Origin of the sequence: Sphingobium sp. V4 (genome assembly GCF_029590555.1) — a bacterium.
In the GTDB taxonomy this organism is placed as follows: Bacteria; Pseudomonadota; Alphaproteobacteria; order Sphingomonadales; family Sphingomonadaceae; genus Sphingobium.
In genome coordinates this window covers 459340-547500 of sequence record NZ_CP081002.1, presented here as the reverse complement: position 1 = coordinate 547500, position 88161 = coordinate 459340, and the positions used below count along the sequence as shown (strand labels likewise).

Below are 88161 nucleotides of genomic sequence, written 5' to 3'. Positions count from 1 at the left end.
ATGGGAACCACGTTAATATTCGTGGGCCTGGTGGTGTGTGACGGATGGCGTAACTTGTTCGGCCTTATTGGATTGGTCCGGGCAGGGAAGTTGTCCCAGGAAATAGCCCCACCGTATAGACCGTACCCTAAACCGACACAGGTGGAATGGTAGAGTATACCAAGGCGTTTGAGAGAAGTATCCTGAAGGAACTCGGCAAATTGCCTCCGTACCTTCGGAAGAAGGAGGCCCCATCTTAAGGCAACTTTTGATGGGGGGCACAGGCCAGGGGGTAGCGACTGTTTAGCAAAAACACAGGGCTCTGCTAAGTCGGCTTCAAGACGACGTATAGGGCCTGACGCCTGCCCGGTGCCTGAAGGTTAAGAGGAGGAGTGCAAGCTCTGAATTGAAGCCCAGGTAAACGGCGGCCGTAACTATAACGGTCCTAAGGTAGCGAAATTCCTTGTCGGGTAAGTTCCGACCTGCACGAATGGCGTAACGACTTCCCCACTGTCTCCAGGATATGCTCAGCGAAATTGAATTCTCCGTGAAGATGCGGAGTACCCGCGGTTAGACGGAAAGACCCCGTGCACCTTTACTGCAGCTTCAGAGTGGCATTAGGAAAGAACTGTGTAGCATAGGTGGGAGGCTTTGAAGCGATGACGCCAGTTGTCGTGGAGCCATAGGTGAAATACCACCCTGTTGTTTTCTGATGTCTAACCTCGCACCGTTATCCGGTGCAGGGACCCTCTGTGGCGGGTAGTTTGACTGGGGCGGTCGCCTCCTAAAGAGTAACGGAGGCGCGCGATGGTGGGCTCAGGACGGTTGGAAACCGTCTGTTAGAGTGCAATGGCATAAGCCCGCCTGACTGCGAGACTGACAAGTCGAGCAGAGACGAAAGTCGGTCATAGTGATCCGGTGGTCCCTCGTGGAAGGGCCATCGCTCAACGGATAAAAGGTACGCCGGGGATAACAGGCTGATGATTCCCAAGAGCTCATATCGACGGAATCGTTTGGCACCTCGATGTCGGCTCATCACATCCTGGGGCTGGAGCAGGTCCCAAGGGTTTGGCTGTTCGCCAATTAAAGTGGTACGTGAGCTGGGTTCAGAACGTCGCGAGACAGTTTGGTCCCTATCTGCCGTGGGCGTCGAAATTTGAGAGGAGTTGACCCTAGTACGAGAGGACCGGGTTGAACATACCTCTGGTGTACCAGTCGTCCTGCCAAGGGCGCAGCTGGGTAGCTATGTATGGACGGGATAACCGCTGAAAGCATCTAAGCGGGAAGCCTCCCTCAAGATAAGATTTCATCGAGCCGTCGTAGACCACGACGTTGATAGGTCGGATGTGGAAGTGCGGTAACGCATGGAGCTAACCGATCCTAATTGCTCTGTTCGCGCTTAAACGGTTCAGAAATGAACCGCAGAGTCCCACCATCAACGACAGCCTTGAAAAACCTGTCGAAACATGGCGGTCGTTAAGCCAGCCAGGATATCTCAACACACCCCGCACGGGCATCGATTATACCCAACAAAGCGCCAGCTCCATTGCTTGGTGACCATAGCGTCAGTGACCCACCCGATCCCATCCCGAACTCGGCCGTGAAACCTGACTGCGCCGATGGTACTGTGGCTCAAGCCCCGGAAGAGTAGGGCGTCGCCAGGCATTGAAGCTCGCGCTTTGTTCAAAACCCATTCACATCCCAAAAAGGGCGGCCCGTAAAACAGGCCGCCCCTTTTTGCTGCAAAAAACTGCCTCCTCAGGCAGAACAACGTCGCGGGGTGGAGCAGCCCGGTAGCTCGTCAGGCTCATAACCTGAAGGTCGCAGGTTCAAATCCTGCCCCCGCAACCAATATTCCCAATAACCTAGTGGATTGATCGGAACGAATGAGTCCGTTTGAGGGATTCCCATGCTGTTGGTGCCGTGCGACGATGCGGCGTAAGCGGTCAAAATCCCCCACATGACCTTGAGAGCGGGGCTGTAATTTGAACGATCAGGCGGCGCTTGCGATGCTGCTGAGTTCGAACGAGGTGTTCGCGGCGTTGGTATTGGTCCAGCAGTAGGGCAACAGATCGTCGATCGGATCGGTATCCGCGCGGGTGATGATCCGGGTAAGGACATCGCAGAGATAGGCGTAGGGGTTGATGTCCAGCATCTTGCAGGTTTCGACCAGCGAGGAGATCGCTGCCCAGTTTTCAGCGCCGAGTTGGTGGCCGGTGAAGAGTGCATTTTTTCTTTGGAGAGTCACCGGCCTGACGGCCCGTTCGGCGGCGTTATTGTCGATCTCGATCCTGCCGTCGTCGAGGAACCGGGTAAAGCCCGCCCAGCGCTTGAGCGCATATTTCATCGCATCGCTCGTTGCCGATCCAGCCATCATGCGCGGTGCGGTGGCGGCGAACCAGGCATGGAGCTTGTCGACCAGTGGACGGGTTTGCTCCTGCCTGACGGCAAGGCGTTCATCGGCCGTGCGCCCCCGGATTTCCTTCTCGATGCGATAGATTTCGGCAATGCGCTGCAAGGCGTCCTGCGCGACCGGGGCATCGCTGCCTGCATCGACGAAGCCGCGTCGCAGGTGAGCCCAACAAAAGGACTTCGTGACGCCGGCGTCGGCGCCATCGTCCTTGCCGAACTGGTCATAAGCCTGCCAGGCATCGACCTGTAGGATGCCCTGGTATGACCCCAGCAACTGCCTGGCCCACATTTTTCCGCGTCCCGGCATATAGGTATAGAGCGCCAGAGGCGGATCCACGCCGCCATGAGCGCGATCGTCGCACACTATGACCCACATGTAGCCGGTTTTCGTCTTGCCCGTTCCCGGCGCCAGCACCTTGACCGTAGTTTCGTCGACGAACAGGCGGGCACGGGCAAGCGCATCGGCGCGCATCCTGTCGGTGATGGGCATCAGCGCAGCGATGCCACGACCAACCCAGTTCGCCATAGTGGCGCGGCTGATCTCGATGCCTTGCCGGGCGAAGATCTTCGATTGCCGATAGAGCGGCAGGTGATCGCAATATTTATTGATCAGAACATCGGCGATCAGCGCTTCGGTCGGCAAGCCGCCCGGCACTACATGCGCCGGGGCCGACGCCTGGCGAACGCCGTCGCTGCAGCAGCGGCAGGCATAGCGGGGTCGGATCGTCACCATCACACGATGCTGGGCCGGGATGATGTCGAGCCTTTCGGACCGGTCCTCACCGATCTTGTGTAGCGCCCCGCCACAGGCACATTCCAGGCTTTCGGGCTCGATCACTGTCTCGAAGCGCGGCAGATGCGCTGGCAGTGATGCGCGCTCGGCATCCGGAGCCCGTCGACGACGCGGCCTGAGGCCATAACGTTCGGCCTCCTCGGCGGCCTTGTCCTGCAAGCCATCGGCTTCGCCAAGGGCGACGCCCTGATCTTCCAGCGTCAATGCCAGTTGATCGACCGGGAGCTTTTCCGAACGCTTGCCGAAGGTCGAGCGGTTGATCAGCTTGAGGATATGTTCGAGCCGCGCCGCGCGAGCGCGCTCGGCCAGCACCATCGCCTTGAGCTGCTCCACATTATCGGGAAGCTCGTCATATCCAACCTCCGGGCTGGTCTCGAGAGGGGGTTCGGGATGCGCCGCCACGCCCGTATTCTAGCCGGTTTCGCACGGCTGGGAACACCCCTGCGCCAGACAGAATCAGGTGTGCGATCTACTGTGCATGAAGTGGTTTTGGCACGCGCGGCACATGCATGCGCGACCAGTCCAGCCCCTCGAACAACGCCGAAGCCTGGGCCGCCGACAGCTTCATCACGCCGTCTCCCGGTCGGGGCCAGCGGAACTTCCCATCCTGCAACCGCTTCGTCACGAGTACGAGCCCGGTGCCATCCCATAGCAGGAGTTTTATCCTGTCTGCTCGGCGTGCCCGGAAGACAAAAAGCATGCCAGAGAATGGGTCGAGCTGCAGTTCCTGCTGCACCAGTGATGCGAGGCCTACCATGCCCTTCCTGAAGTCCACAGGTTGCGTCGCGACAAGCACCTTCAACGGCCCGGGCGGGATGATCATGTGGTCACCCGCGCGGCCAGAAGCACCCGCTCGATATGGTCGGCATCGACGTGCGACGGGATGCGGATCGACAGCCCGCGGGTCTCGATGACGATCTCACCGCCACTCCTCGGGCTCGCGGGCAACGATGGCACTGCAGGCGCCGGTGGCCCAGAAGATAGCGACGGTACGGGAGGTGCCGGCGGGCCTTCGATCACTGCGGGAACAAAGCCCATCCCCTCGGCCCGCTCTCGGAAACGCCCTCGCCAGTTATAAAGCTGTTGCGGGAGCATGCCATGACGCCGCGCCACTTCGGCCACATTCGCTCCCTGCTTGAAACTCTCCTCTATGATCCGCGCCTTCGCCGCCGGCGTCCATCCACGGTTGCCATTCGACAAGGGAATGACATCAAGACGCTCGGCCTTGCCTGCCCTCCCACCCCTTTCAGTTTCGAAATTGGTTTCGAAATCACCACTCATCGCCACCTCGCATATGCAAGGCTCAACACCTACCAAATCGCCAAATCATGAAAATGTGGGGGATTTTGACCGCTTACGATGCGGCATGAGAACGGGTATCGAGATCGAGGTCACAGCACCGGACACGAAGCGGCTTGAAGCGATTGTTGCTGCGCGCGGTCTTCACCAAATGCCTACCCGCCGCCCTATCCGGATGGAGGTGGAGCGAAGCGGAACCGGAGGCCGGATATGGCGGTGTCGCCGTTTCTGGCGCCGGCGGTCGGTAACCCAAGCTGCTGTGCGGGCGCACGGTGTTGTAATGCCGCCGCCAGGCTTCGATCAGCACCTTGGCCTCCGCGAGGCTGTAGAAGATCTCGCCATTGAGCAGTTCGTCGCGAAGCGACCCGTTGAAGCTTTCATTATAGCCATTCTCCCATGGTGATCCCGGTGCTATGTAGAGCGTCTTCACGCCGATCTGCCCCAGCCATTGCTGGACGGCCGTCGCGATAAACTCGCTGCCATTGTCGGACCGGATATTGGCTGGCGGGCCGCGCGAGATGAACAGGTCCGCCAAGGCTGCCAGCACATCCTCATGCTTGAGCTGTCGCGCGACGATGAGCGCCAGGCATTCCCTGCTGGCCTCGTCGATGATCGTCAGGATGCGGAACTTGCGGCCGTCATGCGTGCGACCTTCGACGAAGTCGTAGGCCCACACATGCCCTGGATACTCCGGCCGCAGGCGGATACATGATCCCTCGTTGAGCCAGAGCCTGCCACGTTTCGGCTGACGTAGCGGGACCTTCAGCCCCTCACGCCGCCAGATACGCTCGACCCGTTTATGGTTCACCGTCCATCCTGCATGACACAGCAATGCTGTCACCCGGCGATAGCCGTAGCGACCATATTGCTTTGCCAGCGCGATGATGTCCTCCGTGAGCGCCTGTTCATCATCTGCCCCGCGCGGGACCTTGCGCTGCCTCGATCGATGCTGGCCCAGCACCCGGCAGATCCGTCGTTCGGACACCGGAAGCTCTCGTCGAACATGATCGATGCAGCGTCGCCGCCGAGCGGGGCTCAGAAGTTTCCCCTGGCAGCCTCCTGCAGGATCAGCTTGTCCAACGTCAGGTCGGAGATCGCCCGGCGTAGCCGCAGGTTCTCCTTCTCAAGATCCTTCATCCGCCGTGCCTGGTCGGTCTTCAGGCCGCCATATTCTTTGCGCCACCTGTAATAGGTCTGTTCGCTAACCGCGATCCGGCGGCACGCTTCGGCGGTCGATGCCCCCTGCGCCAGCACGATCTCAACTTCACGCAGCTTGCCGATAATCTCTTCCGGCTTGTGCTTCTTGCTTGGCATTCGATGTCCCTTTCGTGGTCCAGACTATCATAGTCTCTGGGCCACTCCGCAGGGGGCAGATCAATACGGCGAGCAGATTAAGGTCGAGGCCGCGAAAGCGCATAATCCATCCATTCCATGATTGGATACCGATAAGATCAAATGATTTAACCTATGCGCCTTTCCTGTCTAGGCTTTCCTGACAGACGCGCCGGATCAGGCGCGCGTATTTGGAGAGGAGACGACCATGAAGGCAGCCCTGCTAGCGACCGCCGCCGTTTTTCTAGCGCCGATCTCGCCCGTTCACGCCCAGGCGGTAGCGGCGGACGATCAGGCGACCGGGGGCGGCATCGCGGACATCATCGTCACGGCACAGCGCCGGAGCGAAAATCTCCAGAAAGCCGCCATCGCCGTCAGCGCCGTTACCGGTGACACGCTGGTGCAACAGAGCATCACCCAGGCCAATGACCTGACGCGCGTCGTGCCTGCGCTGCAGGTCGCGCCTGCGGCATCGTTCACGCAAATCTATCTGCGCGGCGTCGGCACGTTCGGCGCCAACGCTTTTGCCGAACAGGGCGTCGCCTTCAATCTCGATGGCGTGTATCTCTCCCGCCCGGCCGCGCCAGCGGGCCTTTTCTACGATCTCGAACGGGTCGAGGTGCTCAAGGGACCGCAAGGCACGCTTTACGGCCGCAACGCCACGGGCGGCGCCGTGAACGTCATCACCGCCAAGCCCAAGCTGGGCGAGACGAGCGGCTATATCAACGCCGAATATGGCAATTACGACGCGCTGAAGGGTTCGGCCGCGCTCAACCTCCCGTTCGGCGACAAGGTCGCGTTTCGGGTCGCGGGCCAATATGTGAAACGCGACGGCTATTATAGCGATGGCTATGACGATGAAGATACGCAGGCCGTGCGAGCTCAATTGCGGGGCGAGACCGGCACGGGGCTGGATGCCACCCTGTCGGTTGATTACGCCCATGTCGGCGGCATGGGGTCGGGGGGCACGATCATGCCCCTGCTTGATGGCAAGAAGCGTCTGGGGCCAAGCGATCCGCGCGTCATTGCAGCCTATGTCGCCCGCTCCCCCACGCGCCCGGTGCCGCAGGCGATCGCCAGCGACGATGGTTATCAGGATAACCACTTCTTCGGCGCGGCGCTGACGGTCAATGCCGATCTGGGTTTCGCGACGCTGACGGTGGTGCCGGCCTACCGCAAGACGGACCTTGATTTCCGGTCCTATGCGTCCAGCTTCCTGATCGACATTCAGGAAAAGTCGAGCCAGATGTCGCTGGAAACCCGCCTTGCCAGTCGATCCGGGCCGCTGCAATGGGTGGTCGGCGGCTATTATTTCGCCGAGGATGTCAGCGCCCGGCAGCTATTCGACCAGGCGAGCAACGGCACGCGCATCAATTCACAGTTGCAGACCGAAAGCCTGGCGGCTTTCGGTCAGGCGACCCTGTCGCTGTCGGATCGGTTTCGGGTCACCGGCGGCCTGCGCTACACCACCGACAACAAGCGTCAGTCGACCGAAGCACACACCCTGCCTTTCGTCGGCTTCGTCAATCCCGCGCAGGGCAATTTCACGCCGATCATCCTGGATATCGTCAGCAACCCGCGCACCGATGTCGATTTCAACAAGCTAACCTGGAAGGCGAGCGTGGAGTTCGATGTCGGACCGCGGTCGCTGCTCTATGCTTCCGCCGCCACGGGCTTCAAATCCGGTGCGCTGTTCGCGGCGACCGGCCGCAATTATTCCGCACCGGAAAATATGCGTGCTTATACGGTCGGATCGAAGAACCGCTTCTTCGACAATAAGGTGCAGCTCAACGCCGAAGCCTTCTACTGGAAATATAAGGACCAGCAGATATCCCATCTCGGCCCCGTTCAGGTCGCAAGCACGCCGGGCGGCCCGATCTACGGCCCGGTCTTCACCACGGAGAATGCCGGCAAATCGACCATCTACGGCCTTGAGCTGGAAGCGCTGTTCCAGCCGACGGCGAACGACCAGTTCTCCGCCAATATCCAGTATCTTCACAGCAAATATGACGAACTATATTATCAGGCCTATTCGACCACGGGGACGGCGCCTGTGATCGGCTGCACCATTGCCCCCACGACACAGACCGGCGCGTCGGCGGCGGCGCGTATCTATGATGTCGACTGTTCGGGCCGGCCATTGGTCAACGCGCCCAAATGGGTGTTCAACCTGGGCTATGAGCATGGATTCCAGCTGGGCGATCATGGCCGCATCACCGCTGCTGCGGATACGCGGATCGAAACATCGCGCTATCTCTCGCTCGATTTTCTCGATCTGGGCCGGCAAGGCAGCTATATGATGTCGAACGCGCGTCTGACCTACGAGACGCCATCGGGCAATTTTTCGCTCACCGGCTTTGTCAACAATATCGAAAATGAACTGGTGTTCGCCAACTCGCTGCAAAGTCCGGCCAAGCCTGGTGTGATCTACAACCAGCTTCGCCCGCCCCGCACCTATGGCGTGCGCGCGGGCTTTCGTTTCTGATCTGGCATATAGGGGCCGACGCATAGCATGGGCGGATAGGCGGAATGGCAATCCCGCCTACCGCTTTGTCGCGTTACTAGTCGGCATGGACGGGTCGCGGCCCAGAAACAGTTGCGCGATCAGCGTGCGAAACCAGACGATCGCCGGATCGCCGTCGACCCGTCGATGCCAGAATTGCTGAAGGCTGATGAGAGGCGTTTCGAACGGCGGCGGCAACAGTTTGAGCGGTGCCATGGTGGCCAGGATGGCCGCGACCGCATGGGGCACGGTGGAGATCAGGTCGGACCCGGCGACCAACAGCGGCACGCTCATGAAATGGGGCGACTGCAACTGGATGCGGCGCGACAGGCCCAGTTGCTGCATCCGCGTTTCGACCAATTCCTGGCTGCGCCCCTTTTGCGACACCAGAATATGACCCAGGCCCAGAAACTGGTCGAGCGACAGGCTGTCGCCGATGGTCGGGTGATCGCGCCGCACGATGCAGCTAAAGGGATGATCGAACAGGGTCTGGCACAGGAAGCTGCTGCCCTGAAGGTCCGGGAAATAGCCAAGCGCGATGTCGACCACGCCGTCCGCCATCGCCCTTTCCAGTTCCTGGGGCGGCATGGAATGACAGCGCAGGGTGGCGCCCGGTGCGCAATCCTTCAGCACCTCCAGCAGGGTCGGCAGGAAAACCAGTTCGCCGATGTCCGACGTGCTGATCGAAAAACAGCGTTGCGAACGGAGCGGATCGAAGACCGGCAGCCCGATCAATTCCGCGTCAACGGTCTCCAATATCCGCCGGACCGGTTCCCGCAGCCGATCGCCCATGGGCGTGGGCTGCATGGCGTTGCCGATGCGCACCAGCAAATCATCATTGAAAAACTGTCGCAGCTTGCCGAGCGCGAAACTGACATTGGGCTGGCTCATGCTCAACCGCCGTGCGGTGGCATGCACCCCGCGCTCCTCTAGCAGGATGTCGAGCACCACCAGCAGGTTCAGGTCCAGTCTGCGGTAATCCATATAACTGATCTACCATATCAGTATAACTAGTTACACCGATTAGTTCTAACCGCGCTAAGCCATGTGTCAGACAAAACAGGAGAGCGCATTGACCCAGCCACCCGCATCCGCCGGCGAATCCTCTTTCCTTACCGACATCTGGTATGTCGCGGGGTGGGGCCATGAACTGACGCCTGGCGCGCGCACCGCCCGCACGATCATGGATCAGCCGTTGGTGTTGTTCCGCACAGAGGCCGGGGCGGTCGCTGCGCTGGAGGATCGCTGCTGCCACCGCGCCATGCCGCTGAGCGAGGGGATGGTCGTCGGGGACAATATCCGATGCACCTATCATGGCCTGGAATTCGCGGCCGACGGCGCCTGCGTCCGTATTCCAGCGCAAGACAAGATTCCGCCCACTGCGCGTGTCCGCCGCTATCCGCTCGTCGAAAAGGACGCCTTGTTGTGGATCTGGATGGGCGACGCAGCGAAGGCCGACCCTGCCGCCATTCCCGATCATCCCTGGCATAATGATCCGGGCTGGGCCTGGCGCAGTGCCCATTATGACGTGCAGGGCAACTGGCAACTGCTGGTCGATAACCTCATGGACTTGTCCCATTTGCCCTATATCCATCCGCGCACGATCGGCGGCGATCCCGAATTGCATTTCAGGACGCCGACGCAGGCGACCCGGCTGGCGGACGGCGTCCGCGTCGAACGGCGGATGCCTTCCTCGGTCCCGCCGCCGACCTATGTCGCCGCCGCCGGCTTTGCGGGGCTGGTTGATCGCTGGCAGGAAATCGAATTTCATCCGATGTTCATCCGCATCCACACCGGCGCCTGCAACGTAGGCACGGGCGCCTATGACGGCGATCGATCGCATGGCCTGTCGATGCTGGGCTTCCATGGCATCACCCCGGAAACCGAAGGCACCACCCATTATTTCTGGTCGATGGCGACCAACATCACCCAGGGTGACATTCCCGACCTGGTCTTTGAACAGACGGCGCGCACTTTCAAGGAAGACCAGATCGTCCTGGAGATGCAGCAGCGGCGGATCGCGCGCGAACCGGGTCGCCCGATGCTGGACATCGCCAGCGACGTGGGCGGGCGGCAGACCCGCCAGTTCATCCAGCGCCTGTTCCGGGCGCAGCGTGGGGAAGACACCGCCGCTGCATAATCCACGAAGTAATATTATTTTGCCATCAACGGCCCCAGTTCCGCTATCCGCCCGCCGGGCGCCGCCTGCTGTAACAGGCGGCCGAGCAATTCTATGGCGTCCTCGGTCTCCGCACGGTCGGGCAGATAGCGCTTCGCGATGGACAGGCCGCGAACCGACCACACCATCAGGCGCATGATCGCCAGGGCCTGCGCCTCGTCGCCTCCAAAGGCGCCCCGCATCACGGCAAGCGCCGATCGTTCGACCGCTTCCTGCATCGGCACGACCAAAGCCGCCAGTTCGGGATCGCTGCGCGTCGCCTGCAATATCTCCAGCACGGCCATGCCCGACGGGCGGCCTAGCACCGCCCACAGCAGGCGAGGCCAGTCGTAGAGATGATTGCCAAGTCCCGTGCGGGCGCGGACATCCTCATATTCCGCCATTTCGTGATCGAAGACATGGCGCACGACATCGGCCATCAATGCCGCCCGCGTCGCGAAATGATGCAGCATGGCGCCGCGGCTGACGCCCGCTGTCTGCGCGATGAGCGTGGTGCTGGCCCCGGCATAGCCCCATTCCCCGATCGCGGCGATCGTGGCGTCTATCAGCGCCATGCGGGTCGTGGCGGTGCGCTCCTCCTGGGTCCGACGGAGTTTGGGTATGGTTTGGTCCTGCATCTGGTCTTCCTCGCCGGTGCACGGCTGATGCCGCGGCCACCGATCCTGCTCTCTCCGATGGCCCGCTGCTTGGCATGTATAACGAAAATCGATCGATATCCATAACAACAATCAGGATTGACTGTTTGTATAGCAAAGACCTAAGCGGGGGGCAAGTGCAGAGGATCTGCACATCCAGGGAGGATAGGATGCGGAAAGCAATATTGTTCGCGGGCGCCAGCCTGATCTCGGTGGTCCAACCGGTCCAGGCGCAAACCGCCCAACCCAGCGAAGGCGTCGCCGAAATCGTCGTCACGGCTCAGCGCCGGGCCGAACGGCTGCAGGATGTCCCCGTCAGCGTGACCGCCCTTGGCGGCGATACGCTCAAGTCCCGCAACCTCAATGATCTCACCCAGGTTGCGCTCGCCGCCCCCAGCCTGCAGGTTGGCAGCGACAATAGCTTCGCGATCCGGGGCGTGGGCACCCAGGCCTTTGCCACGACAATCGATTCGAGCGTCGCAACCGCGCTGGACGACGTCAATCTGGGCCGACCGTTCCTGACCCAGGGGTTGTTCAACGATGTCGAGCGCGTCGAAGTGCTCAACGGGCCGCAGGGGCTGTTGTTCGGCAAGAATGCGTCGGCCGGCCTGCTCAACGTCGTATCGACCCGCCCAAACATCGGGACGTTCGCCAGCGAGACGAACATCGAACTGAACAATCGCGACACGCCGGGTAGCAGCGATGCGTCATGGTCCGCCATCGCACGCCAGACGGTCAATATCCCGGTTGGCGACACCGGCGCGCTGCGCGTCAACGGCACCTATTCGATCGAAGAACCAGGGACCCATTTCGTCGGCGCCAGCGGTGTGCGCAACGATCTGGATCGCAAACAATATGGCATCCGCGCCAAATATTTGCAGGAGATCACGCCCGCGCTGGAACTCTATGTGATCGGTGAATATGCAGAATCCCATGGCGTTGGGGGTATTTTCGACCGCACCTATCGCCAGTTGGGCGCAGGTAGCGTCAATGCCGACCCCCTGGCCGCTTCGGGCATCGTCGCAGGCGACCGCAATTTCGCCGTTGCAGGCGATGGCGGTTTCTGGCGCGACCTGAAACTGGGTGGCGCGCAGGCCGCGCTGACCTATACGGCCGACAACGGGATGGTCGTCAGCAACATCGCCGCGTGGAAATTCTATAATTTCAATTCGCAACTGGATGTCGATTTCACCAACAGCAATGGCGCGAACATCAATCGTACCAATGCCGATTATGACCAGTTTTCCAACGAATTGCGCGTCGCCCTGCCGGCGGACAATCGTCTGTCAGGCCAGGCCGGTCTCTATTATTTCCATTCCACCATAAAGCAGAGCAGCCAGATTGCGGGCAATAACTACCTGCCCGATTTCCTGCTGCCTACCTTCCCCTTCTGCGTCGGCGCGGCCGCCGTGCCCGGCGCCTTCCCCCCCACCTGTTCGACCAGCAACAGCTATTTTCTGGGGCGCGACAATGTCTATAGCATGAAGACCGACAGCTATGCCGCCTTTGGCCAGCTGACATTTGCCGTCACCGACCAGTTCAAGCTGTTCGCTGGCGGTCGCGTAACCCGCGACGAAATCAGCATCGACCTGGATCAGAATCGGGGCGCTTATTTCGTCACCCTTGGCGTGCCCGGTGCCCTATCGGAAAGTTTCGGCAATACCGACTTCAGCTGGCGCGCGGGCGGCCAGTATCAGGTGACGCGCGACGCCATGATCTATGGTTCCTACGGCCGTGGCTACAAGGGGCCGGGCTTCAACGACACCGGCGCGACCGCCAATGCGCCGTTGGTGGTGCAACCGGAAAAGTCGAACACTGCAGAAATCGGGTTCAAGACGAGCTGGTTCAATCGTCGCCTGATCGTCAATGCGTCGGCTTTCCACACCAAGTTCGACAATTATCAGACCCAGTCGCTCGACACCCAGCTGCAAAGCTTTATCGTCCAGAACGCGGCGTCGGTGACGAGCAAGGGCGTCGAACTGACCGTGAACGCCAATCCGCTGCGCGGGCTGTCGATCAACGGGTCGGCGACGTTCCTCAATTCCAAATTCGACGATTTTGCCGGCGCAGAATGTTATCCCGGTCAGGCGACACCCAGCTGCGCGACCACGGGATCGTTCAACGCCCGCGGCCGCCGCACGCCCACAGCGCCAAAATTTACCTCGTCCGTGCAGGCGATGTATGAAGTGCAGACGTCAGGGACGGTGCATCCCTTCATTGAGGGTAACTGGTATCATCGCACGGCGATTAACTATCTGATCAACGGCGCGCCCGGCGCGACCGTGCCGACGCTGGACCTGATCGGGGCCAGCGCCGGCGTGTGGCTGGACAACGGGATGCGGCTTTCCATCTTCTGCAAAAATTGCACGAACCAATATAATCCCAATTTCATCGGACTGGACGCGGGAGACGCTATCGCGGGCGTAGCCTCCTATCAGCAGCAGTTCGGGTTCGATTCCGTGCGCACGATCGGCGCCAACATCCAGTTCCGTTTCTAAAGGATGGCCCCGATGCTTTCCAACATTTCGCGCCGCACGATGATGCAAATTGCGGGAGGCAGTCTTGCCACGACGCTTGCTGGCCCCGCTCTCGCCGCTCGGCGCAAGCTCCGCCCCGACTTCTTGTGGGGCGCAGCGACCGCAGGGCATCAGGTTGAGGGCGGCAACGTCAACAGCGACAGCTGGGTCATGGAACATCTCCAGCCCAATGCCTTCGCCGCGCCTTCGGGCGACGCCTGCGACAGCTATCATCGCTGGCGGGAGGATATGGCGCTGGTCAAGCAGATGGGCCTCAACTGCTATCGGTTCGGCATCGAATGGTCGCGGATCGAGCCTGCGCCAGGCGAGTTTTCGATCGCCGCGCTCGATCATTATCGGGCGATGGTGGATGGCTGCGCGGAACTGGGCATCAAGCCGTTCATCACCTATTCGCACTTCACCGTGCCGCGCTGGTTCGCGGCGAAGGGCGGATGGGAGGAAAGCGCCAATGTCGATCATTTCCTGCGCTTCTGTGAGCGCGCGGCCAAGGCACTGGGCACCAACTACAGCCATGGCCTGACATTCAACGAGCCCAATCTGGCGGCACAATTGTCCTGGCAACCCGGCTTCCGCGCGACGATGCCCTATTTCGCGCAGGGCAATGCCGCCGCCGCCAAGGCGGTTGGCAGCGACCGCTTCTCCTCCACGCCGGTCTTCGATGCTGCGCGCGCGGCCCCAATCCAGGCTGAAGCGCATCGCCGCGCGGTGGACGCGATCAAATCGGTCCGGCCGGACCTGCAACTGGGCCTCAGCCTGGCCGTCGCCGACGAGCAGGCCGGGCCGGACCCAAGCGGCCTTCAGCGCAAGATCGCCCATGTTTATACCCCCTGGTTCGAGGCGGTGGCGAAGGATGATTTCGTCGGCGTCCAGACCTATGGCCGGGCCGTCGTCGGCAAGGATATGGACCTGCCACCGCCAAAAGGCGTGGAATTGACCCAGACCGATACGGAATTCTACCCGCAGGCGCTCGAAGCGACCGTCCGCTGGGTCGCGAAGGCCACGGGCCGCCCCGTGATCGTCTCGGAAAATGGCGTGGCGACCACCGACGATAGTCGCCGCGTGGCCTTCATCGACCGCAGCCTTGCCGGCTTGGGTCGAGCCATCAAGGATGGCGTCGACGTGCGGGGCTATATCCACTGGTCGCTGCTCGACAATTTCGAATGGAACCGCGCCTATACCGCGCAATTCGGGCTGGTCGCGGTCGATCGGACAACCTTCCGCCGCACGATGAAGCCTAGCGGCTTGCATCTGGGCCGCTACGCGCGCGACAACAGCCTCTAGCGCGCGCGCTCCACTTTCCTCTCGCCTCGCCAAGGACTGTCCCATGCCCGATCTCGATCGCCGTTCCTTCCTGGCCACCGGCGCCGTCGTGGGATGGGGCGCGCCGCACGCCATGGCCACCGACAGGGCGTCAGCGGCGGTCACTGGCCTGCGCACCGCAATGCGTGATGCACCGATCGGAATCGGTGATCGGCAACCGGCGCTGTCCTGGCGCATCGAGGGCGGGGCAGGGACGATGCAGGCGGCCTATCGCGTGCTGGTCGCCTCCAGCGCAGCGATACTGGCGCAGGATCGCGGCGACCTGTGGGATAGCGAGCGGACGGAAAGCGCCGATTGCACCGGCATTCTCTACGCCGGATCGCCACTGCGATCGGGCCAGACCTGCCATTGGAAGGTCCAGATATGGGATCTGGCCGGCAAGCCTTGCTGGAGCGCGCCCGCCACCTGGGACATGGGCCTTCTGGAGCCGGGCGAATGGTTGGGCGATTGGCTGGCGGTCGAGGACGCGACCGAACGCGACGATCGCGTCGCAGGGGTGCAATGGGTCGGTGGCGCGGCTCCCTCGCCTGCCGCGCCGCGGTCGTTCCGCCTCGCCTTTTCCAGCGGCACCGGTGAAGCCCTGCTGACGATCGTCGGCGATGGCGTGATGTCGCGGTTGATGCTGGATGGTGCGCCGATCGCTTTGCCGGCCCGCGATCCCAATGCCTTTGGCGGCGCACCCGCCACCCGCATGCCGCTACCGCTCAGCGCGGGCGACCATGTTCTAAGCGTCGATATGGCGCCGACACCCGGCTTTTTCGTCAAACCTTTCGTGTCGCTTGCCGCGCAGATCCGCCTCGATGGGGCGGCGGGCGCGACCAGGCGGATCGCCACCGGCTGGGAAACCCGAATGGGGAACGAGGGCGATTGGGTACCCGCCAAACCGCTCGATAAGCAGCCGGTCTTTCCATGGCCACCCACGCCCGCCCGGCTGCTGCGACGCGCCTTTGCCGGCAAGGGCGAAGTTACCCGCGCGCGCATCTATGTCGCGGCCCTGGGCGGCTATCGGCTGTGGCTCAACGGCCGCCGGGTCGACGAAGACGAATTGCAGGGCGAACCAGCCAATTACGCCGCCCACATCCCCTATCGCGTGCATGACGTCACGTCGCTGGTGCAGGATGGTGACAATGTCGTCGGGGCGATAGTGGGCGACGGCTATTATGCCAGCTATCAGGCGCCAAACGGCCGCTACGCCTTTGGCGAAGCGCCGCGCCGCCTGCGACTGATGCTGGAAATCACGCGGCGTGACGGCCGGATCGAGCATATCACGACCGATGACGACTGGCGCCACACCCGCGCGCCCGTGCTAATGTCCGAAATCTATGCCGGCGAGGATCAGGATCTGCGCCTGTGGCCGACAGGGTGGAACCAGCCGGGGTTCGACGATGCGCGCTGGGATCGCGCTTGGCATGCCCCAGCGCCCACCGCACCGTGCGTCGCGGCACTCGCAGACCCTGTCCGCGCGACCAGAATATTGCCCCCTCTATCCATTCGCAGGGTGGGTACGTCGCGCCATATCGTCGATTTCGGACAGAATTTCGCTGGCCGCGTCCGGTTGCGGGTCAAGGGCGAAGCCGGGCAGCTTGTCCGTGTCCGACATGCCGAAATCCTGTCCGCAGACGGCGAACTGGACCGCCGCAACCTGCGCGCCGCGCGCGCCGAGGATCGTTACCAGTTCAGCGGCATGGCCGACGTCGAAACGCTCGAACCGGTATTCAGCTATCAGGGCTTTCGCTATGCGGAGGTGGATGGCGTCGCCGTCCTGACGAACGACATGATCGCGGGCATCCAGCTTTCCAGCGCGATGCCGGAAACCGGCATGTTCCAAATCGACGCGCCGACCGTGCAGAAACTGTGGCTAAACACGCTATGGAGCCAGCGCTGCAACTTCATGGGCATCCCCACCGATTGCCCCCAGCGCGACGAGCGGCTTGGCTGGACCGGGGACGCGCAGATATTCTGGGACGCGGCGAGCTTCAATATGGATGTCGGCGCCTTCACCCGGTCCTACAGCCGCATACTGCGCGCGGCACAGGGCGCGAACGGCGCCTATCCGCTCTGGGCGCCCTCGCCCGAAGGCCTGGGGTGGGGCACAGACAGCGCCACGCCGGGTTGGGCCGATGCCGGCGTGATGCTGCCCTATACGGCCTATCTGCACAGCGGCGATCGCACGGTGGTCGATGAAAATTGGTCTGCAATGACGGCCTATGTGGGGGGCATATTGTCGGCCAATCCAGACGGACTGTGGAATAATAAGCGGGGCGCGGACCTGGGCGACTGGCTGGCGCTCGATGCGAAATCGCCGATGGACGAAACCACGCCCAGAGCGTTGATCGGCACGGCCATGCTCGCGCGGTCGCTGGATCAGGTAGCGCAGATGGCGGAATGGACCGGTCGCACCACCGAAGCAGCCCGATGGCGCGCGCACCACGCCCGCGTGCGCGACGCCTTCGCCAAAGCCTTCGTCAAGGCGGACGGCACCGTCGGCAACGGCAGTCATTGCAGCTATATCCTGGCATTGCGCCTGGGCCTCGTTCCCGACGCCTTGCGCGCAAGGGCGGGCGCTCTGCTCGCGGCAGACATTCGTCGGCGCGGCACTTTGCTATCGACCGGCTTCCTCGGCACACCCCTAGCGCTGGACGCATTGGCCGATGCGGGCGAAGGCAAGCTTGCCTGGGACCTGCTACTGCGCACCGACTTCCCGTCATGGGGCTATATGGTGAAGCGCGATGCGACGACGATCTGGGAGCGATGGAACGGCGACACTGGGGACGTCGCCATGAACTCGTTCAACCATTATGCGCTCGGCGCGGTCTGCGGATTCCTTTATCGCCGCATCGCCGGCATCGATCCAATCGAACCGGGCTTTGCGAAATTCCGCGTCGCGCCGGTGCTCGACAGTCGCATCGCCCGGTTTGGCGCTCGCGTGGACAGCGTCAGGGGTCGTATTGAGACGCGATGGTCCTATCGAGACGAGCGCGCGCAACTGGAATTGACCGTTCCACCCAATTCTTCGGCAGAAGTGCGCATAGCCCAGAAATTGCGATCGATCGGGCCAGGCAGGCACCAGCTCAGCTTTTGAGAATAGCATTCCAAGGGGCGCAGACATAACGCAAAAACGGGAGAGAGCCATGAGCGCAACTATAAGATCGTTGGACATCGATCGCCGACAGTTCGTCGCTCTGGTAGCGGCAGGGGGCATCGCGGCATCATTGCCCAGCTCTGCTTCCGCCGCGTCCAGGTCTGGCCCGACCTACGCCGTCCCTGCGAACCGATGGGTTGTCACGACGCAGTCCGATACGTGGCGCTTGGCCGATCACGTGCAGCAGGTTGCGCCCCGGACGCCGGTGCCAGGCGATATCGAACTACGGCTCGATGACGCACAGCAGGTGATGGAGGGTTTCGGCGCCTGCTTCAACGAAATGGGATGGAATGCGATCAATTTATTGCCGTCATCCGATCAGGACGCGATCTTTGAAGAATTGTTCAGTGACAGCGGCATGGGATTCAGCCTTTGCCGGATGCCGATCGGCGCCAATGATTTCGCCCGCGATTGGTATTCCTACGACGAAACGCCCGGTTATCTTGCCCTGAAAGACTTCAGCGTAGCCCATGACGATGCCACGCTGGTGCCATTCATCAAACGCGCGCAACGCGTCCGGCCGGATCTCAACCTTTGGGCGTCACCATGGAGTCCGCCGACATGGATGAAAAATAATCGCCATTATGCCTCCGTCCCCAATCGCCCTGGTTGGCCCGAAAACGGCCTGAAGCCAGACCAGCAGGGTGCCGAAGGCTCTGACATGTTCATCCAGGACGAACGCTATTTCGCCGCCTATGCGCGGTATTTCGGCAAGTTTATCGACGAATATGCCAAGCGGGATATCAACATTGGCATGGTGATGCCGCAAAACGAGTTCAACTCCGCACAACCCTTCCCAAGTTGCTGCTGGACACCGGCCGGCCTTGCACGGTTCCTGCCGCATCTCGGCCGGGAGATGGAACGGCGCAATGTCGATATATTCTTGGGCACGATGGAGCGGCCCGATGACCGCCTCTTCAAGGCTGTATATCAGGATAAAGCGGCGGCGGCGGTCATTCGCGGAGTCGGCGTTCAATGGGCGGGCAGAGGCGCACTACCGTTTATCGCCCATAATCATCCGACGCTTCGATATTATATGAGCGAACAGGAATGTGGCGACGGGAAAAACGACTGGCGCTACGCTCGCCATGCTTGGACGCTGATGAAGCAATATCTGACCAACGGATGTCATGGTTATAATTATTGGAACATTGCGTTGGTCGATGGCGGCGTGAGCCGCTGGGGTTGGGCGCAGAACTCGCTGCTGAGCGTCGATCGGAACAAGCGGACATATCGCTGGAACTACGAATATTATCTCCTGAAGCATCTGGCAGGTCTGGTTGGTACCGGGGCTAGGCGAATTTCATCGATCAGCTGGACGGGCTACGAAGACGTCCTGGCCTTTCTCAATCTGGATGGCAGCGTCGCTATCATGGCGCATAATTCCACAAGCGTTCCCATGCCTCTCCGTATTGGTGTGGGCGGCAAAATCCTCGAAACGGTGCTTCCGGCGGATTCCTTTGGATCGCTGCTGTTGAAAGCCGAACTCAACGCTTGAGCCGGACATGAGGATGTTCTTTTCCATTAACGCGATCCGGCATTTAGTCGAGGAAATGAAAATGATGACACGCAGACTTGGCGCTTTGCTGCTGACACTTGCCATCGTCGGAAGCGAAGCCGAATTGGCGGCGCAGCCCGCCGCCATGCCACCGGCGGTACCCGCGGCGGCGCCGAGCGAAATTGACGCTATCCATCTTGACTCTGCGCGCGGCAAGGCCTCGTCGGAGGTCTGGGCCAAGATCATGGGCAATTATGTTGTCAGGAACGTGACACAGCCGACGATCACGCCGGTGCTGCCCGACCCTGCCAAGGCCAATGGCAAGGCGATCATCGTGGCGCCGGGCGGCGCCTTCATGATGCTGTCTCTGGGGTGGGAGGGCTGGAATGTCGCAAAGTCTCTTGCCGACCACGGCTATGCCGCGTTCGTCCTCAAATATCGGCTGCTGCCGACTCCTAAATCCGAGGGTGAGGCCGGTCCTTTTGTCCTTCGGAAAATGAACGCTGGCCTTATGGGAGAGGGCAAGATGCCCACTCTCCAGAACCCGGACGCAACGCAAGACGGCTTGGCTGCTTTGCGCTTCGTACGCGCGAATGCCCAAAAATATCACATCGATCCCAAGAAAGTCGGCATGTTGGGTTTTTCAGCCGGGGCGATGTTGTCCCTGAATACGGTACTCTCCGCAGCGCCGGGCGAGGGCCCTGATTATCTTGTTTATGTCTATGGTCCACAGGCCGCTATCGACGTGCCGGCCGATGCGCCGCCGATGTTCGCTGCGATCGCCTTTGACGACCCTCTTTTTCAAACGGGGGGCTTTCCGCTCACCCAGGCTTGGCATCGCGCGGGCAAGGCGGTTGAACTGCACGCCTATCAGTCGGGCGGTCATGGCTTCGGTATGGGATTTCCGGGCTCGACCACGTCGCTCATCATGAGCGAACTTCTCGCTTGGCTTGACATGCAGGACCGGCCCGCACCCGCGCCTTGATCTGCGATGACGGGTAGCAACGATCTTGCCACCGGTAGGCTGACGCGCAAGCGACAGCGCGGTTCGGGATCAGGTGGTGATCGCCACCAAGTTCGGGTTTGAGAACGGCCGCCCAAGCGATGGCTTGAACAGCCGTCCCGAACGTATCCGGGAGGTTGCGGACGAGGCGCTGTCGCGGCTGAGAACCGATTGCACTGACTTGTTCTACCAACACCGTGTCGATCCGAACGTCCCGATTGAGGACGTGGTTGTAACGGTTCGCGACCTGATCGCCGGGGGCAAGGTCAAGCATTTCGGCCTGTCGGAAGCCGGACCGGACGCTATCCCTCGCGCCCACGCGGTGCAGCCCGTGGCGGCACTTCAAAGCGAGTATTCGATGTTTTGGCAGGAAAGGCGCACGCTCAATCAGGTCCGCGATTGGCTCGGCCAGATCAACAGCTAACGGTGTTGAATTGCTTTCCGGTAAACTGGCTTTTAAGCGAAGCCTTCAAGCAAGCTCATAATCTCTGAGCGGCCGTTTCCGTCAGATTCGGTCGCTCTCGTTAGCATGGCCAGATGTCCTGATGTGTGAAGGGTTTCGGGCGCTTGCGTACGAAAGCCTCCAGTGCAGGAACCCGCGGGCCCCATGCGCTGGCCGCGTCCCATCGCATGGTGTGAGTAGCCCCTAGATTTCTGGACGCCTTCTATCCTAATTTTGAGGACAGGAGACGACGATGGGGAAGCCTAATTTCAGCGATGAGTTCAAGCGTGATGCGGTGGCCCAGATCACCGAGCGCGGGTATCCGGTAGCGGAGGTTTCTGAACGGCTCGGCGTCAGTCAGCATTCGCTGTACGCATGGAAGCGGCAACTGGCGAAGGTGGTGTCTGGCGATGCCAGCAAGGATGCCGAGATTCGCCAGTTGAAGCGCGAGCTGGCCCGGGTGACCGAGGAGCGCGATATACTAAAAAAAGCCACCGCGTATTTCGCCAGGGATGCAAAGTGAGATACGCATTTGTTGCCGAGCATCGTGACCAGTTCCGGGTTCGATCGATGTGTCGGTGCCTGCGCATCCAGCCCAGCGGCTTCTATGCCTGGCAGAAGAACCCGTTGAGCCAACGGGCCCGGGAAGATGTTCGGCAGACGAAGTTGATCCGGCAAGCCTGGAACGACAGCGGCAAAGTCTATGGCTACCGCAAGTTGCACGACGACCTACTGGATCAGGGCGAGACCTGCTGCCCGAACCGTGTTGCCCGGTTGACCAGGCTGGCAGGTATCAAGGCGCAGATCGGCTACAAGCGTCGACCGGGGAGCTATGGCGGCAAGCCATCCCTGGCGGTTGACAATACTCTGGACCGGCAGTTCGACGTCGCTGCCCCCGACAGGGCCTGGGTGACCGACATCACCTACATCCGCACCCTGGAGGGCTTTGCTTATCTGGCCGTTGTGATTGATCTCTATTCCCGCCGCGTGGTGGGCTGGTCGATGCAGAGCAGGCAGACCACCGATGCGGTGCTGCAAGCGCTGCACATGGCGGTATGGCGGCGCAAGCCGAAGCAGCGGGTGCTGATCCATTCGGATCAGGGCTCGCAGTTCACCAGCATGGACTGGGCTGCCTTCATCCGGGCTCACAATCTTGAGCATTCGATGAGCCGGCGCGGCAACTGCCATGACAATGCCGTCGCCGAGAGCTTCTTCTCCTCGCTCAAGCGAGAGCGCATCCGACGCCGGACCTACAAAACACGCGAGGAAGCCCGGCAGGACGTGTTCGATTACATCGAAATGTTCTACAACCCGGTGCGCAAGAAGGTCAGAAACGGGATGCTGTCACCCGCCCAGTTCGAACGGCAGCAGATTTTGAAAGCAGAAGGCGTCTAGAAAACTAGGGGCTACTCAGCCATGGGCCTCACAGGCATCTCCAAGAGCTCCGTCAGCAGGCTGGTCGAGGAGATCGACGAGCGGGTCAACGCCTTCCTGAACAGGCCGATAGGAGGCGAATTTCCGTACGTCTGGCTCGATGCCACCTACATAAAATCCCGCCAGGGGGGCAGGATCCTGTCGACGGCGACAATAATCGCTGTCGGGGTGAGCACCGATGGCCGGCGTGAGGTGTTGGGCGTCGCCACTGGCCCCACCGAGGCGGAGACCTTCTGGAAGGGCTTCTTGCGGTCTCTCGCCGATCGCGGGCTGCGGGGCGTCAAACTTGTCATCGCCGATGATCACAAAGGGCTGCGCGCCGCCGCCAGCAAGGTCTTCCATGCTACCCTGCAGCGCTGCCGAATCCACTGGATGCGCAATGCCCTCGCGCATGTGTCGACCAAGCAGCGGCCTGCGGTCACAGCGATGATCAAGACGATCTTTGCCCAGGAGACCTCTCAGGAGGCCCATAAGCAGTGGCAGACAATTGCCGACGCCTTACGCGACCGCGCTCCCAAACTCGCCGAAATGATGGACGCCGCACGAGAAGATGTCCTCGCCTATACTGCCTTCCCGAAGGACCATTGGCCCCAGATCTCCAGCACGAATCCTCTCGAGCGCCTCAACGGCGAGATCAAAAGACGGTCCGATGTCGTCGGCATCTTTCCCAATGATGCGGCCGTGATCCGCCTCGTCGGCGCCCTGATGCTCGAACAGCAGGACGAGTGGGCCGTATCACGCCGATACATGAGCCTTGAAAGTCTCGCCCCAGTCAGCGACAATCCTCTCAAGCTGCCCGGCGTGGCGGCCTGATCCAGTCCGATCCTCTACCAAGGATCCGCGCTGTTACACCATCCCGCGGGGCACGATCGACCGTGCTCGAGGTGATGCGGGCATCCACCTGCTGGCGGATCAGCGCATGGGGAACGGAGTAGTAGAAGCCTTCGACCTCGACATGATAATCGAGCCCGACGCGGACCAGTTTCCACTCGGCATATTCATAATCTGTCGGCGGCAAGGGCCTGAGCGCAGGCCGATCCAGGGTCTCCAGCAGGTCCGCGCGACTGACGCCGAGCTTGCGCATCGGCCGCGTGTTCATCTGTGCCATCACAATGCCGACCGCCGCGTTCGCTTCGTCCAGGGAGAAGAAGGTCTGATTGCGCAGCCGGCCCAGAATGTAAGTCTGGGCAAAGCGCACACCGGCTTCCACGGCTGCCTTGTCGCGGGGCTTTTTCGGCCGCGCCGGGAGTACGCCTACGTCGTAATGCGCCGTCATCCGCCCGTAGCTGCGGTTGATCTCCGGGTCGTAGAAGGACGCTTTGTTCACCCCGCTTTTGAGATTGTCGGGCACGAGGAGCCTGGGCACCCCCTTGAGATGGGCAAACAGCCGGACGTGCGAGCCGATCCAGTCCGGCAGGGCTTGCGACCAGGTCACCTCGGCGAAGGTGTAGTTCGACGCCCCCAGCACCGCGACGAAGATTTCCGCCATCCGGATTTCACCGGTCACCGGATCAGTGATCCCCAGCCGCTTGCCGGAATAGTCGACGAACAGCTTGTCGCCGGCAACATGATGTTGCCGCATCACCGGCGACAAGCGCTGCTGGAAAGCCCGCAGCAGCTCACAGAAGCGCGAATAGCCATAGCCATAGCCATCGGGGCAAATCTGGCGATATTCTTCCCACAAGATCATCATCGTGACCGCCGGCCGCCGCAGTTCCCGAACCAAGTGACCCCATTCGGGTTCGGGGCGCTTGCGTACGCCCACGCCGGCCCCGCCACCCGGTCGCGCAAACAGTCGCGCCTCCAGCACCTCGTCAGTCAGATCATCGGGCAGCGGCCAGAATAGCTGCGCCGCCGCCGCGCGATTCAACGCATCCTGGACTGTACTGCGCGCCGCTCCCACCGCGCGCGCAATCTCGCGCGCCGACGCCCCCTCGTGATGCATCCGCATGATGCGCCGTAACTGTCGCATGGTCAGCATTCTCCTGGCCGGCATCAAGCCCTCCGTCCTCGTTCAAAGGACCAGGCTCATGCCTCAGTTGCTGACCCGCTCGGGTGCCCTATTGCTCCAGCCTCGGCGGCCGGCTTCCCGTCGGAACGGTGGCCGGCTTCGCGTCGGAACGCTGGCCGGCTTCGCGTCGGAACGCTGGCCGGCTTCAGCCCGGAATGGTGGCCGACTTCGTGTCGGAATCCCTGGCCGGCTTCAATCGGAATTCGCACCAACGTCGCGCCGTTCGAGCGCAAGCGGCCCGCGCGCAAGCCCTTGCCCGAACATCTGCCGCGAGCGCGTTGTCATCGCCGCGCCCGATGCCTGCCCCTGCTGCGGCTCGGAACGGTTGTGCAAGCTGGGCGAGGATATCACCGAGACGCTGGAGGTCGTGCCGCGCCAGTGGTAGGTGGTCCAGACCGTGCGGGAGAAATTCTCCTGCCGGGATTGTGAGAAGATCACCCAACCGCCGGCGCCGTTCCATGCCACGCCCCGCGGGCTTTTTGGCCCCAGCTTCCTGGCGATGCTGCTGTTCGAGAAGTTCGGCGCGCATCAGCCGCTCAACCGCCAGCGTGACCGCTATGCCCGCGAGGGCGTGGAACTGAGCCTTTCGACCCTGGCCGATCAGGTCGGCACCTGCACCGCTGCGCTGATGCCGCTCTATCTGTTGATCGAGGCGCATGTCCTGGCCGCGGAGCGGCTGCATGGCGACGATACGACGGTGCCGGTACTGGCCAAGACCAAGACCGATACGGGCCGGATCTGGACCTATGTTCGGGATGATCGACCTTTTGGCGTACCGGCACCGCCTGCGGCGATCTTCCATTATTCCCGCGACCGGCGGGGCGAGCATCCTGTGGGCCATCTGCACAGTTGGAGAGGCATTCTTCAGGCTGATGCCTATGCCGGCTACAATGCGTTGTTCCATGCCGACCGCCTGCCGGCGCCGCTGACCCGCGCCCTTTGCTGGAGCCACGCGCGCCGCTATTTCTTCGAGCTGGCCGATGTCGCCGCACAGCTCAAGAAGCGCCGCAAAAAGGCCGTCGTCTCGCCACTGGCGGTGGAGGCGGTCCGTCGTATCGACGCGATGTTCGACATCGAGCGCGCCATCAACGGCAGATCAGGGCCTCTGCCATGTCCCGATCAGGCCATTCGAAATCCGGGACATGGATCAGCAAGGGCGACCGATCGTCCACCAGTCCGTCGTCCAGTTCCAGCCTTCGTCCCCCGCCACGCGGACCGCGCCACTCCCTTGGCCCAGCAAGCGGATGCGCGTTTCCATGCCGATATCGTCGCGGCTGCGGAACTGCTCGGCCACGCGCCGACTCACCAGGTCAAAAATGTCCAGGAACAGGCCGACACTGGCAAGATGAACGCCGTCAAAGGCGACTACGCCTGTTGCAGGATGTGCGCAGCGGTCAGGAAACGGTAGCGTCGGCCCCTCCTGGTCAACGCCATAGGGCAGACAAAGGCACCGCAGCCAGCCTATCGCCAAAGGGCACGGCCTCGCTGCTGTCATACAGCACTACGCCGTAGGCAAAGCGATCACCGCACGCCTCTGCCAAAGTACGCAATCCACCAAAGTCGCTTGATCGCACTGTCGCCGACGCCTTGATTTCGATGCCCGCGACCATGCCATCATCCCGCTCTAGCACGATATCCACTTCGCGCATTTGCTGGTCGCGGAAATGATAGGGCCGCAACCGTTGGTCAGTGGCGGTCATGAGCTTCAAAACTTCGGAAAACACAAAGCTTTCGAGCAGCGACCCCAAGAGTCCACGGTCAGCCTTTACGCGCTCGAACGTAAGACCGCGCACGGCAGCGAGCAGGCCGGAGTCGAGGAAGTGCAACTTGGGTGTCTTGACGATGCGCTTGAGCGTGTTGGTGAACCAGGGCTGCAAGGTCGAGACAAGGAATAGCTGTTCCAACAGCCCAACATAGCGTTGGCCTGTCTTGTGGCTGACATTGATGGCGGCGCCGAAATGTGAATAGTTGACCAACTGGCCCGAATGCTCAGCCAGCAGTCGCACGAATTTTGGCAAATCCGTCAGTTTCTCGATATCCGCGATTTCCCGGAGATCGCGGGTCAGAACCGACGTCAGATAGGATTGCGCCCAATCCTGGCGCCGCCGCTCGCTTGAGCGACTGATTGCCTCGGGAAAGCCGCCGAGCAGCGAAAGACGAACCAGATCGTCTCCGACAATCGCATCCTGAATGCCTTGCAGACGCCCGCCGAAAAGGCGGTCAAGAAAGGTCGGCGAACTGCCCTCAATCTCAGCACGCGCCAAAGGAAGCATTCGCAGGGTTTCCATCCGACCGGCCAGACTGTCCGCCACGCGCGGCAAGGTCAAAACGTTGGCGGAACCTGTTAGTAGAAAGCGGCCGGGTCGATAGTCCTCGTCCACGCTCTTCTTGATCGCCAGGAGCAAATCGGGCGCGCGCTGAATTTCATCAATGATCGCTCTGTCCATGCCACGGATAAAGCCAGTCGGATCGGACTGCGCGGCTTCAAGAACCGTATGGTCATCGAGCGTGACATAGGCCCGGCTTGCGTCGCCCATTTTGCGGACGAGTGTGGTTTTCCCTGCCCGCCGTGGTCCTACGATCAGGACCACAGGCGTGTCTGTGAGGGCTTCAGCTACCCTTGGTTCTGCTAATCGTTTGTACATACCCGACCCCCGTCGATGGTTGGAACTAGCAAATATGATAATTGGAAGTCAACTGTCTGCAATCTGGGAGCAGCGGATCGGCCCATCGGGAGCGTCGTTGTGGCGGCTGGACATGAATTGCATCTTCTCGCCACCGGGCGCACGTTGGGCTGTCTTGCCGGCGTATCACAGGCGCTACAAGATGATCGAAACCTTGCCATTTAGCGAGTCGCGCATAAATGCCTGAAATTACTCCATCTGCGCCGTTGATCCTAAGCGACGTGATCGAGGCCGTCGAATTTGTCAGCGCATCGCAAATTCATGAATTTCAGGCCTATATCTGCAAGCGAACAGGGCGCATCCTGTGCATGGACGAGGGCCTGGGATCTGAACACACGGCGGAGTTGCCTGATGATCCCGTGGCTGCGGGCTTTGTCGCCGTTCCGCACAAGCACGACCTTGATCTTGGAAAACCGCTGGCGTTGAATTTTGTCGCCGATGAACTGCCCGCACTGCTGGGCGAGGCCAGAGACATTTTCCGGCGCAAGGGGGCCTACAGGCGGTTCAAAGATCTGGTTCAGGCTCAGGGGAAGCTTGAGTGTTGGTACGCCTATGAGGCGTGCGAAACCGAGGCGGCAGTGAGAAGCTGGTGCGAGGAAGTCGGCTTGCCCCTGGACGACACAGTGACGGACGAAGATGAGTTGAGCGAAGCACCCATTCATGAGGTGCCGTGCGAGCAATGCCGCACCGCCGTGCCGGATTTTGAGATGACCTACTTCGGCAGCAACGATATCGGATATCGAAATCTCTGCAGCCGTTGCTGCAATGAGGAGATCGCCCGTGAAGCCGGCTCAAAGTTTGACCATGTCGCCTTCCAGCCGGTTCATATGTCCGATGCACGCGGCAACCCGCATAACTTTCATTTTGTGCTGCGGCATTTGAGCTCAATGCTGTCGCTGGAAGCTCTCGAGGTCAAAGGCCGAGAACGCATCGGTTACGAATTCCGGGTCCATGGTTCCGCCGACGCCGCCCCCTTCATACTGATGCAGCGGCTCCTCGAGCGGATGCGTCGTGATCTTTCGACCACCTACCTGGTCGAAGGGGAACAGGGACTGGGAATTTCTGGAACGACGGTGCGCGGGCAGATCAGCTGCGATCCCGAAGCCGCCGATCGTCTGCCCGTGCTGGTAATCGACGGACGCGAGGTGAGTTGGGACGAATTCGGCCGCATGCTGATGACCTTTGAGGGGTGGAAGATGCACCTAGAAATTGAAGAACCCAGCGACGAAGTTTGAGGGAGAGCAGGCCGACCATCCTTCTCCTCGTCCCATACGATCAATCATCCGGCGGAATATAGTCAGGCCAAAAGCCGGATTCCGGGTCCTCCCGCTGCACCTTGCCACCTGGATCAGCCTTGGCCGGTTCGGGCGGTGGAGGCGGGGTCCACGGGACCGCGAAGCAAAAAGTGCCGCTAAGCAACACTTTGAAAAAGCGCAATAAAATTTTCTATTAAGTGTATAAGCGTCGGATTTTGCGTAAACATTGCCAGGGGCGGCCAGGCGGGCTCACCTTTGGAGGCCGGATAAAGCGGATCGAGAAGAGCCGCGACCGCGTGCCAATCAATCAGCGATACCAGCGTATCGAGCGATGTCGGCGCGCCTGATCCGTCGTAGCAGCTACGGCATCCAAAATGTAGCGCAGCGCAGATTATGACGTTATATATGACGTCATGTATGTGCTGGATACGAACATTCTTGTCGCCGCGCTCTGGTCGCGGTCTGGAGCATCGTATCCAATCGTCCAGAGCGCGCTGAAAGGCGAAATCCCATACGCTGTGTCTGTCGCGCTGGTGTTGGAATATGAAGCTGTGCTCAATCGAGCAGCGATGCGCGAGGCGAGTTGGGCGTCGAAGGAGGAGTTGGACCAAGTGTTAGATGCTGTCGTCGGACAGGCGCGGCGGATAATGCCGATCAGGACTAGGCTTCGTCCGATGCTGAGCGATCCGGCGGACGATATGGTTCTGGAGTGCGCGGTCCAGGCCGGGGCGGATGCCATCGTCACCATGAACGTGCGGGACTTTCTGCCGGCACGGGAATTATACCGGGTAGATGTGATCAAGCCTGGTGAGTTGTTTTTACGCCTCGAAGGAGGAGAGACGAAATGAGCAATTATCCTTTGCGGCTGCCGGATCATGTTATGGCGGAAGCCAAGCATCTCGCGGAGCTGAACGGTACGTCGCTCAACCAGTTCCTGTCGTCGCTGATTGCGGAGCGGGTAGGGGAGTTGAGGGCAACGGCAGATATCCGGCTCCGTGCCGAACGCGCAAATCCGGCTGCTGCGCTTGCAATCCTCGCGCAGGTGCCAGATCGGCCTCCGCTTGACGGTGACGAGTTGCCTGGAACGCATTGATGGAGCTTCGGCTCAATAACGGGGGGGTAATGCACCCTTGCGCACAGGCAATTCACCGTACGCACGGGTGCTACCCATAAAGTGACTTAGTTCCAACAGATTTTGGAAAACTTTCTGCATCCTGGGAACAATTTGGCAAGCGAAATTTGCTCTTCCCATTCCAGGGCGGGCAAGCAAATTTGAACGGCTAATTTGACCGGGTGTGTCTAATACACGGATGTCAGGCACAACGTGATGGCCAACTGGTAGCGTGTCGATTTGAGCATGCCCGTTTGTGTCAGCGCTCCCATCGCGACGAGTTCATGCAAGTCGCGAGTGGCGGTCGCACGCGAGGTACCGGTGATCGTGATGTAATTGGCCGCGCTGAGTCCGTCCGTAAAGCCGTCAATCCCTTCCCTGAACATGCGGGCGATGACCCGCGCCTGCCGTTCGTTCATCTGATCGCGGAAGCGGTCGTAGAATTTGACCTTCGCGAGGAGGAGGTCGATCAGCGCGAGGCTGTGTTCCTGAGCGTCCAGTACCGTTTGCGCAAAGTAGGTTAGCCAGCCGGTGATCTCGTTTCACTTGTTGGCTGCCTCCAGGGCGCCATAGTGCGCGGAACGGCTGCGCTGCATGACCTGCGAAAGGAGCGAATGCTATTGAGTTAGTTAATATGAATTAAATATTATTACAGACCCAAGTAAAAGATACGCCCCCGCGCGTTCGAATCAAAGTGCATCTCGGCGCGGCCGGGCAACCGTTCATCGCAGGATCGGACTTGCGACCAGGCGGTCTGATCTCGTTGCTGCTCATACCGTTCCTGAGTCGCGATACTTGCTGCCCGTGGTGCAAACGCCCCAATATGACACGGTCCGATAGTGCTGAATGTGATAGAAGGCCAACCCACAAGAGCGGAGCGAGGAATATCGGCCAGCCTCGCTCGTTTCCCGTCGCCGGCCCCGACACCGGAGCATTGCCGGTCCAGCCACTAGCATTCGCATCGAAGTTGTGATATGATAAAATCATATTGTGATGGAGGTAGGCATGGCTGCGAAGGCAATCACGATAACACTCGGCGAAATGTCATCGCACGCCGAACGCCATCTGGCGTCTGGCCGATATGGTTCTATGAGCGAAGTGATGCGAGCGGGTTTGCGCGCGCTGGATCGCGAAGAGGCTGTATTGGATGAACTGGTGCGCGTCCGCGTTGCAGAAGCCCTAGCTGATCCTCGCCCCTCCATGCCGCTCGACAAGGCATTTGCACAGGTTAGGGCCTCGATCGCCAAGGCATGACCTATAATGTGCAACTGTCGGCTTTGGCGGTCGAGGATTTGATTGCACTTCACCGATGGGTGAGCGTGGAAGCCGATACTCCCACGGCAGACGGTTATCTAACCGGAATTGAAGAACGCATTGCAGCGTTGGCCGATTTCCCCCATCGTGGATCTCCCCGCGATGACTTGGTGGCAGGTCTGCGGACGCTGACATTGGAGCGCCGATTATTGATCGCGTATAATGTGGACGGGAAAGTCGTCACCGTCCAGCGCGTCATCAATGCGTTTCGCGACCTGGCACCGATTGTTCAGAACTCTTGAATTGGCTTGTGATTGCCGTTTCTGCTGTCGACCCAGGCTATGTGGAAACGTCTTCGTGGCCATGGTTGATAGATATTGGCCCGGCCGAGTTCAACAGCATCGTTCGCAGCATCGCGTCGCCGGACTTGGAGATGCCTCCGTCATAATCGATCTCGCCCGACAGATAGCGCCGCGGCGTTAAACCGACATGCGCGCCGACCGCCTTGGAATGGACGAAGCGATGTGGCTGATCGACGGTCGCACGGTAGGTGAGGGTGTCAACGGCACAGTAATTTTCCCCGGAACGGGCAAAGTAATATTTCCCACTTTTCGGTTTGAGGTTCAGGATGCGGGCATCGGTACAGCTCCATTTTTGGGTGGGCGCCCGCGGCGACGAGGTTCTGTCGGCGCTGGCGGCGTGATGCGGGCAGTCGAGCGAACATGCTCAGGCAGCGGGTCGGCATGACGCCTGTGCGCCCATTTTCGACCGCCGATGATCAATATGGCCGTCGTCGATCATTCGTTCGACGGCCAGGATGCCCCAATGAGTGGACATTGGAACGGCGAGTGCCGTCGAAGCGATGCGGCTCAGCCGTTCGGATTCTTGCCGCCGGCGGCGATCCATTCGTCGATCACGCGCTCGAGGGTCGGCAGCGGCACGGGGCCTAGACCGAGCACCGTGTCGTGGAACCAGCGCTGGTCGAAGGCGCTGCCGAGTTTCGCTTCGGCTTCCGCACGCTTGCGGCGCAACAGCATCTCGCCGAGCTTATAGGCGAGTGAAGCGCCCCGGCTTTTCAGGAGGCGGTTTTCATTGGGCTATGCAGCCATATTGAGGTTCTCGAGTGCTGCATAGTAATTGTCTTCGGCCTCAGCGGGTGGGATGTGCCCGATAGGGCCGAAGAGCCGCTGATTGTTGTACCAATCGACCCAGCGCAGCGTTGCCATTTCCACGGCCGAAACGCTTGGCCATGACCGCTGCCGCCAGATGACCTCGGCCTTGTAAAGGCCGTTGATCGTCTCGGCCAAGGCGTTGTCGTAGCTGTCGCCGTCGCTACCAACCGAGGGAACGAGCTTGGCCTCGGCCAAGCGCTGGGTATAGTTCATCGCGAGGTATTGAACTCCCCTGTCGCTATGGTGGATCAGCCCGTCATCGGGACCTGGCCTGCGGGCATGAATCGCCTGCTCCAGAGCATCCAGAACGAAGCCTGCAGTGGCTGATGTGCTGACCTTCCACCCCACAATCCGCCGAGCAAAAGCGTCAATCACGAAGGCGACGTAGACGAAGCCCGCCCAGGTATGCACGTAGGTGAAATCGACAACCCACAGAGCGTTGGGCCGGCTGACCCGAAACTCCCGATTGACCTTGTCCAGCGGACACGGCGCCTTCGGGTTGCTGATGGTGGTGATCGTCTTCTTTCCACGCCGGACGCCCGCCAGCCCCATGGCGCGCATCAGCCGTTCCACCGTGCATTTCGCCACCATGATGCCTTCACGCCGCATTTGGTGCCAGACCTTGCGTGCGCCATAGAGGCCGAAGCTGGCCTCATGGACCCGCTTGATCTGCTCCCTGATCTCCTCATCGCGCCGGGCACGTGCCGGACGCCTTCCGGGATCGGCACGGCGCGCGGCATGTTCACGATAAGAGGAAGGGGCGATTGCCAGCTCGCGGCAGATCGGCTCGATCCCCAAATCCTCGCGATGGGCGTCGATAAACGCCATCATCATCTGCCGGGGCGGTCGAGCTCCGCCATCGCAAAATATGCTGATGCCTTGCGCAAAATCTCGTTGGCCCTGCGCAGTTCCTTCACTTCGCGCTCAAGGAGCCTCAGCCGTTCCCGGTCATCGGCGGCAAGCGCCGCTGGCCCCGCTCGTCGGCTCGCCTCCTCGCGGCACCAGCGGCGCAGCGTCTCCAGCGAGCAGCCGATCTTCGCCGCGATCGACTTCATCACTTCCCATTCCGAGCCATATTCAGCTCGCTGCTCCGCCACCATACGGACCGCCCGCTCGCGGACCTCAGGAGAAAATTTGTTCGTCGTCTTGCTCATCACGGATGCTCCTTCTCACAAGTTGGAGCCTCCTGAAAAGCCGGGGCGCTTCAGAGCGCTTGTCCCGGTGTGTTGATGTAGCGGTCGACCTCGGTCGTCACCTCCAGGTCCGACAAGGCGGTATGGCGCGCGAGATAGTCGATCGCCTGCTGCCGGCTCCAGCCCTTGTGGTGTACGCCGGTGTCGATCACCAGCCGTGCGGTACGCCAGATCTCGTAGGATTCGCGGCCAAATTCCTCTTAGGGGGTCTCGTAGATCCTCATCTTGGTGCCCGGCCACTCGACGTAGAGACCCCAACCTTCGCCATAGCCGGAGAAAAAGCTAGCCTTGCGGATCTGCGGACGCTGCGGGCCTTCCTGGGCCAGCCCGAACTGGAGGCTGTGTCCGGGAACACATTCGTGCAGGGTCAGCGAGGGAAGGGTGTAAAGCGGGCGCGACGGCAGATCATAGGTGTTCATCATGCAGGTATCCACCGCACCATTACCCGAGGCCGCGAGCGGGGCCATGTTGGCGGGCGTCTGCACGATCGAAAAGCGACGGCGCGGGAGCATCCCCAGCGTGTATTTCAGCTGACCATAAGCCTTGTTGGCGACGTAGGTCGATTTGGCGACGAGTTCATAGGGGGTCTTCGCGTAGAATTGCGGATCGGTCTTGAGGAAGTGGATGAAGCCCGGCAGATCGCCGGTCCAGCCTGCCTGCTTCATCGTCGCCTTCATGTCGCCTTCGATGCGCGCGACCTCTTCGAGCCCGATCTCGTGGATCTGGTCGGGCGTGAGGTCGAGGGTGGTATATTCCCGAACCTTCGCGGCATAATAGGCCTTGCCGTCGGGGAGCGCTTCGGCCGCGATCGAGGTGCGGGCATGGGGAATATAGTCGTCCCGCATGAAGGCGGCGAACTTCGCGAAGGCGGGGGCCGCGAACTGGCGGATCGCGGCTTCGCCCTGAGTCCGGAGTGCGGCCTGGTCGGCGGCGGGGATGCTGTCGGGGATGTTCGCGAACGCAGCGTAGAGTGGGTTGCCCGCTATATTGTCCACGCCTGCCGACAGCCGCATCTGGTCGTTGATGTTCCAGTTCATCCGAACGGACGATCTGATAGGTGCCCTATCTCTGCATTGACGCCCCCGGCAATGTCGTGGGCGGCAGCGGTGGGCTCTTTGGCTTTCGTGTCATCGTCGATCCAAGTCAGCCGGCGACCCGCGTGCGCCGCGAGGGGCCAGGGGATGTGCGACTGGGCGCATCCTATTTCGTGCCCCTTTCCGGCGTTGGACTGACTCTGATGGGGCAGGTGAAATTGCTGACGGCGTCGCAGCGCAAGAAATTGGGGACCGGCAAGCCAGATTATATGGTGGGCGCAGAGCTGGCGAAAAGCTTCGGCCGCGTTACGCCCTTTGCCGATCTTTCCTACACCATATCGGGGGACCCGGAGAGTTTTGACCTGCGTAATACCCTCTCGGCTCGGACCGGCGTCGCCGGGCAGATTGCCGCTGGCTTGCGGGGACATATTTCCTACGATTATGCCCAGAGCCTCAGCCGCCCCGCCCCCGACCAGCAGCAGATCTCGACCGGGATCAACGCGGGTCTCACGAACCGCCTGTCGCTCGGATCGTATGGCAGCGCCGGGCTGTCGCATGGCGCACCCGATCTGGGCGTCAGGCTGTTCTAAAGACATTTTCTTCTTCAACACTCTCGGGTGCGGTTGCCCGTTGCGCCCGTGCCTGGCGTGCCGTCTAATGCCAAGTGGAGATTTCAGGAGAAGTCGGCTTGGGCACAATCGAACGCGCAGCGCGCGCCATGTATGAATCCGTTCAGCCGGAATGGGATTGGGATGATCCCGATGCCGAGCTGCTGCGCCGCATGTACAGGGACAATGCGCGCGCAGCGATCGGGGCGATCAGAGAACCGACGGATGCAGTGGTGAGCGCGGGATATAATGAACTTGTGCGTTACAATAGCGCGGCCGATGCATGGCGTGCCATGATCGATGTCATTCTCGGCGAGCAGGATTAGTGGCTTGTGCCAAGACCGATCTCGCGCCCGGCCTTGGGCTGGCATCGCCGCGCCTGATCGGCTAGGCGCGCCAGACGATAGCGAAGGATCTGACCGAACTGGGCAAATGGGTCGCGGCGCAACATGGCTGGCCCGCGGCTAAGGCGTTCAAGGCTTGGACGCCCGATGAGGTGGCTGGCGCAATCCTGACCCGTAAAGCCCTGGAACTTCTCCGCGTCATGCCCAAGGCGGTCGATCGAGCGGCTCTGACCTGTGCCTATGCGGTCCATCTGCTCGGCGATTGGGAGGCACCCTTTCAGGTGGTGGCCGGTCGGCTTCGCATCGAAGGCCACGATGCGTTCGAGGATGATCTGCGCTTGGCCGACGCGCTGGACAACGCAAAGAATTTGACGCCCGGGATCAACCATCTCTGGGTCATGATGGGATCGCAGATCGTCGATATCGCGCTGTTCCGTGAAGCCTATGGCGCCCGAGGCCCGGCCCAGCTCGCGCATTTCGTCCATCAACAGTTCGGGCCGGAAAAGGCGCTGTATGTCGACGAATGGCGGCTGGCCCGCCGGCGAGGGATATCCTATGAGCCCACGCATGTCCTCAGCAAGGACGAGGTGACGTCATTCATGGCACGAGCGCATCGCGCGCTGGAAGCCCGCTAGACAGCCATTTGACCGCCCGAGACAGATCGGGCGCCAGTGTGACGGCAACAAAGACTACAGGTCCGGGAGTCGTTCTTTCCGAGAATGCTTTTCAGCGCGCGATATCCTCGCGCCTGATTTGCATATCGGTCAGGTGCAGGAACGACCCCTGGCGAAGAACGGGAATTTTCATTGACCGTGCTCTGTCGGCCTTGCGGCGTGTCAGCGATCGGACTATATTTAGTTCGAATTTGGTCTTTTAAGGTCGTGCATGCGATATTCGAGTCAGGTGAAGCCAATCAGCTATTTGAAGGCGAATGCTGCTGAGGTGCTGCTCGACCTCGCAGAACGGCGTGAGCCGCTGGTAATCACGCAGAATGGCGAAGCCAAGGCTGTCATCCAAGATGTTGCGACCTTTGAGGAAACGCAGGAGGCATTGGCGCTCCTCAAGTTGCTCGCGATCGGAAACCAGGATATCGAAGCGGGGCGTACGAAGCCCGCACGCTCGGTTGTTGCTCGGCTCAGGAAGAAGGCTGCGTCCAGTTGACAGGGACCGGACGGTATGAAGTTGAGCTTACCCACGGTGCGGAAGCCGACCTCGAAGCAATATTCGACTATCTCTCCGACCATCGGTCCAGCGATGACGCTGCGGCGCTCCTGGAAAAATTCTTGGAGAAGATCGAAGCGCTGGAGCAATTCCCGCTCCGCGGCAGCGTGCCGAAGGAACTGGAAGCACTCGGGATTAGGGAATTTAGGCAGCTTCTCCTCCATCCCTATCGGCTGATCTACCGTGTGACGGGGAACCGCGTAATTGTTCTCCTCATTGCGGATGGTCGGCGAGATATGCAGGCGCTGTTGGAACGCCGATTGCTGGGCCGATAAGGACATAAAACATACGAGTTGGAGGTCCGTTTGCCGTCGAAACGGGGACTTGTACGAGTCCGCTGCGCGGGAGTGGCGCCCAGATTTGATATTACGCTGATCATGCCGACGAAGCGCCTGGCTTGAGCGGGCCCCGGCACAGGCAGTCCCTTTCGACTCCTTCAATTGAGGAGTCGAACGATAGACCTCGCCGCGGCGGCCGAGACCGCGCGCCGACTGCAAACGATACCTGGTGTTGGGCCACTGACCTCCTTAGCGATCGAAGCCTTCGCACCACCGATGGAAAGCTTCCGATGTGGACGTGACTTTGCTGCATGGCTCGGCTTGGTCCCACGTCAGTTCTTTTCAGGAGGAAAAGAGCGGCTCGGGGGAATGTCCAAGGCTGGGCAGTCCGACATTCGCCGGCTGCTGATCATCGGCGCGATGTAACGCCTGAACCAGCTGGGGGGTGCAAAACGATTGAAAAAGGATCGTGGTTGGCGCGCATCTCAGCCAGGAAGCCGCGGATGCTTGTGGCGATCGCACTGGCGAACAAGATCACCCGCCGCTGGGCCAGGCGCGGCACCCGGCCGTCGGCGCCCAAAGATCAGAGGACGAAATCAGCCTACATCTTCGGCACCATCTGCCCCGAACTTGGCAAGGGGGCGGGCCTGGTCCTCCCGTTCTGCAACACCCAGACCATGTCGCTGCACCTGGCGGAGATATCGCTCGCCATCGAACCTGGCGCCCACTGAGTGCTGCTGATGGATCAGGCCGGGTGGCACATGACCGGAAAGCTGGACGCGCCTCAGAATATCAGCATCGTTCCCCTGCCGCCGAAATGTCCGGAGCTCAACCCGGTCGAAAATATCTGGCAGTTCATGCGCGATAACTGGCTGTCCAACCGGATCTTCACGTCCCACGACAACATCATCGACCTTTGCTGCAAAGCCTGGAACAGGCTCGTTGATCAGCCGTGGCGTATCATGACGATCGGACGCCGCAGATGGGCACATGGGTCGTGATCAATGCGGGTTGGTATAAGTGGCGGATTTTGCCAATCGCTTCGTTTCGATTCGCATATGTTATGTACTCATCCGGCGGACCGAACATTTGCCAGGAGAGCAGAGACCGGAGTGGATAGGCGCACCCTTGGGAATGCGCTCCTGAGAGGCTCGTGACGCCCGCTAGACGGGCCATAAGGGAGCCAACATGCCTTCGATCTCTAATGTCCGTCGCGCCTCTCGTGCGGCACTGCTACTCTCCTGCTCCGTGGCAGGCCTCCCTTCTGCCGCTTGGTCACAGGATCCGGCTGCGGTCGAGGAGAGTGACGCGATTACTGTCACAGGTCGCAGGGTCTCGCAATCTTCCGAAGCGATTGGCGAGGACAAAATCAGCAATGTCGTCGCGGTTACGCGCGAGGCGCTGCTGTCGGCACCATCGGGTATTTCGGGACTGAAGATGCTGGAGCAGTTACCCGGTTTCAACGTGCAGACGGACGGTGCGCTCGGCCTTTACGAGTTCGGCAACAGTGTCCAGACCCGCGCGTTCAACCTCGACCAGATCGGGTTCGTGGTGGATGGTATTCCGACCGGGCGCAGCGACGCATTCGGCGGCAGCCCGGTATTCCGGTATGTCGACAATGAAAATCTGGGCGCGGTCGTCGCTTCGGTCGGCGCAGGGGATGTCGGTCTGCCCAGCTATTCCTCGCTCGGCCCGGTGGTGCAATATAACAGCATCGCTCCGCAGGACGAGATGGGCCTGTTCGTGTCGCAAAGCTTCGGCGATTTCGACATGAAGCGCACCTTCATCCGCGCCAGCACCGGGCAGGTCGGTCCGTTCAAGGCTATGTCAGTCGCACTAAGCTCAATAGCGACCTGTGGCGCGGCCCCGGCACCGTGGACCGCGAACATTGGGAAGGGCAGATCCACGCCGATCTGGGCGGCGACAGCTGGGCGCGGTTCAAATTCGTGTCGAACGATTTCTTCGACTATGATTCGCCCACCATCACCCGCGCCCAATATAACTGTACCGCGAAAAATGCGCTTGGCCTGTGTGGCCGCGATTATGCCTATATCGCAAATGTGCCGAACACGACGGTCGGTTTCGCGCCGCTCGCTACGGCACCGGGGGTTTATTATTCCAACGCCGCCTACACTGCCGTCTATAATCTGGCGATCAACGTCCGCAAGGACCGGCTCTATGGTGCAACCTTCCATATCGGCATAGCGGACGGCGTCTGGGCGGAATCCACCGTCTATTGGGAAGATAAGGACGGCTATGGCGTGTCGCCTGACGGCTATGCCAATTCGCTGAGCCGCTACTCGCCGCAGCGTCAGGCGGGGCTGGCGGTCAACGCACCCAAGGGCGTGCAATATGGCCTCTCCGGCGTCGGCGGCGACCGTTATGGCATCACCAGCAGACTGCACTGGGACATCGGAAGCAACGCGCTGGAAGCGGGCACCTGGGCCGAGGTCGACAAATATCACCGCACCCAGGCGCGCTACAACACCACCGATGGCGCGCCCGACAGCGCGCCCAATCTGGACGAACTGGTCTATTTGCGCCGCGACTATCGCTCGCAGCGCGATACCCTTCAAATCTTTTTGAAAGACACGATTAAGCTGGCCGATGACCGGCTGGTGCTCGATCTCGGCTTCAAGGGGCTGATGATGGATTATCGACTGAGCGGCTATCGCGACTTTGATGATTATTATCGCGTCGTGAATGGCGTCGGCGTGCCGGGCTGGGGTCCGTCGACCAACAGCGCCCATTATCGCGACATGTTCCTGCCGATGGCGGGCCTGCTGTACAAGCTGGACGGCCGGTCGCAGGTCTTTGCTTCCTATGCGGAGAATATGGCACTGCCCAAGGGGATGGACGACATTTATGCCGTCACCCGACCCGGCACGTCTGCGCTGGTGCCGCAGCCCGAGCCCGAACGCTCGAAGAATATGGAACTGGGCATCCGCACCAATCAGGGCCAGCTCTATGCCTCGCTCGCGGCCTTCTACACCAAGTTCGCCAACCGCATTCAGTCAATCACCACCTTTGTCGAAGGCGGCGGGGCATCAACCGAAACCTTCTACCAGAATGTCGGCCGGGTCCGGGCCTATGGCGCGGAATTTGCGGGCACCTACAAGCCCGCTTTCCTGAACGGCTTTGCCTATGGCAACCTCAACGTCACCTACAACAACGCCAAGTTCAAGGATGACATCATCGCGTCGACCGTGATCCCGATCGCGGGAAAATTCCTGCCAGACAGCGCGAAATGGATCGTCGGCGGCGGCGTGACGGTGGAACCGGCAAGCTGGCTGGTCGCCAATTTCTCCGGCAAATATACCAGTAAGCGCTGGTCGACCTTCACCAACAGCACGGGATCGAGCGTGCCGGGCTATACGGTGTTCAGCGCCTATGTCGACATTGGCGACGGCTTCAGCGTCGGCCCGTTGAAGAGCCTCAAGGCGCGATTCAATGTCGACAATATTTTCGACAAGGATACGCTCTCCTTCATATCCTCGGCGGTGTCTGGCGACGGGGCGTTCCGGCCGCTGTCCCCACGCACCTTCCAGTTCACCATTTCCGGGGAGATCTGATGCGGCTTTCCTTTGTTACCGGAGCAGCGCTGGTCGCGCTGCTCCCGATCGCGTCGGCAGCGCAAGAAGTGTCGAAGAAGGTTTATCAGCTGCATCAGAAGATGCTGACACTGGACAGTCATCTCGACACGCCCGCTTCGCTCGACCTGCCCGGCTGGTCGATCAAGGAGGGGCATGAAGTGCATACCGACTACACCCAGGTGGACCTGCCCCGGATGAAGAAGGGCGGGTTGGACGGCGGTTTCTGGGCGATCTACACGCCGCAGGGGGCGCTGACGGTCGACGGCTTCCGCCAATCGCGCGACTTCGCGCTGCTGCGCGGTATGGCGATCCGGTCGATGGTCGCGGCGGACCCTTCCAATTTCGAGCTTGCGACAGCGTCGAAGGACGCCGCGCCGATCGGGGCGGCGGGTAAGCGAGTCGTCTATATGTCGATCGAAAACGCCTATCCGCTGGGTGAGGATGTGTCGCTGCTCAAGACCTTTTATGACATGGGCGTGCGCGTGTCGGGCTTTGCTCATTTTGCGCATAACCAGTTTGCTGACAGTTCCACCGATCCGTCGACAAAGCCGCGCTATGGCGGCCTCAGCCCGCTGGGCAAGGAATTGCTGGCGGAGATGAACCGGCTCGGCATTGTACCGGACGGGTCGCACAGTTCGGATCAGGTGCTGGACGATCTTCTTATGTTGTCGAGGACGCCGGTGTTGCTCACCCATTCAGGCTGCAAGGCGATCTATGATCATCCGCGCAACATCGACGACGCGCATCTGAAAGCGCTCGCGGCACAGGGCGGGGTGATCCAGATGAACGCCTATGGCGCCTATCTGCGCGCGTCCAGATCCAATCCGGAGCGCCAGAAGGCGATGGCGGCGCTTATGGGGCAAATGCGCGAGGACGCGCAACTCTCGCGCGAAAAGCGAGCCAAACTACTGGCCGAGCGGCAGGAGATCGATCGGCTCTATCCTGAAACGGACAAGGCGACCTTCGACAATTTCATGGCGCATATGCTCCATGCGCTCAGGGTGGTGGGACCGGATCATGTCGGCATTGGCCTGGATTGGGACGGCGGCGGCGGCGTGGTCGGTCTTGAGGATGTGGTAGACCTCCCGAAGATCACCAACGCCTTGCTGAAGGCGGGCTATTCGGAGGCGGATATCCAGAAAATCTGGTCCGGCAACGTGCTGCGGGTGCTGAAGGCGGCGGAAGACGGAAAAGTAAAATGAACGAAAGCTCGAATACTCCCATAGGGTGGCTCCGACGCTGCGCGATCACCGCATGGCATTACAATAGCAGGCTCGACGAAAGACTCCGCCGAGAGACAGCGATATATTCACTGAATCGACAAGCGGGTATTTCTACGCCGGATTTATATATAGCGGATTCGCTATTGTTCTGACCTTGCTTGTCGTATTGGCATTTTACAAGGTGGATCCTTGTGGGGTAAGGCCCGTTATGCCGGACAACGCACGCATTATCAACGGAACCTATCGCGCGTTGGGTCCATTTATCGGTTCGGGCACGATTGGCCGAGCCGACGTTAAGCGATAGGTGAGGCGCTCGGCGGGCGAAACCCTACGCCAACTTTTCTATTCCAGCTTTTCTGGGGATCGGCAGACGTCCGAGCCTGGGGAAAGAGGTGCGGAATGTCCTGCACCAGCGACGATTTATCGGCTCTCGATCGGGCAGCTTTCCGCGGGCGGCCACGCATAGCAAAGCTCTTTCGTTCGGTTGGCCGATATTACTTCGCGGGACGTCGTCGCGAAAATCCCGCAGGAAGAAGGGCCATCGGCCTCCCGCTTCGGGATGTTCCTCGCAATGAACAGCGGAGGGGCCGCTGCAGCCCTGGACCGAGTACGAAGGTAGGGCGTTCATAGAAGCAGCGAAACCCGCCTATCCGCGCCAAGGGAAATTCTATGGGCTGTAAGGACGGAAGCAGGCTTTTCAGGCCATTTCCGTCGTCATTTCTCTCGCCGCGACTTCGGCGTCGATGCGCGCATAGAGAAGATTGCGTGCCCGCGCGCCCGCTGCGTCGCCCGGAAGCCAGCCCAGTTTCATCGTGCGCAGATCGCGGTCGCCGATATTGGCCTGCTGATCTTCGAGCATGGGCAGGTCTTCCAGTTCGAACGGGACGCTCAGGAAGCGGACCTGCTCCTGTGCCATCTGGTCGCCGATCGGACCCATGGCCTTGGGAAAGGCGATTGAATACCAGTAGTGCGAACTGGTTGCCGTTTCCGGGGTGAACAGATGCGCCGTCGGCGCTTCCCGGCCTTCCGCCTTGGGACGGCCGCTCGTCACCGCACCGGCGAATATCGCCAGGTTGGCCGGCGCGTTCCAGCGGACGTTGATCCAGCGGTCGGCCAGGGCGTCAGGGTCGATCCCCATGGCTTCCGCCAGTTCGGGCGTCATCATTTCGCCATGGATGTCGCGGTTCGACCAGACTTCCACACCTTCCTGCTTCCAGGTGTAGATGCCTTCGGACACCTTGTCGCTGCCGAGCGTGGTCGGATGCAGGAACTGGACATGGCTCAGGTCCAGGATATTCTCGATCTCCAGTTCGTAGCCCGCCTTGACGTTCAGATAGCCCTTGCCAACCCAGGCCGTCTCAGGATCATTGAAGCCGAAATCGGGGATGAGCGCTGGGTCCGCGCGGTCCGCTTCGCCCATCCAGATCCAGATCGCGCTGTGCAACTCAATGACCGGATAGGGGCGCAGGCTCATATTTTTGGGCGGCGCGCCGAACGGATTGTGAACGCAGGCGCCGTCGGTGCCAAAGCCCAGGCCATGATAGCCGCACTGGACCATGTCGCCGACCAGCTTGCCGCGCGCGAGCGGCGCGTAACGATGCGGGCACACGCCATGGAGCGCCTTCACAACGCCGGCTTCATCGCGAAAAAACAGGATCGGGTCGCCCAGCAGGCGGCGGGACAGCATACCGCCTTCGGGCACCTCATGGTCCCAGGCGGCAACGTACCAGGCGTTTTTCAGATAAGCCATCACATACTCCTCATCCCGCCGGCTGTGCAGGCCCGGCCATGTTATGTACCATTGGTACACTTTGGTTTCGGGTCGAGTCAAGTGGGGCTTAGGCTGGCGCGCTGCCTTCCGCCACTCCGTTCAGGAAAAGGGCTGCCGTCGTGGCGGCCTGGCGTGCGATTGCCGCCTCATCGGGTGGCGGAACCAATCCCAGCAGTCGCCGCTCATACAGATCGCTGCGGATCATGTGGGTCAGGCGTCCGGCGCAGTCCTGCAGGTTGATGTCGGCGCGGATGCCCCGTCCGACCCATTTCGAGAGGAAAGCCGCAACTTCATCGACCACCAGAAGATGCGCCTCACGATAAAAACTGTCACCCAATCCCTCGGCCGCATCAGCCGACGCGATCACGCCGCGATAGACCGTCAGCGAATCCGGCCGCAGGTAGAAGGCGAGCAACCCGCGCAGCAGGCTCTGTAGCGCAGGTTCCAGCCGATCCTCCGCCCCGGTGTCCAGCGTCAGCTCCGCCATCACTTCCTGCGCCGTCAGCGCCATGGCTGCAGCGAACAGCCCCGCTTTGTTACCGAAATATTTGACGACCGTGGCCTTCGATCCGCCGGCGAGCCGGATGATGTCGTTCAGACTCGCGTTCTGAACGCCATGCACGGCCATTTGTTCGCGGGCGTGATGGATCAGCGCGGCCTTGCGCGCGTTGGCGGCGCGGTGCTTGCCATTGGCGGACGGGACAGAGACGGAAGCGGGCGCGGACATGGTGGGACATTCGCCGCGATGCCGACATGTTGCAAGCGCCCGGATCGCGGCGCACTTCCATGAATAGGTCGATTTCATCGTTTCGGTTTGACCGGATCGCCCCGCGGCATGATCCTGCCCCCCAGAAAAACCGCGGAGGGGAAAAGACGATGCGCGCTTGCACCATATTGCGGCGGAGCGATTAGCAGCATGGCAGGCGAAACCCTTTCCCACCCTATGCCCGGCCCGCTGACGGGAATCGCGCTGCTGTTGCCGATCACACTGTCGACCATGGCGATCGTCCTGTTGGCACCCATTCTGCCGCAACTGCTGCACGCCTATCGTGCAGTGCCCGGATATGAATTCTGGGTGCCGATGATCCTGACCGTTCCGGCGCTCTGCGTGGCGTTCCTCTCGCCGATAGCCGGACTACTGGGGGACCATTTCGGCCGCCGCCGCCTGCTGTTGGCCGCCTTCCTGCTCTATGCGCTGACCGGCGTCGCGCCGGTATTCCTCACCAGCCTTCCCGCCATCCTGGCGTCGCGCGTCGGCGTGGGGCTGTCCGAGGCGCTGATCATGGTACTGTCCACCACGCTGATCGGCGATTATTTCACCGGCGCAGCGCGCGACAAATGGCTGGCGGGACAGACCGCCTTCGCGTCCCTGTCGGCCTTGCTCTTCTTCAACATCGGGGGCCAGCTTGGCGCGTTCGGCTGGCGTATGCCCTTCTGGGTCTATGCGTCCGCGCTGCTGATGTTCGCGCTGGTGCTGCGCTTCACGTGGGAGCCGAAGGGGGAGCGTAGCGGTCCCGCGGGGGTGGCGGCGCCTGTCGCTGATGGGGGCTTCCCCTGGCGGCGCATGATGATAATCCTGGCGATCACCGTCTATGGCTCGATCTTCTTCTACACGGTGCAGATTCAGGCATCGTCGGGGCTGGTGCATCTGGGCCTGACCGATCCCGCCCGAATCGGCCTGCTAACATCGATCGCCAGCATCGGCGTGCCGCTGGGCACCTTCGTCTATTCTCGCGTCGGACGCTGGCCCATTCGCCGCCTGCTGCTCATTGAATTCGCGCTGCTCGCGGCGGGCTTTGCGACCATGGCGCTGGCAAAGGGCCCGACGCCCTTCCTTGTCGGCTGCTTCCTCAATCAAGTTGGCGCTGGCCTGCTGCTGCCCACGCTGCTGGTCTGGTCGATGAGCCTGTTGTCGTTCGAGGTACGTGGACGGGGTGCCGGCATGTGGCAGAGCGCTTTTGCCTTCGGCCAGTTTCTCAGCCCCGTCGTCGTCACGCTCTTGGGGCGTCAGGCCGGCGGCTTGATGGGGGCATTCCTGCTGATGTCGGTTGGCGCGCTGGTCGGCGCAGGTATCGCGTTGCTAGCGCCGCTCCGTCGCGGTGCACAGCCGGTGAAAAGCATGATCGTCCATGGCTGATCGGCTGAAGGGCAAGGTGGCGGTGGTCACAGGTGCGGCTAATGGCATCGGCCAGGGCTGCGCGCGCATCTTTGCTGCGGAAGGCGCGCATGTCATCGGCGTCGACCGGGCAGGCGTGGACGAGAGTTGCGACCTGCTGGACGAAGCCGCGACCGATGCGCTGTTCAACAGGATCGGCGCCGATCATGGCCGCATCGACATTCTCGTGAATGCCGCCGCCTTCGCCATCTTCGACTGGATCGAGGCGCTTTCCTATGCCGATTGGAGAGCGACGCTATCGGGTGAACTCGATATCGTCTTTCTCGCGACCCGCGCCGCCTGGCCCTGGCTCAAGGCAAGCGGCCATGCCTCCATCATCAATTTCGCCTCGGCCAATGCCCGCCACGCGCTCGAAGGCTCTCCAGCGCTCGCCCATTGCGCCGGCAAGGGCGGGGTGCTGGCGATGACTCGCCAACTCGCGATGGAGGGCGCGCCACATAATATCCGTGCCAACAGCATCGCGCCCGGCTTCATTCGCACCGCAGCGACGGGGCGCCATCTGGCGGAAAACCCGGCGTTCGAGGCAACGGTGCTGGCGAAAAACATGCTCAAGCGGTTGGGCGAGCCCGACGACATCGGCTGGTGTGCGCTGTGGCTGGCCTCGGACGAGGCCCGCTATGTGACCGGCGCCGACGTGGCGGTCGATGCGGGCGCGACTGCCTGGTGATGCGACGAAGGAAGGAATGGACATGATCAAGGAAATTGCCCGGATCGACATCGATCCGGCCCAAGCCGCCGATTTCGAGACGGCCGTCGCGCAGGCGCAGCCCCATTTCCGTGCCGCGCCCGGCTGCCGCAGCTTTGCGCTGGAGCGCGCGGTCGATCGGCCGGGTCATTATCTACTGGTGGTGGGCTGGGACAGCGTCGACGCGCACATGGTCGATTTCCGCGCGTCCGACGGCTTCCAGGCCTGGCGCGCGCTGGCTGGTCCCTTTTTCAAGGCGACGCCTGACGTCTTCCACATCGAACCCGCGATCGGCGGATTCTGACTCATTTTCGGGCTCGGATGGCCCCATAAGAAAGGACGAACATATGGCACAATATCTTAAGCGGGGCGCGACCGCACAGGCGAAGGCCGATGCCGACCGGAAGGTCCGCGATATCGTCGAAGCGACGCTGGCCGACATCGAACAGCGTGGCGACGCAGCGGTGCGCGACCTGTCGATCAAATTCGATGGCTGGGAGCGGGACGATTATCGCCTGAGCCAGACAGAAATCGACGCCTGCGTCGACAGCCTGTCGCCGCAGGAGCGCAAGGACATCGAATTCGCCCAGACCCAGGTTCGCAACTTCGCGCAGATCCAGCGCGACAGCCTGCACGACGTCGAGGCCGAAACGATGCCGGGCGTCATCCTGGGCCACAAGAATCTGCCGCTCAACTCGGCCGGCTGCTATGTGCCGGGGGGTAAATATCCGCTGCTCGCATCCGCCCATATGTCGGTCATCACCGCCAAGGTCGCAGGCGTGAAGCGGGTCATCACCTGCGCGCCGCCCTTCCAGGGGCAGCCGGCCCGCGCGATCGTCGCGGCGCAGGCCATGGCGGGCGCGGACGCCATCTATGCACTGGGCGGCATCCAGGCGGTCGGCGCGATGGCGCTCGGCACTCAGAGCATCGACCCGGTCGATATTCTCGTCGGGCCGGGCAACGCCTTCGTCGCCGAAGCAAAGCGCCAGCTTTACGGCCGGGTCGGTATCGACCTGTTCGCCGGGCCGACCGAGACGCTGGTGATTGCCGACGAGATCGGCTGCGACGCGGAACTGGCCGCCACCGACCTGCTCGGCCAGGCCGAACATGGCCCCGACAGCCCGGCCGTGCTGCTGACCACTTCCGAGAAGCTGGCGCGCGAGACGATGAAGGAGGTCGAGCGGCTGCTACAGATACTGCCCACCGCCGACTATGCGCGCAAGGCATGGGAGACGTTCGGCGAAGTGATCGTGGCGGAGGATGATGCGGAAATGGTCCGCATCGCCGATGATCTCGCGTCGGAACATGTCCAGGTGATGACCGCTGATCCTGATTATTTCCTCAAGAACATGACCAATTATGGCGCGCTGTTCCTGGGATCGCGCACCAATGTCAGCTTCGGCGACAAGGTCATCGGTACCAACCACACGCTGCCGACGAAGAAGGCGGCGCGCTACACCGGCGGGCTGTGGGTCGGCAAGTTCATCAAGACCTGCACCTATCAGAAGGTCATGACCGACGAAGCATCGGCGCTGGTCGGCGAATATTGCAGCCGCCTGTGCGCGCTCGAAGGCTTTTCTGGCCATGGTGAGCAGGCGAACATCCGGGTCCGCCGCTATGGCGGCCGCGACGTCCCCTATGCCGGGGCGGCCGAACCCACGCCGGCGACGGCCGCCTGACGATGGAGGCTTTGCCAACGACGCCCAGCTTCCGGCTGGATGGCAGGCGCGCGCTGGTGACGGGTGCAGGGCGAGGCATCGGCCTCGCCTGCGCCGCCGCGCTGGCGCAGGCGGGCGCGCATGTGACGCTTGCCGCCCGCAGCGGGGAAGAGATCACGGCCGGGGCGGAGGCGATCCGCGCGGCGGGTGGCCAGGCGGAGGCGGTCCGTATCGACGTCAATGACGTGGCAAGCATGACCGCGGCGCTCGGCGCGCTCGTCCCTTTCGACATTCTGCTCAACAACGCCGGGACCAATCGCCCCAAGCCGTTCACCCAGGTGAGTGAGGAGGATTATGACGCGGTGCTCGGCCTCAACCTGCGCGCCGCCTTCTTTGCCGCGCAGATCGTGGCGCGGGGCATGATCGCTGCGGGCCTGCGCGGATCGATCATCCATATGGGGTCGCAGATGGGCCATGTCGGCGGCCCGCGTCGCTCGCTCTATTGCGCGTCCAAATGGGGGCTGGAGGGGCTGAGCAAGGCCATGGCGCTGGACCTGGCGCCGCACGGTATCCGGTCCAACACGATCGCGCCGACCTTCATCGAAACCCCGATGACGCGACCCTTTTTCGAGGACAAGGCGTTTCTTGCCAGCGTGCTCGACAAGATCAAACTGGGGCGGCTCGGCACGGTCGAGGATCTGATGGGCGTTGTGGTCTTCCTCGCGTCCGACGCCAGCGCGCTGATGACCGGCACCAGCTTGGTCGTTGATGGCGGCTGGACCGCCGAATAAGGAAAGGCCCGGCGGTTGCGTCCGCCGGGCCTTTCGCCGCGTTCAATAATCGTCCGCCAGCCGGTGCAGTCCCGCGCCCAGCGCCGCACCGATCGCTTCGGGTGGATCGCCTGCCAGTTGCATCCTGCCGACGGCGATGCTGGTCTCCACGACATGGCGGCACCGGTCGTAGCGTCGCGCTTCATAGGCTTCCAGACCAGCCTCTATAGTAGCCGCCCGGTCCAGTTCCTCCGCCAGCACCAGCGCACTTTCTACCGCCATGCCCGCGCCCGACGCCATGTGCGGCGTGGTCGCATGGACGGCATCGCCCAGCAGCACGATATGCCCCATATGCCAGGGTCCAGGCTGCAAGGCGGCGGCGAGCGGGCGATAGTTGATCCAGTCGTTACGGGTCATATTCTCCCGCACCCAAGCGATGTTGCCGCCGAAATCGGCAAGATTTTCCTGCAATCTGGTGAACAGTTCCTCGTCGGTGAAATGGACTTCGCGATGTTCATGCGGCGTCAGCATCCACAGATAGACCATATCCTGCGCGCAACGATTGATGCCTGCGGGATAGCGATGGCCTAGATAAATCTCCCCGCTCTCCAGCGTCGGCGGGCGCTTCATCGACACGCGCCAGCATCCCTGGCCGGTGGGCTGCGCCTCGGCCATGTGCGGGAAAGCCATGCGCCGCACCGCCGAATAGATGCTGTCGGCGCCGACCACTAGGTCAAAGCGCTCTTGGGTCCCGTCGGTGAAGGTCACGTCCACGCCGCCATCGCGGTTTTCGAGCGCGCTGACCGACAGGCCCAAGCGAATATCGGTATCCAGCGCCTTGACTCGCGCCTGCATGATGCGGTGCAATTTGGGCCGCATGATGCCGCCGGTCGCAGGAAGCCCTTCCTCCAGCGCGGGTTCATCCAGTTGCTGCAAGCGCAACCCGTCATGGCGGAAGATGGTCGATCCCTTGGCGATTGCGCCTTCTTCCTTGATCGCGTCGAGCAGGCCAAGGCGCCGATAGGCGCGGAGCGTCGGGCCGGTGATTGTGATCCCCGCGCCGTAGACCCGCCATTCCGGATCGATGTCGATCAGCGTGACCTTGCCGCCCAGTTCGCCCAGACGGATGGCAGCAGCCATGCCGCCAATGCCTCCGCCGACGATCAATATATGTTTGCCCGCAATCATGATACCATGCCTCTCCCGGAAACTCTTCTCACTGTTTCTGCTATCGAGTGCCGGGCAGCCGCGAAAATCCTTTACTTCAATATCTGCTATCGGAAAGCTGGATAGACGGGGCGATCGTTTCGCCATCGTCCGCGCGTGCAGATAGGTCCCATCCAGAAAATCAATGCGACAGCGACCCGTTTCAACGACCAATATTGCGCCAAATCAAAACCATTCAGGGAGAGGGCAATGCGCAAGATTCTATTCGCCACAACGGCCGCCGTCGTAACGATGGCCACCATGCCGGACGCCTGGGCGCAGGTATCCGAACAGGCGGCCGACCAGTCGTCGGCCGGTATCGACGAAATCGTCGTGACGGCGCAGCGCAAGTCGGAAAGCGCGCAAAAGGCCGCGATCGCGATCGACGCCGTTACCGGCGACACGCTGATCCAGCAGGGCATCACCAAGGCGGAGGATATCACCAAAAGCGTCCCCGCCATCACCGTCACCAATGGCGGCGGGTCCAACACCTCGATCTTTATCCGCGGCGTCGGCAACATCACGTCCAGCAGCTATAACGACCCCGCCGTCACCCCCAGCTATGACGGCGTCGTGCTGGGCCGCGCGGCGGGCGCTTTCGGCTCTGCCTTCTACGACCTTGCCCGTGTCGAGGTGCTCAAAGGCCCGCAGGGCATACTGTACGGCCGCAACGCCACCGGCGGCGCGGTCAACATCATTCCCGCTCGCCCGGAACTGGGCCGCAACGGCGCGGGCTTCAACGTGTCCCTCGGCAATTATGATGCAGTCAATGTCGACGGTTATCTCAACCTTGCGACCGGCGACACCAGTGCGCTCCGCGTCGCCGCCACGCGCCAGGTCCATGACGGTTATAACCGCGATGGCAGTGACGATCTGAAGCGGACCGGCCTGCGTGGCCAGTTCCTGATCGAGCCGACCGACGCCATCAGCCTGCGCATCGGCGCGGACTGGACCAAGATCGGCGGCGTCGGGCCGGGGGGCAGCTATATCGGCGCTTATACGCCCGGTCCATCGGGATATAGCTTCACGCCGGGGCCGTTCGATGCGTCGGAAGGGTTCAACACGGATGCGGCCAACGCCTATCGACGGACATTGCTGGGCGCGCCGGGCTTCGGCTTCCTCAATGCGATGAACCAGCAGCAGTCGGTCGATTACACCTATTGGGGCGTCAATGCGGAACTGAACTGGAAGACCGATATCGGGACGTTCACGCTCGTCCCCGCCTTCCGCAAGTCGAAGGGCGACAGCTTCTTCTACGGCCCGGCGTTCAACACGGCGTATAGCGCCGAAACGGACAAACAATACAGCCTCGAAGCCCGCCTCGCCGGGTCGGTCGGTATGATCGACTATGTGCTGGGCGGCTTCTACTTCAACGAAAGGATCGACGCCCAGAACGAATATAATCAGGAATTCGTGCTGCCGATCCAGTCCTACACCCACAAGACGAAAAGCTGGGCCGGCTTTGGCCAGCTGACCGCCCATGTCAGCGACCGCTTCCGCCTGGTCGGCGGTGCGCGCTACACCCGCGACAAAAAGTCGATGGACGGCATCATCAACAATTTCATCACCTTCTGCGGTGGCCTGCCGCCCGCCAATATCGTGCCGCCGGCCTCCTTCGCGGCGGGATGCGCGGCACCCAATGCGCTGCCGCGCTATCCCAATTTCCTGACGACTGGCGACACGGTCAACTGGCTGGCCAGCAATGGCTGGATCGCGGCGGGCAGCACCGACCAGGCGAACCCGCAGGTCTTCGCGCTGCTGAACGGCAAGGGCACGATCCTCAAAACCTATAATCCGGTGGTCGACAGCGGCAGCTATTCGCGCGTCACCTGGAAGGCGTCGGCGGAGTTCGATCTCGGCCCGGCGAACCTGCTCTACGCCACGGTCGAAACTGGCTATCGCGCCGGCGGTTTCCAGCTGGCGGAGGGCAAGTCGAGCTATGATCCGGAATTCATCACGGCCTACACGGTGGGATCGAAGAACCGCTTCTTCGACAATCGCGTGCAGTTGAACGTCGAGGGTTTCTACTGGAAGTATAAGGACCAGCAGATCACCTATTTCACGGTCGATACCAGCGGCACGCTGATCAATTCCAACGAAAATGCGGGCAAGTCGACGATCAAGGGCTTCGACGTGGACGCCATCGTCAAGGCGACGCCGACGACCACACTGAACGCCAAAGTGCAATATCTCAAAGCCACCTATGACGACCTGCACCTCTATACCGCCTCGCCCCGCGACAATATCGCCTGTCCCTTTACCCTGACCGGCGCGACCGCCGGCGGCGCGCCGGTCAAGGACTTCAACTGTTCGGGCAAGCCCTTGCTCTATTCGCCCAAATGGACCGTCAATCTGGGCGCGGAACAGGTGGTGCCGCTCGGCCGCTCGCTCGAACTGGTCGGCAATATCGCCACCGCCTGGCGCGACGACCAATGGGGCGCGTTCGAATATCTCGATTTCGAACATATCCGCGCCTATTGGCAGACCGACCTCAACCTCACGCTGCGCGCGGCCGATGGCGGCTGGTCGCTGGGCGCCTTCCTTTACAATCTGGAGAATAAGCGCCGCATAGCTACGCCCCAGCGCTCGCCGATCGGTATGGCGGTCGCCCGGTACACGGCACCGCAGACCTATGGCCTGCGCTTCTCTGCGAATTTCTGAAGCAAACGAGGATAGGGTAAAGGAGCAGGGCCTGGCGGTCCTGCTCCCGACACTTCCGGAAGGACGATCATGCAGTTGGACAGACGGGCTTTCATTGGCGGCGTAGGCGCGCTCGGGACATTGGCCGCGAGCGGGGAGGGTGCTACTGCGCCGGTTGGCAAGGTCCGCCCCAACATCATCTTCATCATGGCAGACGATCTGGGTTATGCTGACCTGTCCTGCACCGGATCGCACCATATCCGTACCCCCGCGATCGACAGCATCGGTGCGCAGGGCATCCAGTTCCGGCAGGGCTATGCCAACAGCGCCATCTGCTCGCCAACCCGTACTGCACTGCTGACGGGCTGCTACCAATATCGCTTCCCGATCGGCGTCGAGGAGCCGCTAGGCCCCGGCGCACCGGACGGCATCGGGGTGCCGGTCGACCGACCTACCATCGCCTCGGTCCTGCGCGACCAGGGTTATCGCACCAAGCTGGTGGGCAAATGGCATCTGGGCGAACCGCCCCGCCACGGGCCGCTCCGCCATGGCTATGACGAATTTTTCGGCATCGTCGAAGGCGCGGCCGACTATTTTCGCCATCATATGGTGATGGGAAAGAAGACGGTCGGCGTCGGCCTTGCGCAAGGCGACACGCCGATCGAGCGCAACGGCTATCTGACCGACCTGTTCGGCGACGAAGCTGTGAAGACGGTCGAGCAGGCGGGCGATAAGCCCTTCTTTCTCAGCCTGCATTTCAATGCGCCGCACTGGCCCTGGGAAGGGCGCGAGGACGCCGCAGTTGCGCCGACGCTCGATGGCTCTTTTCACTATAATGGCGGAAGCCTCGCCAAATATAAGGAGATGGTCGAGGCGATGGACCAAAATGTCGCCAAGCTGCTGGCGGCGCTGGAGCGCAGCGGCAAGGCCGAGAATACAATCATCATCTTCACCAGCGACAATGGCGGCGAACGCTTCTCCGAAACCTGGCCCTTCACCGGCGTCAAGGGCGAGCTGCTGGAAGGTGGCATACGCGTACCCCTGCTCGCCCGATGGCCCGGCCATATCGCCCCGGGCTCGACCAGCGATCAGGTGATGATCTCGATGGATTTCCTCCCGACCCTGCTCGCCATGGCGGGAGGCAATGGCGCAAAGGCCGGCACGTTCGACGGCCTCGACCTGTCGGCGCAACTCACCGGCCGTGCTGCCCCCATCGATCGCACCCTCTACTGGCGGTTCAAGGCCAATGGCCAGGCCGCCTTGCGCCAGGGCAACTGGAAATATCTCAAACTGGGCGACAAGGAACATCTGTTCGACCTCGCCAGCGACGCGCGCGAACGCGCCGATCTCGCGCCCGACGATCCCGCGCGGCTGAAGGCCATGCGCCTGCAATGGGATGCTTGGAACAGCCAGATGCTCGCCTATCCGCTCGGAAGCTATAGCGAGGATGTGCGTGCTCATTATGCGGACAGATATTGAACCATGACGATCATCGTGACCGGAGCCGGTGGCTTCGTCGGCCGCCAGCTTGTGCAACGCCTGCTGGACGCGGGTGAGAGCGTTGTCGGCATGGATAGCGTGGCAGGCGGCATCCCCGCTGGTGCGCGCGCGGTGGCGGGTGACATTGCTTCGCCGTCCGTCCGTGCCGAAGCCTGTGCCGACGGATGCAGCGCGCTCGTCCATCTCGCGACCGTTCCGGGCGGCGCGGCGGAGGCTGATCCCGCCGCGTCCCGCCGTATCAATATCGACGCCATGTACGACCTGCTCGATGCCGCGAAGGCAGCGGGGCGCAGGCCGCGCATCGTTTATGCCAGCTCCATCGCGGTGTTTGGCGATCCGTTGCCCGCCGGTGGCGTGGACGACGACACTCCGCTCGCCCCGCGCATGATCTATGGCGGGCACAAGGCGATGATGGAGATCGCCGTCGCCATGATGCACCATCGCGGGGAGATAGAGGGGATCAGCGTCCGCCTGCCCGGCATCCTCGCTCGGCCCAAGGGGCCATCGGGCATGAAATCTGCCTTCATGAGTGACCTGTTCCATGCCCTGCGCGCGGGCGAACCCTTCGTCTGCCCGGTCTCGGAAGGCGCGACCATCTGGGCGCAGTCGGTCGCGCGCTGCGCCGACAATCTGGTCCATGCGCTCACCATGGACCCGGCGCTGATGCCCGTCACCCGCGTCGTGACGTTGCCCGCACAGCGCATCGCCATGGGCGATCTGGCCGCCGAGGTTGCGCGGCAATGCGGCGTGTCGCCCGATCTTGTCCGCTACCGCCCGGACCCTGCGCTGGAGGCTGCCTTCGGCGCGCATCCATTGCTTGCCACCCCGGCAGCGGACCATGCCGGCTTTGCCCATGACGGCGATCCTGCTAAGCTCGTTGCCAACGCGCTGTCGGCCATAGCGGCAGGCTGAGGGAGGACAGGACATGCGCTTCGACAGGCTGGATCTCAATCTGCTGGTGGCGCTTGATGCGCTGCTGGCCGAACGCAGCGTCAGCCTGGCGGCGGACCGCATCTGCCTGTCCCAGTCCGCCACATCCTCTGCCCTGGGCCGTCTGCGCGACTATTTCGCCGATGATCTGCTGGTCCAGAAGGGGCGGCAGATGGTGCTGACTGCCCGCGCCGAAGGGCTGGTCGATCCGGTCCGCGCCGTTCTGGAACAGATCCGCTCGACCATCGCGGTGCCGCCGCCGTTCGATCCCGCCACGTCCGACCGGACGATTCGTATCATGGCGTCGGACTATATCACCGAAGTGCTGCTGGCCGCGGCCATGACCGACCTGCAACAGCAGGCGCCCGGTATGCGGTTCGAAATCCAGTCGCTGAGCGAAGCCTTGCTGGAATCGCTTGAACGCGGCGCCATCGACCTGCTCATCACCATCGACTATGCGATTTCCGCCGACCACCCCAGTCAGATATTGTTCGAGGACGATTATGTCGTCGTCGGCTGGAACGGCAATCCGGCGATGGCCGGGCCCATGACCAAGGAACTCTATTTCGAGCTTGGGCATGTCACCGCTCGCTTCGGCCGCGCTCGCGTGTCCGCTTTCGAGGACTGGTTCGTGCGTCGTCAGAAGCGTCAGCGCCGGGTCGAGATCGTAACCCACAGTTTTCTTTCCCTTCCCGGCCTCGTCATCGGCTCCGACCGGATCGCGACTATGCACCGGCGGCTGGCGACCCGCATGGCCGCTTATCTGCCGTTGACCCTGCGCGAAGTGCCGATGGACATCCCTCCCATTCGCGAGGCGATCCAGTGGCATATTTCCAGCAACAATGATCCGGCGATCCGCTGGGTCGTCGAACGGATCATGTCCTATGCGCAGATGCCCGCCGTCCCGGCACGCGATCCGTCCGTCGTATCGCTGGACGAGGCGCGCGTATCGCGCGAGGAACTGGCCGCGCAATTCCTGAGCGATTCGACGCCCAAGTCGCGCGGTTAGACGTCCTCCATCCTGTCGAAGGCCGCCCGTGCCTGATTGATTTGCACGCTGCTGGCCTGCACCCAGCCCAGCAGCCGGCGCGCTTCCTCGACCAGTTCGGCGCCCAAGGGCGTCAGCGCATAGCCTACCTTGGGCGGGACATCTTCGCTCACCGATCGCGCCACCAGCCCGTTGCGCTCCAGCAGCCGCAATTTGAGCGTCAGCACCCGCTGAGAAATCCTGCCTTCCGCGCTCAGCCGGTCGAGCAGCCTGCGCAATTCCGCGTGGCGAAACGGCGCGACGGCCAGCAGCAACAGGACGAGCATCGACCAGCGATCCCCCAGCAAGCCGAAGATGGTCCGGATCGGCGCATCGCGCTGCGCGCCATGGTCCGCCATATCTTGCGCCAGCGCGGCCAGACCCACGCGCGCGTGCGGATAGAAATCGTCGAAGATCATCATCGGTCTCATTTTGGAGGGCACAAAAAAGTGCCGTCTTCCCGCCTCTGCTGCGCAGCATATGATGCCTGTCGACAAGAGCAAGGGAGGAGAAAGCGATGCAGGCCGATGCGATCCGTCTGGACGGCAAGGTAGCGATCATCACCGGCGGAGCGGGCGGGATCGGCGCGGCCACCGCGCAACTGATGGCGGCGCGCGGCGCGCTGGTGGCCATCGCCGACATCGCGTTCGAGGCAGCGCAGGCGCTGGCCGCGACGCTCCCCGATGCGCTGGCGATCGCGCTCGATCTGGAAAGCGAAACCTCGACCCAAGCCATGATCGCCGCCGCCATCGCCCATTATGGCCGGCTCGACATTCTCCACAACAATGCCGCCCTGCTCGGCCCCGACATCGCGCAACGGGATGGCAATATCGAGCATATGGAAACGGCGCTGTGGGACCGCACCTATGCCGTCAACGTGCGCGGCACCATGGTCGCCTGCCGCGCCGCGCTCCCCCATCTGCGGGCCACGCGCGGCAATATCGTCAACACCGTCAGCAATCTGGCGTTGCAGGGGCATCTGATTCAGGCCGCCTATGGTTCGTCCAAGGCCGCGATCATCCAGATGACACGCTCGATCGCCGCCAGCCACGGATCCGATGGCATACGCTGCAACGCGGTCGCGCCCGGTATGACGATGACGCCCGCACTCCGCGCTGCCTTCCCGCCGCCCTTGCGCGAAGCGGTGGAGGCGGAAACCCTGCGCGAGCAGCTTGGCGACCCGGACGACATTGCCCAGGTCGCCGCTTTCCTCGCGTCCGACGCCGCCCGCAACATTACCGGCCAACTGATCGTCGCTGATGGCGGCTGCGCCAGCCACGTCCCTGGCATCGCCCAGTTCCGCGCCTTCTTTGGAGAGCATCAATGAGCAATTACGACATCGTCGTCATGGGCGCGGGCCATAATGGCCTGACCGCTGCTGCCTATATGGCCAAGGCGGGGAAGAAGGTTCTGGTCCTGGAACGCAAGCCCCATTTCGGCGGCGGCGTGTCGACCCGCGAACTCATCACGCCGGGCTACTGGCATGACGAACATAGCAATGTTCACATCATGATCCAGGGCAACCCGATGATCCGCGAGGACGAGCTGGGCCTGATCGGCAAATTCGGCCTCGACTATATCTATCCCGAACTGCCGCATGTCAGCATCTGGGATGATGGCACCGTGATGCGATCATGGAAGGATCTCGACCGCACCTGCCAGGAAATCGCGCAGTACAGCCTGCGCGATGCCGACGCCTATCGCAAGTTCGTCGGTATCAGCCAGGGCGTGCTGCCGATGTTCATGGGCGGTCTTTACGCGCCGCCCTTCCCGATAGGAGCCTTCGTCGCGATGATGGACCAGTCGGATGAGGGCCGCTTCCTGCTCGACGTCATGCAGCGGTCCGCGCTCGATGTCGTGAACCAATATTTCGAGAGCGACCGGCTGAAAATCCATATCGTCCGGCTCGTAACCGAAAATCTCCAGATGCCCGACGAACTGGGCACCGGCATGGGCGCGCTGCTGATGCCCGGCATCATCCACACTTATGGCGTGTCGATGCCCAAGGGCGGCTCCGGCGAACTCAGCAAGGCGCTGGTCCGCGCGATCGAACATATGGGCGGCGAAGTGCGCTGCAATGCGGAGGTGAAGCGCGTCATCGTCTCGTCGGGCAAGGCGACGGGGCTGGAACTGATCGACGGCGAAACGATCATGGCGAAGGATGGCGTCATCGGCGCGATCCACCCCCATGTGCTGCGCCGTTTTGTCAGCGAAACCCCTGAACCCGTGCTGCAACGGGCAGAACGGGTCACGCCCTCCACCTTCTCGATCAACCTGCTGCACATGGCGCTCAAGGAAAAGGCCAAGCTGCGCTGGAGCGAAGGGGAGGGCGGGGTGATGACCGAACTGCTCCAGACCCACAGGATGCGCGATATGCTGCTGGATTACGATCATCTGCGCCGGGGCGTGGTGCCACCCCGCCGCCTGATCGCGGGCGGCGACAACACCGCCAACGATCCCAGCCGCGCGCCGGCGGGGGGCGGTATCTTCTACGGGGTGACCTTCGCGCCCTACGACCTGCACGAAGGCGGCCCGGCGGCATGGGACCGGATGAAGGAAGAGATCGCAGAAGAAAGCCTGCGCCAATATCGCCTGTTCTACAGCAATCTGGACGAGGATAATATCATCGGCTCACTGGTCCGCTCCCCGCTCGATCATGAACGCGACAGCCCCGCCAGCTTCGTCAAGGGCGACATTCATGGCTGCGCGCCCTTCATGTACCAGACGGTCGGCCACCGCCCGACGCCAGACCTTGGCCATTTCCGCGTGCCGGGGATCGAGAGCCTCTATCTCGTCGGCCCCTTCATGCATCCGGGCGGCGGCGTGTTCGGCGCGGGCCGCGCCACCGCGATCCAGATGATGGACGATATGGGCATCGATTATGACAAGGTCTGCGCAGGAGCCGTACAATGACTACGAACAAGCCGCCCGTCATGAAAATCCTCGACGCGCAGGACAAGGAACTGATGACTGTCCGCAAGATCGAGCGGGACGGCAACGCCCTCATCATCCGCGGAAAGATCTTCGGCGCCATGCCGATGGTCGCCAAACTGACCCCCGCCGAAGCGCGCGCCGCGCTGCGGTTGCTGGACAGGCGCACCATCCTTTTCCTGCTGACCCTGCTGTTCCGGCGGGGCTAGGGCAACCCCAACAATCCTCTCCTGCAAGGGGAGGGGACCGGAGAAGCGGGTGGAGGGGTTTCCCGTTATCGAGTCTGGCTGCGCCAGCCACCTCCCCTTGCAGGGGAGGACATGCCAGCCCCCCAACAAACGCCCCACCTATCCGCCCCACCGATAGCAGCGTCCCATGAAATGCGTTTCCGCGCCGTCGCCCCCGCCGCCATGATGATGGTCAGGATGAGGAGACATGCATGAGCATTTTGGGCGTTGAGAGCGCGATTTTCGGGGTTGCCGACCTGGGCGAACATACCCGCTTCTGGACCGATTTCGGCTTGCCGCTGGAAAAGGCGGATGACCATCAGTCGATTTTCCGCCTCGCCTCCGGCTCCCGTGTCATTCTCTACCGCCATGGCGACGCGCGGCTGCCTTCGCCCGATCCCTTCCCCGGCGATGGGCTGAAGCAAACCGTCTGGGGCGTGGAAAGCCCCGATGCGCTGGATCGGATCGCCGCCAGCCTCGCGACCGAGGTCGCCGTGCATCGCGACGACGACGGCACTGTCCATTGCACCTGCCCCGACGGCCAGCCCATCGGCCTGCGGGTCTGGGACAAGCGCCTGGTCATCAGCGAAACCAGCCCGGTCAACACGCCGGGTTCCTATCCGCGCTTCAACCAGCACCGGATCTGGCGGCGCAAGGCCATCCCCAAGACGATCAACCATGTCGTCTTTTTCTCGCCCGACTATGTCGGCAGCTTCGAATTTTACGAACGGCATCTGGGCTTTCGCTATGTCGACCATAGCAAGGGCACTGGTATCTTTTCCCGCGCCGACGGCACGTTCGAACATCATTCGATTTTCTGGGTTAATTGCGACCTCCCGATTGCGCCCGACCATTTCAAGTTCATGCATATCGCCTTCGGCATGGACGATATCGACGAGGTCATGCTCGGTGCTAACATCATGGAGGCGAAGGGCTGGAAGAACCAGACGATGAACAGCTCGGGCGGCATATCGCGCCACCGCATCTCGTCGGCCATCTATTATTATTGCGACATGCCGGGCAAGGCGGGGGAAGCGGAATATCATGCCGACACCGATTATCTGGACGATAACTGGGTTCCGCGCGCCTGGGATTTCCGTTTCGGTTCGCTGCTCTGGTCGAACAACGCCCCGCCCATCTTTCGCGGCGACAATATCCCCTGGGACATGAGCTTCGACGCCGATCGCGCCAGCTTCGAACCGTATCGCAAGAGCCAGCCGGGCAAGCGGCCGGTCGAAGGGAAGCTGGCTGATATCAGCGAAGCGGATGAACACGCCATATGAAGGATTCCGCAGGACAGGCCGGCAGTCGTGCCGGCCTGTCCTGCGGAACGCCCTTTGCCTTATATCCATCCGTGCCGCCTCAAACTGTTCGGTGGCGTGGCGGGCGTAATCATATTTCCGGCTTTTGTTCAATCATGCCGAAAAGGGCAGGAAAAGTGCGAAGTTAAGCGGCGGATATCCTCTTTTCAGGGGATCGGCTCCTCGACGAATTCGATGAGGTTGCCGGCGCAATCGCGCAGGAAACACCCCTTGCCGAATGCCTCGCGCACAACAAAGGCGATGTCCGCGCCCTTGCCCTCCATCTCGACCAGAAACGCCTCCAGGTCATCGACCCTAAAGGCGACATGCTTGTTGCCATGGGTCTTAAGGTCCGATGGCGGATGGCGGCGTGCTTCGGGCAGCGGGGCGGCGCCCTCTACCTCGAACAGCTCGAACCGCAACGGTCCCTTGCGCACCATCGCCGCATGGGACCGCGCTGCCTCGATGTAGAAGCGCTTTTCGACCACGAAGCCCAGCACCCGGCCATACCAGTCGATCGCCGCGTCCAGGCTGGGCACGCTCACCCCGCCATGGTGGAAGGTGAAATCGGCCATCAGCCCATCTCGGCGAAGGTCTGCGCGCACCAGTCGGCGATATAGTCGCGCATCCCCGTGCCATTGTCGGCGCCGCAATGCTCGACCTCGAAATCGGCCTTCGTGAACATGCGCAGCGTGCGCTTGGGGGAATTGACCGCCTGATCGTAGCTCAACTGCGCGTTGAAGGCGGGTATTTGCCGGTCATTCTCGCCATGGGTGATCAGGAAGGGCACCCTGATCTTCTCGACCTGTCCGTCCAGCGTGATCTGGTCGGCATAGGCCAGGAAATCGGCCTGATTGTCGAAGCCGAACACCCACATCACATGGTCCCAATAATGGGGCACCGGGTTCTCGCCTTCATTGGCGACCCGCTCGCGCTGGCGCCGGCCCCAGACATGGTTCGCGCCCATCACCGCGCACAATGCATAGCGCGGATCATTGGCGGCGATGCGCGGCGCATGATAGCCGCCGAAGGACAGGCCGAAAATGCCGATCCGGTCATGGAGTACGTCGTCGCGCGTCAGCAGATAGTCGAAGGCGGGCGATCCCCAGCGTTCGGCATCGAACACCGCCGTCAGTCCGCGCTTGCGCAGCGCTTCGCCGGTGCCGGGCTGGTCCACGAACAGCGTGTTGATACCGCGTTCCAGATTGGACGCGCCGTGCCCTGCCATATTGACCTGTTCCTTCATGGAATCGAGGCCATTGACCGACACCAGAGTGGGGCGCGGCGTCCCCGATCCGTCATGGACGAAGATCGCCGTATAGGCGCTGTCCTCATAAGGGATCTCGACAAAGTCGACATGCAGCCCGCGCAGCGCCACCCCCCTGGCGTACAGCTCCAGCCCGCGATCATAGGCGGCCCAGCGCGGCGCATAGTCGCGGCTCTGCATCCGTTCGGCCGCCAGATAATAGCCAGAAGCGCGCAGATATTTGGTCCCCGCGGACAAGGCATAACCGGCCGCTTCGTCCGCCGCGCCATTGGCCGCGACCTGGTCCGCCACCCGCAGCCAGCTGTCGAACATCAGCGCGCTTCCGGCGTCGGCGCCGGCCTTGGCGGCCTCAATGATGGGCCGGTTCGCCTCGTCGATCTCGCCATGATTGCCGCCGCACACCAGCGCCAGATTGGTGGCGAGATTCCAGACATAATTTCCGGGGAAGGGCTCGAACATGCAGATCCTCTCGACTGTTGCGCCGCCGGCATGGGCAGCTTCATCCACCGCATCACAAACCCGCATGGATGGCCCGGATCAAATTGAAACCGTGGAAGCCCACTATCCATCAATTGGCTTTGACCATGCCGCCGCCCTGTCCCATCGCTTCTGCCGACAAGAACGAGAGGAGAAGCGATGCGGCTGGCGACGATCAGGAATGGCGGCAGGGACGGGCGACTGGTCGTCCTGTCGCCCGATGGCAGCCATTATGCGCAGCCCGCCGTCGCCACGCTCCAGGCTGCGCTCGAAAGCTGGACGGACGTTGCGCCGACGCTCGCCGCCATCACCGATTTTCCGCATCCGCTCGATCCTGCCGACCTCGCCGCCCCCCTGCCGCGCGCCTGGCAGTGGCTCGATGGTTCGGCGTTCGAAAGCCATGGCGCGCTGATGGACAAGGTACTCGGCATCACTCCGGAAAAAACCGGGCGGCCGCTGATGTATCAGGGTGTCTCGGATCATTTCTACGGTCCGCATGACGATGTCCCCATGCCTGACGAGACTCTCGGCATCGATTTCGAGGGTGAGTTCGGCGTCATCGTCGACGCCGTGCCGATGGGCAGCACGCCCGCCGATACGATGGCGCATATCCGCCTGATCGTTCAGATCAACGACTGGTCGTTGCGCGCGCTTGCCGGTCCCGAAATGAAGAGCGGCTTCGGCTGGGTTCAGGCCAAGCCTGCCTGCTCCATGGCGCCTTTTGCCGTGACGCCGGACGAACTGGGCGACCAATGGCGCGATGGCCGGGTTGCCATGGACCTGCTGGTCGACTGGAATGGCCAGCGCTTTGGCGCCGCCAATGGTGAACCGATGGGGTTCGGCTTCCATGAACTGGTCGCCCACGCGGCGCGGACCCGCCATCTCGTGGCCGGCACGGTGATCGGCTCAGGCACGGTGTCCAACGCCAATTTCCGCGAGGTCGGGTCCTCCTGCATCGCCGAACGGCGAGGGATCGAGATCGTGGACGAAGGCGCGGCCCGCACCGCCTTCATGCGCTTTGGCGACCGCGTCCGCATGGAGGGCCGCCTCGCAGACGGGCGCGCGCCCTTCGGCATCATCGACCAGCAGGTCATCGCCTATACTGGAGAGCAATCATGACCGACCTCAGCGATTCCGGCCTTCCCCCGGTCCAGCGCGTCGTCACTGGCCACGACGCGGACGGCCGGGCGATCTTCAAGTCGGAAGATGTCACGCCAACCCGGATGATCCCGTCGGGCGACGCCTCCTTCCTGCTCCTGTGGACGACGGCCACGGTGCCGGCCGACAATAATGACGAGACCGATGGCCGCTTGCGCGACGCCGGCCTCACCCTCAACCAGGGCTCGGTGATCCGCATTGTCGACATGTTGCCAGGCAAGGAGTCACCGATGCACCGCACCAACAGCATCGACTATGGCATCGTCATGTCGGGCGAGGTCGAGCTGGAACTGGACGATGGCCGCAAAACGACGGTGCGGGAAGGTGGTGTCATCATCCAGCGCGGCACCAATCATCTCTGGCGCAACGTCACCGACAAGCCCTGCCGCATCGCCTTCATCCTGATCGAGGCGCCCGCCTATCTGCACAACGGCCAGCCGCTCCCCGAAGACAAGCCCGAAGACAAGCATTGACGCCGTTGTTCGATCTTACCGGCAGGGTCGCGATCGTTACCGGATCGACGCGGGGCATTGGCCTTGCCATCGCGCGGGCGCTTCAGGGCCATGGCGCGAATGTCGTAATCTCCAGCGAAGATGCCGTAGACAGCCAGAGGGTCGGGGAGCAACTGAATACGCTGGCAATTGCGGCGGACGTGGCCGACGACGCGCAACTTGATGCACTGGTCGATGGCACGATGGCCCATTTCGGCCGCCTCGACATTCTCGTCTGCAACGCCGGGATCACCGGGCGTGCGGGGCCGTTCGCTACGATCGACATGGCGGATTATGATCGGGTGATGGCGATTAACCTGCGCAGCCAGGTGCGCGTGTGCAATCTCGCCTTGCCCCATATCGCCGCGACAGGCGGCGGGGCCGCAGTCCTTATCGCCAGCCTGTCGGGTCTGCGCGGCAATGGTGCGATCAACGCCTATGCTCTGGCCAAGGCGGGCGTGGCACAGCTCGCCCGCAACCTTGCGGTCGAGTGGGGCCCGCGCAATGTGCGTGTTAACGCCCTGTCGCCAGGCCTCATCCGCACAGAACTGTCAGCGCCGCTGCTGGCTGACGATGCATTCATGGCGCGGCGAATGCAGATGACGCCCTTGCGCCGGCCGGGCGAGATGGAGGAGGTGGCAGGTAGCGCACTCTTCCTCGCGTCGCCGGCGGGCGCGTACGTGACGGGCCACAATCTCGTCGTGGATGGGGGAACTCTGATCACCGATGGCAGCTAGCTGTCTGGTTGCGACACATCATCGGGATAAAATAGCAGCTGGCGAGAGATGGGCAAAGACCAATCGGGTTCTCTACCTTCTGACGCAAGAAAATGCCTTGGAGCGCCTGCTGTCGTAGCCAATTGTAGGCACGGTTAAAGCCGGTCGGCACGACTGCAAGATCAGCATGGCCGGCGAGGTTGATGCCTATCACTCCACCGGCGATGCGGCCTTGAAACGTTCGGCCATGCCATTGATTTGAGGCGTGTAGGATCACCCGGCGGGTCATCGCGACGCTTATCTCGATTGCCCTCCCGGTGGCGTGCCGGTCATTTCCACCGGGTACACGGTGGACGGCAAGCGCGGCACAGAGTCCGTCACCGAGCTGCTTGAGCGGAAATTCTGGCTTTCGGCCGCTACGCTATGCGCGTTCAGCGATTTGTCGTTCCCTACGAATGTCGGTCAGCTCTGGCCCTCAGGACAATGAATGGTTAACAACAGCCATCCTGGATGAGTAAAGCAAATGCGCGCTTCGCTTGACCACTGGTTGCATTTGCTCAATCCTGCTTTGGTGAGCCAAGCAATCGTCGATCCTTCCCCTTCGCGTGTCGGTCCCTCGGTGGTGTTGCCGGCGCGGCCCGAAGCGATCCGGGTCGATGCCGCGACGACGGCGGTCATCGTCGTCGACATGCAGAATGCCTATGCCAGCAAAGGTGGCTATGTGGACGAGGCTGGTTTTGATGTCGGCCCGGCAGCAAGCGTGATTCCGAAGATTGCCGAAGTCATAGTCACGGCGCGCGCGGCGGGGATGCCGGTGGTCTTTCTGCAGAATGGCTGGGATCCGGACTATGTCGAGGCAGGTACGCCGCTGTCGCCCAATTGGCATAAGTCCAATGCGCTCAAGACCATGCGGTCCCGACCTGCTCTCGCCGGGAAGTTTTTGGCGCGGGGCGGCTGGGACTATGACCTTGTCGATAGCTTGAATGTGCAGGATGGCGACCTTCGCGTGCATAAACCTCGTTATTCGGCCTTCTTCAACTCGCAGCTTGATTCCGTGCTGCGCGCGCGCGGCATCCGCACGCTGATCTTCACCGGAATCGCCACCAATGTCTGCGTGGAATCGACCCTGCGCGACGGGTTCCATCTTGAGTATTTCGGCGTGCTGCTGGAGGATGCGGTCCATCATCTCGGTCCCGACTTCATCCGCGAGGCAAGCCTTTACAATGTCGAGAAGTTCTTCGGCTGGGTGAGCAGCGTCGCGGACTTCCGCACCGCCGTCGGTCAGCTTCCACCAAAGGATGATTGATGCCTTTCGAACCGATCAATCCGCCGCAGTTCCCCACGCCCATCGCGCCCTATTCGGCCGGCGCCAGGGCGGGCAGCACGGTCTATGTCTCGGGCGTGCTGGCGCTGGGCGAGGGCGGCACGGTGTTGCATGTGGGCGACGCGGTCGCGCAGACCCGCCATGTGCTGGAGGTCATCAAGGCCACGGTCGAGGCGGCAGGCGGCACCATGGCGGACATCGCCATGAACCATATCTTCCTCAAGGACTTCAATGACTACGCCGCCTTCAATGCGGTCTATGCCGAGTATTTTCCGGGCGACAAGCCTGCGCGCTACTGCATCAAATGCGAACTGGTAAAGCCCGACTGCCTCGTCGAAATCGCCTCGGTCGCCCATCTTGGCTGAGGTGGCCGGGCTTTACTACGAAATCCACGGAGCGGCGGACGCGCCGTCGCTGATCCTGTCGAGCGGTCTTGGCGGTTCGGCGGGCTACTGGGCGCCGAATCTTCGGGCGTTGGCCGAGCATTTCCGGGTCGTCGCTTACGACCATCGCGGCACCGGCCGTAGCGATCGGACATTGCCCGCGACAATTTCGGTCGAGGGCATGGCGAGCGACGTGATCGCGCTCATGGATGCGCTGGGCATCGAGCGGGCGCACTTCATCGGTCATGCGCTCGGTGGCGCGATTGGTGTCGAAACTGCCATCCGGACCGCGAGAGTCGACCGGCTGATCGTCGTCAATGGCTGGCGAACGCTCTCGCCACATACGCGGCGCTGCTTTGCCGCACGGGTTGCGTTGCTGCATGGTGCGGGCGTACGCGCCTTTCTCGAAGCGCAGCCGCTGTTCCTTTATCCACCGGACTGGATCGCCTCGCACGATGCCGAGCTGAACGCAGACATGGACCACCAGCTTGCAGGCTTCCCGGGAGTCGAAACAACCGCCAGGCGCATCGCGGCCGTGCAGGCCTACGCGCCCGACCCGGCCGGGCTGACCGCGCTCGAAAGCCTGCTTGTCATTGCCACGCGCGACGATTTTCTCGTGCCTTTCGCCACCGCGCTCGACCTGGCCAAAGCGGCCCGCCGCGCCCATGTCGCGACCGTCGAATGGGGCGGCCACGCCTGCAACGTCACTGATCCGGACGCTTTCAATCGCCTCGTTCTCGAATTCCTCAGGAGTTGAAGTCCATGCAGGTCGGCGTTTTTGTTCCCATCAACAACAATGGCTGGCTGATCAGCGAGAACGCCCCACAATATTTGCCCAGCTTTGATCTCAACAAGGAGATCGCCCAGCGTGCCGAGAAGCATGGGCTGGATTTCCTGCTCTCCATGATCAAGCTGCGCGGCTTCGGCGGCAAGACGCAGTTCTGGGAATATGGCCTCGAAAGCTTCACGTTGATGGCAGGGCTTGCTGCGGTGACGGAAAAGATCAGGATCTTCGCAACTTGCCCCACGCTCATCATTCCCCCCGCCTTCGCCGCGCGTATGTGCAACACCATCGACAGCATCAGCCACGGCCGTTTCGGGCTCAATCTGATCACCGGCTGGCAGCCGCCCGAATATACGCAGATGGGTCTCTGGCCGGGCGACGAGCATTTTCGAAATCGCTACGACGTGCTCGATGAATATGCCCGCGTGCTGCGCGAGTTGTGGGAAACGGGTCGGTCCGACTTCAAGGGCAAATATTATCGGATGGAGGACTGCCTCGTCCGTCCGCAGCCAGAGGCGGACATGAAAATTATCTGCGCCGGCTCCTCCGACGCGGGATTGGCCTTCTCTGCGAAGTGGGCGGATTATGCGTTCTGCCTCGGCAAGGGTGTGAATACGCCGACAGCTTTCGCCTTCAATAACGATCGCCTTGCGAAGTTCACCGCGGAGACAGGCCGCGAGGTTTCGGTATTCGTGCTGGTCATGGTGATCGCTGCGGAGACGGATGAGGAAGCCATGGCCAAATGGCAGAGCTATAACGAGGGCGTAGACCTCGAAGCGATCGCCTGGCTGGCCGATCAGGGCGCAAAGGACACCGTGAACAGCGATACCAACGTACGCCAGCTCGCCGCGCCGGAAGGCGCCGTGAACATCAACATGGGCACGCTGGTCGGCAGTTACGAAAGCGTGGCGCGGATGCTCGACGAGATGGCCGAAGTGCCGAATACGGGCGGTGTACTGCTGACTTTCGACGACTTCCTCGAAGGCGTGGAGGCATTCGGCACCCGCATCCAGCCGCTCATGAAGAGCCGCGCCGGGATGTCGTGAGAACGGCATCCCTCAGCTTTGGCAGGATGGTTGAATGGAGCCTGGCCGTCCGCGCGCCTTGAACATCCACTTGGGAACGTAGAACGTCACTTGGCAGTTGCGATCCTGTAGGAGGACAGGATGGCATATAGCGACCGGATGACCTTGTTGGCGCGTATCGGCTTTGCCGCGCGCGGCCTTGTATATATCCTGATCGGATGGTTCGCGCTCGATGTCGCATTGCACGGAGGCGAGACGACCGACAATCAGGGCGCATTGGGAACCCTGGCCGATGCGCCGCTTGGACATATTCTCCTTGCAGTCTGTGCAGTGGGATTTGCTGGCTATGCGCTCTGGAGGCTTACAGAAGCGATCACGGACCCAGAGAAACGCGGTCGAACCTTGAAAGGGAAGTTTGAACGACTTGGCTACGCCATTAGCGGCATCTCCCATATCATGCTTGCGACCGCCGCCGGACGCCTTGCTCTGGAACAAACGGCAAAACAGCAGGGGAGTCCTGCAGACGAAAGCGCCCAGGGGTGGTCGGCCTGGCTTCTGGGACAGCCGGGGGGCGTATTCCTGCTCGTTCTCGCGGGAATCCTGCTCCTCATCATTGCGGCAGCGCAAGCGCTCAAGGCCTATAAGGCGCGATTTGACGAGCTTGGCGGCGATGTTCCGGCGCCCAGCTATGTGAGATGGATCGGACGATGGGGATATGCCGCACGCGCTCTGGTCTTCTCCCTCATCGGCTGGTTCATCATTTCGGCAGCGCTGAACCATGATCCCGATCGCGCTGGCGGTCTGGGCGAAGCACTTGAGCAGTTGCGCGCGCAGGATGAAGGCGCCGTCTTACTGAGCGTCGTGGCCCTCGGCCTGGCGCTGTTCGGGCTGTTCAGCCTAATCGAGGCGCGGTACAGACGGATGAAGGTCCATAAACCCGATTTCCTGCGGTGAAGCAAATCTTGCGGGTGTCGCTCCTGCGTGGCGAATAATCGGTCCGTACCGTTGTCTCAAGGGCCAAGGTCGTTGCGGAAGACATCGATCCGGCGATGAAGAATCTCGAGCGCGAAGGCATCGTCGCCCTGGTCGCGGACATCACGATGGACGGCTTCGCAGAGCAGGCCGTATCGCTTGCAGTCGATACGTTCTGCCAGCTCGACATCCTCGTCAACAATGCCGGCCGCATCCTCTAATGTCACCGGCGCCTTCCTCGACTCGCGTGAAGTCCAGAAGGCGATGATGAAGATTGGCTCGGGTGCGATCGTGAACATCGCTTCCTATGCGTCCTACTTCGCCTTCCCAGGCATCGCGGCCTACCGCGTCCAAGGCGCGCTTGCCCAGATGCCCCGAACCCAGGCTCTTGAAGCGATCGAGCACAACATCCGCGTCAATAATACCATCGGCGCCGGGGCCACGGTCACCAATTTGCTCAATCATTTCCGTGACGACGGCCGCCGGTGCGTATCTTCCAGGAGTTCGCCACCTTCGACCTCGTTTCACACCCGCCCCGGCATAGTCTGCAGATTGCAAGCGCAGAAAAACATAACTGTATGAGTATAGGTCGGCAGCGAGGTGCTCGCTTCTGTATAGTGGAAGACTGCCAGCCATGCTTTCGCATCGTTGGAACCGACTTTCGGTGGTGCGCGCACGCACTGCTCCCCGAAGAAGGAGAGGACGATCCGGGGGGATCGTCCTCTCCCCGTTCCGCCTGCTGCCGGGCAACAGTGGGGACTGTAGGCTGCGCGGCAGCCTGACGGAACGTTGGGGTGCGCTGTCCATGTGGGGGGCGCTGGACAGCGCGTTCCCGAAACCGGTCGCCCCGATATGGGGAGGCCTGGGCGACCGGCGGCAGATCAATCCAGGAACTGTGTGAGCGACAGGCTGGAGAGCTGGGAAAAGACGGAATAGGAGGCTTCGAGGATGGTCTGGCGCTGCGAGATGTCGAGTGCGACCTGGCCGAGATCGGCATCCTCGACCGATCCGATCACGTCGGTCAGCAGGATTTCCCGGTCCTTGGCGCGGGTGCCCAACATCTCCACCTGATTCTGCTTGCGGCCATTTTCGGCGTTGACCGCGCGGACTTCGCTCAGTCCGTCGTCCAGTTCGCCGATCGCCTGGCGGATCGCATCCTTCTGGGCGTCGGTCAGCCGGTCGCCGAAGGGGCCGGCGGCCGCCAGCGTCTGGAAGGCGGGGACGAGCTTGGCGCCGACATCGCTGGCAACGACGCCATATTCGACATCCACCCCGTCACCCACGCGGCCCGACTGGCGCACCTGATCGTTCACGAACACCTGGTCGGGTGTCATGCCGGCAAGATCGGCCAGGGTTTCGGGAACCATCGGCAGGTCGTCGGTCCGCGCGCCCGCGAAGAGCGGCATCCCCGCCTCGGTCGCGTTGAGCGCGCCGCGCACGTCGGCGAAGCTGCCTTCGACCAGATGCTGGATGCCCGGCGAGTCCCCGGTGCCCAGCGCGGTCATCAATTCGGTGCGCAGGTTGGACAGGCTGTCGTCGATCTGGCTGATATTGGCGTCATAGAGGGACAGTGTCGTGCCCACGCGGCTGGCCACCGACTGGTAGCTTTGCTGCTGGGCCAGCATCGACCGGGCGGACAGGGTACGCACAGCATCGATGCCCAGCCCGGCATAGTCATGAGCCTTCTTGCCGCTGGTCAGCTGGATCTGGCTGGTCGCCAGATTCTGCTGGGAGCGCTGGATCGCGCCGGACAGCGTTCGTTGCAGGGGAATGGTCGCTACGCGGGTCATGTCTGGTTTTCCCTTTCTGGAACCTAGTCTTATCGGAGCATCTGGAGGAGGGTGTCGTACATTTCCGACGCGGTCGTCATGACGCGGGCGGACGCGGAATAGCTGTTCTGCAACACCACCATCTGGGCCAGTTCCTCATCGACATTGACGCCGGCATAGCTGTCGCGCCGGTTGACCGCGTCATCCAGCCGCGCCGCCGCGCCCGCATAGCTGGTCTGGGCGAGCGACGCCTCCGTTCCCGCTCCGCCCAGCAGGCGGCTGGCGAAGGTTTCGATCGTGGCTGATCCGTCCTTGCCGAAATCGAACGTGCGGGCGAGTTCGTCGATGAAGGCCGTCGCGCCCGAGAGGTCGCCTGCGCCGATCGCTTTCGAATTGACCGGAACGTCCAGTTGCAGTCGGGCGAGCGGCAGCAGGGTGGCCTTGGCGGCGATGTCGGCGCGCACCTCCGCGCTGGCCAGGCCGCTCGCCGCACCGGACAGGCCCGACAGTGCCGAAAAGGACAGGCCGGTGCCGTAGCGGCTGGTCGAATCCGAGGGGATGGAGATGGTCGATCCGGCGCTCAGGCTGTCGGGCGTGAACTGGACCCGGCCCTTGTCGTCCAGCGCGAAGCTGCCATGCTGGCCGAGTGGACTGGCGTTCAGTTCGGTCATCAGGTCGCCGAAGGTCGGCCCGGCCGATCCGGTGAGCGTGTAGCTAGCCAGCAGCTTGCCTGTCGAATCGCGCAATGCGATCTCGGTCGTCTCACCCGCGCCGAAACCGTGCGGGTCGGTGGGAGTGAAGCCGGACGGTACCAGCGCGCTGGCGTCCGAGCGGACCAGATTGTTCAGCCCGAAAAATTGCGAGAAGCCGACCCCGGCGCGGTCGCTGGGGGCGTCGGGATCCTGCGCGATGGCGATGCCCTGGCTGCTGTCGGTCGCCTGGATCGATAGCACGCCGTCGACGAAGCTGGCGGTTGCAGCCGGCGATAGGCCGGTGTTGATCGCGGCCACCGCATCATCGACGGTCGCGCCCGCGCCGAGCGCGTCGAAATCCACCGTGACCTTCTGCACCAGCGTCCCGTCCGCCGCTGCCACGGCGAACACTGCCTTACCGGTGAAGCCCAGGCGATCGGCGCCGACCAGGCCATTGGCCTCGCCGGTAAGGCTGTTCGGCGGGGGCAGGGTGGTGCCGGCGTTCGACACGGCGTTAAGGCTCTGGGCAAGGCCTGAAAAGAGCGTGCCCAGTTGCTCGGAAAATTGGGGCAGCGCCCGGTCGCGCATGTCGAGCAGGCCGCCCAGCTTGCCGCCGATCGCGGCGGATTCGATCTGTTCGCCGGTCGAAGCGCCGATCGCACCGCTGTCGGTGGCGAAGCGGATGTCGATCGGCGGGTAGCTGTTCTGCGACGCGCCCGCGCCCGAGGGATAGCTTAGTTGCCGCAGCCGCTTGTCGAGCAGCACCTGGCCCGACGCGCTGTCGATGGTGACGCGTCCGTCGGGCTGCTCCCTCACGGTGATGTCGATGAGACCGCTCAACTCCTCCAGCGCGCTCACCCGCTGGTCGGTCGGGCCGGAGCTGCTGCGGCCCAGCCCGTCGAGCCGCGCGACTTCGCTGTTGAGGTCGTGGATCTGCCGGAGCAGCACATTGGCGCGCTCCACCGTATAGCCGACCTCGGTCTCGACATCGGCGCGCAGGCCCGACACGTCCTTCTGCAACCGGGCGATCGTGTCGATCGTGTCGGCGACATTGCCGGTGAACAGCGCCACCGACTGGGACGAGCCCTGAAGGCTGGTGACCTGCGCCGCGGCGGAGGACAGGGTGCTCAGCCGCGCGGCAAGCCCGGCGCTGGAATCCGGCGCGCCCAACAGCGACTGGAGCCGGTCGAGATAGGAGGAGGCGACCTCCGACCGTCCGGCCGCGCCGCCGCGCTGGTAGACGGCATTTTCGAGGAACTTGTCCGCCACCCGCGACGGTTCGCCGACGATCACGCCCGATACGCGCCCTCCCGAAACTCCGGTGCTGAGCGACACGCGTTCGCGCGCATAGCCGGGGGTCCCGACATTGGCGATATTGTTGGACACCGACCGCAGTCCCGCCTGCGAGGCCGACAGGCCCGAAATGGCTGAATTGAGGATCTCGTTCAGGGACAAGGTAGGTGGTCCTTCGACAAATCAGGGGAGAGGGGCGCGCGGATCAGGATCAGCGCTTCAGGCTGCTGACTTCCTGGAGCATCTCGTCGACCGTGGTGATGATCTTCGACGACGCGCTGTAGGCGCGCTGGAACAGGATCATGTTGGAAAATTCCTGCGCCAGGTCGACGTTGGACGCTTCCAGCGCGCCAGCCGCGATCGTGCCTGCACCAAGCGCGCCGGGCTTGTTGATCGCGACATTGCCCGATTGCGACGACATCATATAGGCATTGCCGCTGATGCGGGCGAGGCCGTCGGGATTCTGGAAGGTCGCGATCGGCAGCTGGTAGATGGCGCGCGAGGTGCCGTCCTCGAAAATGGCGCTGACGACGCCCTGGTCGGAAATCTCCACCGAGGCCACCGTGCCGAGCATCCCGCCATCGACGGTCGAGGAGAGGAGCGCGGAGTCGCTGCCGAACTGGGTGAGGCCGTCAAGCCCGTCGTCGCTGCCGAGGCTGAGGCGGATCGGGCTGGAGCCGGCGCCATTGGCCCAGCCGATGTCGAGGCTGTCGAACAGCGCAGGATCGGACCCGGCCAGGTCCAGGCTGCCGTCGGCGTTGAAGCGGATCGTGCCGCTCGCCAGCACGCCGTCGGTGATCGCAGTGCCGCCGATGCTGGTGATGTCGGCCGGATCGCCCGAAATTTCCGCGACCCATTCATTGGCTGCGGTCTTGACGAAATTGAAGGTCAGCTGGTGCGACGTGCCCTGCGCGTCATAGACCTCCATCGAGCGGGAAAATTGCGGCGACAGCGTGCCCGACGCCATGGAGCCGGTGACATAGGCGCCGGTAATCGGTTCGGCCGTGGATTGCAGGTTGGCGCGCATCGCGATCTTGCTGGTCGGCTGGGCCGATCCGGTCAGCGCGTTTGGGCGGATCGGTTCGAGCGTGTTGAGATTGCCGTTGTCGACATAGTTGCCATCGACGTCGAGCGGCCAGCCCTGGAGATAATAGCCCGCCGCGTTGCGTAGATAGCCCTGCGAATCGGGAACGAAGGAACCGGCGCGGGTGAAGGATACCGCATCGCCCGCATCGGTGCCCGAACGCACGACGAAGAAGCCCGCGCCATCGATGCCGATGTCGGTCAGGCTGCTCGACGCCTGGAGCAGGCCCTGCTTGGAAATGAGCGCCTTGGGCGTGGCTGCGACGCCGCCGGCGGAATAGCCGTTGCTGCTCTGGCCGCCGGCCACCAGCGTCTGGAACTGCGCCGACACGCCCTTGTAGCCGACGGTGTTCACGTTGGTGATATTGTCTGCAACGGTCGCCATCGCGCCCGCCTGTGCCCCAAGGCCGGATACGCCAGCATAAAGGGCGGAATAGAGGCTCATGTCATTCTCCCATGCGTGGGGCGGCGCGCTCGGCAAGTCCGACCCGGTTACGTCTTCATTGTAGGAGGGAGTCCCGGCCCTCCGTCGGGAGGTGGTCAAAAAAATACGCCACCCGGCAAAAGCTGCCGGGTCGGTTCATCCTATAATCTGGTCATGTCCGCTCTTCGGGGCGCTATCGGGGATATTCGCATGACGCTTCGCATTTCGCTTCGCAATGGAGAGCCGGTGATCGTGAACGGCGCCGTGCTGCGCTCGGTCGGGCGCACCGACCTGGTGGTGGAAAACAGCGCCACCATATTGCGCGGCCGCGACGTGATGAAGCCGGAGGAGGCCGACACGCCGGCGCGCCAGCTCTATTTCGCCTGCATGATGGCCTATATCGACCAGGGCGAGTTGCAGAAGCATCAGGGCGCCCTGCTGGAGCGGCTGGAGGGATTAATGGCCGCGCTCGAAGCGCCCGACGCCAAGGCCAAGTGCATCGGTTTTGCCCAGAAGGTCGCGACCGGGCAATTTTATGCCGCCCTGTCCGATTGCCGATGGCTGATCGGATATGAGGCCGACGTGCTGGCCCGGGCCGCCCAGGCGGCCTGATCTTCCCTTTCACAGCAAGGCTGGAGAACGTCCGATGACCACATTGGCAGCGGCGGCCGCAGGGCTGCGCCTGCTCAGCCCCGATCGCCGCTATGGCCATGTCGTTGCGGTGCGCGGCGCGCTGATCGAGGTGGAAGGGCTGGCCGGGGCGGCGCAGATCGGATCGCGCGTCACGCTCGATACCTCGGCCGGCCGGGTCGAGGCGGAAGTGACCGGCCTCGATCATGGCATCGCCCATTGTATGCCCTTCAGCGAGCCGCAGGGCATTGCATCGGGGACGCGCGCGGACCTGGCCGCCAGCCAGCTGGGCCTGCGTCCCGGCGCCGGCTGGCTCGGTCGCATGGTCGATGGGCTTGGCCGTCCCGTCGACGGCAAGGGCGCGCTGCCGCAAGGCGCCGAAATGCGCCTGATCAAGGCGTCGCCGCCGCCTGCCTCTGCGCGGGCACGGGTGGGCGAGCGGCTGGGCACCGGGGTGCGCGCGCTGGACCTGTTCGCGCCGCTCTGCCGCGGCCAGCGGCTGGGCCTGTTCGCCGGATCGGGCGTCGGCAAGTCAGTGCTGCTCTCGATGCTGGCGCGCTGGACCGATTGCGACGTGGCGGTGATCGGCCTGATCGGCGAGCGCGGGCGCGAGGTGCAGGAATTCGTGCAGGACGACCTGGGCGAAGAAGGCCTGGCGCGCAGCGTCGTGGTGGTCGCGACGTCGGACGAGCCGGCGCTGATGCGCCGGCAGGCGGCCTGGACGACACTCACCATCGCCGAACATTTCCGCGACCAGGGGCTGAACGTCCTGTGCCTGATGGATTCGGTGACGCGCTTTGCCATGGCCCAGCGCGAGATCGGCCTGGCCAGTGGCGAGCCGCCCGCGACCAAGGGCTATACGCCCACCGTCTTTGCCGAATTGCCCCGCATGTTGGAGCGCGCCGGTCCCGGCCTGCCGGGGCAGGGGAGCATCACCGGCCTGTTCACGGTGCTGGTCGACGGCGACGATCATAACGAGCCGGTGGCCGACGCGGTGCGCGGCATTCTGGATGGCCATGTCGTCATCACCCGCCAGATCGCCGAGCGTGGCCGCTATCCCGCCATCGATGTTCTCAAGTCCGTCTCCCGCACCTTGCCGCACTGCCTTTCCACCGAGGAAAATGCGGTGCGGCTGGCGGCCCGACGCGAATTGTCCACCTATCGCGACATGGAGGAGATGGTCCGGCTCGGCGCCTACCGCGCCGGATCGAGCGCTGAGGTCGACCGCGCCGTCGCGCTGGCACCGCGGATCGAAGCGCTGCTGAACCAGGGAAAGCAGGAGCGCGGCTTCGCGCAGGACAGTTTCACCAGACTCGCCGCCATCATGGAGATGAATGATGAAGACACCCTATGACACCGCGATGCGCGTGCAGCGGCGGGAGATCGACGCGATGGGCGTCGCCATCAACGTGCAGGTCAATGTGCTGAACCAGATCGAGACGGCGCGGGACGAGGCGCGGACGAGCATCCTGCGCGAAGCCGATGTGGCGGCGGGGGATCTGACCCTCTCCTCCCACGCCTATATGGAGCGCATCCGCGCCGAGCAGCAACGCCTGACCCGGGACGGCGCGTTGCAGAGCGCACGGCTCGACCAGATGCGCGGCAAGGCGGCGGCGGCCTATGGCGCCTTCCGCGCGATCGAGGTCGCGGCGGAGGGATATAAGGAGGACGCCAACCGGCGCAGCGCCAATGTCGAGCAGGCGGGCATGGACGACAGTTCGGCCGTGGCGTTTCTGAAGGCCCGCCGCATGTTGCGAGGCGGGAGATGATCGCCGCCAGCGGACCGGCGGGGCTGACTGCGGCGCAAAAGGCCGACGTCATCTACGCGCAGGCGCGCAGCGAACTGACGACCCGGCTCTGGCGCGCGGCGCTGGGCAGTGAGGAGGGGGGCGAAAAAAGAGCCGGGGGCGACGTGAAGCTGCCGATGAGCCTGGATTCGCTTTTGACCCTGCTGAAGGAGGACAAGCAGACGCCCGCGCCGGCCATGCCCCAGAGGGCGACGCTGCCCGAAAGCGAACCGTCGACCCCCATCCTTCCCTGGGACGGGCAGGGAGGGCGGCAGCAACAGGGGCGGCAGCAGGATGCAACGGCCGGCCAGGCGCGCGGCTATGGTCCCAATGCGGGTCATGCCGGGGCGTTGAGCGCCGCGGCGCAGCGCACCGGCCTGCCCGTGGCGGCGCTGGCCACCATCGTCCATGCCGAGGCGGCGAAAGCGCCCGATGGCCGCTGGCTCCCCTATTCACGGAACCCGCGCTCCAGCGCGGCCGGCCTAGGCCAGTTTCTGAGCGGAACATGGAGGGGCGAGGCCGAGCGCGAGGGCACCTGGCTGAAGGCCGTCGCGCGCCAGCGCGGCTGGCTGAACGATCATGGTCGGGTGAAGGGCGAGGACCGCGCGGCATTGCTGGCGCTGCGATATGACCCGGAGGCGGCGATCCAGGCGACTGCAGATTATGCCAAGGCCAATCTGGATGCCTTGGCGCGCGCGGGCGTGTCGATCGGCGAGGGTGCGCAGGCGGTCGCCCAGGCGGCCTATCTCGGCCACCATCTGGGACGCGGCGATGCCATCCGATTTCTTAAAGGAGGACTCGATCCCGACCGTGCCCGGACGCTGCTGAACGCGCAGATCGGTGCGGCCGGCGCGGGTCGGCGGATAGCCGCCGTTGGCGATGCGACCGTCGCGCATCGCGCATGGTTGCTGGATTTCATGGGGCGGAACATTCGGGCGGAGCGGTTCAGCGCCTGACCTTGCACCCGCGTGGATGCCCGGCAAAAAATATAGGAATGAGGTAAAAAATAAATATAGGATTAGAGAGTCGTTAACCAATGGAGGCGAAAAGGGTCCTGTCGAAAGGGGGGCACGCGAAGGTCGCGATGCCATGACGTCATCGAAAGGACTGGACATGTCGAAAACCACCATTGCACTGGAAGCGGCCGTCGCCACGGTGAAGGCCAATCTGCCCGCCGACGGACAGACGCAGACCGCCCGTCAGCGCGCCGCCGTCGATAAGGCGTTCGCGCGCATCCTGACGCTGATCGCGCCGCGTATCCGCCATTTCATCCGGCAATATGGGCTGGTGGGGCACTGGGAGGACGCAGAGCAGGTCTGCTCCATAGCCGTCCACCGCGCGATCGAGGCCTATGACCCGGAAAAGGCGCAGTTCACGACCTTCGTCAACTGGCAGATCCGCGGCGAATTGCAGAGCCTTCGCTTCCGTCTGATGACCGACCAGCGCCCCTCAGCTCGCAAGGTCGAGGCGACCACCGTATCGCTCGACGCGATCGGTGCGGGTGAGGATGGCGAGGAGATTTCGGCGATCTCCCTCATCGAGGACGAGGAAGCGCTGGACCGGACGGAAGCGGGGGCTTCGGCCTATCTGGCGGCGGCTGCCACGGTCACGCTGATCGATGGCTATATCGAGCATCTGCGCACAGTCGCGCTCGATCGGATGCGTCGGCAGGTTCGCACCAAGCGCGTAGCCCGGGCTGCGGGGTCGTCGCGGCAGTCGGTATGGCGGGCCGACAATTCCTGCCTCGATCCGGTCGAACTCGAAGAACTGGAAATGCGCCTGAGCCATAATCGCGAAGTCGTCGAACGCCGCTTGTTCGACATTGCGACGCTCGATACGCTGGAAGGTGATATGGGCGTGAACAAGGAACGGGTGCGCCAGATCGCCAAGCGCGCTGCCAAGACCATGGCCGAGCTGGCAGCGCAGGATCCGCGCTTCGCCATCATGGTCGATCACCGCGACGTCCCACCGGCGCAGCCGACGCTCCACTGAAATTATAGGATAGCTCTAGCGCAGCAATGCGACTTGTTGGCGGCGGCGAAATTTTCTCCAGCGCGAAGCTGGCGATCGGACCCTCGTCCTATAAGGAAGCATCATCCCTGGAGTGTGTTCATGACTTATGCTTTCCGGACCGCGCGCCGTAGCGCGCGCCGCATTCTCTCCTCGTCCACCCGCCGTGCCTGGGCGCCTGCCGTTGCGGCGCTTGCGATGGTCGCCGGCCACGCCGGTCCTGCGCTGGCCGAGACGCCGCTGCATGAAGCGCTGGGCGCTCCGGACGAGTTGACGATCAAGGGCATGGTCCGTTCGCGCATCGAGGCGATCGACGGCCAGTTTCGCCCGAACATGGCGGAGAATGATTTTCTGTGGTCGCTCAAGACCACCTTGCTGGTCGATTACGACAGCGGGCCGGTGCGTGTCGGCGGCGAGATATGGGATGCGCGGGGCTATGGCGAGAAGCAGAATTCTTCGGCGGGTACCAATGAAATCAATGCGCTCGAACTGATCCAGGCCTATGTCGGCGTCGACTTTGGGCTGGGGGAAAAGGCCAAGGGCGCGCTGACCGCCGGCCGCTTCACCATGGATGTCGGCTCGCGCCGCCTCGTGGCGCGCCAGACGTTCCGGAACACCACCAATGCCTTTACCGGCGCCAACCTGATCCTGTCGGACAAGGCCGGCGATCGCCTGACCCTGTTCTGGACCATGCCGCAGATCCGCTTGCCGGACGATCATGACGGCATCTTCGACAACGGCGTCCGCTGGGACCAGGAAAGCAGCGCATTGCAGTTTTTCGGCGGCAGTCTGACCAAGGCGGGCGTGCTGGGCGGCACGCTGGAAATCTATGGCTATGGGCTGAAGGAACAGGACACGGCCGATCGCCTGACCCGCAACCGCCGGCTGTGGACGCCGGGCCTGCGCGCGTGGCGCAAACCCAAGGCCGGGCGGATCGACTATGATCTGGAAGCTGCCTATCAGTTTGGCGAGACCCGCGCGAGCACCAGGGCCACTGACCTGACCGATCTCAATGTGTCGGCCTGGCTGGTCCATGCCGAACTGGGGCGGACGTGGCCGCAGGGAATGCAGCCGCGCCTGTCGATCGATTTCGACCTTGCGACCGGCGACAAGGCTGGCGCGCGGACCTATAATCGCTTCGATACGCTTTTTGGCGCGCGGCGTTTCGATTTTGGCCCCACCGCCCTTTATGGCCCGGTCCATCGCTTCAATATGATGTCGGGCGGGGTGCGGTTCGAAGCGAAGCCGGGAAAATCCTCCGACGTGATGGCGATGTATCGCGCGCTCTGGCTCGAATCGAGGACCGATAGCTTCGCAGCCACCAATGTGAAGGACGCGGCGGGCGACGCCGGTCGGTTCGCCGGACATCAGTTCGAAGCCCGGCTGCGGCGCTGGCTGATCCCCGATCTGCTCCGCGTCGACACCGGCATCGCCTATCTGGCGAAGGGCCGTTTCCTGACCGACGCCGCCAATGCGCCGCGGTCCGGCGACACACGCTATGGCTATGTCGACCTTTATCTGGAATTCTGACCGGCGGTTCAGTCGTTCGAATAGAGCCCGGCGGCGAAGGCGATGCCTAGCGCTTCGGAGAGGCTGCGCACATGCAGCTTCTCCATCAGCTTGGCCCGATAGATTTCGATCGTCCGGGGGCTGATGCCAAGGTCATGGGCGATCACCTTGTTGGAATGCCCTTCGATCAGCCCGATCAGCACGTCGCGCTCGCGCAGCGACAGCGAATTGATCTTCGCCAGCGCCTGCGCCCGGCGTGTCACCGCCTGGATGGACTTCGCCTGCCGGGAAAAGGCCGATTCGATGGCGGCGATCAGGCGGACATGGTCGCAGGGTTTTTCCAGAAAATCGAAGGCACCCAGCTTCATCGCCTGCACCGCCGTACCGACATCGCTCTCCCCGGTCAGCACGATCGTCGCGAATCGTTCTGCGATGGGGCCGATCGCTTCCAGGACGCCGATGCCGGGGGTGCCCGGCATGTGCAGGTCCAGCAGCAGGCATCCGGGATCGAGCCGCGCGGCCGCGGCCAGGAATACATCCCCCGACGCGAAGCTGTGAACCTGGTGATCGGGCAATATCGACAGGAGCTGGACGAGCGACAGGCGAACCGAATCGTCGTCATCCACGATGAAGATCTGTCTGGTCTTCATCGTGCCGCCTTCATTTCGCCATCGCCCGACTCCCGATAGATCGGCAGAGAAAATTCTATGATCGCGCCGCCGTCCGCGGCATTGGCGAGGGTCAATGCGCCGCCATGACCCTCGACGATACGGCGGCAGATCGACAGGCCGAGACCCAGTCCGTTAGCCCTGGTCGACATGAAGGCGTCGAACGGTCGCCCTATGATGGCCGGCGGAAAGCCCGGGCCATTATCCCTGAACCGGATCATGACGGTGCCGTCGGCGTGCTCGACCGTCGAGATCATGATCCGGGCACCGGTCGTCGGGTGGACGGCGAATGTTTCGAGCGCATTGTTGATTATGTTGATGAAAACTTGCTGTATCTGGACGGCGTCGGCCAATATGTCCGGACCAGAGATGCTGGGTTGGTAATGGAGTGTGACGCCCGAGTGACGGGTTCCCGACCAGACCAGCTGCAGCGCATCCGCGATCAGTTCGCTCAGCGAGCAGGATCGGATGTCCAGTTCCCCCTTGGCGACGAAAGCGCGCATCCGGCGGATGATTTCGCCCGCGCGAAGCACCTCGACATTGGCGAGGGCGATCAGGTCGCGGACCTGGTCCGGCGATGCGCCCATCCCCAATCTCATGTGCGCGGCCCCCAGGAAATTGGCGGTCGCGGTCAAGGGCTGATTGAGTTCATGGGCGAGGCCGGCGCCCATTTCGCCCATGGTGCTCACCCGCGCCGCGTGCAGCAACTGTTCCCGCAATTCGTTGAGGCGCGTCTGGGTCGCGATCTGTTCGCGCAGGCTGCGGACGAAGGCGATGGAGATATGTTCCGTGCCGATCGTGGTTTCGCCGACCACCAGTTCGACCGGCATGGCGTTGCCGTGCCGGTCGCGCCCGGCGGTGGTCTGGGCTTGCGACGCCTTGAGCGGAGGCGTCACCCCGTCCGTCGAGACAGCCGTTTTCTCATAGTCGGGCAGCAATGTGCGGACATCGTGGCCGGTAATTTCCTCCGCGCTGTAGCCGAACAGCCTTTCGGCTGCCGTCGAGAAGGAGCGGACGCGCCCCGTTTCGTCCACGGTGATCATCGCTTCCGGCACCGTTTCCAGGATCGAGCGCAGCTCGAATTCGCGGGCCTCCAGCATTTCGGTGCGGCGCGCGCGCTCGGTCGCGTCCATGACGATGCCCAGCATCGAGGGCCCCTGATCGCCGGGCGCGTCGTAAAAGAAGATCGAGCCTTCGACGATCAGCGGTTCGTCCGCCAACGCGCCGTTCAGATGGAAGGAACAATGATGGAAACTTGCGGGCAGGGGCTGATCTGCAAGGATATCGGCGCCAAAATGCGCGCGCACATGGTGGCGCCAGTCGTCGATGCCACCACTGAACGTGCCGGGCAGGAAACCGAAGAGACGCTCCGCATGAGGCGACATTTGCATCTGGTCGGTCGATTGCCGCCATTCGAACAGGCCCAGTTCGTGTAGGTCCGCCGCAAAGGCAAGCCGAGCCTCGCTCGCCAGAACGGCCTGCTCGGCACGCTGACGTTCGGTGATATCGGTCATCGACAGCACCACCATCGGCGCTATGTCGGGCCGCGGCTGCACGATCTGGCGCGATTCCAGGACACGCAGGCTCGTTCCGTCCCGATGCCGCTCCGTGATCTCGGCCTCCTGGCGCGCCTGGGACGCGAAGGGGAGGCGCGATCCGGTGGGCAGAAGCGCCCTGGTCAATGCGTGCTTGCACTGGCCTCGCGCATCCTGGGCTGTCCATCCGTAAAGCCTTTCGCAGCCCTTCGACCAGCGGATGATGCGGCCGTCTATATCGGTGATAGCGATCGGCGCGGAATCGATGGCGGTGCTGAACGCCCATCGGGTGGTGCTTTCGCGACCGATCCGTATCCAGGCCCAGGCGACGATCAGGCAGGATATGCTGACCTGGATCGCTGCCTGGATGATTTCGGCCATTTCCTTGGTCACATGACCATTTTTGTACGTCCAAAGCTGCAAAAGCGCCGATGACACGGGCAGGAGGACGCAGGGCGCCAGCAACCACTGGAGCGTACCGCTCCCGATACCGCAACGGGGACTGCGCGGCCAGGCGACATGACGCCGCTGCTCGATGATGGCCAGGGCGAGCGCGATCAGGGTGGACGCTGTGGGCACTGACATGAGCGCCCGTCTGGTGCCTTCCCCCAATGAACTGACGCCGAGCGGAAGCAGCGTGCCGGAAATGACGGCGGTCGATAAGGCCAAGCAACTGAGCAAAGTTACCATGCGTTGCACGGCATTGTGCCGCGATGTCGTGGCAAGCGACGCGCAGGTCAGCAGCAGCGTGGAAATGGCAGGCATCAGTCCCGGCCTGCCGGGGTTCACGCGTGGCTGATGCTCGATATGGTCGGGGAAGAGCCAGCGGTCGATCGTCAGCGTCAGATCGGCCCAATCCTCGAACAGGGCCATGAGCGAAATGGCCAACGGCACGACCGCTATCAGGCGCGCGGCCCCATATCGGCCCGTTGCAGCGCAGAAGAAGGACAGGCTGAGCCCGATGCAGCCCACCGCCGTCCAGGGTTGCATGAAGATCTCGCTGCGGCCGAAGCCGGCGATCCCTAGATTATCCCTGGACCACCCCATCAGGACGGCCACACATATGATCAGCGCCACGGCGACCAGCGCGGGGACGGCCGGCGCCAGTCGAGCAGAAGGGGCCCCGCCAGCGCCTGATGGCGGCGGTATCAACAATTTCATCCCCACTCTCAATCATCACCGGGGCATCGCGACGTGCCCCGGACGATCGCATGAAGCGGCCGACCCAGAATGTAAATATTTCCGACAGTTTTTAATGCCCCCATGAAGCCGGAAGTGAGGCATATATCTGAACAAAAACCATAAAAATATGGTTACGGATTCGAAACCATAGGGCTTGCCTTACCGTTTTCCTGGGAAAGCCCTTCAATGATGGCGCGATTGACCACGATAAGGTCATCGATGGATTCGCGGCCACGCACGACGTCGGAGGTATGGCGCTCGACCCACAGGCCGATCGAGATGATGCGGGCGCGCAAATCCTCGGGCAGTTGATTGTCCGGCGATGCACACAGGTTGGAAAAGGTGCTCCATGCCCGGCGGTTACGATGCAGCGAGGGCATCAAGCCAACGCCCACGAGCCCGGCATCGCGCGCAGCCATCATTTCGGCGGTGATCTGGCTCATCAGGCGATATTCGGTGCCTCTTGGTGTCGCGGCGATTTCCTGTGCGCGGCGATAGGCGTTGAGTGACATGGACGATCCCCTGGCATAAGTATCTTTCCATTCTAGGATAAAAATCGCCGATGCGGTCGCCATTGACGATGATCGGTCGGTTCGGGACCGGAGCCGCATGAAAAAGATGCGCGGTGGCGCGGGGCGATCGATATTCTTCCTATAATCAGTCCATCGGCTTCGGCCACATTCCAGCTCAAGCGGACTGATCCATGCTCAATGCCATCGGCCTCGTCGTCATCCTGCTGTGTGTTTTCGGCAGCTTCCTGATGTCGGGCGGCAATCTCGGCGTCATCCTTCATGCCTTGCCGCACGAGATGTTGGCTATTGCCGGCGCGGCGGTCGGCGCCTTCATTCTCGGCAACTCGATGAGCACTGTGAAGAAGGCGTGGAAAGGGACGGTCCGCGTCTTCAAGGGCGTGCGGTGGACCGAGGCGGATTTCCGCGACCTGCTCGCGCTGCTGTATACATTGCTGTCCACCTTCCGGAAGGACGGCGCGAACGCGATAGAAAAGCATCTCGACCAGCCGGCGGAAAGCAGCATCTTCAGCCGCTATCCCAAGCTGTTGCAGGATCAGGGGCTGATCGAGTTCATCTGCGACTATCTGCGCATGATGACGGTCAATTTCGAGGACCCGCACCAGATGGCCGAAGCCATGGAGGGCGACATCGAGCGCCATCATGCCGAGGAATTGCTGCCCCAGAATGCGATCCAGATGATGGCGGACGGCCTGCCCGCGCTGGGCATCGTGGCGGCGGTGCTGGGCGTCATCAAGACGATGAGTTCGATCGATCAGCCGACCGAAGTGCTGGGCGCCATGATCGGCGGCGCGCTGGTCGGCACCTTCCTGGGCGTGCTGCTCGCCTACTGCCTGGTCGGTCCGATCGCATCGAAGCTGCACCAGATCATCGATGCCGACTTCAAGCCCTATCTGATCGTCAAGACCGCGATCATCGGCCACGCCCAGGGCCAGCCGACCCAGGTGGCCATCGAACTGGCGCGACGCATGACCCCGTCCGCCTACGCCCCCTCATTCGCGCAGCTCGAAGCCGCGCTCGACGATGTGAAGGACCAGCTCAATGCCAAACCTGTCTGATCCGGTCGCCGACGACCGATCGCTGACCCTGCCGCCGCACGGAACGACCGTGACCGCCGAGGATCTGCGCGTCCGCCTGGTGCTGGCGAGCGATTTCGACGGCGCGATGGAAGTGGACGCCGGCGCGGTCGAAAGCGTCGGCCAGGCGGTGCTGCAACTGCTGGTCGCCGCCAAGGCGGAGGCCGACGCCCAGGGGCAGAGCTTCGTCATTCGCAACCCCAGCCCCGCCTTTGTCGATCGGGTGACCGCCTGCGGGCTGGCGCCGGCCATCGGCCTTTCCGTGGAAAAGGACCTTCTTTCGTGAGCAAATTGATCCTGACCGTCGATGACTCCGCGTCCATGCGGATGTTGCTGAAGGCATCGCTGACCGCGCAGGGCTTTCGTATCGAAAGCGCCGATGACGGCCAGCATGGGCTGGAGCGGATGCATGAGGTGAAGCCCGACCTGCTGATTACCGACATCAACATGCCCCGCATGGACGGCTTCGAACTGATCGAGGCGGTTCGTTCGGTGCCCGAATTCCGCGGCACGCCGATCCTGGTGCTGTCGACCGAGTTTTCGGACGACAAGAAGACGCGCGCCCGGCAGGCCGGGGCGACCGGCTGGATCACCAAGCCGTTCGACGCGACCAAGCTGGGGGCGGCCATCCGCCGCGTGTGCCCATGAGCGACGAGCTGGACGAAATTCAGGGCATCTTCTTCGAGGAATGTGCCGAAGGCCTGGTCATCGCCGAGGAAGGCCTGTCCGCCATGGCGGCGGGAGACGTGTCGGCTGACGTGATCGCGGGGGTGTTCCGCGCCGTCCATTCGATCAAAGGCGGTTCGGGCGCCTTCGGCCACGGCGCGTTGCAGGCCTTCTCCCATCGATTCGAGAATGTTTTGGACGAAGTGCGGGCGGGGCACATCCCGGCGAGCGCCGAGGTCACGCGCATCATGCTCAATGCATTCGACATATTGTCGGATCATGTTGCGGCGGCGCAGAGCGGTTCGGCCTTCCCGGATGATGCGGCGACGCTGGAACAGCTCGATGCGATCCTAGCCAGCAAGGGCGCCCCGGCGGAGCCAGGCGCTCCGGCGCCGGTCGCTGAGGCGGATGAGTTTGGCTTCACGCCGGTCGCTGCGATGGTCGAGGATTTCGATCCCTTCGGCTTCGAGCCGGTGATGGTGGCGCTGGACGATCTGGTCGCGGCCGAACCTGCGGGCTGGACGGTGCGTTTCGGCCCGTCGCGCGCGGCGATGGCCAATGGCGCGGAGCCGATGCTGGTGATCCGCGAGCTGGAGGACATGGGTGGCCGTGTCGCCGCGGCGGACACCAGCCGCTTGCCCGGGCTGCGCGATCTGGACCCGGAGGAGGGCTATCTGGTCTGGACGCTGGATCTGCCGGCCTCGGTCGAGGAACAGGCGATCCGCGACTGCTTCGACTTCGTCGCGCCGGATTCGCTGATCGAGATCGGCCGGGCGGACGTCGCGATCGCCCCGCCCGTCGTCGAAGCGGCGGTTTCGGTGCCTGTGATCGAGGAAACGGAACGCCCGGCGCTGACGCTGGTGGCGGGCAATGTGGCGCCAGCGGTCGAGAAGCCCAAGGCTGAAGCACCGGCCCAGAGCATTCGCGTCGATCTTGGCAAGCTGGACCAGCTGCTGAACCTGGTCGGGGAACTGGTGATCCGGGGGTCGATCCTGTCCGATCGCCTTTCGCCCGCCGATCAGGAACGGGTCGAATTGCCCGAACTGTCGCGCCTGACGCGGCAGATTCAGGACAATGTCATGTCGCTGCGTGCCCAGCCGATCCGGCAGGCCTTTTCGCGCGTGCCGCGCATGTTGCGCGACCTGATGGGCGAGACCGGCAAGCAGGTGCAACTCGTCACCACCGGCGAGACGACCGAGGTCGACAAGGGCGTGATCGAGAAGATCGGCGATCCGCTGACGCACATGATCCGCAATGCCGTCGATCACGGTATCGAAAGCCCCGAGGAGCGCATCGCCGCCGGGAAGCCCGCCGAAGGCACGATTCGCCTGTCGGCCGAGCAGAAGGGCGCGCGCATCATCGTGCGGATCAGCGACGACGGCCGCGGCATCAACCGGGAACGGGTCCGCGCCAAGGCGATCGAACGCGGCATCATCGCCGCCGACGCCCAGCTGTCCGACGAGGAGATCGACAGCCTGATCTGCGCGCCCGGATTTTCGACGGCCGAGACCATTTCCAATATTTCCGGCCGCGGTGTCGGCATGGATGTGGTGCGCTCCAATGTCGAGGCGCTGGGCGGGCGGCTGGATATCCAGTCGGTGCCGGGCGAGGGCACGACCTTCTCCATGGGTTTGCCGCTGACGCTGGCGATCCTGGACGGCATGATCGTGCGGCTGGGCAAGCAGCGCTACGTCCTGCCGCTGACCAATGTGATCGAAACCGTCCAGCCTGCGCCCGGCCAGGTGCAGGCGACATCGCCCACGTCGGAAGTGATCGAACTGCGCGGCCAGTATCTGCCCGTGCGGCGGGTGGGCGAGATGTTCGGCCTGACCGGCGAGCGCAGGCCGGAGGACTCGCTGGTCATCATCGTCGAGAGCGAGGCGGCGGGCCATGTCGGGTTGATGGTCGACACCATCGATAACCGGCGCGAAGTCGTCATCAAGAGCCTGGAGGACAATCTCCACCCCATTCGCGGCCTCGGCGGGGCCACGGTGCTGGGCGACGGCTCCATCGCCCTGATCCTCGACATCGATGCGCTGGTCGTCGCGACCGGCTTCAAATCTGCCCTGAAAGGAATGGCTGCATGAGCAAGACGCAAGAAACCGAAGGCGAAGAGCGCAAGATCGTCACCTTCACCCTGGGTCATCAGATGTTCGGCATCGACATGCGCGCCCTGATCGAAATCCGCGAATGGGAAGAACCCACCCCGCTGCCCAGCGTGCCCAGCTATGTGAAGGGCGTGACCAATCTGCGCGGCGCTGTGGTGCCGGTCGTCGGCCTCGCCGAGCGGCTGGGCTGGACTCCGAGCGTGCTGCATTCGCGGTCGTGCATCCTGGTCGTCGCGATCGGGCAGCGGCAGGCGGGTTTCCTGGTCGATGAAGTGGCGGACATCGTCGTC

The 88161-nt window shown here is 62.5% G+C and carries 75 protein-coding genes, 1 tRNA gene, 2 rRNA genes, 10 pseudogenes and 1 other annotated feature (2 of these 89 cut by a window edge); of the genes and pseudogenes, 61 read left to right on the top strand and 27 right to left on the bottom strand.

Annotated features, from left to right (window positions below):
* The 3 genes from K3M67_RS18205 to K3M67_RS18195 form a co-directional block, all read left to right on the top strand.
* Positions 1–1382 (top strand): 23S ribosomal RNA (locus K3M67_RS18205); it begins 1413 nt to the left of the window's first position.
* A 146-nt stretch (positions 1383–1528) separates the two neighbouring features.
* Positions 1529–1643, top strand: a 5S ribosomal RNA gene (gene rrf, locus K3M67_RS18200).
* 110 nt (positions 1644–1753) lie between these two features.
* Positions 1754–1830 (top strand) — tRNA-Met (locus K3M67_RS18195).
* A gap of 142 nt (positions 1831–1972) precedes the next feature.
* Here the strand turns inward: K3M67_RS18195 and tnpC (K3M67_RS18190) are convergent.
* The 4 genes and pseudogenes from tnpC (K3M67_RS18190) to K3M67_RS18175 form a co-directional block, all read right to left on the bottom strand.
* On the bottom strand, positions 1973–3499 hold the full coding sequence (tnpC, locus tag K3M67_RS18190; protein ID WP_285832882.1) for an IS66 family transposase: 1527 nt from the start codon (positions 3497–3499) through the stop codon (positions 1973–1975).
* Between the two features lie 154 nt (positions 3500–3653).
* Positions 3654–4007, bottom strand: a complete 354-nt coding sequence (tnpB, locus tag K3M67_RS18185) for an IS66 family insertion sequence element accessory protein TnpB (protein WP_285832203.1) — start codon at positions 4005–4007, stop codon at positions 3654–3656.
* Positions 4004–4465: an IS66-like element accessory protein TnpA gene (tnpA, locus tag K3M67_RS18180; protein WP_285832881.1), complete on the bottom strand. Its 462-nt coding sequence runs from the start codon at positions 4463–4465 to the stop codon at positions 4004–4006. Before tnpA ends, tnpB begins: the two co-directional genes overlap by 4 nt.
* A gap of 190 nt (positions 4466–4655) precedes the next feature.
* Positions 4656–5797, bottom strand: a pseudogene (locus tag K3M67_RS18175) (IS3 family transposase); the annotation flags it as partial.
* A gap of 226 nt (positions 5798–6023) precedes the next feature.
* Here K3M67_RS18175 and K3M67_RS18170 point away from each other — a divergent pair.
* Positions 6024–8300 (top strand): TonB-dependent receptor, encoded by a 2277-nt coding sequence (locus tag K3M67_RS18170; protein WP_285833672.1) that lies wholly within the window; start codon positions 6024–6026, stop codon positions 8298–8300.
* Between the two features lie 57 nt (positions 8301–8357).
* Here K3M67_RS18170 and K3M67_RS18165 read toward each other — a convergent pair whose 3' ends face one another.
* Positions 8358–9302, bottom strand: coding sequence for a LysR family transcriptional regulator (locus tag K3M67_RS18165; RefSeq protein WP_285833671.1), 945 nt, complete (start codon positions 9300–9302; stop codon positions 8358–8360).
* Between the two features lie 88 nt (positions 9303–9390).
* Between K3M67_RS18165 and K3M67_RS18160 the strand changes: the two genes are divergently transcribed.
* Positions 9391–10458 (top strand): aromatic ring-hydroxylating dioxygenase subunit alpha, encoded by a 1068-nt coding sequence (locus K3M67_RS18160; RefSeq protein ID WP_285833670.1) that lies wholly within the window; start codon positions 9391–9393, stop codon positions 10456–10458.
* 14 nt (positions 10459–10472) lie between these two features.
* Here the strand turns inward: K3M67_RS18160 and K3M67_RS18155 are convergent, their stop codons facing one another.
* Positions 10473–11114, bottom strand: coding sequence for a TetR/AcrR family transcriptional regulator (locus K3M67_RS18155; RefSeq protein WP_285833669.1), 642 nt, complete (start codon positions 11112–11114; stop codon positions 10473–10475).
* Between the two features lie 188 nt (positions 11115–11302).
* On the opposite strand from K3M67_RS18155, the gene K3M67_RS18150 reads away from it, so the two are divergent.
* The 8 genes and pseudogenes from K3M67_RS18150 to K3M67_RS18115 form a co-directional block, all read left to right on the top strand.
* Entirely contained in the window at positions 11303–13630 is a 2328-nt protein-coding gene (locus tag K3M67_RS18150) for a TonB-dependent receptor (protein WP_285833668.1), read from the top strand.
* A gap of 12 nt (positions 13631–13642) precedes the next feature.
* The gene (locus tag K3M67_RS18145; RefSeq protein WP_285833667.1) at positions 13643–14950 is read left to right on the top strand and encodes a glycoside hydrolase family 1 protein; all 1308 of its coding nucleotides are present in this window, start codon (positions 13643–13645) and stop codon (positions 14948–14950) included.
* 43 nt (positions 14951–14993) lie between these two features.
* Positions 14994–18071, top strand: coding sequence for an alpha-L-rhamnosidase (locus K3M67_RS18140; RefSeq protein WP_285833666.1), 3078 nt, complete (start codon positions 14994–14996; stop codon positions 18069–18071).
* Positions 18072–18297: 226 nt separating this feature from the next.
* Positions 18298–19629, top strand: coding sequence for a glycoside hydrolase family 30 protein (locus tag K3M67_RS18135; protein ID WP_285833665.1), 1332 nt, complete (start codon positions 18298–18300; stop codon positions 19627–19629).
* 7 nt (positions 19630–19636) lie between these two features.
* Complete coding sequence (locus K3M67_RS18130; protein ID WP_285833664.1) at positions 19637–20614, top strand: alpha/beta hydrolase; 978 nt, start codon at positions 19637–19639, stop codon at positions 20612–20614.
* Positions 20615–20675: 61 nt separating this feature from the next.
* Positions 20676–21005, top strand: a pseudogene (locus K3M67_RS18125) (aldo/keto reductase); the annotation flags it as partial.
* Between the two features lie 322 nt (positions 21006–21327).
* A protein-coding gene (locus K3M67_RS18120) for an IS3 family transposase (protein ID WP_502958922.1) occupies positions 21328–22469 on the top strand; the annotation gives its coding sequence in 2 pieces (ribosomal slippage) (positions 21328–21568 and positions 21568–22469; 1143 coding nt in all).
* 18 nt (positions 22470–22487) lie between these two features.
* Positions 22488–23321 (top strand): annotated as a pseudogene (locus tag K3M67_RS18115) (IS256 family transposase); the annotation flags it as partial.
* Here the strand turns inward: K3M67_RS18115 and istA are convergent.
* Positions 23296–24504: an IS21 family transposase gene (istA, locus tag K3M67_RS18110; RefSeq protein WP_285833726.1), complete on the bottom strand. Its 1209-nt coding sequence runs from the start codon at positions 24502–24504 to the stop codon at positions 23296–23298. The pseudogene K3M67_RS18115 and the gene istA sit on opposite strands and share 26 nt — an antisense overlap.
* A 222-nt stretch (positions 24505–24726) precedes the next feature.
* On the opposite strand from istA, the pseudogene tnpC (K3M67_RS18105) reads away from it, so the two are divergent.
* Positions 24727–25618 (top strand): annotated as a pseudogene (tnpC, locus tag K3M67_RS18105) (IS66 family transposase); the annotation flags it as partial.
* A gap of 325 nt (positions 25619–25943) precedes the next feature.
* Here the strand turns inward: tnpC (K3M67_RS18105) and K3M67_RS18100 are convergent.
* Positions 25944–27164: an ATP-binding protein gene (locus K3M67_RS18100; protein WP_285833662.1), complete on the bottom strand. Its 1221-nt coding sequence runs from the start codon at positions 27162–27164 to the stop codon at positions 25944–25946.
* A gap of 218 nt (positions 27165–27382) precedes the next feature.
* Between K3M67_RS18100 and K3M67_RS18095 the strand changes: the two genes are divergently transcribed.
* Entirely contained in the window at positions 27383–28438 is a 1056-nt protein-coding gene (locus K3M67_RS18095) for a DUF7713 domain-containing protein (RefSeq protein WP_285833661.1), read from the top strand.
* A gap of 176 nt (positions 28439–28614) precedes the next feature.
* Here the strand turns inward: K3M67_RS18095 and K3M67_RS21985 are convergent, their stop codons facing one another.
* Positions 28615–28767, bottom strand: coding sequence for a hypothetical protein (locus tag K3M67_RS21985; RefSeq protein ID WP_502958924.1), 153 nt, complete (start codon positions 28765–28767; stop codon positions 28615–28617).
* 105 nt (positions 28768–28872) lie between these two features.
* Between K3M67_RS21985 and K3M67_RS18090 the strand changes: the two genes are divergently transcribed.
* Both K3M67_RS18090 and K3M67_RS18085 read left to right on the top strand, forming a co-directional pair.
* The gene (locus K3M67_RS18090; RefSeq protein ID WP_285833660.1) at positions 28873–29307 is read left to right on the top strand and encodes a putative toxin-antitoxin system toxin component, PIN family; all 435 of its coding nucleotides are present in this window, start codon (positions 28873–28875) and stop codon (positions 29305–29307) included.
* Complete coding sequence (locus tag K3M67_RS18085) at positions 29304–29552, top strand: hypothetical protein (protein WP_145206932.1); 249 nt, start codon at positions 29304–29306, stop codon at positions 29550–29552. The genes K3M67_RS18090 and K3M67_RS18085 overlap by 4 nt, the downstream gene beginning before the upstream one ends.
* A 206-nt stretch (positions 29553–29758) precedes the next feature.
* On the opposite strand, the gene K3M67_RS18080 is transcribed toward K3M67_RS18085, so the two are convergent.
* Positions 29759–29989, bottom strand: coding sequence for a hypothetical protein (locus K3M67_RS18080; protein WP_285833659.1), 231 nt, complete (start codon positions 29987–29989; stop codon positions 29759–29761).
* Between the two features lie 586 nt (positions 29990–30575).
* On the opposite strand from K3M67_RS18080, the gene K3M67_RS18075 reads away from it, so the two are divergent.
* The gene (locus K3M67_RS18075; RefSeq protein WP_285833658.1) at positions 30576–30824 is read left to right on the top strand and encodes a ribbon-helix-helix domain-containing protein; all 249 of its coding nucleotides are present in this window, start codon (positions 30576–30578) and stop codon (positions 30822–30824) included.
* Positions 30821–31126, top strand: coding sequence for a type II toxin-antitoxin system RelE/ParE family toxin (locus K3M67_RS18070; RefSeq protein ID WP_285833657.1), 306 nt, complete (start codon positions 30821–30823; stop codon positions 31124–31126). The genes K3M67_RS18075 and K3M67_RS18070 overlap by 4 nt, the downstream gene beginning before the upstream one ends.
* Positions 31127–31208: 82 nt before the next feature.
* Here K3M67_RS18070 and K3M67_RS18065 read toward each other — a convergent pair.
* From K3M67_RS18065 to K3M67_RS18050, 4 genes and pseudogenes are all read right to left on the bottom strand, one after another.
* Positions 31209–31379 (bottom strand): annotated as a pseudogene (locus K3M67_RS18065) (transposase); the annotation flags it as partial.
* A 314-nt stretch (positions 31380–31693) separates the two neighbouring features.
* A complete protein-coding gene (locus K3M67_RS18060) occupies positions 31694–31861 on the bottom strand; it encodes a DUF885 family protein (protein WP_353051193.1) in 168 nt (55 codons plus the stop codon).
* A gap of 60 nt (positions 31862–31921) precedes the next feature.
* Positions 31922–33150, bottom strand: a protein-coding gene (locus K3M67_RS18055) for an IS3 family transposase (RefSeq protein ID WP_285833217.1) whose coding sequence is annotated in 2 segments (ribosomal slippage) — positions 31922–32862 and positions 32862–33150 — 1230 coding nt in all. Because the reading frame shifts where the segments join, the coding sequence is not laid out codon by codon here.
* Positions 32753–32869: a sequence feature (AL1L pseudoknot), on the bottom strand. It overlaps the preceding gene by 117 nt.
* Before the next feature lie 50 nt (positions 33151–33200).
* Positions 33201–34202, bottom strand: a pseudogene (locus K3M67_RS18050) (DUF885 domain-containing protein).
* Between the two features lie 44 nt (positions 34203–34246).
* On the opposite strand from K3M67_RS18050, the gene K3M67_RS18045 reads away from it, so the two are divergent.
* The 9 genes and pseudogenes from K3M67_RS18045 to K3M67_RS18005 all read left to right on the top strand — a co-directional run bounded on the left by K3M67_RS18045 (position 34247) and on the right by K3M67_RS18005 (position 41469).
* Positions 34247–34813 (top strand): hypothetical protein, encoded by a 567-nt coding sequence (locus K3M67_RS18045; RefSeq protein ID WP_285833656.1) that lies wholly within the window; start codon positions 34247–34249, stop codon positions 34811–34813.
* 98 nt (positions 34814–34911) lie between these two features.
* Entirely contained in the window at positions 34912–35157 is a 246-nt protein-coding gene (locus K3M67_RS18040; protein ID WP_285833655.1) for a hypothetical protein, read from the top strand.
* A 170-nt stretch (positions 35158–35327) separates the two neighbouring features.
* A complete protein-coding gene (locus tag K3M67_RS18035; RefSeq protein ID WP_285833654.1) occupies positions 35328–35810 on the top strand; it encodes a hypothetical protein in 483 nt (160 codons plus the stop codon).
* A gap of 250 nt (positions 35811–36060) precedes the next feature.
* Positions 36061–36336 (top strand): type II toxin-antitoxin system Phd/YefM family antitoxin, encoded by a 276-nt coding sequence (locus tag K3M67_RS18030; protein WP_285833653.1) that lies wholly within the window; start codon positions 36061–36063, stop codon positions 36334–36336.
* A complete protein-coding gene (locus K3M67_RS18025; RefSeq protein WP_285833652.1) occupies positions 36333–36671 on the top strand; it encodes a type II toxin-antitoxin system RelE/ParE family toxin in 339 nt (112 codons plus the stop codon). Before K3M67_RS18030 ends, K3M67_RS18025 begins: the two co-directional genes overlap by 4 nt.
* Before the next feature lie 186 nt (positions 36672–36857).
* Positions 36858–37225 (top strand): annotated as a pseudogene (locus K3M67_RS18020) (transposase); the annotation flags it as partial.
* Positions 37202–37675, top strand: a pseudogene (locus K3M67_RS18015) (IS630 family transposase); the annotation flags it as partial. The pseudogenes K3M67_RS18020 and K3M67_RS18015, both read left to right, overlap by 24 nt.
* A gap of 187 nt (positions 37676–37862) precedes the next feature.
* Positions 37863–40246, top strand: a pseudogene (locus tag K3M67_RS18010) (TonB-dependent receptor).
* The gene (locus tag K3M67_RS18005; RefSeq protein ID WP_285833651.1) at positions 40246–41469 is read left to right on the top strand and encodes a dipeptidase; all 1224 of its coding nucleotides are present in this window, start codon (positions 40246–40248) and stop codon (positions 41467–41469) included. The pseudogene K3M67_RS18010 and the gene K3M67_RS18005 overlap by 1 nt, the downstream one beginning before the upstream one ends.
* Before the next feature lie 718 nt (positions 41470–42187).
* On the opposite strand, the gene K3M67_RS18000 is transcribed toward K3M67_RS18005, so the two are convergent.
* Both K3M67_RS18000 and K3M67_RS17995 read right to left on the bottom strand, forming a co-directional pair.
* Positions 42188–43240, bottom strand: coding sequence for a Rieske 2Fe-2S domain-containing protein (locus K3M67_RS18000; RefSeq protein ID WP_285833650.1), 1053 nt, complete (start codon positions 43238–43240; stop codon positions 42188–42190).
* A gap of 88 nt (positions 43241–43328) precedes the next feature.
* Complete coding sequence (locus K3M67_RS17995; RefSeq protein ID WP_198162843.1) at positions 43329–43988, bottom strand: TetR/AcrR family transcriptional regulator; 660 nt, start codon at positions 43986–43988, stop codon at positions 43329–43331.
* 189 nt (positions 43989–44177) lie between these two features.
* Between K3M67_RS17995 and K3M67_RS17990 the strand changes: the two genes are divergently transcribed.
* From K3M67_RS17990 to K3M67_RS17970, 5 genes are read left to right on the top strand one after another with little or no spacing between them, the layout of a single operon-like run.
* Positions 44178–45398, top strand: coding sequence for an MFS transporter (locus K3M67_RS17990; RefSeq protein WP_285833649.1), 1221 nt, complete (start codon positions 44178–44180; stop codon positions 45396–45398).
* A complete protein-coding gene (locus K3M67_RS17985; RefSeq protein WP_285833648.1) occupies positions 45391–46104 on the top strand; it encodes an SDR family NAD(P)-dependent oxidoreductase in 714 nt (237 codons plus the stop codon). The genes K3M67_RS17990 and K3M67_RS17985 overlap by 8 nt, the downstream gene beginning before the upstream one ends.
* Positions 46105–46126: 22 nt before the next feature.
* Complete coding sequence (locus tag K3M67_RS17980; protein WP_285833647.1) at positions 46127–46426, top strand: putative quinol monooxygenase; 300 nt, start codon at positions 46127–46129, stop codon at positions 46424–46426.
* Positions 46427–46469: 43 nt separating this feature from the next.
* Positions 46470–47801 (top strand): histidinol dehydrogenase, encoded by a 1332-nt coding sequence (gene hisD / locus K3M67_RS17975; RefSeq protein ID WP_285833646.1) that lies wholly within the window; start codon positions 46470–46472, stop codon positions 47799–47801.
* Positions 47802–47803: 2 nt separating this feature from the next.
* Positions 47804–48571, top strand: a complete 768-nt coding sequence (locus K3M67_RS17970) for an SDR family NAD(P)-dependent oxidoreductase (protein WP_285833645.1) — start codon at positions 47804–47806, stop codon at positions 48569–48571.
* A gap of 42 nt (positions 48572–48613) precedes the next feature.
* Here the strand turns inward: K3M67_RS17970 and K3M67_RS17965 are convergent, their stop codons facing one another.
* Positions 48614–49738: an FAD-dependent monooxygenase gene (locus K3M67_RS17965; protein WP_066857011.1), complete on the bottom strand. Its 1125-nt coding sequence runs from the start codon at positions 49736–49738 to the stop codon at positions 48614–48616.
* A 228-nt stretch (positions 49739–49966) separates the two neighbouring features.
* On the opposite strand from K3M67_RS17965, the gene K3M67_RS17960 reads away from it, so the two are divergent.
* From K3M67_RS17960 to K3M67_RS17945, 4 genes are all read left to right on the top strand, one after another.
* Positions 49967–52417, top strand: coding sequence for a TonB-dependent receptor (locus K3M67_RS17960; protein WP_285833644.1), 2451 nt, complete (start codon positions 49967–49969; stop codon positions 52415–52417).
* Between the two features lie 69 nt (positions 52418–52486).
* Positions 52487–53875, top strand: a complete 1389-nt coding sequence (locus K3M67_RS17955; RefSeq protein ID WP_066857005.1) for a sulfatase family protein — start codon at positions 52487–52489, stop codon at positions 53873–53875.
* A 3-nt stretch (positions 53876–53878) separates the two neighbouring features.
* The gene (locus K3M67_RS17950) at positions 53879–54808 is read left to right on the top strand and encodes an NAD-dependent epimerase/dehydratase family protein (protein ID WP_285833643.1); all 930 of its coding nucleotides are present in this window, start codon (positions 53879–53881) and stop codon (positions 54806–54808) included.
* A 13-nt stretch (positions 54809–54821) separates the two neighbouring features.
* Positions 54822–55835 carry a LysR family transcriptional regulator gene (locus K3M67_RS17945; RefSeq protein WP_066856999.1) on the top strand — a complete coding sequence of 338 codons (1014 nt, stop codon included), beginning with the start codon at positions 54822–54824 and terminating at the stop codon, positions 55833–55835.
* On the opposite strand, the gene K3M67_RS17940 is transcribed toward K3M67_RS17945, so the two are convergent.
* A complete protein-coding gene (locus K3M67_RS17940; protein ID WP_232313679.1) occupies positions 55832–56275 on the bottom strand; it encodes a winged helix-turn-helix transcriptional regulator in 444 nt (147 codons plus the stop codon). The genes K3M67_RS17945 and K3M67_RS17940 overlap by 4 nt on opposite strands.
* A gap of 95 nt (positions 56276–56370) precedes the next feature.
* Between K3M67_RS17940 and K3M67_RS17935 the strand changes: the two genes are divergently transcribed.
* The 4 genes from K3M67_RS17935 (at position 56371) to K3M67_RS17920 (ending at position 60294) form a co-directional block, all read left to right on the top strand.
* Positions 56371–57180: an SDR family NAD(P)-dependent oxidoreductase gene (locus tag K3M67_RS17935; RefSeq protein ID WP_285833642.1), complete on the top strand. Its 810-nt coding sequence runs from the start codon at positions 56371–56373 to the stop codon at positions 57178–57180.
* The gene (locus K3M67_RS17930) at positions 57177–58766 is read left to right on the top strand and encodes a phytoene desaturase family protein (protein ID WP_285833641.1); all 1590 of its coding nucleotides are present in this window, start codon (positions 57177–57179) and stop codon (positions 58764–58766) included. The genes K3M67_RS17935 and K3M67_RS17930 overlap by 4 nt, the downstream gene beginning before the upstream one ends.
* Positions 58763–58993 (top strand): hypothetical protein, encoded by a 231-nt coding sequence (locus K3M67_RS17925; RefSeq protein ID WP_066856988.1) that lies wholly within the window; start codon positions 58763–58765, stop codon positions 58991–58993. The genes K3M67_RS17930 and K3M67_RS17925 overlap by 4 nt, the downstream gene beginning before the upstream one ends.
* Before the next feature lie 230 nt (positions 58994–59223).
* Positions 59224–60294, top strand: coding sequence for a VOC family protein (locus tag K3M67_RS17920; protein WP_285833640.1), 1071 nt, complete (start codon positions 59224–59226; stop codon positions 60292–60294).
* Positions 60295–60479: 185 nt separating this feature from the next.
* Here the strand turns inward: K3M67_RS17920 and K3M67_RS17915 are convergent, their stop codons facing one another.
* Positions 60480–60887 carry a VOC family protein gene (locus K3M67_RS17915; protein ID WP_285833639.1) on the bottom strand — a complete coding sequence of 136 codons (408 nt, stop codon included), beginning with the start codon at positions 60885–60887 and terminating at the stop codon, positions 60480–60482.
* Positions 60887–62038, bottom strand: coding sequence for an alpha/beta hydrolase (locus K3M67_RS17910; RefSeq protein ID WP_285833638.1), 1152 nt, complete (start codon positions 62036–62038; stop codon positions 60887–60889). Before K3M67_RS17910 ends, K3M67_RS17915 begins: the two co-directional genes overlap by 1 nt.
* Before the next feature lie 177 nt (positions 62039–62215).
* On the opposite strand from K3M67_RS17910, the gene K3M67_RS17905 reads away from it, so the two are divergent.
* From K3M67_RS17905 to K3M67_RS17895, 3 genes are read left to right on the top strand one after another with little or no spacing between them, the layout of a single operon-like run.
* Positions 62216–63175 (top strand): fumarylacetoacetate hydrolase family protein, encoded by a 960-nt coding sequence (locus tag K3M67_RS17905; RefSeq protein WP_285833637.1) that lies wholly within the window; start codon positions 62216–62218, stop codon positions 63173–63175.
* The gene (locus K3M67_RS17900) at positions 63172–63687 is read left to right on the top strand and encodes a cupin domain-containing protein (RefSeq protein ID WP_066856976.1); all 516 of its coding nucleotides are present in this window, start codon (positions 63172–63174) and stop codon (positions 63685–63687) included. Before K3M67_RS17905 ends, K3M67_RS17900 begins: the two co-directional genes overlap by 4 nt.
* A 5-nt stretch (positions 63688–63692) precedes the next feature.
* Positions 63693–64442 (top strand): SDR family NAD(P)-dependent oxidoreductase, encoded by a 750-nt coding sequence (locus K3M67_RS17895; RefSeq protein ID WP_353051192.1) that lies wholly within the window; start codon positions 63693–63695, stop codon positions 64440–64442.
* 441 nt (positions 64443–64883) lie between these two features.
* Here K3M67_RS17895 and K3M67_RS17885 read toward each other — a convergent pair whose 3' ends face one another.
* Entirely contained in the window at positions 64884–65111 is a 228-nt protein-coding gene (locus tag K3M67_RS17885; protein ID WP_285833776.1) for a hypothetical protein, read from the bottom strand.
* On the opposite strand from K3M67_RS17885, the gene rutB reads away from it, so the two are divergent.
* From rutB to K3M67_RS17855, 6 genes and pseudogenes are all read left to right on the top strand, one after another.
* Positions 65041–65727, top strand: coding sequence for a pyrimidine utilization protein B (gene rutB / locus K3M67_RS17880; protein WP_285833725.1), 687 nt, complete (start codon positions 65041–65043; stop codon positions 65725–65727). The genes K3M67_RS17885 and rutB overlap by 71 nt on opposite strands.
* Positions 65727–66110, top strand: a complete 384-nt coding sequence (gene rutC / locus K3M67_RS17875; protein WP_066856966.1) for a pyrimidine utilization protein C — start codon at positions 65727–65729, stop codon at positions 66108–66110. Before rutB ends, rutC begins: the two co-directional genes overlap by 1 nt.
* Entirely contained in the window at positions 66103–66885 is a 783-nt protein-coding gene (gene rutD / locus K3M67_RS17870; protein WP_066856963.1) for a pyrimidine utilization protein D, read from the top strand. The genes rutC and rutD overlap by 8 nt, the downstream gene beginning before the upstream one ends.
* 5 nt (positions 66886–66890) lie before the next feature.
* Positions 66891–67958 carry a pyrimidine utilization protein A gene (rutA, locus tag K3M67_RS17865; RefSeq protein ID WP_285833635.1) on the top strand — a complete coding sequence of 356 codons (1068 nt, stop codon included), beginning with the start codon at positions 66891–66893 and terminating at the stop codon, positions 67956–67958.
* Between the two features lie 120 nt (positions 67959–68078).
* Positions 68079–68891, top strand: a complete 813-nt coding sequence (locus K3M67_RS17860; protein ID WP_285833634.1) for a DUF1206 domain-containing protein — start codon at positions 68079–68081, stop codon at positions 68889–68891.
* Between the two features lie 62 nt (positions 68892–68953).
* Positions 68954–69389: pseudogene (locus K3M67_RS17855) on the top strand (SDR family NAD(P)-dependent oxidoreductase); the annotation flags it as partial.
* 401 nt (positions 69390–69790) lie between these two features.
* Here the strand turns inward: K3M67_RS17855 and K3M67_RS17850 are convergent.
* The 3 genes from K3M67_RS17850 to flgE are packed head-to-tail and all read right to left on the bottom strand — an operon-like array spanning position 69791 to position 74191.
* Positions 69791–70699, bottom strand: coding sequence for a flagellin (locus K3M67_RS17850; RefSeq protein ID WP_066863480.1), 909 nt, complete (start codon positions 70697–70699; stop codon positions 69791–69793).
* 29 nt (positions 70700–70728) lie between these two features.
* The gene (flgK, locus tag K3M67_RS17845; protein ID WP_066863477.1) at positions 70729–72825 is read right to left on the bottom strand and encodes a flagellar hook-associated protein FlgK; all 2097 of its coding nucleotides are present in this window, start codon (positions 72823–72825) and stop codon (positions 70729–70731) included.
* Between the two features lie 49 nt (positions 72826–72874).
* Positions 72875–74191: a flagellar hook protein FlgE gene (gene flgE, locus K3M67_RS17840; protein WP_285833633.1), complete on the bottom strand. Its 1317-nt coding sequence runs from the start codon at positions 74189–74191 to the stop codon at positions 72875–72877.
* Positions 74192–74380: 189 nt separating this feature from the next.
* Here flgE and K3M67_RS17835 point away from each other — a divergent pair, with 189 nt between their 5' ends.
* The 6 genes from K3M67_RS17835 to K3M67_RS17810 all read left to right on the top strand — a co-directional run bounded on the left by K3M67_RS17835 (position 74381) and on the right by K3M67_RS17810 (position 80127).
* Positions 74381–74782, top strand: a complete 402-nt coding sequence (locus K3M67_RS17835; RefSeq protein ID WP_066863472.1) for a flagellar biosynthesis repressor FlbT — start codon at positions 74381–74383, stop codon at positions 74780–74782.
* Positions 74783–74816: 34 nt separating this feature from the next.
* Positions 74817–76154 (top strand): flagellar protein export ATPase FliI, encoded by a 1338-nt coding sequence (gene fliI / locus K3M67_RS17830; protein ID WP_066863469.1) that lies wholly within the window; start codon positions 74817–74819, stop codon positions 76152–76154.
* Positions 76135–76569 (top strand): hypothetical protein, encoded by a 435-nt coding sequence (locus K3M67_RS17825; protein ID WP_285833632.1) that lies wholly within the window; start codon positions 76135–76137, stop codon positions 76567–76569. Before fliI ends, K3M67_RS17825 begins: the two co-directional genes overlap by 20 nt.
* A complete protein-coding gene (locus tag K3M67_RS17820; RefSeq protein WP_285833631.1) occupies positions 76566–77543 on the top strand; it encodes a peptidoglycan-binding protein in 978 nt (325 codons plus the stop codon). The genes K3M67_RS17825 and K3M67_RS17820 overlap by 4 nt, the downstream gene beginning before the upstream one ends.
* Before the next feature lie 157 nt (positions 77544–77700).
* A complete protein-coding gene (locus tag K3M67_RS17815; RefSeq protein ID WP_285833630.1) occupies positions 77701–78579 on the top strand; it encodes a sigma factor in 879 nt (292 codons plus the stop codon).
* A gap of 120 nt (positions 78580–78699) precedes the next feature.
* The gene (locus tag K3M67_RS17810) at positions 78700–80127 is read left to right on the top strand and encodes an alginate export family protein (RefSeq protein WP_084439229.1); all 1428 of its coding nucleotides are present in this window, start codon (positions 78700–78702) and stop codon (positions 80125–80127) included.
* An 8-nt stretch (positions 80128–80135) separates the two neighbouring features.
* On the opposite strand, the gene K3M67_RS17805 is transcribed toward K3M67_RS17810, so the two are convergent.
* From K3M67_RS17805 to flaF, 3 genes are all read right to left on the bottom strand, one after another.
* Positions 80136–80756, bottom strand: a complete 621-nt coding sequence (locus K3M67_RS17805) for a response regulator transcription factor (RefSeq protein WP_066863462.1) — start codon at positions 80754–80756, stop codon at positions 80136–80138.
* The gene (locus K3M67_RS17800) at positions 80753–83470 is read right to left on the bottom strand and encodes a PAS domain S-box protein (protein WP_285833629.1); all 2718 of its coding nucleotides are present in this window, start codon (positions 83468–83470) and stop codon (positions 80753–80755) included. The genes K3M67_RS17805 and K3M67_RS17800 overlap by 4 nt, the downstream gene beginning before the upstream one ends.
* Before the next feature lie 152 nt (positions 83471–83622).
* Positions 83623–84003 carry a flagellar biosynthesis regulator FlaF gene (flaF, locus tag K3M67_RS17795; RefSeq protein WP_285833628.1) on the bottom strand — a complete coding sequence of 127 codons (381 nt, stop codon included), beginning with the start codon at positions 84001–84003 and terminating at the stop codon, positions 83623–83625.
* A 191-nt stretch (positions 84004–84194) separates the two neighbouring features.
* On the opposite strand from flaF, the gene motA reads away from it, so the two are divergent.
* The 5 genes in view from motA to K3M67_RS17770 are tightly spaced (each overlapping or abutting the next) and all read left to right on the top strand, a layout consistent with a single transcriptional unit that may run on beyond the window.
* Entirely contained in the window at positions 84195–85079 is an 885-nt protein-coding gene (gene motA / locus K3M67_RS17790; protein ID WP_066863455.1) for a flagellar motor stator protein MotA, read from the top strand.
* The gene (locus K3M67_RS17785) at positions 85063–85383 is read left to right on the top strand and encodes an STAS domain-containing protein (protein ID WP_285833627.1); all 321 of its coding nucleotides are present in this window, start codon (positions 85063–85065) and stop codon (positions 85381–85383) included. The genes motA and K3M67_RS17785 overlap by 17 nt, the downstream gene beginning before the upstream one ends.
* Positions 85380–85745, top strand: coding sequence for a response regulator (locus tag K3M67_RS17780; RefSeq protein ID WP_066863450.1), 366 nt, complete (start codon positions 85380–85382; stop codon positions 85743–85745). Before K3M67_RS17785 ends, K3M67_RS17780 begins: the two co-directional genes overlap by 4 nt.
* Positions 85742–87850 (top strand): chemotaxis protein CheA, encoded by a 2109-nt coding sequence (locus K3M67_RS17775; protein ID WP_066863447.1) that lies wholly within the window; start codon positions 85742–85744, stop codon positions 87848–87850. Before K3M67_RS17780 ends, K3M67_RS17775 begins: the two co-directional genes overlap by 4 nt.
* Positions 87847–88161 carry the 5' portion of a chemotaxis protein CheW gene (locus K3M67_RS17770; protein WP_066863444.1) on the top strand. The gene runs 180 nt beyond the window's last position, so only the first 315 of its 495 coding nucleotides appear in the window; it begins with the start codon at positions 87847–87849; its stop codon lies beyond the right edge, outside the window. The genes K3M67_RS17775 and K3M67_RS17770 overlap by 4 nt, the downstream gene beginning before the upstream one ends.

Excerpts from the sequence above, each read along its gene's own strand:
- K3M67_RS18000 (WP_285833650.1), bottom strand. The coding sequence starts at position 43,240 with ATGGCTTATCTGAAAAACGCCTGGTACGTTGCCGCCTGGGACCATGAG.
- K3M67_RS17885 (WP_285833776.1), bottom strand. The coding sequence starts at position 65,111 with ATGTCGACGACGATGACCGCCGTCGTCGCGGCATCGACCCGGATCGCT.
- K3M67_RS17810 (WP_084439229.1), top strand. The coding sequence starts at position 78,700 with ATGACTTATGCTTTCCGGACCGCGCGCCGTAGCGCGCGCCGCATTCTC.
- K3M67_RS17995 (WP_198162843.1), bottom strand. The coding sequence starts at position 43,988 with ATGTCCGCGCCCGCTTCCGTCTCTGTCCCGTCCGCCAATGGCAAGCAC.
- K3M67_RS17915 (WP_285833639.1), bottom strand. The coding sequence starts at position 60,887 with ATGGCCGATTTCACCTTCCACCATGGCGGGGTGAGCGTGCCCAGCCTG.
- K3M67_RS17805 (WP_066863462.1), bottom strand. The coding sequence starts at position 80,756 with ATGAAGACCAGACAGATCTTCATCGTGGATGACGACGATTCGGTTCGC.
- K3M67_RS17990 (WP_285833649.1), top strand. The coding sequence starts at position 44,178 with ATGGCAGGCGAAACCCTTTCCCACCCTATGCCCGGCCCGCTGACGGGA.
- K3M67_RS18090 (WP_285833660.1), top strand. The coding sequence starts at position 28,873 with ATGTATGTGCTGGATACGAACATTCTTGTCGCCGCGCTCTGGTCGCGG.
- K3M67_RS17860 (WP_285833634.1), top strand. The coding sequence starts at position 68,079 with ATGGCATATAGCGACCGGATGACCTTGTTGGCGCGTATCGGCTTTGCC.
- K3M67_RS17955 (WP_066857005.1), top strand. The coding sequence starts at position 52,487 with ATGCAGTTGGACAGACGGGCTTTCATTGGCGGCGTAGGCGCGCTCGGG.
- K3M67_RS17785 (WP_285833627.1), top strand. The coding sequence starts at position 85,063 with ATGCCAAACCTGTCTGATCCGGTCGCCGACGACCGATCGCTGACCCTG.
- K3M67_RS18130 (WP_285833664.1), top strand. The coding sequence starts at position 19,637 with ATGAGGATGTTCTTTTCCATTAACGCGATCCGGCATTTAGTCGAGGAA.
- K3M67_RS18095 (WP_285833661.1), top strand. The coding sequence starts at position 27,383 with ATGCCTGAAATTACTCCATCTGCGCCGTTGATCCTAAGCGACGTGATC.
- K3M67_RS17925 (WP_066856988.1), top strand. The coding sequence starts at position 58,763 with ATGACTACGAACAAGCCGCCCGTCATGAAAATCCTCGACGCGCAGGAC.
- tnpA (WP_285832881.1), bottom strand. The coding sequence starts at position 4,465 with ATGAGTGGTGATTTCGAAACCAATTTCGAAACTGAAAGGGGTGGGAGG.
- fliI (WP_066863469.1), top strand. The coding sequence starts at position 74,817 with ATGACCACATTGGCAGCGGCGGCCGCAGGGCTGCGCCTGCTCAGCCCC.
- K3M67_RS17960 (WP_285833644.1), top strand. The coding sequence starts at position 49,967 with ATGCGCAAGATTCTATTCGCCACAACGGCCGCCGTCGTAACGATGGCC.
- rutA (WP_285833635.1), top strand. The coding sequence starts at position 66,891 with ATGCAGGTCGGCGTTTTTGTTCCCATCAACAACAATGGCTGGCTGATC.
- K3M67_RS18140 (WP_285833666.1), top strand. The coding sequence starts at position 14,994 with ATGCCCGATCTCGATCGCCGTTCCTTCCTGGCCACCGGCGCCGTCGTG.
- K3M67_RS17800 (WP_285833629.1), bottom strand. The coding sequence starts at position 83,470 with ATGAAATTGTTGATACCGCCGCCATCAGGCGCTGGCGGGGCCCCTTCT.
- tnpB (WP_285832203.1), bottom strand. The coding sequence starts at position 4,007 with ATGATCATCCCGCCCGGGCCGTTGAAGGTGCTTGTCGCGACGCAACCT.
- K3M67_RS18155 (WP_285833669.1), bottom strand. The coding sequence starts at position 11,114 with ATGCAGGACCAAACCATACCCAAACTCCGTCGGACCCAGGAGGAGCGC.
- K3M67_RS18100 (WP_285833662.1), bottom strand. The coding sequence starts at position 27,164 with ATGTACAAACGATTAGCAGAACCAAGGGTAGCTGAAGCCCTCACAGAC.
- K3M67_RS17980 (WP_285833647.1), top strand. The coding sequence starts at position 46,127 with ATGATCAAGGAAATTGCCCGGATCGACATCGATCCGGCCCAAGCCGCC.
- K3M67_RS17935 (WP_285833642.1), top strand. The coding sequence starts at position 56,371 with ATGCAGGCCGATGCGATCCGTCTGGACGGCAAGGTAGCGATCATCACC.
- K3M67_RS18070 (WP_285833657.1), top strand. The coding sequence starts at position 30,821 with ATGACCTATAATGTGCAACTGTCGGCTTTGGCGGTCGAGGATTTGATT.
- K3M67_RS18030 (WP_285833653.1), top strand. The coding sequence starts at position 36,061 with ATGCGATATTCGAGTCAGGTGAAGCCAATCAGCTATTTGAAGGCGAAT.
- flaF (WP_285833628.1), bottom strand. The coding sequence starts at position 84,003 with ATGTCACTCAACGCCTATCGCCGCGCACAGGAAATCGCCGCGACACCA.
- K3M67_RS18150 (WP_285833668.1), top strand. The coding sequence starts at position 11,303 with ATGCGGAAAGCAATATTGTTCGCGGGCGCCAGCCTGATCTCGGTGGTC.
- K3M67_RS18170 (WP_285833672.1), top strand. The coding sequence starts at position 6,024 with ATGAAGGCAGCCCTGCTAGCGACCGCCGCCGTTTTTCTAGCGCCGATC.
- K3M67_RS17775 (WP_066863447.1), top strand. The coding sequence starts at position 85,742 with ATGAGCGACGAGCTGGACGAAATTCAGGGCATCTTCTTCGAGGAATGT.
- K3M67_RS17820 (WP_285833631.1), top strand. The coding sequence starts at position 76,566 with ATGATCGCCGCCAGCGGACCGGCGGGGCTGACTGCGGCGCAAAAGGCC.
- K3M67_RS17850 (WP_066863480.1), bottom strand. The coding sequence starts at position 70,699 with ATGACCCGCGTAGCGACCATTCCCCTGCAACGAACGCTGTCCGGCGCG.
- hisD (WP_285833646.1), top strand. The coding sequence starts at position 46,470 with ATGGCACAATATCTTAAGCGGGGCGCGACCGCACAGGCGAAGGCCGAT.
- istA (WP_285833726.1), bottom strand. The coding sequence starts at position 24,504 with ATGCCGGCCAGGAGAATGCTGACCATGCGACAGTTACGGCGCATCATG.
- K3M67_RS17965 (WP_066857011.1), bottom strand. The coding sequence starts at position 49,738 with ATGATTGCGGGCAAACATATATTGATCGTCGGCGGAGGCATTGGCGGC.
- K3M67_RS17910 (WP_285833638.1), bottom strand. The coding sequence starts at position 62,038 with ATGTTCGAGCCCTTCCCCGGAAATTATGTCTGGAATCTCGCCACCAAT.
- K3M67_RS18085 (WP_145206932.1), top strand. The coding sequence starts at position 29,304 with ATGAGCAATTATCCTTTGCGGCTGCCGGATCATGTTATGGCGGAAGCC.
- K3M67_RS18075 (WP_285833658.1), top strand. The coding sequence starts at position 30,576 with ATGGCTGCGAAGGCAATCACGATAACACTCGGCGAAATGTCATCGCAC.
- K3M67_RS17905 (WP_285833637.1), top strand. The coding sequence starts at position 62,216 with ATGCGGCTGGCGACGATCAGGAATGGCGGCAGGGACGGGCGACTGGTC.
- K3M67_RS17985 (WP_285833648.1), top strand. The coding sequence starts at position 45,391 with ATGGCTGATCGGCTGAAGGGCAAGGTGGCGGTGGTCACAGGTGCGGCT.
- K3M67_RS17945 (WP_066856999.1), top strand. The coding sequence starts at position 54,822 with ATGCGCTTCGACAGGCTGGATCTCAATCTGCTGGTGGCGCTTGATGCG.
- K3M67_RS17815 (WP_285833630.1), top strand. The coding sequence starts at position 77,701 with ATGTCGAAAACCACCATTGCACTGGAAGCGGCCGTCGCCACGGTGAAG.
- K3M67_RS17920 (WP_285833640.1), top strand. The coding sequence starts at position 59,224 with ATGAGCATTTTGGGCGTTGAGAGCGCGATTTTCGGGGTTGCCGACCTG.
- K3M67_RS17940 (WP_232313679.1), bottom strand. The coding sequence starts at position 56,275 with ATGATGATCTTCGACGATTTCTATCCGCACGCGCGCGTGGGTCTGGCC.
- K3M67_RS18165 (WP_285833671.1), bottom strand. The coding sequence starts at position 9,302 with ATGGATTACCGCAGACTGGACCTGAACCTGCTGGTGGTGCTCGACATC.
- rutC (WP_066856966.1), top strand. The coding sequence starts at position 65,727 with ATGCCTTTCGAACCGATCAATCCGCCGCAGTTCCCCACGCCCATCGCG.
- motA (WP_066863455.1), top strand. The coding sequence starts at position 84,195 with ATGCTCAATGCCATCGGCCTCGTCGTCATCCTGCTGTGTGTTTTCGGC.
- K3M67_RS18080 (WP_285833659.1), bottom strand. The coding sequence starts at position 29,989 with ATGAACGAACGGCAGGCGCGGGTCATCGCCCGCATGTTCAGGGAAGGG.
- K3M67_RS17825 (WP_285833632.1), top strand. The coding sequence starts at position 76,135 with ATGATGAAGACACCCTATGACACCGCGATGCGCGTGCAGCGGCGGGAG.
- flgE (WP_285833633.1), bottom strand. The coding sequence starts at position 74,191 with ATGAGCCTCTATTCCGCCCTTTATGCTGGCGTATCCGGCCTTGGGGCA.
- K3M67_RS17970 (WP_285833645.1), top strand. The coding sequence starts at position 47,804 with ATGGAGGCTTTGCCAACGACGCCCAGCTTCCGGCTGGATGGCAGGCGC.
- tnpC (WP_285832882.1), bottom strand. The coding sequence starts at position 3,499 with ATGGTGCTGGCCGAGCGCGCTCGCGCGGCGCGGCTCGAACATATCCTC.
- K3M67_RS18005 (WP_285833651.1), top strand. The coding sequence starts at position 40,246 with ATGCGGCTTTCCTTTGTTACCGGAGCAGCGCTGGTCGCGCTGCTCCCG.
- K3M67_RS17900 (WP_066856976.1), top strand. The coding sequence starts at position 63,172 with ATGACCGACCTCAGCGATTCCGGCCTTCCCCCGGTCCAGCGCGTCGTC.
- K3M67_RS18060 (WP_353051193.1), bottom strand. The coding sequence starts at position 31,861 with ATGCTGTTGCGCCGCAAGCGTGCGGAAGCCGAAGCGAAACTCGGCAGC.
- K3M67_RS18145 (WP_285833667.1), top strand. The coding sequence starts at position 13,643 with ATGCTTTCCAACATTTCGCGCCGCACGATGATGCAAATTGCGGGAGGC.
- K3M67_RS17950 (WP_285833643.1), top strand. The coding sequence starts at position 53,879 with ATGACGATCATCGTGACCGGAGCCGGTGGCTTCGTCGGCCGCCAGCTT.
- K3M67_RS17835 (WP_066863472.1), top strand. The coding sequence starts at position 74,381 with ATGACGCTTCGCATTTCGCTTCGCAATGGAGAGCCGGTGATCGTGAAC.
- K3M67_RS17930 (WP_285833641.1), top strand. The coding sequence starts at position 57,177 with ATGAGCAATTACGACATCGTCGTCATGGGCGCGGGCCATAATGGCCTG.